Annotated in this window: 103 protein-coding genes, 1 tRNA gene and 1 rRNA gene (1 of these 105 running past the window's edge); 51 read left to right on the forward strand and 54 right to left on the reverse strand. The window is 52.3% G+C overall.

The window, feature by feature from the left end; all coding sequences use genetic code 11:
- Nucleotides 1-42 precede the first annotated feature (42 nt).
- From rrf to CWE14_RS10870, 5 genes are all read left to right on the forward strand, one after another.
- A 5S ribosomal RNA gene (gene rrf / locus CWE14_RS10850) occupies nucleotides 43-158 on the forward strand.
- A gap of 394 nt (nucleotides 159-552) precedes the next feature.
- The gene (locus CWE14_RS10855) at nucleotides 553-1,410 is read left to right on the forward strand and encodes an SDR family oxidoreductase (RefSeq protein ID WP_126799401.1); all 858 of its coding nucleotides are present in this window, start codon (nucleotides 553-555) and stop codon (nucleotides 1,408-1,410) included.
- 153 nt (nucleotides 1,411-1,563) lie between these two features.
- Nucleotides 1,564-1,857 carry a hypothetical protein gene (locus CWE14_RS10860; RefSeq protein WP_126799402.1) on the forward strand — a complete coding sequence of 98 codons (294 nt, stop codon included), beginning with the start codon at nucleotides 1,564-1,566 and terminating at the stop codon, nucleotides 1,855-1,857.
- A gap of 52 nt (nucleotides 1,858-1,909) precedes the next feature.
- Complete coding sequence (locus tag CWE14_RS10865; protein ID WP_126799403.1) at nucleotides 1,910-2,380, forward strand: copper chaperone PCu(A)C; 471 nt, start codon at nucleotides 1,910-1,912, stop codon at nucleotides 2,378-2,380.
- Between the two features lie 122 nt (nucleotides 2,381-2,502).
- On the forward strand, nucleotides 2,503-3,222 hold the full coding sequence (locus tag CWE14_RS10870; protein WP_126799404.1) for a TIGR04219 family outer membrane beta-barrel protein: 720 nt from the start codon (nucleotides 2,503-2,505) through the stop codon (nucleotides 3,220-3,222).
- 32 nt (nucleotides 3,223-3,254) lie between these two features.
- On the opposite strand, the gene CWE14_RS10875 is transcribed toward CWE14_RS10870, so the two are convergent.
- Complete coding sequence (locus tag CWE14_RS10875; protein ID WP_126799405.1) at nucleotides 3,255-4,175, reverse strand: TIGR03899 family protein; 921 nt, start codon at nucleotides 4,173-4,175, stop codon at nucleotides 3,255-3,257.
- Between the two features lie 192 nt (nucleotides 4,176-4,367).
- Here CWE14_RS10875 and CWE14_RS10880 point away from each other — a divergent pair, with 192 nt between their 5' ends.
- Nucleotides 4,368-6,569 (forward strand): EAL domain-containing protein, encoded by a 2,202-nt coding sequence (locus tag CWE14_RS10880; protein WP_126799406.1) that lies wholly within the window; start codon nucleotides 4,368-4,370, stop codon nucleotides 6,567-6,569.
- A 34-nt stretch (nucleotides 6,570-6,603) separates the two neighbouring features.
- On the opposite strand, the gene CWE14_RS10885 is transcribed toward CWE14_RS10880, so the two are convergent.
- The 5 genes from CWE14_RS10885 to CWE14_RS10905 form a co-directional block, all read right to left on the reverse strand.
- Nucleotides 6,604-7,104, reverse strand: coding sequence for a DUF3299 domain-containing protein (locus CWE14_RS10885; protein ID WP_126799407.1), 501 nt, complete (start codon nucleotides 7,102-7,104; stop codon nucleotides 6,604-6,606).
- Nucleotides 7,101-8,462: an ABC transporter permease gene (locus CWE14_RS10890; protein ID WP_126799408.1), complete on the reverse strand. Its 1,362-nt coding sequence runs from the start codon at nucleotides 8,460-8,462 to the stop codon at nucleotides 7,101-7,103. The genes CWE14_RS10885 and CWE14_RS10890 overlap by 4 nt, the downstream gene beginning before the upstream one ends.
- Nucleotides 8,462-9,157 (reverse strand): ABC transporter ATP-binding protein, encoded by a 696-nt coding sequence (locus CWE14_RS10895; RefSeq protein ID WP_126799409.1) that lies wholly within the window; start codon nucleotides 9,155-9,157, stop codon nucleotides 8,462-8,464. The genes CWE14_RS10890 and CWE14_RS10895 overlap by 1 nt, the downstream gene beginning before the upstream one ends.
- Nucleotides 9,158-9,219: 62 nt before the next feature.
- The gene (gene ppa, locus CWE14_RS10900; RefSeq protein ID WP_126790240.1) at nucleotides 9,220-9,747 is read right to left on the reverse strand and encodes an inorganic diphosphatase; all 528 of its coding nucleotides are present in this window, start codon (nucleotides 9,745-9,747) and stop codon (nucleotides 9,220-9,222) included.
- 145 nt (nucleotides 9,748-9,892) lie between these two features.
- Nucleotides 9,893-10,885, reverse strand: a complete 993-nt coding sequence (locus CWE14_RS10905; protein ID WP_126799410.1) for a class 1 fructose-bisphosphatase — start codon at nucleotides 10,883-10,885, stop codon at nucleotides 9,893-9,895.
- A gap of 177 nt (nucleotides 10,886-11,062) precedes the next feature.
- Between CWE14_RS10905 and mpl the strand changes: the two genes are divergently transcribed.
- From mpl to panP, 6 genes are read left to right on the forward strand one after another with little or no spacing between them, the layout of a single operon-like run.
- Nucleotides 11,063-12,430 (forward strand): UDP-N-acetylmuramate:L-alanyl-gamma-D-glutamyl-meso-diaminopimelate ligase, encoded by a 1,368-nt coding sequence (gene mpl / locus CWE14_RS10910; protein ID WP_126799411.1) that lies wholly within the window; start codon nucleotides 11,063-11,065, stop codon nucleotides 12,428-12,430.
- Nucleotides 12,423-13,091, forward strand: a complete 669-nt coding sequence (locus tag CWE14_RS10915) for a flavin prenyltransferase UbiX (RefSeq protein WP_126790237.1) — start codon at nucleotides 12,423-12,425, stop codon at nucleotides 13,089-13,091. The genes mpl and CWE14_RS10915 overlap by 8 nt, the downstream gene beginning before the upstream one ends.
- Nucleotides 13,092-13,095: 4 nt before the next feature.
- On the forward strand, nucleotides 13,096-14,031 hold the full coding sequence (locus CWE14_RS10920; protein WP_126799412.1) for an ABC transporter ATP-binding protein: 936 nt from the start codon (nucleotides 13,096-13,098) through the stop codon (nucleotides 14,029-14,031).
- Nucleotides 14,028-14,801: an ABC transporter permease gene (locus tag CWE14_RS10925; RefSeq protein WP_126799413.1), complete on the forward strand. Its 774-nt coding sequence runs from the start codon at nucleotides 14,028-14,030 to the stop codon at nucleotides 14,799-14,801. The genes CWE14_RS10920 and CWE14_RS10925 overlap by 4 nt, the downstream gene beginning before the upstream one ends.
- Complete coding sequence (gene trmB / locus CWE14_RS10930) at nucleotides 14,798-15,463, forward strand: tRNA (guanine(46)-N(7))-methyltransferase TrmB (protein WP_126799414.1); 666 nt, start codon at nucleotides 14,798-14,800, stop codon at nucleotides 15,461-15,463. The genes CWE14_RS10925 and trmB overlap by 4 nt, the downstream gene beginning before the upstream one ends.
- Nucleotides 15,464-15,510: 47 nt before the next feature.
- Nucleotides 15,511-17,160 carry a pyridoxal-dependent aspartate 1-decarboxylase PanP gene (gene panP, locus CWE14_RS10935; RefSeq protein ID WP_241972386.1) on the forward strand — a complete coding sequence of 550 codons (1,650 nt, stop codon included), beginning with the start codon at nucleotides 15,511-15,513 and terminating at the stop codon, nucleotides 17,158-17,160.
- A 36-nt stretch (nucleotides 17,161-17,196) separates the two neighbouring features.
- On the opposite strand, the gene panC is transcribed toward panP, so the two are convergent.
- The 7 genes from panC to sfsA all read right to left on the reverse strand — a co-directional run bounded on the left by panC (nucleotide 17,197) and on the right by sfsA (nucleotide 23,099).
- Nucleotides 17,197-18,069 (reverse strand): pantoate--beta-alanine ligase, encoded by an 873-nt coding sequence (gene panC / locus CWE14_RS10940; RefSeq protein ID WP_126799416.1) that lies wholly within the window; start codon nucleotides 18,067-18,069, stop codon nucleotides 17,197-17,199.
- A gap of 11 nt (nucleotides 18,070-18,080) precedes the next feature.
- Nucleotides 18,081-18,875, reverse strand: a complete 795-nt coding sequence (gene panB / locus CWE14_RS10945; RefSeq protein WP_126799417.1) for a 3-methyl-2-oxobutanoate hydroxymethyltransferase — start codon at nucleotides 18,873-18,875, stop codon at nucleotides 18,081-18,083.
- Between the two features lie 28 nt (nucleotides 18,876-18,903).
- Nucleotides 18,904-19,404: a 2-amino-4-hydroxy-6-hydroxymethyldihydropteridine diphosphokinase gene (gene folK / locus CWE14_RS10950; RefSeq protein ID WP_126799418.1), complete on the reverse strand. Its 501-nt coding sequence runs from the start codon at nucleotides 19,402-19,404 to the stop codon at nucleotides 18,904-18,906.
- A 1-nt stretch (nucleotide 19,405) separates the two neighbouring features.
- Complete coding sequence (pcnB, locus tag CWE14_RS10955; protein ID WP_126799664.1) at nucleotides 19,406-20,728, reverse strand: polynucleotide adenylyltransferase PcnB; 1,323 nt, start codon at nucleotides 20,726-20,728, stop codon at nucleotides 19,406-19,408.
- 160 nt (nucleotides 20,729-20,888) lie between these two features.
- Nucleotides 20,889-21,782, reverse strand: coding sequence for a tRNA glutamyl-Q(34) synthetase GluQRS (gene gluQRS / locus CWE14_RS10960; protein WP_126799419.1), 894 nt, complete (start codon nucleotides 21,780-21,782; stop codon nucleotides 20,889-20,891).
- 40 nt (nucleotides 21,783-21,822) lie between these two features.
- On the reverse strand, nucleotides 21,823-22,275 hold the full coding sequence (gene dksA / locus CWE14_RS10965; protein ID WP_126790228.1) for an RNA polymerase-binding protein DksA: 453 nt from the start codon (nucleotides 22,273-22,275) through the stop codon (nucleotides 21,823-21,825).
- Nucleotides 22,276-22,370: 95 nt separating this feature from the next.
- Complete coding sequence (gene sfsA, locus CWE14_RS10970; RefSeq protein WP_126799420.1) at nucleotides 22,371-23,099, reverse strand: DNA/RNA nuclease SfsA; 729 nt, start codon at nucleotides 23,097-23,099, stop codon at nucleotides 22,371-22,373.
- A gap of 99 nt (nucleotides 23,100-23,198) precedes the next feature.
- Here sfsA and pepB point away from each other — a divergent pair, with 99 nt between their 5' ends.
- The 3 genes from pepB to mrcB all read left to right on the forward strand — a co-directional run bounded on the left by pepB (nucleotide 23,199) and on the right by mrcB (nucleotide 29,351).
- A complete protein-coding gene (gene pepB / locus CWE14_RS10975; RefSeq protein WP_126799421.1) occupies nucleotides 23,199-24,497 on the forward strand; it encodes an aminopeptidase PepB in 1,299 nt (432 codons plus the stop codon).
- A gap of 83 nt (nucleotides 24,498-24,580) precedes the next feature.
- The gene (gene hrpB, locus CWE14_RS10980) at nucleotides 24,581-27,055 is read left to right on the forward strand and encodes an ATP-dependent helicase HrpB (RefSeq protein ID WP_126799422.1); all 2,475 of its coding nucleotides are present in this window, start codon (nucleotides 24,581-24,583) and stop codon (nucleotides 27,053-27,055) included.
- Nucleotides 27,045-29,351, forward strand: coding sequence for a penicillin-binding protein 1B (gene mrcB / locus CWE14_RS10985; RefSeq protein ID WP_241972388.1), 2,307 nt, complete (start codon nucleotides 27,045-27,047; stop codon nucleotides 29,349-29,351). Before hrpB ends, mrcB begins: the two co-directional genes overlap by 11 nt.
- Nucleotides 29,352-29,412: 61 nt before the next feature.
- Here the strand turns inward: mrcB and CWE14_RS10990 are convergent, their stop codons facing one another.
- The 4 genes from CWE14_RS10990 to hemJ all read right to left on the reverse strand — a co-directional run bounded on the left by CWE14_RS10990 (nucleotide 29,413) and on the right by hemJ (nucleotide 34,018).
- Complete coding sequence (locus CWE14_RS10990; protein ID WP_126790223.1) at nucleotides 29,413-31,107, reverse strand: NAD-dependent malic enzyme; 1,695 nt, start codon at nucleotides 31,105-31,107, stop codon at nucleotides 29,413-29,415.
- Between the two features lie 105 nt (nucleotides 31,108-31,212).
- Nucleotides 31,213-32,499 carry a glutamate-1-semialdehyde 2,1-aminomutase gene (gene hemL / locus CWE14_RS10995; protein ID WP_126799423.1) on the reverse strand — a complete coding sequence of 429 codons (1,287 nt, stop codon included), beginning with the start codon at nucleotides 32,497-32,499 and terminating at the stop codon, nucleotides 31,213-31,215.
- Between the two features lie 9 nt (nucleotides 32,500-32,508).
- Complete coding sequence (locus CWE14_RS11000; RefSeq protein WP_126799666.1) at nucleotides 32,509-33,522, reverse strand: aspartate carbamoyltransferase; 1,014 nt, start codon at nucleotides 33,520-33,522, stop codon at nucleotides 32,509-32,511.
- 52 nt (nucleotides 33,523-33,574) lie between these two features.
- The gene (hemJ, locus tag CWE14_RS11005; RefSeq protein WP_126799424.1) at nucleotides 33,575-34,018 is read right to left on the reverse strand and encodes a protoporphyrinogen oxidase HemJ; all 444 of its coding nucleotides are present in this window, start codon (nucleotides 34,016-34,018) and stop codon (nucleotides 33,575-33,577) included.
- Between the two features lie 57 nt (nucleotides 34,019-34,075).
- On the opposite strand from hemJ, the gene CWE14_RS11010 reads away from it, so the two are divergent.
- The 4 genes from CWE14_RS11010 (at nucleotide 34,076) to pepQ (ending at nucleotide 37,229) form a co-directional block, all read left to right on the forward strand.
- A complete protein-coding gene (locus tag CWE14_RS11010; RefSeq protein WP_126799425.1) occupies nucleotides 34,076-34,795 on the forward strand; it encodes a DUF6776 family protein in 720 nt (239 codons plus the stop codon).
- Nucleotides 34,796-34,814: 19 nt separating this feature from the next.
- A complete protein-coding gene (gene erpA / locus CWE14_RS11015) occupies nucleotides 34,815-35,162 on the forward strand; it encodes an iron-sulfur cluster insertion protein ErpA (RefSeq protein WP_126790219.1) in 348 nt (115 codons plus the stop codon).
- A 276-nt stretch (nucleotides 35,163-35,438) separates the two neighbouring features.
- Nucleotides 35,439-35,822, forward strand: a complete 384-nt coding sequence (locus CWE14_RS11020) for a DUF3718 domain-containing protein (RefSeq protein WP_126790218.1) — start codon at nucleotides 35,439-35,441, stop codon at nucleotides 35,820-35,822.
- 93 nt (nucleotides 35,823-35,915) lie between these two features.
- On the forward strand, nucleotides 35,916-37,229 hold the full coding sequence (gene pepQ, locus CWE14_RS11025; RefSeq protein ID WP_126799426.1) for a Xaa-Pro dipeptidase: 1,314 nt from the start codon (nucleotides 35,916-35,918) through the stop codon (nucleotides 37,227-37,229).
- On the opposite strand, the gene CWE14_RS11030 is transcribed toward pepQ, so the two are convergent.
- A complete protein-coding gene (locus tag CWE14_RS11030; RefSeq protein ID WP_126799427.1) occupies nucleotides 37,226-38,335 on the reverse strand; it encodes an anhydro-N-acetylmuramic acid kinase in 1,110 nt (369 codons plus the stop codon). The two genes, pepQ and CWE14_RS11030, sit on opposite strands and share 4 nt — an antisense overlap.
- 7 nt (nucleotides 38,336-38,342) lie before the next feature.
- Nucleotides 38,343-39,650: a peptidoglycan DD-metalloendopeptidase family protein gene (locus tag CWE14_RS11035; RefSeq protein WP_126799428.1), complete on the reverse strand. Its 1,308-nt coding sequence runs from the start codon at nucleotides 39,648-39,650 to the stop codon at nucleotides 38,343-38,345.
- Between the two features lie 252 nt (nucleotides 39,651-39,902).
- Between CWE14_RS11035 and tyrS the strand changes: the two genes are divergently transcribed.
- Nucleotides 39,903-41,099, forward strand: coding sequence for a tyrosine--tRNA ligase (tyrS, locus tag CWE14_RS11040; protein WP_126799429.1), 1,197 nt, complete (start codon nucleotides 39,903-39,905; stop codon nucleotides 41,097-41,099).
- Between the two features lie 72 nt (nucleotides 41,100-41,171).
- On the opposite strand, the gene CWE14_RS11045 is transcribed toward tyrS, so the two are convergent.
- The 7 genes from CWE14_RS11045 to CWE14_RS11075 form a co-directional block, all read right to left on the reverse strand.
- Entirely contained in the window at nucleotides 41,172-43,169 is a 1,998-nt protein-coding gene (locus CWE14_RS11045) for a methyl-accepting chemotaxis protein (RefSeq protein WP_126799430.1), read from the reverse strand.
- A gap of 96 nt (nucleotides 43,170-43,265) precedes the next feature.
- A complete protein-coding gene (locus tag CWE14_RS11050; protein ID WP_126799431.1) occupies nucleotides 43,266-44,090 on the reverse strand; it encodes a symmetrical bis(5'-nucleosyl)-tetraphosphatase in 825 nt (274 codons plus the stop codon).
- Nucleotides 44,091-44,148: 58 nt separating this feature from the next.
- On the reverse strand, nucleotides 44,149-44,523 hold the full coding sequence (gene apaG, locus CWE14_RS11055) for a Co2+/Mg2+ efflux protein ApaG (protein ID WP_126790211.1): 375 nt from the start codon (nucleotides 44,521-44,523) through the stop codon (nucleotides 44,149-44,151).
- A gap of 4 nt (nucleotides 44,524-44,527) precedes the next feature.
- Complete coding sequence (gene rsmA, locus CWE14_RS11060) at nucleotides 44,528-45,331, reverse strand: 16S rRNA (adenine(1518)-N(6)/adenine(1519)-N(6))-dimethyltransferase RsmA (RefSeq protein WP_126799432.1); 804 nt, start codon at nucleotides 45,329-45,331, stop codon at nucleotides 44,528-44,530.
- Nucleotides 45,328-46,314: a 4-hydroxythreonine-4-phosphate dehydrogenase PdxA gene (gene pdxA, locus CWE14_RS11065; RefSeq protein ID WP_126799433.1), complete on the reverse strand. Its 987-nt coding sequence runs from the start codon at nucleotides 46,312-46,314 to the stop codon at nucleotides 45,328-45,330. The genes rsmA and pdxA overlap by 4 nt, the downstream gene beginning before the upstream one ends.
- Nucleotides 46,311-47,597 carry a peptidylprolyl isomerase SurA gene (gene surA / locus CWE14_RS11070; protein ID WP_126799434.1) on the reverse strand — a complete coding sequence of 429 codons (1,287 nt, stop codon included), beginning with the start codon at nucleotides 47,595-47,597 and terminating at the stop codon, nucleotides 46,311-46,313. The genes pdxA and surA overlap by 4 nt, the downstream gene beginning before the upstream one ends.
- Nucleotides 47,598-47,620: 23 nt before the next feature.
- Nucleotides 47,621-49,936: an LPS-assembly protein LptD gene (locus CWE14_RS11075; RefSeq protein WP_198676585.1), complete on the reverse strand. Its 2,316-nt coding sequence runs from the start codon at nucleotides 49,934-49,936 to the stop codon at nucleotides 47,621-47,623.
- A 188-nt stretch (nucleotides 49,937-50,124) separates the two neighbouring features.
- Between CWE14_RS11075 and CWE14_RS11080 the strand changes: the two genes are divergently transcribed.
- The 3 genes from CWE14_RS11080 to djlA are packed head-to-tail and all read left to right on the forward strand — an operon-like array spanning nucleotide 50,125 to nucleotide 52,682.
- Nucleotides 50,125-51,132, forward strand: a complete 1,008-nt coding sequence (locus CWE14_RS11080) for an aminoglycoside phosphotransferase family protein (protein ID WP_126799436.1) — start codon at nucleotides 50,125-50,127, stop codon at nucleotides 51,130-51,132.
- A complete protein-coding gene (gene murU, locus CWE14_RS11085) occupies nucleotides 51,120-51,797 on the forward strand; it encodes an N-acetylmuramate alpha-1-phosphate uridylyltransferase MurU (protein ID WP_126799437.1) in 678 nt (225 codons plus the stop codon). The genes CWE14_RS11080 and murU overlap by 13 nt, the downstream gene beginning before the upstream one ends.
- A gap of 21 nt (nucleotides 51,798-51,818) precedes the next feature.
- Nucleotides 51,819-52,682 carry a co-chaperone DjlA gene (djlA, locus tag CWE14_RS11090; RefSeq protein ID WP_126799438.1) on the forward strand — a complete coding sequence of 288 codons (864 nt, stop codon included), beginning with the start codon at nucleotides 51,819-51,821 and terminating at the stop codon, nucleotides 52,680-52,682.
- Here djlA and CWE14_RS11095 read toward each other — a convergent pair whose 3' ends face one another.
- From CWE14_RS11095 to CWE14_RS11105, 3 genes are read right to left on the reverse strand one after another with little or no spacing between them, the layout of a single operon-like run.
- Nucleotides 52,683-53,510: a DUF3530 family protein gene (locus CWE14_RS11095; protein WP_126799439.1), complete on the reverse strand. Its 828-nt coding sequence runs from the start codon at nucleotides 53,508-53,510 to the stop codon at nucleotides 52,683-52,685. It lies immediately after the preceding gene.
- A 45-nt stretch (nucleotides 53,511-53,555) separates the two neighbouring features.
- Nucleotides 53,556-54,251 carry a pseudouridine synthase gene (locus tag CWE14_RS11100; RefSeq protein ID WP_241972389.1) on the reverse strand — a complete coding sequence of 232 codons (696 nt, stop codon included), beginning with the start codon at nucleotides 54,249-54,251 and terminating at the stop codon, nucleotides 53,556-53,558.
- Nucleotides 54,248-56,890, reverse strand: a complete 2,643-nt coding sequence (locus CWE14_RS11105; RefSeq protein ID WP_126799440.1) for a helicase-related protein — start codon at nucleotides 56,888-56,890, stop codon at nucleotides 54,248-54,250. The genes CWE14_RS11100 and CWE14_RS11105 overlap by 4 nt, the downstream gene beginning before the upstream one ends.
- A 161-nt stretch (nucleotides 56,891-57,051) precedes the next feature.
- Here CWE14_RS11105 and CWE14_RS11110 point away from each other — a divergent pair, with 161 nt between their 5' ends.
- Nucleotides 57,052-58,434 (forward strand): PhoH family protein, encoded by a 1,383-nt coding sequence (locus CWE14_RS11110; RefSeq protein ID WP_126799441.1) that lies wholly within the window; start codon nucleotides 57,052-57,054, stop codon nucleotides 58,432-58,434.
- Here the strand turns inward: CWE14_RS11110 and CWE14_RS11115 are convergent, their stop codons facing one another.
- The 7 genes from CWE14_RS11115 to metK form a co-directional block, all read right to left on the reverse strand.
- Nucleotides 58,435-59,373 (reverse strand): hypothetical protein, encoded by a 939-nt coding sequence (locus CWE14_RS11115; RefSeq protein ID WP_126799442.1) that lies wholly within the window; start codon nucleotides 59,371-59,373, stop codon nucleotides 58,435-58,437.
- A gap of 19 nt (nucleotides 59,374-59,392) precedes the next feature.
- Complete coding sequence (locus CWE14_RS11120; protein WP_126790199.1) at nucleotides 59,393-59,683, reverse strand: hypothetical protein; 291 nt, start codon at nucleotides 59,681-59,683, stop codon at nucleotides 59,393-59,395.
- A 93-nt stretch (nucleotides 59,684-59,776) separates the two neighbouring features.
- Complete coding sequence (ruvX, locus tag CWE14_RS11125) at nucleotides 59,777-60,184, reverse strand: Holliday junction resolvase RuvX (protein WP_126790198.1); 408 nt, start codon at nucleotides 60,182-60,184, stop codon at nucleotides 59,777-59,779.
- A complete protein-coding gene (locus CWE14_RS11130; RefSeq protein WP_126799443.1) occupies nucleotides 60,184-60,741 on the reverse strand; it encodes a YqgE/AlgH family protein in 558 nt (185 codons plus the stop codon). Before CWE14_RS11130 ends, ruvX begins: the two co-directional genes overlap by 1 nt.
- Before the next feature lie 106 nt (nucleotides 60,742-60,847).
- Complete coding sequence (gshB, locus tag CWE14_RS11135; protein ID WP_126799444.1) at nucleotides 60,848-61,798, reverse strand: glutathione synthase; 951 nt, start codon at nucleotides 61,796-61,798, stop codon at nucleotides 60,848-60,850.
- A 57-nt stretch (nucleotides 61,799-61,855) separates the two neighbouring features.
- Complete coding sequence (locus CWE14_RS11140; RefSeq protein WP_126799445.1) at nucleotides 61,856-62,584, reverse strand: 16S rRNA (uracil(1498)-N(3))-methyltransferase; 729 nt, start codon at nucleotides 62,582-62,584, stop codon at nucleotides 61,856-61,858.
- A 3-nt stretch (nucleotides 62,585-62,587) separates the two neighbouring features.
- Nucleotides 62,588-63,733 carry a methionine adenosyltransferase gene (metK, locus tag CWE14_RS11145; protein ID WP_126799446.1) on the reverse strand — a complete coding sequence of 382 codons (1,146 nt, stop codon included), beginning with the start codon at nucleotides 63,731-63,733 and terminating at the stop codon, nucleotides 62,588-62,590.
- Between the two features lie 232 nt (nucleotides 63,734-63,965).
- Here metK and tkt point away from each other — a divergent pair, with 232 nt between their 5' ends.
- The 7 genes from tkt to queA all read left to right on the forward strand — a co-directional run bounded on the left by tkt (nucleotide 63,966) and on the right by queA (nucleotide 71,781).
- Nucleotides 63,966-65,957 carry a transketolase gene (gene tkt, locus CWE14_RS11150; RefSeq protein ID WP_126799447.1) on the forward strand — a complete coding sequence of 664 codons (1,992 nt, stop codon included), beginning with the start codon at nucleotides 63,966-63,968 and terminating at the stop codon, nucleotides 65,955-65,957.
- Nucleotides 65,958-66,974, forward strand: a complete 1,017-nt coding sequence (gene epd, locus CWE14_RS11155) for an erythrose-4-phosphate dehydrogenase (RefSeq protein ID WP_126799448.1) — start codon at nucleotides 65,958-65,960, stop codon at nucleotides 66,972-66,974. It begins immediately after the preceding gene.
- A 109-nt stretch (nucleotides 66,975-67,083) separates the two neighbouring features.
- A complete protein-coding gene (locus CWE14_RS11160; protein WP_126799449.1) occupies nucleotides 67,084-68,265 on the forward strand; it encodes a phosphoglycerate kinase in 1,182 nt (393 codons plus the stop codon).
- Nucleotides 68,266-68,308: 43 nt separating this feature from the next.
- Nucleotides 68,309-69,373, forward strand: coding sequence for a class II fructose-bisphosphate aldolase (fba, locus tag CWE14_RS11165; RefSeq protein ID WP_126790190.1), 1,065 nt, complete (start codon nucleotides 68,309-68,311; stop codon nucleotides 69,371-69,373).
- Nucleotides 69,374-69,402: 29 nt separating this feature from the next.
- A complete protein-coding gene (locus CWE14_RS11170; RefSeq protein ID WP_241972390.1) occupies nucleotides 69,403-70,194 on the forward strand; it encodes a DUF481 domain-containing protein in 792 nt (263 codons plus the stop codon).
- An 84-nt stretch (nucleotides 70,195-70,278) separates the two neighbouring features.
- Nucleotides 70,279-70,734 carry a Crp/Fnr family transcriptional regulator gene (locus tag CWE14_RS11175; protein ID WP_126799450.1) on the forward strand — a complete coding sequence of 152 codons (456 nt, stop codon included), beginning with the start codon at nucleotides 70,279-70,281 and terminating at the stop codon, nucleotides 70,732-70,734.
- Between the two features lie 9 nt (nucleotides 70,735-70,743).
- Nucleotides 70,744-71,781 carry a tRNA preQ1(34) S-adenosylmethionine ribosyltransferase-isomerase QueA gene (queA, locus tag CWE14_RS11180; protein WP_126799451.1) on the forward strand — a complete coding sequence of 346 codons (1,038 nt, stop codon included), beginning with the start codon at nucleotides 70,744-70,746 and terminating at the stop codon, nucleotides 71,779-71,781.
- Here queA and tgt read toward each other — a convergent pair.
- Nucleotides 71,778-72,896 (reverse strand): tRNA guanosine(34) transglycosylase Tgt, encoded by a 1,119-nt coding sequence (tgt, locus tag CWE14_RS11185; protein WP_126799669.1) that lies wholly within the window; start codon nucleotides 72,894-72,896, stop codon nucleotides 71,778-71,780. The genes queA and tgt overlap by 4 nt on opposite strands.
- A gap of 141 nt (nucleotides 72,897-73,037) precedes the next feature.
- On the opposite strand from tgt, the gene CWE14_RS11190 reads away from it, so the two are divergent.
- Entirely contained in the window at nucleotides 73,038-73,352 is a 315-nt protein-coding gene (locus tag CWE14_RS11190) for a hypothetical protein (protein ID WP_126799452.1), read from the forward strand.
- A gap of 7 nt (nucleotides 73,353-73,359) precedes the next feature.
- Here the strand turns inward: CWE14_RS11190 and CWE14_RS11195 are convergent, their stop codons facing one another.
- Nucleotides 73,360-76,437 (reverse strand): protein kinase domain-containing protein, encoded by a 3,078-nt coding sequence (locus tag CWE14_RS11195; RefSeq protein WP_126799453.1) that lies wholly within the window; start codon nucleotides 76,435-76,437, stop codon nucleotides 73,360-73,362.
- Between the two features lie 383 nt (nucleotides 76,438-76,820).
- Here CWE14_RS11195 and CWE14_RS11200 point away from each other — a divergent pair, with 383 nt between their 5' ends.
- From CWE14_RS11200 to CWE14_RS11220, 5 genes are all read left to right on the forward strand, one after another.
- Nucleotides 76,821-77,525, forward strand: coding sequence for a flagellar brake domain-containing protein (locus CWE14_RS11200; RefSeq protein ID WP_126799454.1), 705 nt, complete (start codon nucleotides 76,821-76,823; stop codon nucleotides 77,523-77,525).
- A 151-nt stretch (nucleotides 77,526-77,676) separates the two neighbouring features.
- Nucleotides 77,677-77,892 carry a 30S ribosomal protein S21 gene (gene rpsU, locus CWE14_RS11205; protein ID WP_126790183.1) on the forward strand — a complete coding sequence of 72 codons (216 nt, stop codon included), beginning with the start codon at nucleotides 77,677-77,679 and terminating at the stop codon, nucleotides 77,890-77,892.
- A 189-nt stretch (nucleotides 77,893-78,081) separates the two neighbouring features.
- Entirely contained in the window at nucleotides 78,082-79,830 is a 1,749-nt protein-coding gene (gene dnaG / locus CWE14_RS11210; RefSeq protein ID WP_126799455.1) for a DNA primase, read from the forward strand.
- Between the two features lie 126 nt (nucleotides 79,831-79,956).
- A complete protein-coding gene (rpoD, locus tag CWE14_RS11215; RefSeq protein ID WP_126799456.1) occupies nucleotides 79,957-81,792 on the forward strand; it encodes an RNA polymerase sigma factor RpoD in 1,836 nt (611 codons plus the stop codon).
- Between the two features lie 228 nt (nucleotides 81,793-82,020).
- Nucleotides 82,021-84,600: a TonB-dependent receptor gene (locus tag CWE14_RS11220; RefSeq protein WP_126799457.1), complete on the forward strand. Its 2,580-nt coding sequence runs from the start codon at nucleotides 82,021-82,023 to the stop codon at nucleotides 84,598-84,600.
- A 59-nt stretch (nucleotides 84,601-84,659) separates the two neighbouring features.
- Here CWE14_RS11220 and CWE14_RS11225 read toward each other — a convergent pair whose 3' ends face one another.
- The 3 genes from CWE14_RS11225 to CWE14_RS11230 are packed head-to-tail and all read right to left on the reverse strand — an operon-like array spanning nucleotide 84,660 to nucleotide 85,539.
- Nucleotides 84,660-84,866 (reverse strand): helix-turn-helix transcriptional regulator, encoded by a 207-nt coding sequence (locus CWE14_RS11225; protein ID WP_126799458.1) that lies wholly within the window; start codon nucleotides 84,864-84,866, stop codon nucleotides 84,660-84,662.
- Between the two features lie 9 nt (nucleotides 84,867-84,875).
- Nucleotides 84,876-85,046 (reverse strand): hypothetical protein, encoded by a 171-nt coding sequence (locus CWE14_RS14710; protein WP_157981811.1) that lies wholly within the window; start codon nucleotides 85,044-85,046, stop codon nucleotides 84,876-84,878.
- 1 nt (nucleotide 85,047) lies between these two features.
- Complete coding sequence (locus tag CWE14_RS11230) at nucleotides 85,048-85,539, reverse strand: hypothetical protein (RefSeq protein WP_126799459.1); 492 nt, start codon at nucleotides 85,537-85,539, stop codon at nucleotides 85,048-85,050.
- Nucleotides 85,540-85,823: 284 nt separating this feature from the next.
- On the opposite strand from CWE14_RS11230, the gene CWE14_RS11235 reads away from it, so the two are divergent.
- Nucleotides 85,824-88,811, forward strand: coding sequence for an ExeM/NucH family extracellular endonuclease (locus CWE14_RS11235; RefSeq protein WP_126799460.1), 2,988 nt, complete (start codon nucleotides 85,824-85,826; stop codon nucleotides 88,809-88,811).
- Between the two features lie 76 nt (nucleotides 88,812-88,887).
- Here the strand turns inward: CWE14_RS11235 and CWE14_RS11240 are convergent, their stop codons facing one another.
- On the reverse strand, nucleotides 88,888-89,346 hold the full coding sequence (locus CWE14_RS11240; protein ID WP_126799461.1) for a hypothetical protein: 459 nt from the start codon (nucleotides 89,344-89,346) through the stop codon (nucleotides 88,888-88,890).
- Nucleotides 89,347-89,522: 176 nt separating this feature from the next.
- Between CWE14_RS11240 and CWE14_RS11245 the strand changes: the two genes are divergently transcribed.
- Nucleotides 89,523-89,598 (forward strand) — tRNA-Ile (locus tag CWE14_RS11245).
- 114 nt (nucleotides 89,599-89,712) lie between these two features.
- Here CWE14_RS11245 and CWE14_RS11250 read toward each other — a convergent pair.
- The 5 genes from CWE14_RS11250 to CWE14_RS11270 all read right to left on the reverse strand — a co-directional run bounded on the left by CWE14_RS11250 (nucleotide 89,713) and on the right by CWE14_RS11270 (nucleotide 92,348).
- Entirely contained in the window at nucleotides 89,713-90,036 is a 324-nt protein-coding gene (locus tag CWE14_RS11250; RefSeq protein WP_126799462.1) for a hypothetical protein, read from the reverse strand.
- A complete protein-coding gene (locus CWE14_RS11255; protein ID WP_198676586.1) occupies nucleotides 90,020-90,295 on the reverse strand; it encodes a type II toxin-antitoxin system RelE/ParE family toxin in 276 nt (91 codons plus the stop codon). Before CWE14_RS11255 ends, CWE14_RS11250 begins: the two co-directional genes overlap by 17 nt.
- A 302-nt stretch (nucleotides 90,296-90,597) precedes the next feature.
- Nucleotides 90,598-91,083 carry a hypothetical protein gene (locus CWE14_RS11260; protein WP_126799463.1) on the reverse strand — a complete coding sequence of 162 codons (486 nt, stop codon included), beginning with the start codon at nucleotides 91,081-91,083 and terminating at the stop codon, nucleotides 90,598-90,600.
- Nucleotides 91,084-91,261: 178 nt separating this feature from the next.
- The gene (locus tag CWE14_RS11265) at nucleotides 91,262-91,444 is read right to left on the reverse strand and encodes a cysteine hydrolase family protein (RefSeq protein ID WP_241972391.1); all 183 of its coding nucleotides are present in this window, start codon (nucleotides 91,442-91,444) and stop codon (nucleotides 91,262-91,264) included.
- Nucleotides 91,445-91,508: 64 nt separating this feature from the next.
- Complete coding sequence (locus CWE14_RS11270; protein WP_126799464.1) at nucleotides 91,509-92,348, reverse strand: pirin family protein; 840 nt, start codon at nucleotides 92,346-92,348, stop codon at nucleotides 91,509-91,511.
- 85 nt (nucleotides 92,349-92,433) lie between these two features.
- On the opposite strand from CWE14_RS11270, the gene CWE14_RS11275 reads away from it, so the two are divergent.
- Together CWE14_RS11275 and CWE14_RS11280 are read left to right on the forward strand one after the other, a co-directional pair.
- Nucleotides 92,434-93,366, forward strand: coding sequence for a LysR family transcriptional regulator (locus CWE14_RS11275; protein ID WP_241972392.1), 933 nt, complete (start codon nucleotides 92,434-92,436; stop codon nucleotides 93,364-93,366).
- 90 nt (nucleotides 93,367-93,456) lie between these two features.
- A complete protein-coding gene (locus tag CWE14_RS11280) occupies nucleotides 93,457-94,377 on the forward strand; it encodes a pirin family protein (protein ID WP_126799465.1) in 921 nt (306 codons plus the stop codon).
- A gap of 94 nt (nucleotides 94,378-94,471) precedes the next feature.
- Here CWE14_RS11280 and CWE14_RS11285 read toward each other — a convergent pair whose 3' ends face one another.
- From CWE14_RS11285 to CWE14_RS11300, 4 genes are all read right to left on the reverse strand, one after another.
- Entirely contained in the window at nucleotides 94,472-95,584 is a 1,113-nt protein-coding gene (locus CWE14_RS11285) for a metal-dependent hydrolase (RefSeq protein WP_157981812.1), read from the reverse strand.
- 548 nt (nucleotides 95,585-96,132) lie between these two features.
- Entirely contained in the window at nucleotides 96,133-97,569 is a 1,437-nt protein-coding gene (locus tag CWE14_RS11290; protein ID WP_126799467.1) for a hypothetical protein, read from the reverse strand.
- Nucleotides 97,570-97,750: 181 nt separating this feature from the next.
- The gene (locus tag CWE14_RS11295; RefSeq protein WP_126799468.1) at nucleotides 97,751-99,019 is read right to left on the reverse strand and encodes a type II toxin-antitoxin system HipA family toxin; all 1,269 of its coding nucleotides are present in this window, start codon (nucleotides 99,017-99,019) and stop codon (nucleotides 97,751-97,753) included.
- Nucleotides 99,016-99,327 carry a helix-turn-helix domain-containing protein gene (locus CWE14_RS11300; protein ID WP_126799469.1) on the reverse strand — a complete coding sequence of 104 codons (312 nt, stop codon included), beginning with the start codon at nucleotides 99,325-99,327 and terminating at the stop codon, nucleotides 99,016-99,018. The genes CWE14_RS11295 and CWE14_RS11300 overlap by 4 nt, the downstream gene beginning before the upstream one ends.
- Nucleotides 99,328-99,549: 222 nt before the next feature.
- Between CWE14_RS11300 and CWE14_RS11305 the strand changes: the two genes are divergently transcribed.
- A complete protein-coding gene (locus tag CWE14_RS11305; RefSeq protein ID WP_126799470.1) occupies nucleotides 99,550-99,795 on the forward strand; it encodes a helix-turn-helix domain-containing protein in 246 nt (81 codons plus the stop codon).
- Nucleotides 99,795-101,114 (forward strand): type II toxin-antitoxin system HipA family toxin, encoded by a 1,320-nt coding sequence (locus CWE14_RS11310; RefSeq protein ID WP_126799471.1) that lies wholly within the window; start codon nucleotides 99,795-99,797, stop codon nucleotides 101,112-101,114. The genes CWE14_RS11305 and CWE14_RS11310 overlap by 1 nt, the downstream gene beginning before the upstream one ends.
- A gap of 51 nt (nucleotides 101,115-101,165) precedes the next feature.
- Here the strand turns inward: CWE14_RS11310 and CWE14_RS11315 are convergent, their stop codons facing one another.
- Nucleotides 101,166-101,813 carry an START domain-containing protein gene (locus tag CWE14_RS11315; protein WP_126799472.1) on the reverse strand — a complete coding sequence of 216 codons (648 nt, stop codon included), beginning with the start codon at nucleotides 101,811-101,813 and terminating at the stop codon, nucleotides 101,166-101,168.
- Between the two features lie 164 nt (nucleotides 101,814-101,977).
- Nucleotides 101,978-103,564: an ABC-F family ATPase gene (locus CWE14_RS11320; protein WP_126799473.1), complete on the reverse strand. Its 1,587-nt coding sequence runs from the start codon at nucleotides 103,562-103,564 to the stop codon at nucleotides 101,978-101,980.
- A 151-nt stretch (nucleotides 103,565-103,715) separates the two neighbouring features.
- Between CWE14_RS11320 and CWE14_RS11325 the strand changes: the two genes are divergently transcribed.
- Both CWE14_RS11325 and CWE14_RS11330 read left to right on the forward strand, forming a co-directional pair.
- The gene (locus CWE14_RS11325; protein WP_126799474.1) at nucleotides 103,716-104,126 is read left to right on the forward strand and encodes an SRPBCC domain-containing protein; all 411 of its coding nucleotides are present in this window, start codon (nucleotides 103,716-103,718) and stop codon (nucleotides 104,124-104,126) included.
- Nucleotides 104,127-104,225: 99 nt separating this feature from the next.
- Nucleotides 104,226-105,365 carry an alpha/beta hydrolase gene (locus CWE14_RS11330; RefSeq protein ID WP_241972393.1) on the forward strand — a complete coding sequence of 380 codons (1,140 nt, stop codon included), beginning with the start codon at nucleotides 104,226-104,228 and terminating at the stop codon, nucleotides 105,363-105,365.
- 48 nt (nucleotides 105,366-105,413) lie between these two features.
- On the opposite strand, the gene CWE14_RS11335 is transcribed toward CWE14_RS11330, so the two are convergent.
- The gene (locus tag CWE14_RS11335) at nucleotides 105,414-107,756 is read right to left on the reverse strand and encodes a TonB-dependent receptor (RefSeq protein WP_126799475.1); all 2,343 of its coding nucleotides are present in this window, start codon (nucleotides 107,754-107,756) and stop codon (nucleotides 105,414-105,416) included.
- Nucleotides 107,757-107,891: 135 nt separating this feature from the next.
- Here CWE14_RS11335 and CWE14_RS11340 point away from each other — a divergent pair, with 135 nt between their 5' ends.
- From CWE14_RS11340 to CWE14_RS11365, 6 genes are all read left to right on the forward strand, one after another.
- Nucleotides 107,892-109,712 carry a bifunctional metallophosphatase/5'-nucleotidase gene (locus tag CWE14_RS11340; RefSeq protein WP_126799476.1) on the forward strand — a complete coding sequence of 607 codons (1,821 nt, stop codon included), beginning with the start codon at nucleotides 107,892-107,894 and terminating at the stop codon, nucleotides 109,710-109,712.
- Nucleotides 109,713-109,791: 79 nt separating this feature from the next.
- Nucleotides 109,792-110,826: a sodium:calcium antiporter gene (locus CWE14_RS11345; protein WP_241972394.1), complete on the forward strand. Its 1,035-nt coding sequence runs from the start codon at nucleotides 109,792-109,794 to the stop codon at nucleotides 110,824-110,826.
- Between the two features lie 68 nt (nucleotides 110,827-110,894).
- The gene (locus CWE14_RS11350) at nucleotides 110,895-111,311 is read left to right on the forward strand and encodes a hypothetical protein (RefSeq protein WP_126799477.1); all 417 of its coding nucleotides are present in this window, start codon (nucleotides 110,895-110,897) and stop codon (nucleotides 111,309-111,311) included.
- Nucleotides 111,312-111,381: 70 nt separating this feature from the next.
- Entirely contained in the window at nucleotides 111,382-112,725 is a 1,344-nt protein-coding gene (locus CWE14_RS11355) for a TolC family protein (RefSeq protein WP_126799478.1), read from the forward strand.
- Nucleotides 112,718-114,547 carry an efflux RND transporter periplasmic adaptor subunit gene (locus CWE14_RS11360; RefSeq protein WP_126799479.1) on the forward strand — a complete coding sequence of 610 codons (1,830 nt, stop codon included), beginning with the start codon at nucleotides 112,718-112,720 and terminating at the stop codon, nucleotides 114,545-114,547. Before CWE14_RS11355 ends, CWE14_RS11360 begins: the two co-directional genes overlap by 8 nt.
- A gap of 2 nt (nucleotides 114,548-114,549) precedes the next feature.
- Nucleotides 114,550-115,343: the 5' end (the start) of an efflux RND transporter permease subunit gene (locus CWE14_RS11365; protein WP_126799480.1), read on the forward strand. Its footprint extends 2,899 nt past the window's final position; the window shows 794 of its 3,693 coding nt (coding positions 1-794); the start codon lies at nucleotides 114,550-114,552; its stop codon lies beyond the right edge, outside the window.

The raw sequence follows: 115,343 nt of genomic DNA on the forward strand, positions 1-115,343 counted from the left end.
ACGTTGAAGTTACAACAGCTTGTTGAAGTTGAACCAAATTTGTCTGGCGGCCATAGCGACGTGGAACCACCTGAATCCATTCCGAACTCAGTAGTGAAACATGTCAGCGCCGATGGTAGTGTGGGGCTTCCCCATGTGAGAGTAGGACACCGCCAGGCATCCATATAAGTCAAAAAGGCCACCCATCTGGGTGGCCTTTTTGCTTATGGTCGCACTAAAGCAGGCGCGGGGCTTGAATCTTGAATGGGTCCACAGTGGGTGGAGAGATGAACCATCCCATTCCCATTCAAGATTCAAGCCCCGCGCCAGGGTTGCCCATCCACCATCGGGAGCCCATTCAAGATTCAAGCCCCGTGCGCGGCCGGCGAGGCCAGGGTTGCCCATCCACGCATAGGCAGCCCATCCCCACACCGAGCACCATCCACGCACCGACAGCCAATCCACACCAACGTAAAAACCAGCAAATCCCCCCCTCCTCCGCTACCCTTGAATAACCACCTAGATCCGCTTTCAGAACAAACCATGAATTCACCCAGGCGAACGGAGGACAGTATGAGCCAGCAAAAGACACCACCTGCCCAGCAACAGTCTGAACAGCCAGGCAAAGAGCACAAAATGCACCCCGAACCCCAGTACTTTTCTGAAGATTATAAACCCGCTGCTAAACTGGCCGGAAAGGTCGCTGTGATCACCGGTGGCGATAGTGGGATCGGCCGCGCGGTAGCTGTGCATTACGCTCAGGAGGGCGCTAAAGTAGTATTGGTTTATTTAGAGGAACATAAAGACGCCAAAGAAGCAGCACAAGCAGTTAAAGAAGTCGGCGGCGAAGTAATGACTTACTCAGGCAACCTTTCAAGCAAAGAGGTTTGCAACGATCTGATCGATAAAGTCATCCAGCGTTACTCACAAATAGATGTCCTGGTTAACAATGCGGGCGAGCAGCACCCTAAAGAAAATATTGAGGATATCGCTCAGGAACAACTTGAAGAGACCTTTGGCACCAACGTATTTGCGATGTTTTATCTCATTCAGCTCGCGGTCGCACATATGCCGAAAGGAAGTTCAATTATTAACACCACCTCAGTGACGGCTTACAAAGGCAACCCAATCTTACTCGATTATTCATCGTCAAAAGGGGCGATAACCTCCCTGACCCGTTCGCTGGCAATCAATCTCGCAGCAAAAGGGATACGGGTAAATGGGGTCGCACCGGGACCTATCTGGACGCCGCTTATCCCCTCTACGTTTGACCAAGAAACGGTAGCTGAGTTTGGTGCTAATACGCCTATGGGCCGTCCCGGTCAGCCCTGCGAAGTGGCTCCCGCCTACGTTTATCTTGCCTGTCGGGATTCATCTTATGTCAGCGGGCAGGTAATCCATGTCAATGGCGGAACCCCAGTGAACGGTTAGTCGAATTCACTATTTATTAGTCGACTTCGCCTGTGGTTTATCGATGGTGCTAGCCCCGTGTTTTAATTCCATTTAAAATCAACAAGATAGATTTGGCACGTCTTTTGTATTCTTAGTAACTTATCCCTATAGTTATTTGCTTTGAGAGGCTTTATGCGTGGTTTTATCTTGTTCTGTTTAATACTTGCGGCACTGTTCTGGCTGGCACCCGGCGTATTGAGCGCGATTTTTGCGGGCGCCATTAGTATTACGGTTTCAGGACTTACTGCACTGATTATTGTCGGAGTCGTTATGCTGGTCGTCGGCACGGTGTTTGGCAGTCTGTTGCTGGCAGGCATTGCGGGCGCTATAGCCTTACTATTTGTTGGCTTCAGCCTGCTTTGGCCATTGTTACTGGTCTTCCTTTTAATCTGGTTGTTGACGCGGGATCGTACCCAACACGCATAATCTCAGGTAGAGTAGCCTACTAACGAGTCTACCCTACGCCAATGAGGAATTTATGCGTCACTATTTTAGTCAAATGATCCAACGCGTTTTGTCGTCTGCAGCCTTGCTAATGGTTATAGTAATGGGTCTGCTGGGCCCTGTGCAGGCCGCTGAAACGATAGAGGTTGAAAGCTTTTGGTTGCGTGAGTCTGTCCCCGGAGCTGAGAATGGAGCCGGCTTCGGCGAGATTCGAAATACTGGCAGCGAGGACGTTTCAATTGTTGCGGCGGAGTCATCCATCGCATCCTCTCTTGAGTTGCATCAACATGTACACCGTCACAATGGACAGATGGCAATGGAACAACTGGATGCGCTGGTTATTCCTGCCGGAGGCTCGGTTACTCTGCAGCCGGGCGGTTATCACTTAATGCTGATGCAGCTGAAATCTCCTTTGCGGGTTGGTCAGTCACATACCCTTGAGCTGCGCTTATCTACAGGCGAAACGTTAACCGTTGAGGCTGAGGTTCACCCTTTAGTCCGATGAAATTTGTTTAACCTACTTCACCATACGTATACAATGGACTTTGCATACATTTAACACTATGCGATTGAGAAGTAGTCTGCGTCAGGCAGTCGGGAATAAAAATAGTTAATAAAGGATGACCAATGAAAAATTTAATAGTCGGCTCAATCGTCGCGCTCTCAGCAGCGATGGCAAGTCAACCAGCCAATGCCGCATTGTTATTCGATGTGTATGGGGAAGCACAATATTGGATGACAGATGTTTCCGGTGGCTACGGCAATGATGAAAACTTTAATGATTTCCAATTGAGCGATGAAAACCAGACTCGCCTGTCGTTGGCATTTCAGCATCCAGTACCTTTGATTCCGAATATCCGTATCGAAACCCAGGATATGAGTTCTTACGAGGAATTCGATGGCACCGAAGACGCTGCCAGCTCGCCTGCTGAACTCGATTTATCACACGATACACTGACACTGTATTACACCTTCCTCGATAACACCCTGGTCCGTCTGCATGCGGGTGTCGCCGCCAAGCGCTTTAACGGCTTCGTAACGGATCGTGATGGTAACTCGTGGGATTTAGATGAGACCATACCAACTGCTTATGCAATGGTCGGTACCGGTTTACCTTTCAGTGGGTTGAGCGTTTACGCACGAGGCCACTTACTAGCGATCGACGACAGCTCGTTGCGTGACATTGAAGCGGGTATTCAGTATCGCCTGTTCAGTGCGGGTGGCTTATTAGATGGAAACATCCAGGTCGGTTACCGTTCGTTCAGCGTTGAATTTGACAATGTAGCTGGCCTGTACAGCGATGTTGAGTTCAAAGGTCCGTTCGTAGGTTTTCAACTGCACTTCTAATACCTGCGTGACCTTCACTGAGCGTGCGAAGATTAGCGTACGCTCAGTGAAAAGTCGCGGCTAAAATGGTCTTCAACCAGGCCCAGATAAGGGGTTTGCGGAGCGCTGGGAATGAGTTTTAGCAGCTCCTCACCTTGCGCAGTAAATTTATGGTAGGTCATTACCAAACCGCGACGTTGAGCGGTTAACTCCAGCACTTTCTCTCCGTAGTTAAGCTTAACGCTCTGTCCTTTAGTCAGCTCTCCGCTCTCAATAGTACTCGGATACATAATGTCGAGTTGACTTAGTGTCAGCAGATCCGGATAGCTTAACCCTGCGCGAGCGATATTCAGCTGGACTGGTTTATCGAGCGTGAGGTACGTAAATAAACTGGGTCGTCGATAATAGCCAGTTATTATTTTATAGCTTAAATGCAGCGGGTCGTATGCAGTCAGCCCTTGTGCCCGACGTAATACATCGGCTTCGCGACTGGTAAGCTGACGTAAGGTCGTAATGGAACGTAGCGAAAAACTACCAGGACGCGCACTTTCGGACGCCAGGATCTTTGCCCAGAGCTTCTGCATCGACGGATTCGAAATATCCTCTGCCTGGGCGACGAAACTTTGTAGCCAGTCAAGGTCGAGTTCGTCTCCGCTCATTTTGTCAGGCGCAAAATCCAGTGCCTGCTTGAAAATACGCTCTAAATTATCCTGGCGTCGTCGTTCGCGTTGTTGCAGTCGGCTTTTCAAACGCGACTGCACCGTCGTCTCGCTGGACATCCCCAGTTCCTGATAATTGATCCCAAGGCAGCGGAAGCTGCGAACCAGTTGGTCGCGACTTGAACCAATCGCTTTTCGCGTTTCAGAACGTTTGCTTGCCGGTATTGCTTTGCTCTCCTGATTTGCTTTACTGGCTTTCACGCCCCGCACTTTGGGAACCGTTGTCGCGCGCTCAAGTCTGGATACTCGTGTCATTCGTTCCTCGGGAATTTACCTGGATCATCCGTATAGTATCGGCTGGATTGGATAAAGTCTTGAGTGAATTTCGTGCAAAGACAGACCAGCCATTTTTACTATCTATAATGCGACTTTTGGTTTACATTGAAAATCAAACATATTATTTACAAATGCGGTGGTGCTGTTGAAAAAGCACTGGGGTAATCGTAGATGAACGACACGGATGAAAAACTAGTTTTTGCCCAAGAGCGTAGCGTGTCAGCCCAAAGCACGCAGCACAAACAGCCTTGGATAGTATTAATAGTTGATGACGATGATGAAATCCACTCGGTGACCAAACTGGCGTTGTCCGGTGTGACGCTGGATAATAAACCTCTTCGCTTTGTGCATGCTTATAGCGCAGCAGAAGCGTTGCAATGTTTGCAGTCAACGCCTGATATTGCCATGGTTTTACTTGATGTGGTGATGGAAACCGACGATGCCGGGTTACGGGCGGCAAAAGCGATTCGTGAAGATCTCGAAAATGATGAGGTACGAATTGTCCTTCGTACCGGCCAGCCAGGGTATGCCCCGGAAGAACGGGTTATTCTTCAGTACGATATTAATGACTATAAAACGAAAACGGATCTGACCAGGGCCAAGTTGCTGACTACGGTCATCTCATCGCTGCGTTCCTACCAGCAGATCCGCACTATTAATGAAAGCCGCCGGGGCCTTGAAAAGATAGTCAACGCTGCTGCCAATTTGATGGAGCGGCATTCGATTTATAACTTTTCCGAAGGTGTAGTGACACAACTGGCGTCGTTGCTAGGTTTAAAACCCGAAGGTCTGCTTTGTGTACGGCAACTGGATGCACAGAATGATATTCTCGTGCTCGGTGCCGCCGGGCATTTTGCAAAGGGCATTCAACAACCCCTCGAGTCCATAGAGAGCCCATTCATTGTGAACGCGGTGCGTCGCTGCCTGGAGCGCAGAGAACATTTGTTCCTGGATGACGCCAGCGTGTTTTATATTGACGCAAAAGGGATTCAGGCCGCTGCTTTTATAGAAAGCAGTGAGCAGCTAAGCGACGTCAACCAAAAATTAATCCAGTTGTTTTTGGCAAACATTGCCATCGGTTTTGAAAACGTAAAGCTATTTGAAGACCTGCGCACTGCCGCTTACAAAGATAGTCTTACCGGATTGGCAAACCGTGCTGAGTTTATCCGTCAGCTCGACAGTGCGCTCGCAGATGGCGAGGACTTTGTGGTCGCAATTACTGATATAAACCATTTTTCAGATGTAAACGATGCGCTCGGGCAGGATGTTGGCAATAAACTGATTCAGGCAGTTGGTAACCACCTCGCAGTGCAATTTCCGCCTCCTTCGTTAGTGGCAAGAATTAGTGCCGATGTATTCGGTATTTTAAGTCGTCCTAAGGGCGTGACCCCGGATAGCATGCGCGATTCCTTTGTGGAACCTTTCACCGTCGATGAGCATCGCATCCCAGTATTAATGACCACCGGCTTTTCTAACAAACATCAGGCCCTGGATGGATTGGACGCTCTGAAACAGGCATATATTGCGTTGAAGAATGCGAAGAATCATCGTATCGAAGCGAATGCTTTTTATCACCCAAGTATGCAGGCGGAAACAGAACGCAGGCTGGATCTGGTACGCAATCTGCGCAGCGATTTCCTTCAGCGTCGTTTGCAGCTGTGGTTCCAGCCTCAGATTGAACTAGGGACGGGACGGCTGGTTGGGGTCGAAGCGTTGCTGCGCTGGCCGCAGGCAGATGGAAGTTTTATAGCGCCAGATATTTTCATTCCGCTCGCTGAGTATTCGGGTTTGATTCTGGATATAGGGCACTGGGTGCTTGAACAAGCCTGCCAGGCGATGAACGAAATAGCGGGTGACGTTTGTGATGACTTTCGAATGGCAGTCAATGTCTCTGTGCCGCAGTTCAGACAGAACAACTTTGCGGGTGAGGTAGCCGAAGTATTGGCCAGACATCAGGTGCCGGCACAACGACTGGAGGTCGAGATTACCGAATCCATCGTTATGGATGATCCGAACCTGGTTGCCCGGGTACTGCAACAACTGAAGGCACAGGGTGTGCGCATTGCAATTGACGATTTTGGAGTCGGCTTTTCTTCTTTAAGTTACGTTCAGCGGTTGCCTTTAGATAAGCTTAAAATTGACCGCGAATTTGTGCGTTCTGCGCATACCCATAGTGGTGCGGTCATAATCGAGACGATTATTAATATGGGTCATCGGCTTGGTCTGCAAACGCTCGCGGAAGGCATTGAAACCGAGGCTCAGGCCGATTACTTCCGCCAGTTGCAGGTCCAGCAGGCGCAGGGGTATCTCTACGCCAAGGCGATGAACCTGGAAGCGTTGAGAGCTTATGTAGCAGCGAACCCATGCGTGTAATACCCCTGTGCAGGCGTAATCACGGGTCGAGGCGCTAGAAGTAGGAGACTACTTCGGTAGCCTCGATGATGTAGCCGGTAACGGCAATATCACTTTCGCTACGATCAACCTTGATAGTACCTTCCACCCAGACGGCGTCATAGGTAGTCGCATAGGGTACGCCTTCGGGAAAACGAACGTGGATAATCTGGTTTGGCGGTGGTGGCGGGACATGAATGCAGGCGCCAAAATAGGGAACCAACAGGAACTCAGTCACACTCCGATCATCACCTTCCAATTGCACGACATAGCCAGGAATACGCACAGTCTGGCCATCCAGCTCTTCTACCACAGGGGCATCTAAATTGGTTTGTACCTGAGCGTCAGGATTCTGTTCGTAGAATGCCCGGCTGCGCACGGCGGGCGGCTGCCAACCTTCAGGCTTGAGATCATTCCATTCGAGGGTGCGAGCGTCATTGGCCAGTGTGACCTGACTGAATGCAGCCAACACGGTTGTCAGCGTTAACAGGGTCGAAATGGACGCGAGTTTTATCATAATTTAATAGTTAATCCGTCTGCCAAAGAATTACGGTAGGCTCGCCATGCAGGCAAGCAGCTAATAACGGTGCCAGCAACTAATACGATAGCCATCCGTTGCCACTCTACCATAGAGGGCCAACTGATGTGGATAACGACCCCAAAGCTGTATTCGATCCAGGGCGCGAGTGCGTATAGAGCAGCATACAACAAGGCAACTCCGACGCCGATGCCTGTCACGGTGAGGACAAAAGCCTCGCTGACCAGAAGACTGAATATGGTGCCGGGGCCTGCGCCCAACGAGCGTAAGACCGCCATTTCGCGGCGGCGTTCCTGCAGGCTCGCCAACAGGGTGGCCAGCATTCCAATCAGTCCGGTCAACAAGACGAAGCCAGAGACGATGGCCAGCACTCGTTCAAACATATTGAGCGTACGCCAGAGTTCCTGCAGGGTGGCGCCGGGCATTAATGCAGTCAGAGGCTCCTGGCCCCAGGTGTTTATCATCCGTTGCATAAAGATGGCACGTGGTTGACTGTGAAGACCAACAAAAAATGCGCTTAAACTGTCAATAGGTTGCTCCGAATCGAGAGCGACCCCATGATTATGGTCATGGTCATGGTCATGGTCATGGTCATGGTCATGGTCATGGTCATGGTCATGGTCATGCTCTGGCTCTTCGTTCTCCTGAGGAACTGATTGTTGACTGAAAGACGGGGGGCTTTGTGGTTCTTCTGCCTGGTGTTCTCCATGCATTGTCGCCAGCCCAACCAGCGGAATGAAAACCGCGTTATCAAGCGGGGTTCCGGTCGGCGCCAGCACACCACTGATCTGAACCGGGTCCTCGTCGTGCTGATGAAAGCTAACACTGCCCGTACCATGCGAGATGACGACCTGGTCGGATAGCTGCAGGCCTTGCTCTCTTGCTACGCGTGCACCGAGCACCGCCTCTGCGGAATGCTCGAAGGGTTGCCCTTCTGCGAACCGTACGGATTGTCGCTGACCATACTGAAAATGCTCAAAAAAGTTGTGGTCGGTTGCGATCACAGGATGGCCGCGGAAGCTATCGCCTAACGCGATCGGAATCGACCACGCCACCTGGTCATGCTCGGCCCAATGTGAATACGCATCCCAGCTCAGGTTGCTGCTTGGGTAGCCGATGTGAAAAACCGAGAACAGCAACAGGTTCACCGGACCACTGCGGGCACCAACTATCAGGTCGGTGCCGGAAATAGTATTGGCGAAGCCAGCCCGAGTTTGCTGGCTGACCCGGTCCACACCGAGCAGTAACATGACACTAATTGCAATGGCGACCACGGTTAATAGCGCATTGGCTTTGCGGCTTAACAGGCTGGCCCAGGCTAATTTAAATAGCTTCATTAAGCCTCCGCTGACTGATTGAGTGCTGACAGCGATAGACTGCGGTCAAACTGACCTGCCAGTTCGGCATCGTGTGAAACAAATAACAAGGTGCTGCCGGCGCGCTCGCACTCTGCAAACAATAGTTTGAGAAAACTCAGGCGGCTGTCAGCGTCCAGTGCGGAGGTCGGCTCATCGGCAATAATCAATTCCGGACTGCCGATTAAGGCGCGGGCTGCGGCAACGCGTTGTTGCTGACCCACACTAAGCTCGCTGGCCCGGCGAGAATGCATCTCATGGCTTATGCCAAGCTGATTGAGCAAACGGGCTGCCTCGTCTTCAGGGCTTATGTTGCGTTGTTGCAGACGTTGACGGCGAACTTTGGAAAACTCACAGGCCAGGGCCACATTGTGAATGCAGTCGAGATAAGGCAACAGATTGAATTGCTGAAAAATATAGCCAATGTGATGGGCGCGGAAATGGTCCCGTTGGCGTGCGGTTAAGGCGGTGATATCGATGTCTTCGATGGCGACAGTGCCGCTTTGAGGACGGTGGATGCCAGCTAACACTGACAGCAAGGTCGATTTACCGCTTCCGCTAGGCCCATACAGAAATACGCGTTCGCCGCGGGCTATTTCAAGTTGGCCGATATCCAGTGTCGGCTCAGCTTGCGCTGGGTAGTGAAAGCGGAGGCCATTAACAACAATGCTGTTCATCACAACTCCGGTGGTAAACGAACAAACCCACCCGCAGTGCCGGTGGGCTTGCTCAACTGGGATTACTTACGAGCGCGGGCAAATGAAGACTTCAATTCTTCTTTTGCTGCTGCGGCATCACTCCAGCCATTTACTTTAACCCACTTGCCTTTTTCCAGCAGTTTGTAGTGTTCGAAGAAATGCTGCACCTGAGCCTTGAACATGTCATCCAGGTCATCGATATCATGGATATCGTCGTAGGCTTTGCTTAATTTACTGATTGGTACCGCGATAACTTTCGCGTCCTCACCAGACTCGTCGCTCATATTAAGTACGCCTACCGGGCGACAGGTAATGACTGAGCCAGCCTGAAGTGGGAATGGCGTCGGTACCAGTACGTCGACCGGGTCCCCATCGAGAGACAAGGTGTCATTAACATAGCCATAGTTAGCAGGGTAAAACATAGGGGCTGTCATGAAGCGGTCAACCCAAAGCGCGCCTGTGTCTTTGTCGACTTCGTATTTGATCGGATCCGCATTGGCTGGGATTTCGATGATCACGTTCACTTCTTCTGGCAGCTTGTCGCCGGCTGGAACATTCTTCAGGCTCATATCGATTCCTTGTTTGGCAGCAACAGGTCACTGTTCTGCATTGTTTATTAAAAGGCATTTCACGGCTGCCTAGTATAACGGTTTGGCGCTTTAGATGGAAAGTTCGACCTTGGTGTTAGGGACGAATTCCCATCTTGATCCTGTGCTAGCCGTCAAAACGCTCACAGGGGACGTCTTTGTGGTACTGCAGGCAGGTTGAAACCTCATTCGCAGATCCCATGATGACGGACACCCGCTGGTGAATATCGGTTGGCTGCAACGACATAATGCGCTCATAGCCTGTGCTGCTGCGTCCCCCCGCCTGTTCCACTAGAAAGCTCATCGGCATGGCTTCGTAGAGCAAGCGTAATTTACATGGCTTCGCTGGGTTGCGGCAGTCGGCCGGGTAGGTAAAAATCCCGCCACGGCATAACAGGCGGTGAACATCGGCAACCATGGCAGCATTCCAGCGCATGTTGAAACGTTTTCCCCGGGGCCCCTCTTCGCCAGCGATTAAATCGCCAATATACTGGCTCATCGGCTTGCTCCAGAAACGCTGATTGGCCATGTTGATGCCAAATTCCTGAGTGTCTTTAACAATGGAAACGTCTTCCACTGTTAACAGAAACTCGCCCACTGTGTGGTCCAGCGTATACATCCGCACACCGCTACCTGTGGTCATCACCAGCATGGTCGACGGGCCGTACAAAATATAACCGGCGGCGACTTGCTCATCACCAGTCTGCAGGAAAAGCTCTTTGCCTTCAGCAGGGTGGTCGGGCACTTCGAGGATGGTGAAAATGGTGCCGACGGAACCGTTAATATCAATATTGGAGCTACCATCAAGCGGGTCGTAGGCAACCAGATATTTAGCGTCTGGGTTGCCTTCAACAATGTCGTCCTCTTCTTCTGAGGCGACCGCACGGACCAGTTGGGTTTCCAGCAGCATGTTTTTGATCAGCTGGTTCGAAACAATATCGAGTTTCTTCTGGGTTTCGCCCTGAATGTTTTCGTCCAGGGTCGAGCCGAGCGTACCGGCCAGACTACCTTGATGTAGACGGTGAGAAATTTCTTTGGCGGCAGTCAGTAAGGTGTTGATCACGGATATCAGGTGAAGTGACACGTGATCTTTATTAAGCACCGGGATGAGACGTTGCATGGTAGTCCTCTGTGTTCGGATGTCATGGGTCTTTGGCGCGCGATAGTGTACCGCAATCGAAGCTGAGATGCTTCTTTTGTCTCCATTGTGGCGGCAAATATATCTATCTCTTTGGCGGTAGCAGGGCGGAAAGTGGTACACTACCCGCGACTTTTTTAGCATACGGTTGAGCTACTTATGCATATTCACATTCTGGGTATCTGCGGAACCTTTATGGGCGGAATCGCCGCGATAGCGCGTCAACTCGGTCATCGGGTGACAGGTTCGGATGCCCACGTGTATCCGCCTATGAGCACCATGTTGGAACAAATGGGGATTGTCATCGGTAGCCTGGACGACGTCGGCCAACTGGATCCCGCCCCGGACCTTGTAATTATCGGTAATGCACTGAGTCGAGGTAATCCTCAGGTCGAAACCGTACTCAACCAAAACATCGCGTACACGTCGGGCCCGCAATGGTTGGGCGAGAATGTGTTGCGCGAAAAATGGGTGCTGGCAGTCGCCGGCACCCATGGCAAAACCACCACCACCAGCATGTTGACTCACATTCTGGAAGAAGCAGGCATGCAGCCAGGCTTTTTAATTGGTGGTGTGGTTGAACGTTTTCAGACCTCGGCACGTTTAACCGACAGTATCTTTTTTGTGATCGAAGCGGATGAATATGACACTGCGTTTTTCGACAAGCGTTCTAAGTTTGTTCATTATCATCCGAATACACTGGCTCTGAATAACCTTGAGTTTGACCATGCCGATATTTTTCCGGATTTGGCAGCGATTCAACGTCAGTTTCACCATGTAGTGCGCACCGTGCCTGGTAAAGGGCAGGTGATTAGCCCACAGGATTCAGCCAGCCTGAATGAGGTTCTGGCACAGGGCTGCTGGAGCGAACAGCAGTACCTCAATGCTCCGAGCGGCTGGCAGATCCGAGACCTGGCCGGCGATGGCAGTGAATTTGAAGTCAGTCTGGCCGGGCAAGCAGTCGGGCAGGTGCATTGGAACCTGCTGGGCGAACACAACCTGCAAAATGCGCTGATGGCGATCGCGGCGGCGCGTCATGCCGGGGTAGAACCTGCTCAGGCTATCGCTTCCCTGGCCAGCTTTACCTCACCGAAGCGCAGGCTGGAGCGGATTTATCAGGACCATCGGGTGACTGTGTTTGATGACTTCGCTCATCATCCCACCGCGATTGCCACAACATTACAGGGTATGCGCGCGCATAGTCAGGCTCAGCATAGCGAGAGCAGGCTGATAGCGGTTGTCGAGCCGCGCTCGAACACCATGCGTGCAGGTGTTCATAAGCACGAGCTGGCACAGGCACTGAGCCTTGCGGACGAGGTATTCATGTATGATAACGGCCAGTTGCAATGGTCAACCGAGGAACTGGCGGCCAACACAGGTGCAAAGTGGCAGATAGAGAGAGATATCGGGGTGTTGGTGACGCAGTTATGTCAGCAGCGCACAGGGCATGTCCATATCGTGTTGATGAGCAACGGCAGCTTCGGTGGCCTGCGTGAAGCCTTATTAAAGGAATTAAAGCATGACTGAATCGTATTCTTATACCAGCCGCCCGGTTGATAATCGGGTGACCCTGGCCATTACCGGTGCGTCCGGAGCGCCTTATGCATTGCGTCTGCTGGAAAACCTGCTGGCGCAGCAGCAACAGGTCCTGTTGTTGATGTCGAGTGCGGCCCGTGTAGTGTTTGCCACAGAAGAAGACATGCAGCTGTCAGCTAACCCGAAAACCATGGCAACCCAGTTGTGTGAGCATTTTAAGGTGAGCCAGGAGCAACTCAGCGTCTACGGCAAAGAAGAATGGTTTTCACCGGTGGCATCGGGCTCTGCGGCACCCAAGCGCATGGTGGTGTGTCCGTGTTCAACCGGGACCTTAGCGGCTATCGCGCATGGCAACAGCGACAACCTGATTGAACGGGCCGCCGACGTGGTGTTAAAAGAGCGAGGCCAGTTGTTGCTGGTGCCACGTGAAATGCCATTCAGCACCATTCATCTGCAAAATATGTTAACGCTGAGTCAGGCTGGAGCCACTATAATGCCCGCCGCCCCTGGCTTTTATCATCAGCCGCAGAGTATTGCCGATCTGATCGACTTTGTGGTGGCGCGTATTCTCGATCATTTACAACTGGAACAGACACTGGTGCCGCGCTGGGGCTACACGCGCAACACTCAACAGGATTCAAAAGGGGAGTAACTGAATGACCAAAGCACTTGAAATCAGTGGTTTGAAAAAGACCTACCGCGGTGGGTTACAAGCGCTCAAGGGCCTCGATCTAACCGTCAATGAAGGCGATTTTTATGCCTTACTGGGACCCAATGGCGCCGGCAAGTCGACCACCATTGGTGTGGTCTCCTCGCTGGTAAATAAAACCGAAGGGTCAGTGAAAGTCTTTGGTTATGATCTTGATAGCCAGCTTGCCGATGTAAAACGCTGTATTGGCCTGGTGCCACAGGAATTTAATTTTAATCAGTTCGAGACGGTGCAGCAGATTGTAGTTAACCAGGCAGGCTACTACGGTGTGTCCCGCACCCTGGCTAAAGAGCGTTCTGAAAAATACCTGACTCAGTTAGGGCTATGGGATAAGCGCAATGATCCGGCGCGGACGTTATCCGGCGGCATGAAACGTCGTCTGATGATTGCCCGGGCTTTACTGCATGAGCCGAAGCTGTTGATTCTGGACGAGCCAACGGCAGGTGTTGATATTGAACTGCGCCGCTCGATGTGGGACTACCTGACGCAGATTAACGGCCAGGGTATTACCATTATTCTCACCACCCATTACCTCGAAGAGGCGGAAACATTGTGCCGTAACATCGGCATCATCGATAAAGGGCGCATTATCGAGAATACCAGTATGAAAGCCCTGTTGAGCAAACTGAATATCGAAACCTTTGTCCTTGATCTCGACCCCTATGACGGGCATCCAACGCTGGACGGCTTTACCATGCGCGAATTAGATAACCATACGCTGGAGGTTGATGTGCCAAAAGAGCGCGGGCTGAATAGAGTATTCGAACAGTTATCGGCGCAAGGATTGAAAGTCCTGTCGATGCGCAATAAAGCCAACCGGCTGGAAGAGTTATTCGTCGATTTAGTTGAACAGGGCCGCAATCAGAAGGAGTCGGTAGAATGAGCAACCCAATGAACCTGACTGCGTTACGCACTATCTGGATTAAAGAATGCACCCGTTTCCTGCGTATTTGGGTGCAGACGCTGGTGCCGCCCGCGATTACTATGACCCTCTATTTCATCATCTTCGGTAACCTGATTGGTCAACGCATCGGTGAAATGGATGGCGTCAGTTACATGGAGTTTATTGTGCCCGGGCTGATCATGATGTCGGTGATCACCAATGCCTACTCCAACGTGGCATCCTCGTTCTTCAGTGCTAAGTTTCAGCGCAATATTGAGGAGATGCTGGTCGCGCCGGTGTCAACGCTGACCATTATTCTTGGTTATGTCGGCGGCGGCGTGGCCCGGTCGCTTATCGTCGCGGTGGTGGTGACTATTGTCGCCAGTTTCTTTGTGCCGTTAAATATTCAGCATTTCTGGCTGATCGTAGTGACGGTGGTACTGACCGCGACGTTATTCGCCTTAGCCGGTTTGATTAATGCGGTGTTTGCTAAAACCTTTGATGATATCTCGATTATCCCGACTTTCGTTCTGACCCCCCTGACGTATCTCGGTGGTGTGTTTTATTCGATTAGTCTGTTGCCAGAGTTCTGGCAGATGGTATCCAAGGCAAACCCCATCATTTATATGGTCAATGCGTTTCGTTATGGGTTCATTGGCGTCTCTGACATCAATGCCTATGTCGCCCTGGGTGTATTGGTGTTGTTCAATATCGCCTTTGGTGCACTAGCTTGGGTCCTGCTGAACCGCGGTATTGGTATTCGTAGCTGATGGAGTACCAATCACGCGGTATAGATACCAATCAGACGGGTATTCATGAGGATCTCGATAAGACCGTCCACAAATACCTCAGTACTGAGTTTCAGAAGCCTGTTGCCGAGCATAGCAAAGCCACTTTTGAGCAGGTACAGACAGTGGTAGACCGCTGGCAGGGGCCTTTGATCCTGGACTCCTGCTGCGGTGTGGGCGAAAGCACGCTGGCTCTGAGTCAGCGTCATCCCGAGGCGCTTGTGGTTGGCATTGACAAGTCGGCCCATCGGCTGGGGAAAAACACCGCTTACGGCGACAGCAATGAGCGTTGCCTGCTAGTGCGTGCTGATCTGAATGATTTCTGGCGCCAGGCAGTCGATGCTAACTGGCAGCTGAGTCATCATTATATTTTGTATCCGAACCCCTGGCCGAAGCAAAAACATCTGCAGCGCCGCTGGCACGGGGGGCCGTTATTTCCGTCGATTATCGCCCTAGGCGGACAACTTGAGCTGCGCAGTAACTGGCGCCTGTATCTTGAAGAATTCGCCCGCGCGCTGGAGATTTCCGGCCAGGCCAGCAGTGTCACTGAACTGGCCGCGGATTCGGTTCCCATTACGCCTTTTGAACGCAAATATCAGGCGACTCAGCAAGCGCTCTGGCAGTTACAAAGCAAGTTGTGCTAAAGTCTGCGCCCACAATATTGTGCTAGGAAAGTGCAAGGAGAATGCATTTGAGCAAGCAGCCCACGGCTGACGTCAGTCTCGACGCCTTGTATCGGATTTTTACAATCCCTGAGGCACCGGAATCGACACTCGGTAAAATTGAACGCCACCTGTCAGAAAATCTGGCGGGCTTTTTGAGTGCGCACATTGTTGCCAAAGAAAAGCCGTTGCACGAGATCGAAGAAGACTTCGCCGATAGCGCTATTCCGGAGCAACCGAGCTTTGTTTCAGAGCACACTGACGAACTGCTGAACAAGCTGGTCGCGCATTCGGTACACACCGCGTCGCCACGCTTTATTGGCCATATGACCTCGGCATTACCTTATTTCCTGTTGCCTTTGGCCAAGCTGATGGTCGGTTTAAACCAGAATCTGGTGAAAATCGAAACCTCAAAAGCATTTACGCCGCTGGAGCGTCAGGTGTTAGGGATGATGCACCATCTGGTCTATGGTCAGGAAGGCGAGTTTTATCAGCACTGGATGCATAGTGCTGAGCATTCTTTAGGGGCTTTCTGTTCCGGTGGTACGGTGGCTAATATCACTGCGCTCTGGGTCGCGCGCAATAAATTGTTTGCCGCCACAGATGGTTTCGCCGGCGTAGCCAGTGAAGGACTCGCCGCAGGCTTGGCACATTACGGCTATAAGCGTGCTTGTGTGCTGGTCTCAGAACGCGGCCATTATTCGCTGTCAAAAGCAGCCGATGTGTTGGGTATTGGACGCTCCAATCTGGTCGCCGTGGCCACTGACCACAACAACCGTATTCGGGTCGATGCGTTGCGCGAACAGTGCGCTAAAGTGGCCGCTGAAGGTGGTCGGGTGATGGCTATTGTTGGCATCGCGGGTACTACTGAAACCGGCCATATTGACCCCCTGGCAGACATTGCTGAGGTTGCCGCGGAAGTGGACGCCCACTTTCATGTCGATGCGGCCTGGGGTGGTGCGACCTTATTATCGGACACTCATCGCCACCTGCTGCAGGGCATTGAGCAAGCGGACAGTGTTACTATTGATGCGCACAAACAGATGTATGTCCCGATGGGCGCTGGTATGGTGCTGTTTAAAGACCCGTCACTGGTGCACGCCATTGAACATCATGCGGAATACGTGATTCGCCGTGGCTCAAAAGATTTAGGTAGTCATACCATGGAAGGCTCGCGGCCGGGTATGGCGATGCTGGTCTATTCAGCACTGCATGTGATGGGACGTAAAGGCTATCAGCTATTAATCGACCAGAGTATTGATAAAGCGAACAACTTTGCCGGGCTGATTAGCCAGCAGGACGACTTTGAAGTCATTACAGAACCGCAGTTGTGCCTGCTTACTTATCGCTACGTGCCAGCGCCGATCAAAGCGGCGTTAGAGAACGCTGACGATGCGCAGAAACGCCGTGTTACGCCGCTACTGAATCAGTTGACCAAGCATATTCAGAAAAGTCAGCGTGAAAGCGGTAACAGTTTTGTCTCGCGGACTAAATTAACACCGATGCAGTACGCCAAAGAGCCGACCACCGTGTTTCGCACCGTGCTGGCGAACCCGTTAACGACCATGGATATGCTGGCAGAGATCCTGCAGGAGCAGCGTGAAATCGCGAACAGCGCCATTCACACGCAGCGCGCCCTGTTTGCTGAAGCAAGAGCCTGTGGATTACTGAACGACTAACCTGGCTGGCACGGCCGGCCAGGTGTGCTGTATGGACTAAGCGCGATCGACTTCAAGATTATCGATCAGGCGCGTAGTACCGAGCGATGCCGCTGCCAGGATCACCAGGCTGTCTGCGGCGTCCTCTGCTTGGGCCGGGCTGAGGTCAGCCTGACGGCGAATACTGAAGTATTCTGGCTCCAGGCCAGCGGCCGCTATTCGCCCTAATGCCTCCTGCTCTACTTGGGTAATTCCCGCCCCGTTCTGCAACTGCCCTGCGGCGGTTTGAAGCTGTTGGTAAATAGCGGCAGCAGCTTGTTTTTGCTGATCACTTAAATAGCCATTACGCGAGCTTTTCGCCAGCCCCGACGCTTCACGCTCAGTGTCGACGCCAATCACCTCGACCGCCAGCGATAAATCCTCAACCATGGTCCGGATGACGCGTAGCTGCTGATAGTCCTTTTTACCAAACACCGCGATGTCCGGCTGCACCATATTAAAAAGCTTACAGACGATAGTGGCTACACCACGAAAATGGCCGGGTCTTTTTTCACCGCACAGCATATCTGAAAGCTGGGGCACCTCGACATAGGTTTGAGCGTTTAGGCCGCGCGGATAAATAGTCCCGGTCGACGGGGTAAAAACCGCATCCACGCCCAGTTCGGCAAGTGCCTGCATGTCAGCAGCCAGTGTTCTGGGGTAACTATCCAGATCTTCATTGGCGCCAAACTGCATTGGGTTCACGTAAATGCTCACAATCACTGCATCCGCGTGCTGCTGGGCTTTCCGCACCAGCTTGAGATGGCCGCTGTGGAGATTGCCCATGGTCGGAACCAGGGCAACTTTCTTCTGTTGCTGCCGCCGTTGCTGACGCCAGTTGCGTAATTCAGGCAGGGCAGTGATTTGAAGGATCGGAAGATGGTCCGGCATAGAAAATTCGCTTAGTCGAAACTGTGTTCAGGCCCGGGGAAGGCGCCCGTGGTTACATCGTCAATAAAGGTCTGTACCGCGCCTTCAATACTGCCGCTGTCGGCGAGAAAGTTTTTTACAAATTTCGGCAGGTAGTCACTGTTGAGACCAAGCATGTCGTGCATTACCAGAATTTGACCATCGGTATTTTTGCCCGCGCCGATGCCAATCACCGGCATCTCGACAGCCTGCGCAACGCGTTCGCCAAGTGCGGTCGGAATGCACTCTACCACCAATAACTGCGCGCCCGCGTGCTCTAAGCCCTTGGCGTGGCTAATCAACGTGTTTGCCTGCTCGTCATCGCGGCCCTGAACTTTGTAACCGCCTAAAACATTAACAGACTGGGGTAGCAGACCAAGATGCGCGCAAACAGGCACACCTCGGGTGGTCAATGCGTTAACGGTGTCGAACAACCACTCGCCGCCCTCCAGCTTGACCATGTTGGCACCAGCCTGCATCAGGACTGCTGCATGCTCACAGGCTTGCTCAGGGCTGCTATAGGTCATGAACGGCATATCGGCAATGATAAAAGATTCAGGCGCACCACGGCGGACACAGCGCGTGTGGTAGGCAATATCATCGTTGGTAACTGGCACCGTACTGTCGTGACCTTGCAGCACATTGCCCAGGGAGTCGCCAACCAGCATGACATCGACACCTAGTTTGGCGAAAAGGCGGGCAAAGGTCGCATCATAGGCGGTCAGTGCGGTGATTTTCTGCTGGTTGAGTTTTTTCTTACGCAGTTGTGCAATAGATATGTTGGCCATGGGCTTACCTGTTTATCCGAAACGGAGATCAGCTTTGCATTGTAACGGGTGGCGCAATTTTATCTAGTCCATTGAGCGGGATTTGCTGAGCCAGGGCGGCAACCTGCTTGCCATTCGGCAGCACCAACTGAGGAGCGATTTCAGCCAGCGGCACCAGTACAAATTCACGCGACTCAAGACCCGGATGGGGGATGCTCAGATCCGGTGCTGTGATACATAGCGTGTCATAGAGTAGGATATCAATATCCAGCGTACGCGGGCCCCAGTGCTGGCCACGAACGCGTCCTGCCGCGTTTTCGATAGCCTGGGTGGCACTCAGTAATTGAGTCGGGGTGAGATTTGTTGCCACGGCTACCACGGCATTGACGTAGTCGGGTTGGTCTTGGGGGCCCATCGGCTTACTCGCATACAGAGACGAACAGACAATACTATTCATCTCGTTGTGCTGGGCCAGCTGTTGCAGTGCAAAGTGCAGCTGAGCCTGAGGGTCATTAAGATTGGCCCCCAGGCCTAGGTAGGCCAGCGCCATGTTAACTATCCTGAGGTTTGTCTGCAGGTTTACGACGTCGCGGACGACGGCGGCGCTTAGGCGCGTCTTCGGCATTCCTTGCACCAGGCCCACGAGCCTGACGTGTCGGTGCGCCACCGACCTCTTTACCTTTCTGAAATTCAGTCCAGAACTGACCCAGCGAGGCAAGTTCCGCGTCCCCTTCGATACGGCTACGCAGTAACAGGAAGTCGTAACCTGCGCGGAATTTGGGGTGGGTAAGCAGCCGTTCGGCCTTGCGTGGCTGCGTTTGTTGCAACCGATGTTGCAACGCCCAGATGTCACGAGCGGGCAAACTAAAACGTTTAGGGATGGCAATACTGCGCGATTGCTTCGCAACAACGTCCGCTGCGGCAATTTGCAACGCGTCGTACTCTGCCAGACCACCTTCCTGAGCAAGCTGCTCCGCATGGGCATTGACCGGGTACCACAAAAGCGCAGCAAACAAGTACGCCGGGGTGACCCCTTTGCCTCCGTTGATACGTGTATCGGTGTCCTTGAATAGCTGATGGACCATACGGTACTCAAAGCTGTCCGCATTTTTCAGCGCGCTTTTTAATTGCGGGACGAAGTACCCGAACAAACCGTATTCATACAGACCGAGGAAGTTCGCTTCCGCTTTTCCATGCAGAAATAGTTTAAGAAACTCTTCAAACAAACGGGCCGGCGGAATGTTGTCGAGCAAGTGAGCCAGTTTGGCAATAGGCACACGGCTGCTGTCTTCGATACGAAGGCCAAGCTTAGTCGCGAAGCGAATAGCCCGGAGCATGCGCACCGGGTCTTCACGATAGCGGGTCTCAGGGTCACCGATCAGTCTTAACACACCGGCTTCCAGGTCTTTTACCCCGTTAGCAAAATCATAAATTGCGAAATCGGCGATGGAGTAATACATCGCATTGACGGTGAAATCACGGCGCTGGGCATCTTCTTCAATGCTTCCGTAGACGTTATCACGCAGCAACAAACCTTCTTTACTTTGTTTACTATGCCCTTTGGGACTGCTTTCATCCTCGTCTGGATGGTGGCCACGGAAAGTAGCGACTTCGATGACATCGCGGCCAAAGACGACATGGGCGAGGCGGAAGCGGCGACCGATCAGGCGGCAGTTGCTGAACAGGGATTTGATCTGCTCCGGACTGGCGTTGGTGGCGACGTCGAAATCTTTTGGCTCAAGGCCCAGTAATAAGTCGCGCACACAGCCACCTACCAGGTAGGCATCAAAACCACCCTTGTGTAGTCGATACAGCACTTTCAGCGCGTTCTCTGAGACCTGAGCGCGGGAAATATTGTGCTTATCACGAGGAATCACAATGGGTTGGCTTAATGTTGAACGGCCTGGAGCCGATGCTTGGGAAGGCAGTACCTGACGAGCAAACTGCACGATTCGCTTAATAATGGCTGAACTCCGGATCATACTAAGTTAGGAAATTGGCGCCGATGATATACCAAGTTGACAAAAATGAGAATCAAACGGTGAAATTTTCAACATGGGACGGCCATTTAGCTTGCGCCCAGTCCAGTTGTAATTCGACAGCTGCGCCCTCTAAATCGGTTGGTAAGTGCATACCCAGAAAGCCAATGGCACGGGTCAGATTGGCTGCGGCCTGGTTATTGTCAATGGCTGGCGCGTGATTCTGTTTACTGAGTTTGCGCCCGTCCGAACCTAGCACTAACGGCAGGTGAGCAAGCCGTGGCAGATTTACTGGGCGTTGCTGAACCTGATTTAATGCTTGCCACAGGGTCAGTTGCCAGGCGGTCGGGGTTAGTAGGTCGCTTCCCCGCACGATTTCGGTGATCCCTTGTTCGCGGTCGTCACTGACCACGGCAAGCTGATAGGCCCAGAGTCCATCCCGACGACGCAGGACGAAGTCTTCTCCTGCCCAGTCCGCTTGCACCGTGACAGCACCATGAAAACGGTCGTTCAAGGTGGTAACCGGGTTTCGGTTGAAAAAGCGCAACGCATTCTGCTCGAAAGCTAAGCCGCGACTGCGGCAAAAGCCGGTGTAGTAGGGCGCGCGGGCTTTAATTTGTTTGCGGGTGCAGTCACAAGCATAGAGCAGACCTGCACTATGCAAGTCATCCAGATGACTTTGGTAAAGCGCATGTTGCTGGCTTTGGTAGCGAACGGGGCCGTCCCAATGCAGACCGTGAGCCTCCAGTTGGGAGAGAATCACAGCATCCGCTCCAGGCACTTCCCGCGGCGGATCAATGTCTTCGATTCGAACCAGCCACTGCCCGCCAGCGGCGCGGGCGTCCAGGTAACTGCCCAGAGCAGCAATTAAAGAGCCCGCATGAAGCGGGCCCGAAGGCGAGGGCGCAAAACGACCCCGATAGCTGGTATCACTGTTTGAAGAGACCATAGTGGCAGTCTCCACGCTGCTCGCTTTAGAAAAAAGTGGCTTATGCGCCTCTCATTTGCTTCTCGCGAATTTCGGCCAGGCTTTTGCAGTCAATGCAAAGGTCGGCAGTCGGGCGAGCTTCCAAACGCTGAATACCGATTTCGATGCCGCATGAATCACAATAGCCGAAATCGTCACGCTCAATGGCTTCCAGCGTCTTTTCAATTTTCTTAATCAATTTGCGCTCGCGGTCGCGGGTACGCAACTCGATTGCGAACTCTTCTTCTTGCGCTGCACGGTCGACAGGATCAGCGTGATTATTCGCTTCTTCCTTGAGATGACCAACGGTGCGGTCGACTTCTTCCCGCAACTGATTACGCCATGTTTCCAGAATTTTACGGAAATGGTTACGTTGCGCCTCATTCATGTACTCTTCACCAGTTTCTTCCTGGTAAGGCTGTAAGCCCGCTTGCGCAATAATACCGTGCGCTTTTCGTTCCTTTGTGGCGGCCATAGTGTTCTCCTCTGTGAGGCAATGCATCTGTGCTAAAAAAAGTCGGACATGTATACCAGAATACCAAATCGGGTGCAATTGAAAGCACCACTCCCTTATATAGGTCCGATTTGTGGCAATTCAACTGTCATGGGTTCACCAGGTTCGATTCCTTGCGCACTGATTTGACAACTAAGTGCATACAGTTCAACGCCATGTTGTTGGGCTTGAATACAGAGTTGTGCATAAAGAGGATCAATATGTGCTGCCGGCTTTACTTTGTTAATGCCACTATGGCCGACCACAAAAAGCAGGGCGGCACGATACCCGGCTGCAACCATGGCTTGTAATTCGCGCAGGTGTTTTTGCCCGCGGGTGGTCACCGCATCTGGAAAATACCCGCATCCGTGCTCGTTCAGGGTGACGCTCTTTACTTCGATAAAGCAGTCCGCTTTGCCGTCTTGGTGCTGTTCGAGAAATAAATCAACACGACTACGCTCTTCCCCATAGCGAACTTCACGGCGCAAACTCTGATAGCCGGTTAATTGAGGAAGACAGTTCTGTTGAATCGCTTGCTCAGCGATCTGGTTTGCGCGTTGCGTATTAATAACGATGAAGTCGTTGTCTGGGGTCCGGCTTAGTTCCCAGGTGTTGGGGTACTTTCGTTTGGCATTATCCGATGTGCTGTACCAGACTTCATAACCAGGTTCAGCACAGCCCGTCATTGCACCGGTATTGGGGCAGTGGATGGTCAGGCGTTGACCGTCTTCAGTTATCACATCGGCAAGAAACCGTTTATAACGACGCTCAAGCGTTGCGCGTTGTAGGGCGGGTTGAAATTGCATTATCGGTCACTTTGTAGTGTAGTGTTGAGTTATTTCGTTGCCTCATGCCAGTTTCGGATCGACGATGAGGCCAAAGCAACATACTTGGAGAACAAAACTATGTCTAGCGCAGTACAAGTACGTTTAACCACAGAGGGTTTGCCTGCCGCGTATAAAGGGCAGGGTGGCAGCTTTTTTAATGAACAGGGCTTTGCGATTGTCGCCGAGCAGGACGAAGGCCAGATGCTGCGTAGTATTCAGCAGGCTGGGCGCAAATTAGATCAGGCCGGCGTGGGTACCATTGAAGCGACCGGGCAAGGCTGGACGCTGGAGCGTCAGTGGGCGCTGGCTCAAGGGTTTGTCGACCCGAAAAAGCGCAATGAAATTCGCTGGTCGACTGATGACGTGGGCGTCGCCGAGCAACTTCAGGCGATGTATGACACGGTTGCCTGGGCCCGCGAACTGGTCAATTTACCGCCGCAGGATATTTACCCTGAATCACTGTGTACCCGGGTTATTGATAAATTGAAAAGCATCGGTGGCGACGCGGTCAGCTATCGCTTGCTGCGCGAAGAAGAATTGCTGGCCGATGGCTGGATGGGAATTCACACAGTTGGCCGTGCCAGCATGCATAGACCGACCATGCTTCAGCTTGATTTCAACCCAACAGGTGATGCCGATGCCGAAGTGGATACTGCTTTAATTGGTAAAGGTATTACCTTTGATAGCGGCGGTTATAGCATCAAACCAAGCGAAGGTATGATCGCGATGAAATGCGACATGGGTGGAGCGGCGACGGTTGCTGGCGCACTGGCACTGGCGATTCAACGAGGCCTGAAAAAGCGGGTTAAATTGATTTTGTGCTGTGCAGAAAACCTGATTGACGGCACCGCGTATAAACTAGGCGATATTATTACCTATAAAAATGGCCAAACCGTCGAAATCTTCAATACCGATGCTGAAGGGCGGCTGGTGTTAGCGGACGGCCTGCTGGCAGCGGGAGAGATGGGCGCAAAACGCATTATTGATGCGGCGACCTTGACCGGGGCGGCGCAGGTCGCGGTTGGTCAGGAATACAACGCCTTGTTTGCCGTAGATGACGCCTATGCCAGCCGGGCACTGCAGGCGGCGAGCGCGGAGAACGAACTGCTTTGGCGGTTACCATTAGCGCCGTGGCATAAAGATCAGTGCCCGTCTAACTTTGCCGATACCGCGAACAGTCGTCCGGTCAAGGGCGGCGGTGCAGGTGGCGCCAGTAATGCGGCGGGTTTCCTGCTGCGTTTTGCGCCGAACGACGGAGCCAACTGGTTGCACTTTGATTTAGCAGCGGCGTACCGCAAAGAAGGTGAAAAACTATTCAACGCAGGCGCCACCGGTTTGGGTATACGCACCATTGCCCGCACCTTGCTGGATGACTGAGTAGCTCAGTAACTTACAAAATATTTAAGCAAACGCCACGCTGGAACCATCCAGCGTGGCGTTTTTTATGGCAAAATAGCGCTATGCAACAAGCCCCGTTACCTGTGTTATCAATTCTTCCCCAACTGAGCACTCTGTTGAGTGAACAGGCCGTTGTGCTGCAGGCCCCGCCGGGTGCCGGTAAATCGACCGCACTGCCGTTGCATCTGTTACAGCAAAACCCGCAGCAGCGCTGGTTACTGGTGCAGCCAAGACGGATAGCAGCGCTTAGTATTGCGACCTATCTTGCCGCTCAGTTGGGTGAGCCAGTAGGGCAACAAATCGGTTACCAGATCCGGCAGCAGGGCAAGCACAGTAAAGCGACCCGGTTACTGGTGGTGACTGAAGGCATTCTGACCCGCATGTTACAGCAGGATCCGACGCTTGAGGCATACCACGGGGTTATCTTCGATGAGTTTCACGAGCGCAACCTGCAAAGCGATCTGGGGCTGGCACTGCTTCTTGAAAGTAGACAATTACGACCGGCCTTAAATCTGTTGGTGATGTCTGCCACCTTGCCCGCACAGGCATTGGCGGACTGGCTGGCTGAACATGAAACCCCGGCTGCCGTGCTGCAAAGTGAAGGTCGTCAGTACGATATTTCGATCAGTTACCAGGCGCCGTCGCGGGAGCAGAACTACCTCGATAAAACAGCGCAGGTCATTCGTCAGGTGGTTGCAGAAGGTGCTCAGGGTACATTGGTCTTTGTGCCGGGGCAGGGTGAAATCCGCCATTTGCAGAACCTGCTCGGTGACCTCAACGGGGCCCGTGTGGTGCCATTGCACGGGTCGCTCAATGTGCAGCAGCAACAAGCGGCACTAGCAGCTGAGGGCCAGCCGAGGGTTATTTTGGCGACCAACATTGCAGAGACAAGTTTGACCATTGAGGGGATTGATACGGTTATCGATACTGGCCGCGAACGGCAGGCGGTGTATCGACCCAAATACCAGGCTACTGAATTAGTAACCAAACGAATTGCCCGTGCAGCTGCAGTGCAACGTGCGGGACGTGCTGGCCGTACTGGCCCGGGGCAGTGTATTCGTATTTATCAGCCGAGTGACTTGCAGGCGATGGCCGAGTATCGGCCGGCCGATGTAGAACAACAGGATCTGAGCGATCTGGTATTGCAGGTTGCGGTGTGGGGAAGCCAGGTCGACGACATGGCATGGTTTACCGCGCCGAACCAGGGACACCTGGACAGCGCTCGTCAACAGCTGCAACGGCAAGGATTATTGTGCGGGCAACAAGCAACAGCTGAAGGCCACGCGGTGGCTGAATTCGCGACTGATACGGCCAATGCCAGCCTGTTGTTTAAGGTTCAGAATCAGACAGCTGCAACGCGCAGTACCGCTGCTCTTTTGGTCGCGAACCAGGAAGAGCAGGAGGCGAGCAACCTCAATCTGGTTGATGCACTCGAAACCATCCTGCAACAGCCGGCCAATTACCCGCGTACTCATCGTCGCTATGCTAAATGGTGCCGCAGTTTAAATACAAAGCCCATCCAACATATTGATGCAGTGGTCTTAGCGGAGTGTGTGTTTGCGTATCAACCGCTCGGGCTGGCGCGACGTCGGCTGCACAGCGATCTATTCCAACTGGCCAGTGGCGCTGGTGTGGAATGGGCTGAACCACGTCAGGCGACCAGCTTTAAAGAGGTCGACTGGCTATTGGTCACGGACGTCTCGTTTCACCAGGCACGCAATAATGGCGTTATTCGCCAATGCCTGCCGCTGACGCAAACTCAGCTCGACGGGTTTCTGCGCGGCGCTGGTGAGCAAGGAACTGAAACAGCCACGGAACTGAGCTGGCGTGGTGAACGGGGCGGCTTGTATGTAGAGCAGGTCACCCGCTTTGGTGCATTGGAATTAATGCGTAAACCACTCCAACAGTCACCGTCTGCGCAACAATGGCTCAATGCATTGCTGGATCAGGTAAGAAACCAGGGGCTCGAGTACCTGAACTGGGACGACGTCAGCGAGCAAACCTTGCGTCGGCTGCAGCTATTCACTGGTTTGCAGGGTGACAGCAATGCATATAGCAGTGCTGAGTTGCTGGCAACCCTCGAGGTTTGGGCGGCGCCGTACTGGAATGCCATACGCAGTCGACAGCAGTTGCAGGCCTGGGTGCCGGCGCAGGCCTTGTTAAACACACTCGACTACGCCGCCCAACAACGTTTACAGACCCAGTTACCAACTGATTGGCAGGCGCCAAGTGGCCGCCGTCACCGGATTTCCTATCAAGCCGATGGCAGCGCCCTGGTCAGCCTCAAATTACAGGAGGTATTCGGACTCTCTGAATCGCCTCAACTGGCGGATGGCAGTATGACCCTTTGTTTTGATTTATTGTCGCCTGCAGCCCGCCCGTTAGCCCGAACCACGGATCTGGCTACCTTCTGGCAGGGAGCATATCAGCAAGTGCGCAAAGAAATGCGCGGGCGTTATCCAAAACATCCATGGCCAGAAAATCCAGCGGTTGCCACCGCTACTCACCTCACAAAAAAGGCTCTGCATGGCAGCTAAAGGTAATACGAAAAAGGCACCCAAATGGCAACTGTCAATGCGCACCGTAGCCTGGTTACTGGTTAAGCTGGCACTGGCGGGCTCAATTCTGTTGCTGTTTTATGCGGTGTATCTGGATGGCGTGGTCAGTGAACGCTTTGAGCAAAATCGCTACCAGGCGCCGGCGTTATTGTATAGTCGGGCGCTGAATCTTACCCCGGGTAGTCTGACCCGCCAACGCGTGGAAGCCGAGCTGCGTGCCCTGGAATACAGCAGCTCGCCAGGAGCGCGTGACCAAGGTGAATACAACGCCCGCGACAACGCAATTTTGCTCCATCGGCGCGCATTTGACTTTGCTGATGGCTTTGAACCTAGTCAGCGTTTACTGCTGCAGTTCGATGGATCCCGGTTGACCGATGTGTTGGCCTGGCCGTCTCAGCAGCCACTTGAACAAGCCCGGCTGGAGCCGCAACTGATTGGTCGCTTTGCCGCTGACAGTGGTGAAGACAGATTGCTGGTTAGCCTTGAGGAAGTACCTCAGTTAATGCAGGACACCTTGCTGCTGGTGGAGGATCAGGACTTTTATTCCCATCTCGGCGTCAAACCCACCGCCATTATCCGTGCTGCCATGGCGAATTTGGCTGCGGGACGGACGGTACAGGGAGGCAGTACCCTGACCCAGCAACTGGTCAAAAACATGTACTTAAGCCGGGCTCAGAACCTCAGTCGAAAGTTCAAGGAAGCCTTGATGGCGTTGAGCCTGGACTACCGCTTTAGTAAAGACGAAATCCTTGAAGCCTATTTTAATGAGGTCTACTTTGGCCAGGATCGGGGGCATGCTATTCACGGTGTCGGGCTGGCTTCGCAGTACTTTTTCGGCAAAGCAGTTGAGGATTTGAGCGCTGCTGAAATTGCGTTGCTGGTCGGAATGGTTAAAGGACCAAGTCTGTATGACCCGCGACGCAGGCCCGAGAATGCGATAAAGCGACGTGAAGTCGTATTGCGACTGATGTACGAAAAACAGTTAATTTCCCAGGTCCACTATCTGGCAGCATTGGATGCACCGCTACTGCGTCGTGAAAGCTCGCGCCTAGTGCTCGGCGACCGACCTGATTATGTCGACCTGGTGCAACGCGAACTACGTCAGTTGGTTCCTGGTCGCGAGTGGCAACAAACCGGTTTGCGAGTGTTTACTCACCTCGACCCCTATCTGCAGTCGCAGGCAGAGCAAGCACTTCAGCGTCGTGGCGGGCGGGTTGATGTCGCCGAGTTGGAAGGCGCTATTGTGGTCAGTGACCATCAACAAGGCGTGATTCGGGCATTGGCAGGCACTGCTGGTGACACCACCGGCGGTTTCAACCGTGCGCTTGACGCAAAGCGGCCGATTGGCTCTTTAATTAAGCCTTTTACCTACACCCTGGCGTTGGAAGATCCCGCTTCCTATCGGCTCGAAACCCTGATCGATGACAGTCCGTTAACCTTGATAGATGAACGTGACCGGGAATGGACGCCACGCAACTTTGATGGCGAGTTTAAAGGGCCGGTGACGCTTTATCAGAGTTATATAGAGTCTCGTAACGTGCCGGCTATCCGCGTCGGTATGGATATAGGAGTGGAGCAAGTCAGGGAGCGGCTTTACAATGCAGGCTTTGCCACCCGTACCCATGCGTATCCGTCACTGCTGTTAGGTGCGGTGGACATGTCCCCTGTCGAGGTTAGCCAGATCTACAGTGTGCTGGCGAATCGTGGTGAACAACAGCGACTAACCAGTATTGAAGCCGTTTCTACTCACTGGGGCCAACAGCTATACCGACAGCAACGACGTGCACAGCGGGTTTTTACCGAAACCAGCGCCTACCTGAATACCTTTGCGTTACAAGGGGTGGCGCAGGAAGGCACTGCCCGCGCGTTAACCACCCTTGTCGGTGAAACAGGACTTGCCGGCAAAACGGGTTCGACCAATGAGCTGCGTGACAGCTGGTTTGTTTCCTTCGACGACCGTTTATTAACCACGGTCTGGTTAGGCCGGGATGACAATCAGCCCATCGGCTTAACCGGCAGTAATGGTGCCTTGTTGGTCGCTGCTGATCTGTGGAACCAGACAGGTGTTGAGCCACTGCAGAGAGCCCAGCCGGCGACACTTAGCAGCGGAGCATTCGACCGTCTTAGTGGCCTGCCAGTGGGCCTGGAATGCGCCGCAGCGTTGCGTCTGCCTAGTCATCAATACCGTGAGCCGGCTAATGGCCGTTGTGCAGGTACTGAAGACGATGACGAAGATGATGAACCTAACTGGCTGCAGCGCCTGTTCGGTGGCTAACTGACTGGTATAAAAAAAGGGCCGCTTTATGCGGCCCTTGCTGTGTATGACGTGCTTACCATCAGATACTGACCCGTTTGTACTCACGGTACGCAGGACGCCAGAAATTTGCATCGATGCGTTCCTGCAGCAGTTCATCAGGCACTTCAAGTGCATGACCCTGCTCCTGGGCAACTTTGCCAACAGCAAAAGCAATACGCTTGCTGAGGTCACTGATACTGGTAATCGGCGGCAGTAAATCGGTTCCGGTTTCCTGCACCGCGGGTGATGACTCGGCCAGCATCTGACTCGCCGCCATCAGCATCTCATTGGTGATGCGGTTGGCACGCGCGGCCAGAACGCCAAGGCCAATACCGGGGAAAATATAGCTGTTGTTGCACTGGGCAATGGGGTAATAACGGTCTTCATACACGACGGGTGCAAAGGGGCTACCGGTGGCAACAATGGCCTCGCCACGAGTCCATTCGATGACCTGCTCCGGTGTCGCTTCGACATTACGTGACGGATTCGATAATGGGAAAATAATCGGCCGGGCGCAGCTTTGATGCATCGCCTGAATCACTTGCTCGGTGAATAAGCCGCGCTGACCGGAAACGCCAATCAGGACTGTCGGTTCAGCGCAGTACATCACATCGAGCAACGACGGATAGTCGCCGGCAAACTGCCACTCACCAATGGTTTTGTCGGATTGGACCAATGCCTGCTGGAAATCGCGCAGTCCTTGCATGCCATTCACCAGTAAGCCATAGCGATCGACCATGTACACTTGTGAACGCGCCTGAGCATCGCTGATACCTTCTGCGATCATCTGATCAATAATCTGCTCGGCGATACCGCAGCCGGCGGAGCCTGCGCCGACAAAAACGATCTTTTGCTCACTCAGCTTTTGATTTTTGACTTTACAGGCAGCCAGTAGGGTGCCGACGGTAACCGCTGCGGTGCCCTGAATGTCGTCGTTAAAACAACAGATTTCATCACGGTAGCGGTTTAGAATCGGCATCGCATTGGGTTGGGCGAAATCCTCAAACTGGATCATTGCGTCTGGCCAGCGCCGCTGCAGTGAGCGAATAAAGGTCTCGACGAACTCATCATACTCTTTGCCGCGAATACGTTTATGCCGGGCCCCCATGTACATGGGGTCGTTGAGTAGCTTCTCGTTGTCGGTGCCCACATCGAGCATGATAGGTAAGGTGTAAGCCGGACTGATGCCGCCACAGGCGGTATACAGCGAGAGCTTACCAATCGGGATCCCCATCCCGCCGATGCCCTGGTCGCCTAGTCCCAGAATACGTTCGCCGTCGGTCACGACAATGACTTTAACCCGGCGCTTGGTCGCATTGCGCAGGATATCGTCCATTTGCTCGCGCTCTGCGTAGGACAGGAATAAGCCCCGTGAACTGCGGTAAATATCAGAGAACTGCTCACAGGCATCGCCAACCGTCGGGGTGTAAATAATCGGCATCATCTCTTCGAGGTGATCGACCAGCAAACGATAAAATACGGTTTCGTTATTATCCTGAATAGCGCGCAAATAAATATGCTTGTTCATCGGCGTTTCAAAGCTTGAGTACTGCATGTACGCACGCCGAACCTGTTCTTCGATGGTTTCATAGCGCGGCGGCAATAAGCCGGTCAGGTTAAAAGCAATGCGCTCTTCACGGCTAAAGGCACTGCCTTTATTCAATAAAGGTGTCTCCAGCAGGGAAGGACCAGCATGAGGGATATACAGTGGGTGTTCGACTTTCTTTTCGGCCATGAAATACCTTTCGACGACTAAACAAGGGTAGAATATGCCGCCCGATGATAGGTCGCCCTTGCGCAGGACGCAAGCAGACCAGTCGGGCGGGCACTAACGCCAGGCTTATTTATTCAGCGCGGCGAAGGACTCGCGAGCAGCCTGAATGGTTTGTTCGATGTCAGCATCGCTGTGCAGCATCGACATAAAACCGGTTTCAAAGGCACTTGGCGCGAGATACACACCACGTTTCAGCATTTGGTGATAAAAGGCTTTAAAATGATCCATGTTGCAGGCTGTAGCGTCTGCAAAGCTGGTCACCTTGTCTTTGTCAGTGAAGAAAAAGCCGAACATACCACCGACATGGTTAATGCTTAGTGGAATACCGGCTTCGTCGGCAGCCTCCTGCAGGCCCTTGACTAGCATTTCCACCGAGCGATTCATTTGCTCGTAACGACCGGGCTCCTGCAGTGCGTTTAACGCCGCCAGGCCCGCGGCCATAGCGACCGGATTACCGGACAGAGTACCGGCCTGATAAACCGGACCGGTTGGAGCGATATGGTCCATGATCTCGCGTTTACCACCGAAGGCACCCACAGGCATACCGCCGCCAATAACCTTACCTAAGCAGGTTAAGTCCGGGGTAATCGCATAGTGTTGCTGCGCGCCACCCGGTGCGACCCGGAAACCGGTCATGACTTCGTCAAAGATCAGCACTGCACCATTGTCGTCACAGACTTTGCGTAAGCCTTCTAAGAAACCCGGCTGAGGCGGAATGCAGTTCATATTGCCAGCCACAGGTTCAACGATAATGCAGGCAATCTGGTCACCGTACTGCTCAAATACCTCGTTTACTTCCTCAAGGTTATTAAAGCTCACTGTCAACGTGTGCTGTGCCAGGTCGGCAGGGATACCCGGTGAGTTTGGTGTACCTAAGGTGAGGGCGCCGGAACCGGCTTTAACCAGCAGTGAATCCACATGACCGTGGTAGCAGCCTTCAAACTTGAGGATCTTATCTCGTTTGGTGTAGCCGCGAGCCAGACGAATCGCACTCATGGTAGCTTCGGTGCCCGAATTGACCATGCGCACCTTTTCTATCGATGGGACGATTTCAATGATCTTTTCAGCCATGGTGATTTCAATCGCGGTTGGGGTGCCGAAACTGAGACCGCGTTCCGCAGCTTCAATCGCCGCATCGCGAATAGCCGGAAAGTTATGACCTAAAATCATCGGGCCCCAGGAGCCGACGTAGTCAATGTAACGGTTACCGTCTACATCGAACATGTAAGGGCCGTTCGCACGCTCGAAGAATATCGGGTCGCCGCCGACGCCGGCAAAGGCGCGTACTGGCGAGTTCACGCCACCTGGAATACTGTGTTGAGCTTTACTAAAAAGTTCGCTTGAACGTGACATGAGTACCTCTTAAAGATTGGCTTTGGCACTGTGCCAAACAACGTCGGTTTCGTATTTTTGCAGCAAATTTTCTACGCCTAAGGTGAGCGCGAAAAGTGCCATTCGAATTAGCACACCGTTATCGGCCTGGCGGAAAATGGCCAGGTTCGGGTTTTGATTCAAATCGTTGTCGAGCTCATTGGCTTCGGCACGCGAATCACGTGGTAACGGATGCATAATGACGGTATTTGGCTTGTAGTGCCGGGTATAGATTTCATGATTTAAACGGAATTTTCCGCGGTATTGATCAGCGTCCTGCAAATTAGCAAAACGCTCCTGCTGAATGCGGGTCTGGTAGACGATGTCGGCATCCAGCGAGCCTTCAATTTTTTCGGTGACGGTGACCCGGTGACCAGCGCTATCTAAAATACTCAGGATGTCGTCTGGCATAGATAGTTCGCGCGGAGATATCAGGGTGAAACGGACGTTCTTATACATCGACAACAGCTTCGACAGCGAGTGCACCGTGCGTCCGTATTTGAGGTCACCCACCATGCAGATATGCATCCCGTCTACCGTCAGCTGGTTGTGTAGCAGTTCTTTTTGAATGGTATATAAGTCTAATAAGGCCTGAGTGGGGTGCTCATTGGCACCGTCCCCGCCATTGATCACCGGGACCCGGCTACCGTCGGCAAACTCTGCCACAGAGCCTGCTTTTGGATGACGCATAGCGATAATATCGCTATAACTCGAAAGCACCCGGGCGGTGTCGTAGAGTGATTCGCCCTTGGCTATGGCCGAGCTTTCCATGCCTGTAGTTTCGCGGACTTCGCCGCCTAGCAGGTTGAAAGCGGTGCCAAAACTGACCCGGGTCCGGGTGGATGGCTCGAAAAACAGGTTGCCCAGAATTGCACCATCCAGCACTTTGGTCCGTTTTTTCCGGTGTGCATAGGGCTGCATCTGATCTGCAATAGAAAATACTTGTTGAATGGCTTCAGCATCAAATTGCTTGACCGAAAGGATATTGGCGCCGGTGAAATGCATCGTATGGAGTCCCCAACTGGTTAAAAGCATGCTGGCACTGCATGATAGCAGATCACCAGGGCTTGATCACCGCTAATAACACCACTGTAAAGAGGATGAGTACGGGAATTTCGTTAAACACCCGGTACCACTTTCCGCTGCGGGTATTGGCGTCATTGGCAAAGGTGCGAAGCAAGCGGAAACAGTAGCCATGGTAGATATACAACAACGCTACCAGGGCAAATTTAATGTGCAGCCAGACAGGCAGACTAGTGACAGTGGACAGCGCATAGGTCATCAGCAAGCCAAATATAAGAGTGAGCAGTGCAAAAGGGGTCACGAAGAAGAGCAGACGTCGCTGCATCACCTTTAATTGCGTCTGAACTGAGCTGTCGCTTGTCTCAGCGTGGTAGACGAAGATCCGTGGCAGATAAAAAATACCCGCGAACCAGGCCACCATAAAAATAATATGCAGCGCTTTAAGCCAATCGTAATGCTGAAGTAAAAAGTGGTTCATGTTACTATTTCGGTCATTTCTTAGTTTGGGTATTAGCATACCACAGGTGGTCGTAAGGTGAGTTTTTCGAATTGGCGACAACGTCTCGGACGCTTTCGCTTCACAATAGTAGTCACTGTCCTGGCTGTTTTATGTGCCTGGGGCGGTTATGAAATAGGCAATGCCAGACTGAAGTTTCTTGAGCAAGAGCGGGAGCGCCTCGAAAACCGCATTACTCGATTGCAGGGTACCATTGAAGATCTGGAGTATCAGACCAATATATTAAAAGTGGAACGTGATGTAGATCGGGTCGCCATTGAGAACTTGCAGGGTGAGTTGCGTAGTGCTCAGGACCACACCTCTGAAGTACGCCGTGAACTGTCTTTCTATCAGCGGGTCATGGCCCCTGAACTGGATGCGGATGGGGTTAAAATTGACTCGCTGCAGATTACTGCGGACGGTGGTGATGTGTTCCGCTTTCGTTTGATTCTGGTCCAGCTGGATCGGGCCCAACAACAGCTGGCGCAGGGGTCGTATTCGATTACCTTGCGGGGTCGGCGCAACGGGCGTGGAGTTGAATACAATGTGCTGGAACTGGCCGAGCTTGCAGAAGGTACAGGCAGTTTCGCGATGAATTATTTTACCCGGGTCAATGGCAGTTTTAAAATGCCTGAAGGGTTAAGTCCTGAAACGGTGCAGGTCAACGTGCGTACCCGAGGTGGGCAGCGTACCAGCCAGCAGTATAACTGGAATGACCTTGCAAATGCGGGCGTCGCAATGCAAGGCGAATCAAATTAAAGGTCAGGAGGTAGAAGCCATGAGTGGTGTTGAACAGGCATTGCCGATTGAATTTAGTCAGGCCGCGGCGAAACGGGTGAAAACCCTGATCGAGGAAGAAGAAAACGAGACTCTGAAACTTCGTGTTTTTGTCACCGGCGGAGGCTGTTCGGGCTTTCAGTATGGCTTTACCTTTGCTGAAGAGGTGAACCCGGACGACATGTCGATTGAACGCGAAGGCGTAACCCTGGTGGTTGACCCTATGAGCCTGCAGTATCTGGTGGGCGGAGTGGTCGACTATGAAGAGGGTTTGCAAGGCGCGCGCTTCTTCGTCAATAACCCAAATGCGACCACAACCTGCGGATGTGGAGCTTCATTCGCGGTTTAAAGCGAGTTCTTCATGAATGCGCTAAGTGAATGCTATTACTAGAAAAAATAATCTACTCAACAGACCAGTCGGAATGTTTAGAGGGTTAACAAAATCCTGCACAACGCCAGCCTGTACAAGGGCTGGCGCGGTTGTTTTAAGGCGAGAAAAGTTAACAAAACCTGCTCATAAATCCAGCAGTCATTTAACAATAAAAGTACACGAAATTGCTTGCCTTTTAATCTGTCTGCGGCAAAATTGCGCAAAATTTAACGCACGTCAGATAGGAGTTTGTGGATGAAAAAGTTAGCGTTAGCAACAATCGTTTGTGGTTTAGTTATGGGTACGTCGATTCAAACTGCCTCAGCCAATCAGGTAGCCGAAGGTATTTGTACCGCAATCAGTGCTGATGACCGTCAGCGCCTGCGTACCATTCTTAGCAACCACAATATGCGTTTGCGCAATATCTACTCTGGCGTACGTTGCAATGGCTACAGCATGCTGCAGTTTGCGATTACCGCTGAAGCTGCTCAGGTTGGTGAAATGATCACTCGTCAGCTGCCAGCCAGCGCGATTGAAGAAGATACAGTGAATGGTGAAACCATGCTGAACTGGGCAGAGTCATCAGGCTATGGCTCATCCGCGGTTGTTGATGCGGTGCGTTCACGTCTGGGTGAATAAGCCTGTAAACGAATAAACAGAAAAAGGGCGACCATGCAGGTCGCCCTTTTTTTTGTTAAACTCTGGGCTCTTTTGATCGTAATTGAGGTGATTATGGGTAGTTATGCGAACCACATCAGCACGGTGCAGTCCCGCTTTGACGAAGCGCTGCAAGCCACAGGTTTTGACAGTGTGCTGATCTATTCAGGTCAATCGCAGATAGCCTTTTTGGACGACAACCCATACCCGTTCCGGGTTAATCCGTTGTTTAAGTACTGGCTCCCTGTCACTGAAAGTCCAAAAAGTTTTATCTTTTATAAAGCTGGCTGCAAGCCAGTGGTGTATCTGTATAAAGCGAAGGACTTCTGGCATGCACCAGTCAATATTGCGCCGGCCGAATGGCAGGATCATATGGAGCTGAAAGTTGTCGATAATCTGGCTCAGGTACGTTCAGATGTGGGCGATGAATTGACTAAAACGGCCTATCTGGGCGAACAGTTCGAACCTATGACCAGTTGGCAGCTGGGTCAGGTCAACCCCAAGGCATTGATTGACCATCTGCATTATCAGCGGTCGGAAAAAACTGAATGGGAACTGGAAAACCTGCGTAAAGCCAACGATCTGGCAGCGCAAGCGCATGTTGCGGCACGTGATGCATTTTACGCCGGAGCGAGTGAAATCGAGATCCAGCATGCTTATTTGAGTGCCATTAATTTCCGTGAGCAGGAAGTGCCCTATAACTCAATTATTGCCTTGAATGAGCACTCAGCCATTTTGCATTATGATGTGTACGACCGTAGCGCACCTTCTGAGTCGCGCTCCTTCCTGATTGATGCTGGTGCTCTTTACAACGGTTATTGTGCCGATATCACCCGTACCTATGCGGCGCAAAAAAGTGGCTTCTATCAGGAACTGGTGGAGGCAATGGATAAAGCCGAGCAAGCCATTATTGAGGCCATCCGCCCTGGTGTCTCGTATTACGATCTGCATGTTCGCATGCATCACATGGTTGCAACTATTCTGGTCGACTTTGGCTTCTTTAAGATAAGTCCCGAGGAAGTGTACGAGCGCGGCTACACCAATGCATTTTTCCCGCACGGCTTAGGCCACTACATTGGTCTTCAGGTGCATGATGTTGGCGGCTTCCTGAAGTCCGCCCAGGGTGATGCTTATGAGCGTGATGGCCGCCATCCATTCCTGCGTTTATTGCGTAACGTGGAACCGGGTCAGGTCTTTACTATTGAACCTGGTTTGTATGTGGTTGATCAGTTGCTGGAAGAGTTTGACGGCAATGATGACTTTAACTGGGCGCGGATCGCTGAACTGCGGCCTTATGGTGGCGTACGTATAGAAGACAGTGTGCACGTTACCAATGACGGGGTGGAGAATATCACCCGTGATGCATTTGCGAAGGTAAGTAAATTTTAATTCGCTGGGAAATAGCCGCCGAGTATGGCGGCTCGTGTAGCGCCCGTCACTTCCGGTAGGTTGGACGGGCGTTTCTCGATGTGGCTCCAGGCTAACCAGGCAAACGCCATGGCTTCCACCCAGTCTGGTTCAATTCCAAGCTCTGCAGTGGAGGCAAACGTCACCTCGGGACTAAGCGCTTTAAGCCGACCCAGCAATGCACTGTTGTGCACCCCGCCGCCACAGACGAAACATTCGCGTAGCGCGTATTCGCGCAATGGGGCGCTAATCGTAACCGCGGTCAATTCAAGCAGGGTACGCTGAATGTCGGCCGGATCGAGATCCTCTGCAGCAAGTTTCTGCTCTACCCAGTCGAGGTGGAAATACTCTCTGCCGGTGCTTTTAGGAGCTGGCTGGCGAAAGTAAGGGTCTTCCAGCATACGTTCAAGGAATGCCTGATGCACCTGTCCTGATTGAGCAAAGCTACCCTGGTGGTCAAAGTAGCGACCCTGCAGCGGGTGATGCTTGGTGTACCAGGCGTCGAGCAGGCAATTGCCCGGGCCGGTGTCGAAACCGAGCGTTTGCCTGTCTTCAGTGAATAATGTCAAATTGGCAATGCCGCCAATATTGAGCACCGCTCGTGAGACGGCATCACCACCCAGCATCGCCTTATGAAACGCTGGCGCTAGAGGCGCTCCCTGGCCCCCCAGTGCGATATCCTTACGTCTGAAGTCCGCTACCACATCAATACCCGTTAAGCTCGCCAGCGTCGACGCACAGCCCAGTTGAAGGGTATAGGCCGGGGTCGCTACTGGCATATGGCGAACGGTCTGGCCATGACTACCAATGGCCCGGATACGGGAAGTCGGGACGTCAGCCTGACGAAGGAAATGAAGAATATGCTGGGCGCAGAAAGCGGCGAACTCGCGGTCACAGGAGGCGTAAATATTAAGTTCGTCAGTGCCGGGTTGGGTAAGTGCCTGCAGGTGTGTTCGTAGCGTTAACGGGAGCGGGGCTGAATGGCTCTTGACCAGGCTGGTATGGCCATTCTCATCGATTTCACACAAGGCTATGTCGAGTCCATCGAGACTGGTGCCCGACATCAGGCCAAGGTAAAAATCTGACATCGGCTGTCTATAGCTCGTCGTTGTCGTTCATCGCTACCATCACCCGGCGTTGGCTTTCCAGTTGTGCCAGACGTTGTTCAACGATCACGTTGAACTGAGCCATTTCGCTGCGGGGTAGCGACTCGGCGGCTGGCAGGTCGACCGTACGCGGGTTACGGTGAACGCCATTAACTAAGAATTCATAATGCAGGTGTGCACCGGTTACCCGGCCTGTAGCGCCTACTGTACCAATACGCTGGCCTTGGCGAACCCGGGCCCCGCGCTGTACATCACGACGGTTAAGGTGAAGGTATTTGGTGACATAGCGTTCGCCATGCTGAATGAAAACATAGTTACCATTGAGGTTGTTGTAACCACTCTCGACGACGCGACCATCGCCGGCTGCCATGACGGGGGTGCCAGTCGCTGCGGCATAATCAATACCATTGTGCGGACGAACCTGACCGGTTACCGGGTGAACGCGACGAGGATTAAAATCTGAACTTACCCGGTTGAATGCGACAGGTGCGCGGAGGAACGCCTGGCGCATATTGCGGCCGTCAGGTTTGTAATAATTACCATTGTCATGGCGGATCGCCTGGAAGGAGTCGCCCTGGTTGGAGAATTCAGCTGCCACGATACTGCCGGTGCCAATGAACTCACCATCGATAAAACGTTCTTCAAAGATCACGCTGAAATGGTCGCCGGGGCGGATATCCATGACGAAATCGACGTCCCAACCGAATAGCTCTGCAAGGTTCATGATCTGAGCCTGGGTTAAGCCGGCCTGAACCCCAGCATTCCAGAAGCTGCTGGAAATTGTCGCATTAGCAAAGCCGTAACGGACTTCGACTTCACTCAAATCGCGTTGACTCGCGTAGCTGCCGTCTTCCATCAGGGTAATCAGCAGCGTTTCCATGTCATTCAGTTCATACGTCAGCTGAACCAGCTCGCCATCGGGGTTACGACCAACATGAAGGGTATCGCCGGGGTGAATACGCTGTAAAAGACTGGCATCTTCTGCCTGTGTCACGCGGTGCAGCTGTTGGGCGGAAAAATCAAGACGCTGGAAAATACGTGCCAGGCTATCGCCGGAGCGAACCTGGTAGCTCTGCCATTCAAGGTTATCCAGTAACTCATTGTCTTCAGCTTCAAGGGCTGCCACATGTAATTCAAGAGCGTACCGCTTACCTAGCTCAAGCTCTTCTGCACTGGAGGTGTTACGCGATGCGCTCGCCTTTTCAGACGGCAGCAAGGCAAGCAACAGCAACGCACCCAGGATGAGCGCGATGACCACTTTATGTTGTCGCGGCAGATGATGAATAAATTGTGTCATGAGATGACCCTTGAACTACCTGTATTTAGCGCACTTGATTATCGTAGCATTATCGTCAGCCTGAACACTACAGAAGACTGTCCGTATCAGGCCGAACTTGTCAGACTGCACGAGGCATGGAAAGTTGCATTGTAACATTGTAACTGTGCAAACATCGAGCAGTATCTGTATATGCTTGCCAGAATGCTTAAAAGCTCAACAAAAATCAAGTAGAATGCGACCTTCAAACGAATTTCAGGGCGAGGAAAGTAAATGAACGGTAAGCCAGGAGTCGCGGAATTACTGCGCGGAGTAGATGAAGTTCTATTGGCGGATGAGCTTGAGAAGAAACTCAGCAGCGGTAAGACATTGACCGTCAAAGCTGGCTTCGACCCCACTGCGCCGGACCTGCATTTAGGCCACACTGTATTGATTAATAAGCTAAAAATACTTCAGGACATGGGCCACAAGGTGGTCTTCCTGATTGGTGATTTTACCGGCATGATAGGTGATCCGACGGGCAAAAATGTGACCCGGAAACCACTGTCCCGGGATGATGTGCTGGCCAATGCGCAGACCTATAAAGAGCAAATATTTAAAATTCTCGATGCAGAAAAAACTGAAGTTCGTTTCAATAGTGAGTGGATGAATGAGCTTGGCGCCGCAGGGCTGATTAAACTGGCAGCCGGTTCCACGGTTGCCCGTATGCTGGAACGCGACGACTTTAAGAAGCGTTATCAGGGTGGCCAGCCGATTGCTATTCACGAGTTCCTATACCCACTTATCCAGGGCTGGGATTCGGTGGCGCTGAAAGCTGACATTGAGATGGGAGGTACTGACCAGCGCTTCAATTTATTGATGGGCCGTGAGCTGCAGAAAGAAAACGGACAAACGCCACAAACGGTGATTACGGTACCGTTGCTTGAAGGACTCGATGGCGTGCAGAAAATGTCCAAGTCACTGGGCAACTACATAGGTATTACTGATGCGCCAAACGATATGTTTGGCAAGGTGATGTCGGTTTCAGACGAACTGATGTGGCGTTACTTTGAGTTACTGAGCTTCCGCTCAGAGGATGATTTAGCCCAGCTAAAAGCGCGGGTAGAAAACGGTGAAAACCCACGAGATATCAAAATCGAACTGGCTAAAGAGCTGATCGAGCGGTTTCATGACAAGGCTGCTGCCGATGGAGCAGAGCAGGATTTCATTCAACGCTTCCAGAAAAATGCGATCCCGGATGAAATGCCTGAACACAGCCTGCAGTTGGACGACGCCCAGCTTGGTATTGCAAGCGTACTGAAGGAAGCAGGCCTGGTACCTTCAACTTCAGAAGCGATGCGTATGGTTAAGCAGGGCGCGGTAAAACTGGACGGTGACAAGGTGACTGACAGTAAACATCAATGCCAGCGTGGTAGTACTGCAGTGTATCAGGTAGGAAAACGTAAGTTTGCTCGGATCACACTGAACTAAATAGCTTGGTGTAGGGCAATAAAAAAGGCGTCTGAAATATTCAGACGCCTTTTTTGATCGTGTCTACGTAGCTTACAAGCGGAAGCTCTTCACGCTGTCCTGCATTTCGGCAGACAGTTTAGCCACTTCATCACTGGCTTCGGCAGTCTGGCGAGCACCAGATTCAGCCTGCTCAGCGATAGCCACAATGGCTTCCAGCTTCTCGCTGATATCCTGCGCAGTGGCACTTTGTTGCTCCGCTGCGGTGGCAATGGCGGTACTGCTGTCAGAGGCCTGGTGCACTGACTCAGTAATGGCCTGCAGCGCAACAGAGGCTTCGTCAGCCTGAGTTACACAGGTCTCAGCCTGAGCACGACCACGTTCCATCACGGTTACTGCACGGTTTGAATCGTTTTGCAGACGTTCAATCATATCCTGAATCTCTTCAGTTGACTGTTGGGTCCGGCTGGCCAGGGTGCGAACTTCGTCGGCTACGACGGCGAAGCCGCGGCCTTGTTCGCCAGCCCGGGCTGCTTCGATCGCAGCGTTCAGAGCCAGTAGGTTGGTCTGTTCGGCGATACCGCGAATCACGTCAAGAATGCCGCCAATGTTCGAGCTGTTTTCCGACAATTGGTTGATGACGTCCGAGGCGTTCTGTATTTCACGCGCTAACTCTTCAATGGTGCGTTTGTTTTCATCAGAGATAACACGGACACGCTTCGCTTCTTCATCCGAATGCTGGATTTCATTCAGTGCCTGAGTCGCGCCGTTCGCCATTTCTGTCGAGGTGCTGCTCATTTCCTGAGTCGCCGTTGCTACCTGTTCAACCTGACTGCGCTGCTCCTGAATCGAGTTACGCGAATCGGCAGAAACACTGGACGACTCTTCAGCTGCAGTTGCCAGCTGGGTAGCGCGGTCTGCGATGCCTTCAATCAGCTCACGCAGGTTAAAGATAAGCTTGTTGATATTACCGGATAGCTCGCCAAACTCGTCATTTGCGCTGTCATCGAGACGACCGGTCAGGTCGCCGTTGGCCAGTGTATTGAGCATGCCATTGACCCGTCTTAATGGACGGCTAATTGAGCGTACTGTGACAAACGCAATGATCACTGCAAGTGCGATCGACAGAATAGTTAACACGGCATTCAGCCAGCCACTGCGAGTAATCGCGTTGCCGGCGTCCATTTGAGCACTGTCAGCGACCTGTTGTACCTGGCCCTGTAGATCGGCCATTTCGGTCAGGATCACATCCATCAGCTGATTGTTGGTGCCAAGCAAGGCTTGCGCGTCTTCACGGGCCTGCAGTCGCTCAAACACAACGGCGACCAATGAATCATCGCTGTCGCTTAGGCTGTTGGCTGCGGTGTCAATGTAATCACCAACGTCAGCCAGCAGGGCATGGTCAGAAAGCTCAGTCAGTGTTTGGTAACGTTCGCGGGTTGAATCAACCGCCACTTCAATCTCACTGCGGATAATTTCTGCTCGGCCCTGTTCTTCCACGGCTACCAGGTCGTAAGCCAGGGTTACAAGGCTGTTGAGGCTGTTCTCAAGCTGACCCGCCTGAGTGCGAAGCTCGTCGCTCAGCCCCTGGACATCGGTCAGGTCGAGTAATGACATTGCGGCGTCGTCGGCAGAAAATTCGATATCGCCCAACAGACTGTCACGGGTACCGGCAAGTCGCAGGTAGCGGGTCTGGTAGTCAAAAATTTGCCCCACCTGAGAGGTGAAACTCTGAATATCTGCTTCCAGGATTTCTATCGCTTCGCGTTGACCAGATGCATTCAAACGGCTAGCGAGTTCAGCGAGTTGAGTATCAACGGCCGTCGATGCTTGTGAAAATTCGCCTTGCAGGCTCTCCACCGTGGCCAGACGTTCACTGTGAAATGCTTCCAGTTGGCTGTTTGAGAGTTGTAGTAATTCCGTTTGCAGATTTGCCACACCAATTAAGGATGGAATCGCAACGTCACTTACTTCTTCAGATGATTCGCCAATGCCTTTCAAACTAAAGAAGGAACTTAAACTTATAATAAGCAGTAACAGGGTAATGATGGCAAAGCCACCGATAACCCGCGCCGCAACGGTTAACCTCATGGTATTCTCCTACCGACAACCTGATAATTTATAGTTATAACGAATGCACTATATCGAAATTTTGAGCAATTTGAAATTGCATTCACCGCAGCCCGGCTACTTTACATCCGTGAACGCTGCTTGAGTGACGAAACTTTGCTGGTCGATATTCAGCAGTGTGAGCTTGTTTCCCCATACACAGCCCGTGTCGAGCGCAATAATGTCCTCTCGTCCGGTTTTTCCGTTTAGTGCTGCCCAGTGGCCGAACATTATTTGTATCGGCGAGGTTGGATAAAAGTTGAACCAGGGTAATAAGTCGGCATCTGCCTGTTGTGGCGATAATTTTGAGGTGAGATCTAAATGCAGCCCGTCTGCTTCCTGGCGACAGAAGCGCATGCGGGTGAAAGCGTTGACAATGAAACGAAAGCGTTCAACACCCGTGAGCTCGTCGCACCAGCGCGTTGGCTCGTTGTGATACATCTGCTGCAGGTAGTCCTGGTAATCGGGACGCTGCAACTGAGCACGTACTTCATCGGCGAGGGTCTGTGCCTGTGCAAGTGACCACTCCGGGTAGACCCCGGCATGAACGATTACAGAGTCCGAAGCGGGTAGATGCAGCATGAGAGGCTGCTGGCGTAACCACTCAATCCAGAATTCAGTTTCTGCCCCCTGATGAATCATGTCGGTGTTGTCTTTAGGGTGGGCCTGGCGTACACCACACAACACCGCCAGTAAATGCAGATCGTGATTGCCCAGCACGCAACCAAAGGCATCGCCTAATTCCACGGCAAACTGTAAAACCTGCTGTGAGTGAAGCCCACGCCCGACCAGGTCGCCGACACTCCAGAGTTTGTCGGTGGCAGGATCGAAAGCCACTTTATCAAGCAGCGCTTTTAGTTCATCAATACATCCATGGATGTCGCCAACTGCGTAGTGAGCCATAGCTGTGTCTTTTGGTTAGTAGAACGTGTCTGTTAGTCGGGTTTTTTGCTCGAGTTTTCTAGTGGAGTATGTGCGGTACAGCAAGACGAAACGCGGGAATAGCCACTTGGTGCAGTTCACCCTGCTGGTCACAGATCCCGTAGTGGCCATGCATGCTGCCAATCGGAGTGGTCAGCACGGTGCCACTGGTATAGCTGAACGCCTCGCCCGGCTGGATGACCGGCTGTTTGCCTACCACGCCATCTCCGGCTACCTGTGTCACTTTGCCGTCTGCATCGTTAATTGTCCATTCCCGGGTTAACAGCTGAATCGCTTCGCTGCCGTCGTTGGTAATAGTAATGGTATAGGAAAAGACAAATTGCTTTTGCTCTGGGTCAGATTGTGACTGCAGATATCGGGTCTCTACATTAACCAATACGTTGGAACTTAACATTGTTTTATTCACGCTCCGCAAGCCAGTTTGCCAGTCGGCAGAAATCATCAACACTGAGAGTTTCCGGCCGTGCCGCGGGGTTGATCCCCAGACTTTCTAAGTCGGCCTCGGTCATCAGTTCTTTAAAGTTATTGCGAATTGTTTTACGCCGTTGGTTGAAGCCTGTCAGGCACACCTGGTTAAGTAATTTACGATCTTTTACTTCGACTCTGGGGGTGGTTAAAGGGCGTAACCGAACCACCGCCGAATTCACCTTAGGTGGCGGGGTAAAGGCACCCGGCGGGACATCCAGCACCGGCGTGACTTCGCAGGCTTGTTGGATCATCACCGTGAGGCGGCCAAAGGCTTTGCTTCCCGGCTCTGCACCCATTCGGTCGACCACTTCTTTTTGCAACATAAAATGCATGTCTTCGACCACATCCAGCTGCTGCAACAAATGGAAAATCAACGGGGTTGAGATGTTATAGGGCAGGTTGCCGAACACTCGCAGCGGTTTACCTAGCTCCTTGCTGAGCGCCGCAAAGTCGAATCTTAGTGCATCGGCGCGGTGCACAGTCAGCTTGTCTTTTAAAAACGGGTGGCTTTCCAGGCGGTCAGCCAAATCTCTGTCCAGTTCGACCACATGCAGGTGACCACAGGCATCGGCCGCCGGTTCTGTCAGTGCGGCCAGGCCGGGGCCTATCTCAACTAACGCCTGACCCGGTTGCGGGTGGATAGCGCTAACGATGGAATCAATCACCCCCCCGTCATGGAGGAAGTTTTGACCGAAACGTTTACGGGCTCTGTGCCCTTGATGAACTTTACTCATAATGCTTTGGTTGCCATGCTGATAGCTTGTTCGAGGGCAAGCTTGAAACTGCCGGGATGGGCGTTACCTCGACCCGCTAAATCAAGGGCTGTGCCATGGTCGACTGAGGTGCGGATAAATGGCAAGCCAAGGGTAATGTTAACTGCTGCGCCGAAGCCTTTGTACTTCAGTACGGGGAGTCCCTGGTCATGATACATCGCAAGCACTGCATCTGCCTGTTCCAGGTATTTTGGTTGAAAAATTGTGTCTGCAGGTAACGGTCCCTGAAGCTGGTAGCCATGCTCCTGTCGCAGTTGCTCCAGACATGGCTCAATCACAGCCTGTTCCTCGCTCCCCAGGTGGCCATTTTCGCCGGCGTGAGGGTTGAGACCGCAAACCAGAATACGTGGCGCGGGGAGGTTAAACTTGCTCACCAAATCCTGATGCAGAATATGAATCACTTTTTCCAGTCGTTGTGTGGTAATCGCTTTCGCCACATACGCAAGCGGAATATGGGTAGTGACCAGTGCAACGCGCAGCCCCTCAGTAGCCAGCATCATCACCACATCGTTGCAACCTGCCTGGTGAGCAAAAAATTCGGTATGGCCGCTGAAGGGGATACCAGCTTCGTTAATAATACCTTTGTGTACAGGGCCGGTGACCACTGCCGCAAATTCGCCGCTAAGATTGCCTTCACAGGCTAAGCGCAGGGTTTCAATCACATAGCCACCGTTGGCGTCATCGAGCTGGCCGGCTACCGTGGGTTTAGCGCTAGCCACATGGCGAACGCAAAGTTCGCCCGCAGCAGTGGGCTGCGCTGGCTGGTCTGGTTCATAACTGCGCAGGTGTAGTGGTAATTCAAGTAGGCGGGCTCGTGCCAGCAGCAGTTCACGGTCGGCAAAAACAACCAGCTCAGCAGGCCATGCCTGCTGAGCTAACTGAATAATTAAATCAGGACCAATGCCAGCGGGTTCTCCCGCTGTCACAGCTAAGCGAAGGGTCACTGTTCGAGCACCTCGACATACGCATTGTCGCGTAGCTCCTGTAACCAGATATCCAGTTCTTCGCGGTACTTACGGGAAAACAGCATGTTACCCGCCTGGTCCTGCTTGCGTTGTTCAGTCACATCCTGAGTGCGACGGTCCTGAACTTCAATGATGTGCCAACCATGAGTGGTGCGGAACGGCTCACTGATATAGCCAATCTCCTGATTCTCCGCTTTCTCACGGAATTCAGGTACGTACATTGACGGGTCTGCCCAGCCCAGGTCCCCACCGACACGTGCTGAACCTGTGTCAGCCGAGTGCTCCTGAGCCAGCTCTGCAAACTCTTTTTCGCCACTCATAATCTGTTCGCGGAATTCCGCTAACATTGAACGGGCACGGGCGTCAGATAAAATAACCGAGGGTTGAATCAGGATATGCCGTGCTTTTACTTCTTCCGCCGTAAACACTTCAGCACCGCGAACCTCATTAACCCGTAAGATATGGAAACCGATCCCGGAACGTAGTGGACCCACAGTATCGCCGGCCTGGGAGCCTTCTACAGCATCTGCAAACAGCGTTGGCATGGTGTTGATAGTCATCCAACCCATCTCGCCACCATCCAGTGCGTTAGACGCGGAGGAAGCCGTCACTGCAAGCTCTGCAAAGTCATCACCTTCTGCAAGGCGGTTAAGTACCGCACTCGCTCGTTGCTCTGCAGCGCTTTCGTTGTTTTCGCCGCTGTCGTCCTGAAAGCTGATCAATATATGGCTCAAATTGTATTCGGTAGTGGAGTCACCCTGTTCGTCAATGATTTGGACCAGGTTATTAATTTCCTGAGGACTGATATAAACCCGCCGCTGAACGGTTGCACGCTGCACTTCGTTGGTCACGATCTGCTCACGGACGTTCTCCCGGTACTGACGCCAGGACTCTCCGTCCGCCTCAATCTGCGTCCGCATCATATCGACTGTCATCTCGTTGTCGGAGGCAATAGAGGCGATGGTCTGGTCGAGTTGAGCATCACTGATGCGAATACCCATGCGCTCGGCTAACTGCATTTGCAGTTTCTGAGAGATGAGACGTTCACTGGCCTGAGTGCGTAACACATCGTCACTTGGAAGTGAGCGGTTGGCACTGCGGCTGTCACGTTTAACCTGCTGAATAAGACTCTGAATTTCGCTTTCCAGAACGACCGTGTTATCGACAATAATAGCGACGCGGTCTAGCGACTGTTGTGCCAGGCTTGATGCAGATGCTAGCAGCATGCTCAGAGCGATGATCCAGGATGTTACTACTCTCATAAAATATCCATTAATTGTGTACATTAATCACTTAAGTAAAATGGGCGACGATAGCCAAAAATGCCTTGTTGCAGCATGCCCGCGAGGCTAGAGCGGTCATTACTTAGGCCTGTAATAACAAATTGCAGACTGAGACCATTGTCAAATTCAGCTGGTGACAGGCTCTGTTGCGACTGAATACCTTCGAAGTTGCGGTCGATCCGACGATAGGCACTTAAGCGCACGGCCCAGCAACAGCTTTCATATTGGACGCCGAAATTTGCATCCAGGGTCCGGCTATTGCCGAGGTCCCGATAATAGTGCCCGGCTACCGACCACTGCGAGCGAAGCTGCCAGGAGCCAAGCATACCAACTTGTTCAACGTCAGTTTCCGTACCAATAAGACCGCGAACCTGACGGAAGTTCAACTGTATCAAATTGCTATTATCTTTACGATATTCAACAGCAGACCGGCTTTTCTGCATTTGGTTCAGTTCACTGTCGTACTGAGCACTGGCGCTGAAGAACCAGCGACTGCTAATACGAAAATCGACTTCTGCAGCCAATTCTGACGAGGTATCCGTAATTTGAGTCGAGTTATCAAATAACTGAGTTTCGCTGTCATCAAAGTAAAATATCTGACCGATGCTGAAGCGCATAAGTTCTTCGGCACTCTGATTAAAAATACTGGTGGTTGCGCCGACCGTTACCTGGTTGGCATCAGCTATCCGGTCCAGTCCGGAAAAACGACGTTTGCGAAACAGTCCGTTGTAATCGTCCTGCAACGGCACAGAGTCATACACCCCAATGTTGCGTTGGTCGCGATAGGGGGTGTAGAGAAATTGCACCTGAGGTTGCAGAGTCTGGATTCCGGTCTGATCAGAGAACGAGAACGGGCGTTCAAAGTTCAGTTGGCCGTGCAGTCGCAACTCAGGTAACGCTCGGGTAATCGAGCGATCTACCAGTTCATCGTTTTCAATCAGGGTTTGTTCATAATGGGTTAGCAGCATGCGCCCTTCTGAACTCCACTCCCAGCCAGGGCGTCGCATGAGGTAGCTAACGCCGGTCTCGGTGTGAAAACGAGAGGCTTTCTCGGGTGAGCCGCTTTGGCGCTCAAAGTGCGTCAGTTCGTTCTGCCAGTCGAGGCGCAGGCCCTGTCGTATGGGCTGACCGGTATCATAGTCAACGCTTAGCCGGGGGAGAGTGCGGAACGCGCTCTGGTAGGGGCCCAGCAACTGAAAATCTTCAATCTGTAATTGGCCTTGCCAGCGATTATTGGAGTAGTCGGCTTGCCCGCGGCGATAAATATGCGAGTCCGCCCGGTTGGCAAAGTCGCTGCCGAAATCATTAAAATAATTTACATCACTGACTGAGCTGGCATCGACGTAGGTGCTCCAGTTGTCATTGATATGAGCAAGGTGTTCAACCCGCCAGTAGGAGCGCGAACCTTCATCCGGACGGTCATTATCCTGGTCGAGTAACTCAAGATTAACCTGCGCGAGTTGGCGCTGGTCGAGGTAACGTCCTTCGGCCATGCCCATGATGCCGCGCTGGGACATGTAGCGCGGGGTTACGGTAGCGTCGTAGTTGGGCGCCAGGTTAAAATAGTAAGGCTGCGCGAGCTCAATCCCGTTGCGTCCCGATGAGGTTATTGTGGGATGCAAGAAGCCTGATTTGCGCTCGTCGGTAAGCGGGAAAGAGAAACTTGGCACATACAGCACTGGAATATTAAACAAGCGCACCTGAGCACCACGCGCCCGACCCCAGCCTTCGTCCTCGTTCATTTCTATACTGCGGGCGCGGATTTCCCACGGGGGGCGATCGCCGGGGCAGGTCGTAAAGCTGGAACGGTTGAAATTGAGAGAGCGGGTGTTGTCGACATTGGTGATGTGGAGTCCGCGAGCCGCTCCTCTGGCTGAGGTGCCAACCAGATAGTAATCAAGCTGATTAATAGACGCCGTCTGCGTCCGGGTGTTTGCTTCAATACTGTCGCCGCGTACCGCGACATAGCCGTCTGTGTAAACCAGGCCACCGGTTGCGCTCAAAGACCCTTCAGCCTGGTTAAACTGAGCCTGTTCGGTTTGAATATACTGGTTCAGATGGCGGATCTCGACATTGCCACGAAACGAAGCCTGATTATTGCGCCGCATATCGAATTCATCTGCATTGACTTCAAGGCGCTCGCTGCCGTCTGCACGCACAGAGGCATCCATGGCTGTGTTCATCACGGCATTTTTCATCACGGCATTGTGCAGCACCGGATTAACCCCTTCGCCGACGTGTGTGGCTGGGTCTGGTAACCACTCGGGAGGAGCAGAACACTGCTCGGTCAGCGATGGCGGATTAGAGTTTGCCTGCACTGGGGCTGCCATAAGCAGCGGTAACAAGATAACAGTTGGCAGATGCCCGGGATAATGCACCGTGACTGGCTCCGTCAGTTAGAATGAAAAGGTGTCGCAAAAGGCGTTTATGATAAAGCAATTTCCTTCGCGCGGCTATTTGATAAGATAGACCTTTTATACAGATTGACGAATAGGAGCGCCATATAGTGACTGACATTCGGCAGCAGCAGTTAGCCAGTTGGTTGGAGACTCAGCCTGAGTGCCCGGCGGGAGCGCTACAGAGTGTTTCCGGTGACGCCAGTTTTCGGCGTTATTTTCGCTACCCATATGCGGGTAGCTGGCGCATAGCCGTTGATGCGCCTCCACCGCATGAGTCGTTGCAGCCATTTATGGCGATAGCACAACGCTACGCTGACGGAGGTGTCGCAGTACCACTGGTGCATGCCTTCGACGAAAAACAGGGTTTTATGGTGCTTGATGACCTTGGCGACACCCTGCTTTACAGTCAACTGACCGATGAAGCCGCCGCGGAAACCAGTTATCAGCAGGCGCTAGCCATGCTGCCGAAAATAATGCGCGTCACCAGTACCGACCAGGGACCACTGCCAGCTTACTCAGAGGCGCTGCTGCAACGGGAGCTGGATCTGTTTCATGACTGGCTCCTGGAAACTCATTTGGGGCTGACCCTGACCCCTACGCAACAACGGGTGTGGGTTAATGCCTGCGATCTACTGAAAGACAACGCACTGTCTCAACCCCAGGTTGGGGTGCATCGGGACTACCATTCGCGCAACATTATGCAGACCGACGAGGGGTTGGCGGTTATCGACTTTCAGGATGCGGTACTCGGGCCTGTTACCTATGACGCAGTCTCGTTGTTGCGCGACTGCTACGTACGCTGGCCGGATCAATTTGTCGCCGTTCAGCGTGCCTTCTTGTACCAGCGGCTCCGCACTGAAAAGCTGCTGGACAGTGAGGTCAGCGAAGAGACCTTTACCCGCTGGTTTGACTTAATGGGCATTCAGCGTCATCTCAAGGCGGCTGGTATATTCGCCAGACTGAATCACCGTGATGGTAAGCCGGGGTATATGGCCGATGTGCCGCGCACCTTAAGCTACATTAAGGATATCAGCCAAGGGTACCCGGACTTAGCAGAGTTCCATGCGCTGTTAACGGATATTTTGCCAGGAGCCTCGTTTTCATGCGAGCGATGATCCTGGCGGCTGGCCGTGGCAGCAGAATGCGTCCATTGACCGACCAGTTACCAAAGCCATTACTGACTGCTGCAGGTACGCCGTTAATTGACTACCATTTGCATAAACTGGCGAAGGCTGGGGTCACTGATGTGGTGATTAATCATGCCTGGCTTGGTCAACAGCTTGAGGCGCATATCGGTGACGGCAGTCGGTTTGGGGTCAGCGTCGCGTGGTCTCCTGAACCAGCAGGGGGGCTGGAAACTGCTGGTGGCATTATTCGCGCCTTGCCTATGCTGGGCGATGGGCCATTCATCGTGGTCAATGGTGATGTCTGGAGTGACATTGATTACCATGAGTTGCCTACTCAGCTTGGCGACGCCCATGGCCACCTGGTGCTGGTTGAGAACCCGGCTCACCATAGCGAGGGCGACTTTGCTCTTAGCGATGGTCGAATTAACCTTGAAACAACACCACGCTACACCTTTAGTGGTGTAAGCGTTATCAGTCCGCAACTTTTTGCCGGGTTTGATGAGGGTTTTCTTAAACTGCGTCCTGTCTTTGAACAGGCAATTAACGGCGGCTTGCTAACCGGCCGACTGCACCAGGGCTACTGGTGTGACGTAGGGACGCCACAACGTTTAGCTGAGCTCGATCGATATTTACGCATCGACCTCGACCATTAGTGAGGAAAAAGTAGCAGGCTTATGTGGGGAAAAATTGTTGGTACAGTGCTTGGCCTTTTACTTGCGCGCCTTCCGGGCGCAATTTTGGGGTTTTTAATCGGTCATTGGTTTGATCATGCGTATCGTCAGCAGGTAAACGAAGGAGGTGGTTTCGCCAGTTTATTTAAAGATCAGCGGTTAAACTCAAAACAGGCGACGTTTTTCTACGCCATGTTTGCAACTCTCGGTCACTTGGCGAAGAGCAAGGGCCGTGTCACGGAAGTGGATATTGCGCAGGCTCAGCAGCTGATGAAAGAGCTTGAGTTACATGGCGACATGATGCGTGAGGCACAGGAGGCATTTCGCGAAGGCAAACAGGCGAATTTCCCGTTAGAGAAAACGTTAAAGCAGTTTCGCCAGGATAGCCGTGGCCGCTTTGACCTTTTACAGCTATTTATGGAACAACTAGTGGTTGCGGCTTTGAATGACCGACGTCTGCAGCGCAGTGAATACGATGTTCTGTTACGTGCTGCCCGGGCATTGGGTTTCAACAAGTTCCAGCTGGATAAATGGCTGTTAATGACCGGGGCGAGTGCTCGTTTTGCCCAGTCGTCCGGCCCTCAACAGCGCGCTCACCATCGCCAGCAGTCTCGTAGCGGCGGTGAACAGTACCGGCGGCAACAGCAGGCAGGCTCTCTGGAAGACGCCTATCAAGCACTTGGGGTTGAAGCCTCGGTTAGTGACGAACAGGTTAAAAAGACCTATCGCAGTCTGATGCGGCAATATCATCCGGATAAACTGGCCGCTCAGGGGGTGCCGGATCAAATGATGAAAAAGGCGACCCAGCGCTCGCAGGAAATTCAGGCTGCGTATGAAAAGATTAAGCGCGCACGGCGGGCCGCCTGATCAGAAGTCTTCGCTTTGCAGCCAGCCATATACATGGTGTTGTAGATAGCGCGGCTGCTCAGCATGACGGCCAGTGGGGAGTATACGCTGACGATAACTGAGGTGATTGTGGCGACGTGCCTGCTGCTGTCGTCTGGAATTTGTGTCAGTTGCCCAGCTATTGCCGTCACCGGGTGCTAAGTCAAGCAGCGGGATCCGCAGCTTAGCCAGGGTGGTCGCCAGCGCCTGGTTCAATTGCCACTGTGGGTAATACACACCATGCACAATCAACGCATCGATTTGAGTAAATTCACCCTCCGCCATTAAATCCGCAAGCAGTGCTGCACTGACTCCTTCTGCGACGACGATCAGGGCACCCGTGTGCTCAGCGGTATGGGTAAGTGCGGCGTTCATACGCAGCCGTAACGCGTCTTTCAGGGGCTCCACCGTAGCAGGTTCAGGATAGCGCTCGTAAGCGTCCTCTGCTTGCCAGGTAAAACTACCGATGTCGGTAGTGGGAGGTTGCAAGGCGAAGGTATACCAGCCGTAGCCAATCATACTTTGATACAAAGCCCGTATCGCCGACGACTGCAGCGGATGGGTGCCAACATCCGGCAGCAGGATCATGCGCCCGCGGTCATAGGCCTGTTCATTTTCTTTTTCCAGCAGTAAATACCGATCGTCGTCGTCCTCAAGCCAGACCACCTCGCCAGGCGGCAGGTAGTACTCAAAGTCGTTCTGACTGGCGAAGGTGGCTGAGGTGGCTAGCAAGGCAGCGCCGACTAAAGCAATGCCAAAGGGCTTACCACCAATGAGCGACCATCGCGGATACTGGAAATTTGTTTTCATGCCTCAGGTATCGGCCAGGTTCGCCGTTTGCTTTAGTCTGGCGGGTTAAAAAGGTGCCGCCAGGGCGAACGCCTGGGGCTGTCCTGTTATTGGGTGGATGAAACCGATTGACTGCGCATGCAAAAGCAGCCGTTGAGCCGCCAGTCGCGAGGTCTCAGTGCCATACAGCCGGTCGCCTAAAATCGGACAACCGAGCGCGTTCATATGCACCCGGAGCTGATGTGAACGCCCTGTCACTGGACTCAGGATAACGTCTGATACATTCTGTTCGGCGTTATAGTTGAGTACCTCATAACCGGTCAATGAAGGTTTACCCTGGTCAGTACAAACCATTTGTTTGGGCCGGTTCGGCCAGTCACAGCGTAACGGCAGGTCGACCTCGCCCTGAGGCTGTGGCAACTGACCCGCGACGCGGGCATAGTAACGTTTGGTCACGGTCCGTCGTTGAAACTGCTTACTCAGCTCACTTTGTGCTTGCTTGTGTAAGGCAAACAGGATCAGTCCTGAGGTGGCCATGTCGAGCCGGTGAACCACGCGAATTTCTGGCCATACCCGACGCAAACGGCGTTCAAGACTGTCCTGATGAGCGGGAGCTTTGCCGGGGACTGACAGTAAACCGCTGGCCTTATCGGCAACCACAATGTCGTCATCGTAATAGACCAGGCTAAGATACGGACTCTGTGGGGGCTGATAGACGAAATCATCCGTTGCCCGCGAAACATGACCGGTGGTTTGCATCATCCGCCTTCGGTTCCGGCGTTAACAATAACCCGTATGCTATCGATGCTGATCTGTGGGGCAGCGAAGGCTTTTTTCCAGCTCGCCTGTTGCAACTGAAGGGCTTCAATTTCTTCGTCGCGAATGCTGGGGTTGCGGGTTTGTAAATGTTGCAGCCGCTCAATTTCGTTTTCGAGGCCTTGCAAGCGAAGATCTGCAGCTTCTGCACATTGTTGCTGCAGTATTGACTCAGCCTCGGGCAGGGTTTGTTTAACCACTGCCTGTAACGGTTTGCGTAGCGCCTTGATCATTTGCGCGGCTGACTTCTTATTGACGAAATGGAGTTGCTTGTTGAGCGTATCGGCGGCTATTTTCTGGTTCAGATTGCGGCCCTGGCTATCCAGTAGCAGGCGCACAGGCGCGCAAGGGTAGAGCTTCTCAAGCCCCAGCGCGGGCGCTTGCGGTAAGCTGGCCCGGACATGCATTTCTATAAACCAGTGCCCTGCAGGTAGCGCTTTGTTTTTCAGGATCCCGACACAGGCACTGCCATGATTATCACAGATCACCAGATCCAGTGCGGTTAGCACCTGCGGATGCTCCCAGGTAAGAAACTGTGCATCATCGTAACGCAGTGCAGTAACACGATCGAACGTCACCACGCTGCCTTCTTCATCCAGTCCAGGCAAGCCATTGGCGGCAAAGTTTTGTCCCGGTTTAATAATTAACCGCTGGTCATCTTTGTCTTCCACCTGAACCCCGAACTGGTCCCAGAAAGCAAACATGAAACTGGCTAGTTCAGTTTTGTGTTCATTCTCTTCAATCGCCTGACACAAAGCTTCAGCGGGCTGCATACGACAGGAGTTAAGCTCCAGCAAGCGGTCACGACCTGCAGCAAGGTGCGAGCGAATCGCTGCGACTTCGTCGGCGGTACGGGCAATAAAGGCATCGAAGGTTGCGGTATCTGCAGCCAGCGCCGTTTCAAGGTCGTCGCCAAGTTGCTGCATTAAACGGTGGCCAGTGGCGTTGGGTTGGGTAAACGCCTGCATTCCTTCATCGTACCAGCGAGCCAGCCTGGCTTCGCGTGACTCCGGGCTGGCTGCCAGATGAATATCAAATGCCTGCAACTGGCCAATCCGGTCCAGTCGGCCTATGCGCTGTTCTAACTTGTCCGGGTGCGTCGGCAAGTCCAGCATGACTAAGTGGCGGGCAAACTGGAAATTGCGTCCTTCGCCGCCAATTTCGGAACTTAACAGCAGTTGTGCGCCGTCTTCGTCGTCGGCAAAAAAAGCGGCCGAGCGATCTCGCTCCAGTAACGACATGCCTTCATGAAAGAGCGCGCTATGGCGGCCATAATGAATGCGCAGAAGTGCTGCCACTTCTTCCACATCGGACTGGGTCTGCATAATAACCAGTATTTTATCGTGACTATGGCTGCGCGCCAGATTGTGCAGCCATTCAACTTTGCTTTGCAAACCATCGTCGTCCCCGCTGGGAAGGGGATAGAACTGATAGCGACGCTGCGGGAAGCCGGTGATGTTAGCCCGGGTGTTACGCATTAGTACGCGGCCGGTGCCATGTTCGTCGAGCAGCTCGTTCAGCGCCGCGCTATCCTCATCGAGGTCGGCCGCCTGGTCAGCCACCTGCTGATACTTCTCCTGCTCGGCAACAAAGGCCTCAAGCGAGTGAAAGCGATCCGGGTCAAGCAGGTGAAGCTGTTCAAAATGACTGTCTGCTCCGCCTTGATCAGGCGTCGCCGTAAGTAGTAACAGACCCGCTTGCTGACTGAGTTGCTGAACAACGCTTCGTTGCGGCGCGGTGAGCTGGTGGGCTTCGTCTACGACCACTAAATCCCAGCCTGCGTCCTGCGCGGCGGCAACGTGTTTGTCCTGTTCCAACAGGGACGCCGGGCAAAGCGCCAGCTGAATCTGATTAAACGGGTTTTCTTCGCTTTCTGCCGCGGCTTCACAGAAACTCTGGTCGACAATAGTAAACATTAAATTAAAGCGGCGGCGTAACTCTATCATCCATTGGTGCAGCAACGGATCAGGGACACGCACCAGGACCCGTCGGGCCTGCGCATTGAGCAGCTGACTTTGCATAATAAGTCCGGCTTCAATGGTCTTACCGAGGCCGACTTCATCGGCTAACAGAACCCGGGGAAATGCGCGACTACCAACGGTGTGGCCGATATATATTTGATGAGGCAGTAATTCGATACGGGCGCCCAGCAACCCTCGGCCAGGGTGTTGCAGCCAGTCACGCATGGAAGCACTGGCTTGCTGGCGCAGATTAAAGTGGCTGACACGGTCAAACTGGCCGGCTAATAGTCGGTTTAATGGGCTGCTTAGCTGAACCTGGAAATGCAATTGAGTTTCAGGGATCTGAACAGGTTGACCGTCTTTCTCGCCGTGGTAAATCAACACGCCGGACTGCTCGTCGACCTTACGGACGATAAAATTCCAGCCATCGGCATGCTGTGCTTCTTCGTCAAGGTCCAGAATGTGACGGGTCAAAGGCGCTTGCTGGGCCGCGTAAGCCCTTTCTTCGCCGTTGGCTGGGAACAACAGACTGACCTGGCGGCCACTGATCCCGGTCACAATACCCAAACCTAACTCTATTTCTGTTTCACTTAACCAGCGTTGGCCAATTGCAAAGTCGCTCAAAGGGATGCCTTTTTGTCGTTTAACGAATGAACGGAACCGACCGCTATGGTAACAAAGGAGCGTCCGCCTTGGGGTAAAAAAAATGTTAGTAAAAACTCATAGCCAGCACCCGTTAAACTATGCTAATAAATTAACAACCAGCCCCATTTGAGGTACGTTCTATGTCCGAAACTGGCGTCAAGCACTATGTACTGGATACCAACATCCTTCTGCACGAGCCACTTGCCTTTCTTAATTTTCAGGAGCACAACGTCATCATCCCGATGGTTGTTCTCGAAGAACTGGATAACATCAAAGACCGCAACAAAGATGTCAGCCGCGATGCCCGTGTAGCCATTCGCGCACTTGAAGATGCGCTGCACGAAGCGACACCTGAGCAAATTACCGCAGGCGTACCCTTAACCCGGGTCAGCGGTGAGCATCAGGCGCAGGGGCACCTATCGATCTTCCCGGATTTTCAGTTGCGCCAGAATGAGTCGGAAATGCTGTTGAATGAAAACGACCATCGCATTATTCAGACAGCACTGGAGTTACAAAAGCAACGCAGTGGGCCCGTGGTGCTGGTCACCAAAGACATTAACATGCGGCTTAAAGCAAAAGGGGCGGGGGTGAAACGGGTTGAAGACTACCGTACCGATCAGCTGATTGACGATATCAAATTCCTCGCCAAAGGGTTTTACCAGTTTCCGGGTGACTTCTGGAGCCAGGTAACGGATGTTAAAAGTGAACAGGACGGTCGCGACACCTACCACTATATTCCCCGTGATCTGTTCCCGGGGGCGTACCCAAATGAATATTTGATTGACGAAACCGACAGTTTTGCGGCCCGGATCGAAAGCTATACTGACACCCTGGTGAAAATTCAGGATCTCAGCAGGGAACGGCTGATGAGTCAGCGGGCCTGGGGGATTTCAGCTAAGAACATCTATCAGGCGATGGGGCTTAATGCCTTGCTTGATCCGACCATCGATCTGGTCATTTTAACCGGGCCGGCCGGTTGTGGTAAAACCTTGCTGGCACTCGCCACTGCACTCGAGCAGGTGGTTGAAAAGGGCATGTACGAGAAAATCATCGTCACCCGTAGCACCCCGGAAATTGGTGAGTCGATAGGCTTTTTGCCAGGCACGGAAGAAGAAAAAATGGCGCCCTGGCTGGCGGCCATTACGGACAGCCTTGAGGTGCTGCACAAGTCCGACGAACACGCCGAATCAAGCCTGGATTACACCATGAGAAAAGCCAACATTCAGTTTAAGTCGATTAATTTCATGCGTGGGCGCAGTATCCAGAATGCCATCGTCATTCTCGATGAAGCTCAGAACCTGACTGCGTCTCAGCTGAAAACTATTATTACCCGCTGTGGTGCAGGAACGAAAATTATCTGCTCCGGCAACCTGGCGCAAATCGACAGCTACTATTTGACCGCTTTAACCTCGGGGCTTACCTACTTGGTTGAGCGTTTTAAAAACTACCACGGAAGTGCCACGGTTAACTTGAATGGGGTGGTACGCAGTAGTCTGGCGCAGTATGCAGAAGAGAACCTGTAGTCAGAAGTCTTTAATCGTCACCGCACCGCTGTGCAACGCACTGCGGTAATTGCGGGCGACCTCGCCCACTTTCATTGGTGCCGGCCCGGTAGGGTCGGCGACGACCAGTCGTTGCCCTGCATAGGGGACCGAAACATCGCCGTCTTCCAACTCAAGTTCCACCGCGAAAACGGCATGTCCCGGCAGGTAAACAATGTGACTGTTAACCTCAGGGTGCAAGTTGGCGAAGAGCGCCGCGAGTAAGGTCACTTTGCTATCGCAGTCGCCATGGTTTTCATAGAGTAAGCGGGTGGGGGTAATGAACCCTGCACCCGGGCTTTGCAAGCGGTTGCTCATGTCATCGTAGGGAATTTGCTGCAGCCAGCGGAGCAAGAACTGCAGGGTTTCACGCGCCGACGTTTGGTCCAGGTGCGCGGCCACTGCATCGCTAAAGGGGGTTAATGCCGCTTGCGATTCAATGGCGATGCGGGGATGGTCGGGTGTATAACCGTCAGGACCTGCGTGCAGCTGTATGGAGGCGTAATAATAGCGCGCCAGCACCTGCTGCATGGCCTCTTGCTGGTGCGCCTGGATTGCGTTTATTCGCTCGCGTTGTTGTTCAGCCGGGCCTTGATGAGCGATGACCTGAAGCGACTGCCCCTGGCGTTGAATTTCGATATCATGCCAGCCCTGTTGGTGGGCGAAATCGAGCAGTTGGCGGTGCTCTTCGCGCTGCAATCGCGCTGAGCTTAATGGACGAAAATTGGTTGGAGTGCTGATGAAAGACTGGCGATCGGTGCGAACGTTGAGTTCAACCGGGGCGCCGTTATGGTCAGCGAAACGGTAGTTTAGTTGCAGTCCCTGGTCGTCAGCATGGCGCTGGAACTCTAGTTCGGCGCTCGCGCTGGCTGAAACCAGGCACAGCATCAGAGCGCAAAGCAGGCTGACGTTTGTTAACAAACGGTCAGCGCACATCGGATCAGAATTTAACTTCGGAAATCGGGCTGGCCACGTACTTCAGGTCGATTTGGTACTCGACGCCGCCGGCACGAATAAAGAAAAAGGTTTTATCGCGTTTAAATAATTCGCTTAATACCACGTTCTTGACGTTGGCACGACGCACAGGCTCAAGGTCCGTTAGCTCGACGCCGTAGCGGCTGACCAGAATATTGTCATAGCGAGCAGGAGTAACCAGCAACAATGACTTGTTATCGTCAGTGAGTGAAATGGTGTTACCGGTGACTGTAAATGGGTCTTCTTTTCCGAACAAGGCGTTGCCCTCAAAATACGAGAAGGAATTAACGAGACGTAAATATATCGAAAAGAGAACCTTTAGCCAAGTAAAGATTCCCAGTCGCTGCCGTCAGCGTTGAAAATAGTCTTGTAGAATAAGGCAAGCTGACGCGCTGTCAATGCTGTCCTTATCCAAATTGCGATAACCACCCTCTGCAAATAGCAATTCTTTTGCACTGACTGTGGTTAATCGTTCGTCCTGCAGTTCAACTTTCACGCCAAAGCGGCCATGTAAGCGATTGGCGAATTTTCGTGCACGAACTGTGATCGGTTGTTCGCTACCATCCATATTAAGCGGTAACCCTACCACACAGACATCGGGTTGCCATTCTTTAAGTAAACGTTCGAGCTGCTCCCAATTGGGGATCCCATCATTCGCTTTTAGTGCTTTTAACGGGGTGGCCGTCGCCGTCACTGACTGACCCACGGCGACTCCAATATTACCTGTACCATAATCGAAAGCGAGGTAGCTTGCCATCAGGCATGTCCTGAACCGGGGGCAAGTTGCCAGATATCAATACCAAGCTTCTCGGCTGCTTTCTGCCAGCGTTCAGAACTTGGCGTTTCGAACAGGATACTGGCATCAGCCGGGATGGTTAGCCAGTGATTACTGGCCAGCTCTTGTTCCAACTGCCCGGCGTCCCAGCCTGCATACCCAAGGGTAAGCAAAAATTTATCGGGTGCGTCGGCAGAACCAAAGGCCTGTAAAATATCCTTTGAGGTGGTGACCATAATCTCATCGCTTAACTGCAGACTGCTGCGCCAGGTATCCTGAGGCGCGTGGATGACAAACCCACGGTCAGTGCCAACCGGGCCGCCGGAATAGACCAGCGAGCGTTCGAGAAGATTCTCTCCTGGCACCTGAATTTCGATTTGTTCGAGTAATTTAGAGACGCTCATTTCAGCCGGCTGATTCACTATCAGCCCCATCGCCCCATCTTCGTTATGCTCGCAAATATAGGTGACGGTCCGTTCAAAAAACGGGTCATCGAGATCCGGCATCGCTATCAAAAAATGATTCTGTAAGCTTTCCATAAACGACTACCTCACCGTAAAACACTCTATTACTATGGGGGCTGCGGTCCTCTTTTTAAACCCTGTTCAGCCCCCGCGCTGGGTAAAGTACGCTGGCTACTAGCGTTTAATTTTTGCTCTGCATGTCGCTGGCAATGGCATCGAACAGCATTTTCGCAATATTAATGTCGTAATGGTCTTCGATTTCGCGCATGCAGGTTGGGCTGGTCACATTGATCTCGGTAATACGGTCACCGATCACATCGAGGCCGACCAGGTAGAGGCCTTTTTCTTTCAGGGTCGGGCCGATACGCCGGGCCAGCGCCCAGTCGCTGTCACTGAGTGGTTGCGGACGGCCACTGCCACCAGCAGCCAGGTTACCCCGGGTTTCACCGGCGGAAGGAACCCGTGCCAGGCAATAGGGCACCGCCTCGCCGTTGATCAGCAGAATACGTTTATCGCCATCTTTAATCGCTGGCAGATATTCCTGCACCATGGCGAAGCGTTCGCCGTGCGCGGTTAAGGTTTCGATAATAACACCGAGGTTATTGCCGTCTGCTTTAACGCGGAAAATAGAGGCGCCGCCCATCCCATCCAGTGGTTTTATAATAATGTCTTTATGGGTTTGGTGAAACTCACGGATACGGTCAGAGTCGCGGGTCACCAGGGTTGCGCTGATGGCATCGGGGAACCAGGCGGTAAACAGTTTTTCACTGCAATCGCGTAAACTTTGTGGGCGGTTGACCACTTTCGCACCGCTCTGTTCAGCCAGCTCGAGAATATGGGTGGCATAGATAAACTCGGTATCGAAGGGCGGGTCTTTGCGCATCAGGATGACATCCAGTTCACCCATATGAATATCACAGCCATCGCCGAGGGTGTAAAAGTCCTCGTGTTGGTCGCGCACCGTCAGTGGTCGCACGAACGCCATCGGGTTGCCACCGTCAATAAACAAATCTTTCATTTCCATATACAGCACATCATCACCACGCGCCTGCGCCTCGAGTGCCAGGCGGAAACTGGTGTCTTTGTAGGTTTTGACCGTCTCAATTGGGTCCATGATAATGCCGACTTTCATGCCAACCTCAGCTGTAAATTAGAAGATAGAAAGGAACCTCGAGTGTAGCACGAGGGATTAAATCAGATCACCGTGATTTGCCTGTAACGCAGCCAGCGCCGCGAGGGCCGCCGTTTCTGTACGCAATACCCGCGGACCAAGCCGCACTGGCAGGCATTTTGCTTGATGGGTTGCCGTTACTTCGTCCGCTGAAAAGCCGCCTTCCGGCCCCACCAGCAAGCTTACTTCCCCCGGAATTGTAGCACTCTTCAATGACTGCTCTGCGCTGGGTTCCAGGGTCAGGGTCAGTGGTCGTTCAGCGGACTCAAGATACTGTTGCAAGGTGATCGCGGGATTGACCCTGGGGACTGTATTACGGCCACTTTGCTCGCACGCTGCAATGACAATTTTCTGCCATTGCAGCAGCTTTTTCTCGAGCCGTTCACCCTGCAATTTAACCCCGCAGCGGGCAGTGAAGATTGGAGTAATGCTGGCAACGCCGAGCTCCACCGATTTTTGCAAGGTAAAGTCCATGCGGTCACCGCGGGAAATACCCTGAACAAGATGAATCTTCAGCGGCGACTCGACATCGGCCGTCTCCTGCGTCAGCACCTTAGCGCTGACATGTTTTTTGCTGGCGCTTTCAATCACCGCCTGGTAACGACAGTTGTCACCGCAAAAAAGCTCCAGTTCAGCACCCGCACCTAAACGCAAAACGCGGCCAACATGGTTGGCCGCATCTGCTTCCAGTTCGACTAGTTCACCGCAGCGCAGGGGCTGCGGGTGGTAAATTCGAGGTACGCGCATCGGTCAGGCAACCGCGTCCTGCAACAATGGCGCTTTGTCGGTGCGTTCCCAGGGGAACTCATCGCGACCAAAATGACCATAGGCAGCGGTCTGTAAATAGATAGGACGTTCCAGGTCAAGCATCTGAATCAGGCCGTAAGGGCGTAAATCAAAGTGTTCGCGGACAGCACGGATAAGACTCGCTTCATCATGCTGGCTGGTGCCAAAGGTTTCAATACTGATAGAGGTGGGTTCGGCGACACCAATTGCGTACGACAGCTGCACTTCGCAGCGCGCTGCCAGACCGGCTGCGACAATGTTTTTCGCGACATAGCGTGCGGCATAGGCTGCGCTGCGATCCACTTTGGACGGGTCTTTACCTGAGAAAGCACCGCCGCCATGGCGAGCCATGCCGCCATAGGTATCGACAATGATTTTACGGCCAGTCAGGCCGCAATCACCCATCGGCCCGCCAATCACGAACTTGCCCGTTGGATTAATATGGAATTTGGTTTGTTTAGTGACCCACTCCGTTGGCAAAACAGGTTTGATGATATGTTCCATCACTGCTTCCTGCACGTCCTTCAGGCTGTATTCGGCTGCATGCTGGGTCGACAGCACGACCGCATCGATACCGATCGGTTTGCCGTCTTCATAAACAAAGGTCAGTTGGCTTTTAGCATCCGGACGCAACCAGGGTAAGTCACTACGGCGCATGTCGGCCTGGCGCTGCATCAGCTTATGGGCATAGGTAATAGGAGCTGGCATAAGTACATCTGTTTCATTCGATGCATAGCCAAACATCAGGCCCTGATCGCCAGCACCCTGTTCTTCCGGGGCGCCACGGTCGACGCCCTGGTTGATATCGGCAGACTGCTTACCAATCGCATTAAGCACCGCACAGCTTCCAGCGTCAAAGCCCATATCTGAATGGGTGTAGCCAATTTTTTCGACGGTGTTACGAACCAGGCTCTCAACATCAACCCACGCGTGAGTATTGATCTCACCACCGACCAGAACCATGCCGGTTTTAACATAGGTTTCGCAGGCCACACGCGCTTTCGGATCATCGCGCAGAATCGCATCCAGCACTGCGTCAGAAATCTGATCAGCAATTTTATCAGGATGTCCTTCAGAAACGGATTCAGAGGTAAACAGGTGTTGTGCCATAGTTCGTAATTCTCTCTTCATTTTGAAACGGCGCTACTGTAGCCGTTTTTAGCGGTGAAATCCAGTTTTAGACGTCTATAAGTCCGAACGCCATGCTAAATTTGCGTGCGCGGTCTGAATTGTGGACAATACGCGCGCAGGCCATTGCTGCACACCCTTTACGTAACCTACCCGGGGAAAAGTTCATTTCCCGGGTTGAGTAAATGCTAGCCTTAAATCTCAGGAGTGTTCCATGTCCCAACGTCGTCACCTCGCCAATGCCATTCGTGCCCTTAGTATGGATGCGGTTCAGCAAGCAAATTCTGGTCACCCTGGGGCCCCGATGGGCATGGCAGACATTGCTGAAGTTTTATGGCGAGACTACATGCAGCATAACCCGGCAAACCCTGAATGGGCCAACCGGGATCGCTTCGTGTTGTCAAATGGCCATGGCTCCATGCTGATTTATTCGTTACTGCACCTGACTGGCTACGATCTCGATATTAGCGAACTGAAAAACTTCCGTCAGTTACACTCCAAGACACCAGGGCACCCTGAGTATGGCTACACCCCGGGCGTAGAGACAACCACCGGACCCCTGGGTCAGGGTCTGAGCAACGCCGTCGGCATGGCGCTGGCAGAAAAAGTGCTGGCCGCACAGTTTAATAAGCCGGGCCATGATGTGGTCGACCATTATACTTACACTTTCCTGGGTGATGGCTGCCTGATGGAAGGTATTTCCCATGAAGTTTGCTCGCTGGCCGGAACCCTTGGGCTTGGTAAACTGATTGCATTTTATGATGACAATGGCATTTCTATCGATGGCGAGGTTGAGGGCTGGTTTACCGACGACACGGTACAGCGTTTCGAGAGCTATGGCTGGCACGTTATTGGCGGCGTCGACGGACATGACAGCGAGGCAGTTAATACAGCGATTGAAGCGGCGCGCCGGGAAACCGGTAAACCGACCTTAATTTGCTGCCGCACCGTGATTGGCTTTGGCTCACCGAACAAACAAGGTAAAGAAAGCTGCCACGGCGCCCCACTGGGGGATGATGAAATTGCTCTGGCACGCAAGGAACTGGGCTGGAACTATGGCCCCTTTGAAGTGCCAGCTGATATTTATCAGGCGTGGGACGCAAAGGCACGTGGTGCCGAAGCAGAAGCGGCCTGGAACGAAACATTTGCAGCGTATCGCGCGGCACACCCTGAACTGGCGGCTGAATTAGAGCGACGTCTGGCGGGTGAATTACCGGCTGACTTTGCTGACCAGGCGCAGGCTTACATTGAGAAACTTCAGGCCAACCCTGAGAAAGTAGCAACCCGTAAAGCATCGCAGCAGGCATTGAATGCGTTTGGCCCGTTATTACCTGAGTTGCTCGGCGGCTCAGCGGATCTGGCCGGTTCTAACCTGACTAAATGGGACCAGTCAAAGCCATTGACGCAGCAGGACGCCAGCGGCAACTACATTTATTACGGGGTGCGTGAATTTGGCATGTCGGCGATTATGAATGGGATTGCGTTGCATGGTGGTTTCATTCCTTATGGTGCGACCTTCCTGATGTTTATGGAATATGCCCGCAACGCCGTGCGCATGGCCGCCCTGATGAAGCAGCCGGCTATTTTTGTCTACACCCATGACTCCATTGGTCTAGGTGAAGACGGCCCGACTCACCAGGCGGTGGAACAACTGGCGAGCATGCGCGTGACCCCGAACCTGACCACCTGGCGTCCTTGTGATCAGGTTGAGTCAGCAGTTAGCTGGCGTGCAGCAATTGAACGTCGCGACGGCCCCACTGCGTTGGTATTCACCCGTCAGGGCGTAGCGCCGCAACCACGCAACAGCGAGCAACTGGCTGATATTCGCCGCGGTGGCTATGTATTGAAAGACTTTGCTGAGAATCCTGAGCTTATTCTGATAGCCACTGGTTCTGAAGTGGAACTGGCGATGCAGGCGGCTGAGAAGCTGAGCGGGCAAGGTGAGAAGGTGCGTGTGGTCTCAATGCCAAGCACCGATGAATTTGATGCCCAAAGCGACGACTACAAAGAGCGTGTATTGCCGAAAGCAGTGCGTCGCCGTGTCGCCATTGAAGCGAGCATCGCGGACTACTGGCTAAAGTATGTAGGCCTGGATGGCGCGGTAGTTGGCATGACTACCTTTGGTGAGTCAGCGCCAGCCGACCAGTTATTCGAATTCTTTGGCTTTACCGTGGACAATATCGTTAAAACGGCGCAGGCGGTCTAAATGAGCGCACCGCGCAAGATCCGTATTGCAATTAACGGGCTCGGACGGATAGGCCGCAGCGTGCTGCGTGCCCTGTACGAGTCGGGTTACCGCGAGCGTATTGAAGTGGTGGCAGTTAACGAGCTGGCCGCTGCCAGTTCGGTGGCTCATTTGCTTAAGTATGACAGTACTCACGGCCGTTTTGCGCTCCCTGTGAGCGCAGCAGACGGTTATTTGCAGATTGCAGAGGATCGTATCCAGCTGGTTCGCGAAGCAGAGTTAGCGAAGCTGCCATGGCAGGGGCTCGGCATCGACGTGGTACTTGATTGTACCGGGGTCTTTGGAAGTCGGGCGGATGCACAAAAGCATCTCGATGCGGGTGCCGGCAAAGTACTCTTTTCGCACCCGGCAGCCAACGATGTTGATATCACCGTGATTCAGGGGATTAACCAGCACGAACTGGAACCCGGCCATCGCATTGTCTCCAACGGTTCCTGCACCACCAACTGCATCGTGCCGGTGATTAAAGTGCTCGACGATGCCTTTGGCGTTGACAGTGGCACCATCACCACCATTCACTCGGCGATGAATGACCAGCAGGTGATCGATGCGCACCACGATAATCTGCGCCTGGCACGGGCGGCTTCGCAGTCGATTATTCCAATTGATACCCGTCTGGCCCGCGGTATCGAGCGTATTTTACCGAAGTTTGCTGGTCGCTTTGAAGCCATAGCGGTAAGGGTCCCGACGACCAATGTATCGGTTATGGACCTCAGTGTGACCCTGCACAACCGGGTCGATATCAACAAGGTCAATGATGCGCTGGCCACCGCGGCAGAAGGGAGTCTTCAGGGCCTGCTTGGGTTTACCATGGAGCCTCTGGTGTCGGCTGATTTTAATCATGATCCGCGTTCGAGCATCGTCGATGGCACCCAAACACGGGTCAGTCATGGTCATTTGGTTAAGGTACTAACCTGGTGTGACAACGAGTGGGGCTTTGCTAACCGGATGCTGGATACCACCCTGAACCTGGCGTGAGTTCGGCTGGCGCCTTAGCGTGAAGCGACTTAAAGTATAAACTGATTTTTTGATTATTGATGGCTAACCTAACTGGGTAGCCCGACAAGACAAGGACAAAGGACAAGCTATGAGCGTTCTGGCAATGACTGACTTTGATCTGCGCGGTAAGCGCGTGTTAATTCGTGAAGATCTCAATGTTCCGATCAAAGATGGCAAAGTAACCTCGGACGCGCGGCTAAAAGCGGCGCTGCCCACTTTGCAGAAAGCGCTTGAGCAAGGGGCTAAAGTGATGGTGATGTCGCATTTGGGCCGTCCAGAGGAAGGCCAGTACGATGAAGCCTACTCCATGGCGCCGGTGGCTCGCTATCTGGAGGAAGCGCTGAACTTTCCAGTGCGCATTGAAAGCAACTATTTAAACGGGGTTGATGTTGCCGGCGGTGAACTGGTTGTGTTTGAAAACGTTCGTTTTAACCAGGGTGAGAAAAAGAACGACCCTGAATTAGCGAAGAAGCTGGCAGCGTTGTGCGAGATCTTTGTGATGGACGCATTCGGCACCGCCCATCGTGCTCAGGCCTCAACCTATGGTGTTGCCCAATATGCGCCTATCGCCTGCGCCGGTCCGTTGCTGTCGGCCGAACTGGAAGCACTGGGTAAGGCGTTGAAAGAGCCGAAGCGACCTCTGGTTGCCATTGTTGGTGGCTCTAAAGTGTCAACCAAGCTCACGGTGCTCAATTCGCTGGTACGTAAAGTTGACCAGTTGATTGTTGGCGGCGGCATTGCCAATACCTTTATCAAAGCGGCCGGACATAGCATTGGTAAATCGCTGTGTGAAGACGAGCTGGTGCGCGAAGCCAAACGCCTTGCCGATTCAGCGAAAACCCGCGGCGCGGATATTCCGGTACCCACCGATGTCGTAACCGGTAAAGAGTTTGCTGAAAACGCAGCGGCTGAAACCAAAGCAGTCACCAATGTGGCTGATGACGATATGATTTTCGATATTGGGCCGGAAACTTCAGCAGCACTGGCTGAAGTACTGAAAAGCGCTGGAACCATCGTCTGGAACGGACCTGTCGGTGTGTTTGAGTTTGAACAGTTTGGCGCCGGCACGCAGGCGCTTGCACAAGCGATAGCCGACAGTGACGCATTTTCAATTGCAGGTGGTGGTGATACGCTGGCAGCCATTGATAAATATGGCATTGCAGACAAGATTTCATACATTTCGACCGGCGGCGGCGCGTTTTTAGAGTTTTTAGAAGGTAAAACCTTACCAGCGGTTGCCATTCTCGAAGCTCGCTGCAAAGACCACTAAGGTCGCGCAGGATCATAAATTTTAGTTTAAGGAGTATTTTTTCATGGCATTAATTTCATTGCGTCAGTTGCTGGATCACGCAGCAGAGCATAGTTACGGCGTCCCTGCCTACAACGTTAATAATTTAGAGCAGATGCGCGCTATCATGCGTGCTGCCGATGACACCAACAGCCCTGTGATCGTGCAGGCCTCTGCCGGTGCGCGTAGCTACGCGGGTGCACCTTTCCTGCGCCACTTGATTCTGGCTGCGATCGAAGAATGGCCACATATTCCGGTGGTGATGCACCAGGACCACGGCACCTCGCCAGCGGTCTGTCAGCGTTCGATTCAACTCGGCTTCAGTTCCGTGATGATGGATGGTTCATTGAAAGACGACGGCAAAACCCCGGCTGACTACGACTACAATGTCGATGTGACTCGTCGCACGGTAGAAATGGCACATGCCTGTGGGGTCTCGGTTGAAGGTGAGCTGGGTGTGCTTGGTTCGCTGGAAACCGGCGAAGCCGGTGAAGAAGACGGCGTCGGTGCAGAGGGCAAACTGACCCACGATCAGTTACTGACCGATCCGGAAGAAGCCGCTGCATTTGTTAAAGCAACTCAGGTCGATGCACTGGCAATTGCCTGTGGTACGTCTCATGGTGCGTACAAATTTACCCGTCCACCGACTGGTGACATTCTGGCTATCGAGCGGATTAAAGAAATCCATGCGCGTATTCCGGATACCCATTTAGTTATGCACGGTTCGTCGTCAGTGCCGCAGGACTGGCTGGCGGTTATTAATGAGTTTGGTGGCGAGATCCCTGAAACTTACGGCGTGCCAGTTGAGCAAATTCAGGAAGGCATCCGCCACGGTGTGCGTAAGGTCAATATCGATACCGATCTGCGCTTAGCGTCGACAGGTGCGATTCGTCGTCACCTGGCCCAGAACACCAGCAATTTTGACCCGCGTAAGTACTTCCAGGCAGCGACAGAGGCGATGTACGATATCTGTAAAGCTCGCTATGAAGCCTTTGGTACAGCAGGAAATGCAGACAAAATTAAACCAATTTCGCTGGAAGATATGTATAAGCGTTATGAAAGTGGTGCATTAAAAGCCACCGTTAAATAAGCCATACAATTGTCTGTAAGGAGTGAGTTGTGTCTAAAGCAATCTCAACAGGAACCTTGGCAACCTTGTTGGTTGCCGCCATCCCAGGGTTTGTTCTGAGCTCAGCTGCGCTGGCTCAGGAGAACCAGGCCGAGGCAGAAGACCAGGGCTGGAAAGTTGAAACGGAAGTGGGTTTATTAATCCGCACCGGTAATACCGAGTCACAGTCCTGGAAAGGTAAGTTAAACCTTGCGCGCGATATCGAGCGCTGGCGCCACCAGGCAGAATTTGACTATTACCGTCAGGAAACCGAGAACGAAGCGGGGCAAGATGTTATCGACGCCGACCGTTTCTTTGCCGCTGCGCAGACCAACCGTAAGTTTTCTGACGACAGTCGGTCATCGCTGTTTTTGTATGGCTCATACGAAGACGACCGTCTGAATAGCTATGACTTCCAGTCTACGATTGCTGCCGGTTATGGTAATCGCTATACCTGGAACGAAGGTCTGTATGCGGACTTCGAAATTGGTCCTGGTTATTCGTACGACAAGCGCATTGACACCGGTGAAACCAGTGGCGAGTGGATTCTGCGCCTGGCGGGGAAACTGAACTGGGATATTACGGCAAACTCGCGGTTCACCCAGAGTATGTCGACCGAAGTAGGTAACGACAATACCCGTACCCGCTCGGTATCAGCGCTGACAGCGAATATCAATTCGTCGTTGGCGATGCGGGTGTCGTTAACACTGACTCATAACGACACTGTGTACCCAGTTGAAGATGGCTCGCTGCCGGAAAAACTGGATAGTGAGACCGCCGTTACGTTGGTGTACAGCTTTTAACCAGCATTTACGGAACGTTTAGCAGTAGTTCAGGCGTGGCTTACTTTCAGGTAAGGCACGCTTTTTTTCGCTCATGGAGGTCCTATGCGTCTTATTCAGTCGGTTTCCCGGCTTAAATTGCTGGAAATTATGAATCGTCTCGACTTTTTCATTGAGTTAAGTGGGGAAGAGCGTCGCCTTTTGGTCGACGATAAGTTGCAGGTATACAGCTGTCGTGAAGGACAGCCTATTACTAAGCAGGGCGACCATGACACCGCATTTTATCTGCTGCTGTCCGGTGAAGCGCGCATAGAAAAAGATGGCCAGCAGCTTGGCAGAGTCGGCACCGGCGAATTTATCGGCGAAGGGTCTTTTGTGACCCGAAACCCACGCAGTGCCTCCGCTATTGCTACGCGGGACTGTATTTTATTTCGGATTGATAACAAAGCCTTGCGCTCTTTAGGCGCAGTTATTCGGGAGAAGGTGAAAGACGCAATTATTCGCGGCATGGCGCGACGGATTGTGCACTTGAACGAACGTCTTGAGCTCACACGGGTGTAAGCAGGAATAATGAAAGTAGCTGATTTTAGTTTTGAATTACCGGACGAGCTAATTGCTCGCTATCCGCAACCTGAGCGCAGTGCCAGCCGAATGCTGGACGTGGATGCCAGTAGCGGTGAACTGACGCACCGTCAGTTTAAAGACATTGTCGACCTGTTACAGCGTGGCGATCTGCTGGTTTTTAACGATACCCGGGTCATTCCGGCACGTTTACTGGGGCAGAAGGTCTCCGGTGGCAAAGTTGAAGTGCTGGTTGAACGGGTCCTGGATGAGCATCATGTGTTGGCGCATGTACGTGCCAACCGGGCGCCGAAAGCGGGTGTACGGGTACTGCTGGAAGAGGCCTTTGAAGCCGAAGTGCTGGGGCGCGAAGGGGCGCTGTTTAAGCTCCATTTCGACAGCCAGCAGACAGTTCTTGAGCTGCTCGAAGCCCATGGGCATATGCCCTTACCACCTTACATTGACCGCCCTGATGAAGACAGTGACCGTGAGCGTTACCAGACGGTTTACAATCGTAAACCGGGTGCTGTGGCGGCGCCGACTGCGGGGCTGCATTTTGATGATGCTATTTTACAGCAGCTGCAGGATAAGGGCGTTGAATTTGCCTACGTAACTTTACATGTCGGCGCTGGTACCTTCCAGCCGGTGCGGGTTGAGTCGATCGAAGAGCACATCATGCACAGTGAATATGCAGAGGTCGGTGAAGATACCATTGCCGCCATTCAGGCCGCCAAAGCCCGTGGTGGACGAGTGGTCGCTGTGGGGACAACCTCAGTGCGTTCGCTGGAATCAATGGCCAAAGCCAGCGCGACAGACCAGTTGCAGCCATTCTTTGCGGAAACGGATATTTTTATCTATCCGGGCTACCAGTTTGCGGTGGTCGATGCCATGGTCACTAACTTCCATTTACCGGAATCGACCTTGTTGATGCTGGTCTCAGCCTTCGCCAGCCGCGATATTATGCTCAACGCCTACCAATCAGCAGTTGAGCATAACTATCGTTTCTTTAGCTATGGCGATGCCATGTTTTTGCACTCCCGAGCTTAGTCGTTGAGTGCTGGAACCGGCAGGCTGCGTTTTGCGTAGAAGTTTTCGACAAAGTCATCGAAGGTGCCATTGTCGAGTGCATCACGCATGCCCTGCATAACCACTTGATAGAAACGCAGATTATGAATGGTGTTTAACCGCGCCCCTAAAATCTCGTTACAGCGATCAAGGTGATGCAGGTAAGCGCGTGAGTAATTCTTGCAGGTATAACAATCACAGGTTTCATCCAGCGGGCCTGGGTCGGTGCGGTGTCGGGCATTGCGGATCTTAAGCACGCCGTCACTGACGAACAGGTGGCCATTGCGCGCATTGCGCGTTGGCATCACGCAGTCAAACATATCCACACCACGGCGCACGGCTTCTACCAGATCTTCTGGCTTACCGACACCCATCAGATAACGCGGCTTATCCGCTGGCATTTGCGGCGCGGTATGGCTGAGAATGCGCATCATGTCTTCTTTCGGCTCACCGACTGACAAGCCACCGATAGCGTAGCCATCGAAACCTATATCAGTCAGGCCATTGAGCGAAACGTCACGGAGTTCTTCATACATGCCGCCCTGAATAATACCGAATAACGCCGCCGGGTTGCCCTCGTGGGCGTCTTTTGAACGTTGTGCCCAGCGTAACGACAGCTCCATTGAGCTTTTCGCCTGCTCTTCAGTCGCAGGATGTGGGGTGCACTCGTCGAAAATCATGACGATATCAGAGCCCAGTTCGCGTTGGACCTGAATTGATTTTTCCGGGGTCAGGAGGATTTTCTCGCCGTTTATCGGAGAACGGAAGGTGGCGCCTTCTTCGCTGATCTTGCGCAGCTCGCCGAGACTGAACACCTGGAATCCGCCCGAGTCGGTGAGGATAGGACCATCCCAGTGCATAAAGTCGTGCAGATCACCATGTTGCTGAATAATCTGGGTACCAGGGCGCAGCATCAGGTGAAAGGTGTTGCCGAGGCAAATCTGGGCGCCGGTTTCACGTACTTCCTCCGGGGTCATACCTTTGACCGTCCCTAAGGTGCCGACCGGCATAAAGGCAGGCGTTTCCACCGTCCCGCGCTGAAAAATCATTCGTCCGCGGCGTGCCTGGCCGCTGGTTGTATCCAGTTCAAACTTCATAGTCACCACATGTCCTGTTCCTGATCAGGCGCGATTATACACAAAAATGGCTGACGATTGGCAGCAGCGGCAGAATTCCCTTGGTGTGCTAGATTTAACTAACTGTTTGGACAATGCATTTATGACGTCTTAGGAGATCCTATGAGCGATAAAAAATCGGTGTTAGTACGGGCCACTATTGGTGACAACATGACTGTGTCCTTTCCAGACGGCAACGTTGTTGCATCGATGAAGGGGCGGGTTCGCTTTGAAAACTTTACCAACCTCAAAGTTGAGGTGCGCTTTGAAGACCTCGAACGGCGTTTCCATGTCACCCATGACGAAGCGGTGGAATTCAAAGTGGAAGAGCTGAAGACCTCCGGCAAGCACGAATTTACCCTGCATGAAGTAACCAGCGAGGGCCATACCGACGACACCGTCTATGGCCAAGGCGTTATTGTGGTTGAAGGCGGATAAAACCTTTCTAGAGGAAGATCAAATCGCGCTGTGTTGAGTGGCGGCAGGGCAGATTAAAGAGCTCCTCAACCGCCAGAGCGAGGCGCTCAATGCGCTGCCAGATCTCTAGCATGTAGCGTTGCGAGGGGTCCTGTGCCCGGTTAGCCTCACATTGAGCGACTAGACCGGGGCTGACCTCGTCTCCGTTTAGACTGACAACAATTTCCTGCAATATCAGATTGGCCGGGTTCTTCGCCAGCTCGATCTGGGTACCCGGCAGGTTCTTCACCATTTCAATAAGCTGGGGACGAAGTTCGCTAAGCAGCGGCTCACCAGCCCAGATAATAGCACTGCTGGCATGCAGGTAGGCCCGGTTGTAGTGCTCGCTGGTGGTTTTCTCCAGGGTCTCGCGTAAAGACTGTAAGTCTGCTACGTCCTCGGTCAGACGCCAGCGTTGATAGTCGATGACGAGTTGCCGCACATGGTTCAGCGCTGCGATGTTCGACGGCGACTCATCGAGCAGTTGCTGCACCCGCTCCAGTTGTTGCAGTGGCGGCAGTTGGCGCAGCTCAGCGGGCGGTGCAAACAGCTGCAAATCTAGCAGTAATAAGCTAAAGAACCGGATCCGCGGGAAGGTGTCGCGACCCTCGACAATTTGTTGATAGGCGCGCTGGTGCCACTGCGCGTATACCGGATCTTCCTCCGACAGCCGATAAAGCATATGAGCTAACGTCTGCGCATAGTTGTAGGCAATTACTCCATGGTTAGGAAGTGCCTGGTGGCTTTGTGCCAGATACTCGATGGCGTCCTGTAAACGAAGCCGGGCCTGCTGGTTGTCAAGGTATAAAGCACGATAACGTAGGTTTGCGCCTACGTTTGCAGCCACCGTGGGAAGGTCTGGTGCAATGCTATAAGCCATCTGCAGTGCGTCTTCATTGCGTTGCCAATAGTGTTCGCTTCGCTCGCCGGACGTCAGCTCCGCCATATTCCGATGCTGACTAGCCAGGTTCAGATAGAACGACGGTCCACGGTGCGCCTCGGGAATGCGTTCAGCAATAACCTGAGCGCGCTGTAACAAGGGTTCGATGCTGCGCCCCAGGTTCGCCAGTGTGGTTTGTTGGGTGCGGATCTGGTTGAGATAACTTAAATGAATGGCGGTAGTTATACGGGGCTCCGTGCCTCGCTCCTTTGCATAACGAAGGGCAAGTTCATAATGGCGGGTAATTTGACGAACAGCTGTTAATGATTCCTCAGTCGGCTGACTGGTGTCTCGGCTAAGTAACGAACCCTGATGATGGTGATACATGGGATGCTCGTTGTCTACTTCCCTGGCGTAGTGCAGCTGCTGCTCCGCCAACTGATGCCAGCGTTCAAGGTTTTCACCGCCAGGCCCGGGGTAATAATGAACCAGCTCCAGGTAGGCCGAGGCGAGTCGAATATAGCTGCCAATCGACGATGGAGTCTGGGCAGCAAGGTTGTCTCCATAGTATTGCATGCTCTCAATCAGGGCGTCGGTATCGCCAGGCACCTGGCGGACCAGGGTATTGAATAATGCTTCAATCGCTAATGAAAGGCCGAGCTCGTAGCGGGGGTAAAACCAGCTTGGGAACTTACCGTTTTTCAGGATCGAATCCGCCTCCACTTCGTCACCGTTGAGGTAGGCTCGCATGGCGCGCAGGTAATCCGCGGGCAGGTCACTGCGCTCTACACTGTCGAGGTAATGCAGAGCAGGTAAGCGGTGAGTGCTATGGGCCAGCGCTAAGGCGTCTTCCCGCGAGCTGGCTGACGGCAGATTAAATGCCTGTGAACGGGCAACGGTGTAGAGCCGCTGGTGCACAATCGCCAACGCCATCGCGGTGCTGTCGGAACGCTCTCCGAGTTGCCAGGCCTGGGTCAATGCACTTTGCGCTTCCGTATTATTACCCAATTGAACAAAGAGGCGGCCAGCAGAGGCGTAATGATAAGCGCTCAGCCATTTGGGCAAGTCGTGGGCGCGCTCAACCCATTGCCGCGCAGCGTTTCGCAGTCGCTGCAATTCATCCCGTGAGGCATGTCGTGGCGATCGGTATATCGCGTCGATCTGGCTTTCCAGGCGGGTGACCTGTTCGTGCATGCGAACCTGTTCTAACTGGCGGTCTCTCATATGACTTTGGTAAAAGCCGGCAGCAAGGATTAATAACAGTCCTATGATGGTGGCTACCAGAACGGTACCGCGCAACCAACGGTTGCGCTGCCACAGTCGCTGGCCGCGGTACCATGGGTTGCGTCGCAATGAGATGGGTCGCGACTGCAGAAACGCCCGTAAGTCAGCCGCTAATAAAGCGGCATTCGCATAGCGTTGGGTCGGGTCGGGTTGTAAACAATGGCGAATAACATACTGTAAATCGCGCGGCAGAGCTTCCAGCGCCTGATCACTGTGCTGGCCGGTTAAGACCATGCGCAGAGTGGCGCCGAGGGCGTAAATGTCGATACTGGAGGTTAAGCGCGCGCCCTCAGTAAAACGTTCCGGGGCCATGTAATGCTCGGTTCCGACACCCGACGCAGAGGAATGATGGTGACTATCGGCGATGCCAAAGTCGACCAGTACCGCGGTTAACGGATTACTGTCCTCCTGGAGGACGATATTGCCGGGTTTAATATCGCAGTGCACAATGCCTTTTCGATGCGCTTCTGCGATCGCATCACAGACTTGTGCAATCAGCTCGACGCGCTGACTAATACTGAAATGTTCACGCCAGTGATTGAGGTGCTGGCCTTTAACCAGTGACATCACCAGATAGACCGCGTCACCTTCTTCGGCTACTTCATAGACCCTGCAAATATTGGGGTGATCGAGTTGCGCCAGCACACGGCCTTCGGCCAAAAGACGTTTGCGTTCCTGCAGATCACTGCGGTGAATAAACTTGATAGCGACGTCGCGATGAAGCTGATTATCGTGGGCTTTATAGACCGAGCCGGAGCTGCCATGGCCAATTTGTTCAAGGCAGCGATAACGACTGTTGATCGGGTACGGAAATATGCGGCGCGGGGCATCCGTTGCCGAAGGCGAATCCGATGGTTGTGACCCGGGAATATAAGTGTCCTGGTCGTCATAGGATGACGTCATTGAAGTTCCTTTCCTTATACCATGCGCCGATTGTATCAATCTTTTAACGTAAATTAAGTATATTCACGGTAATTGACGTCGATTATCGATACGGTAAAGGGGCTCGAACGACTAATGTTAGCACTCACTCTGAAGCTGTTAGTTGCGCTGTATCAGTATTGGGTTATCGGGCAAACCTGGTCTGCGCCTTGCACTCACTACGTAAGTGGGGGCGGTGGTGACTTTCGCGTTCGAATATACCAGCCTTTGACGTGCCACCGCTGCCCTCACTCCTGCCTCTGCAAGTTTTTTAACCCCGTCTTTTATGTTTTCGATAAGGTGCTTGATATAGACAACAATCGCACCGACAATAGGGTTCTATTGCAGGTAGTACAGGGAAAGGAATGACCGAGTTAAATATGTCCGTGGCAATGAAGTCTATCCCCGTCGATCTCGAGGTTGTAATGGGGATGCAAAGCCACCGGATTAGAGCCACCTGGGTTGGACAGCGGGAAGGTGAATACCTGGTTATCGATTTACCACGCAAATATACCTGGCGTGATCTGCAGGAGTGGTTCTATAACGCGACATCTGTAGTGGTGCGTGGAGTGCTGGCAACGGGTCAGGTCTTCGCCGCTGAAAGCCGGGTGCTGGGAATGGTTGCGAAACCTTATCGACAGCTTTACTTGTCGGCGCCTGACAAGCTGGAAGAGCGTTCACTGCGCAAAGTGCCACGCATTCAGGTCGATATTGACGCCAAGCTGAGTTTCGCCGCGGAGCTTCCAAAGCCGTCGGGCGTGCCCGCGGATTTTACGGGCTTACGAGGCCGGGTGACCGACTTGTCGCGCACCGGAATTGCCTTTGAAAGTTCAGAGAAACTGCCCTTTGTGCGCGAGCTTTTTATGAATAAGCTGGTCGATCTTGAATTATTTGACGAAGGCCAGTCGTTAAACAGCGTATTGGGTGAAGCAAAAAGTTGCCGGGTGACCGACAGTGGCTTGCTTAATTTCGGTATTGCAGTCGATACCCGTAACCGTGATTATGCGCAGGCATTGGGTCAGCTGATCCTTGCATCCCGTCATATTAAAGCCGTATTACGCGGTGAATAGCACAGAATTTTGAGCAACTTAATGCTAACCCAGATCGAATTCTGATCTTGGGGTTTACAGCACAGGGTTATTTGTTTAAAATTCAGCACCAATTTTATTCGTAGTGGTTAAAAGTTAACCAGCAGCCAAAGTATCTTGAGGTGAGATTTTAATGCCAGTAATTAAAGTGAAAGAAAACGAACCGTTTGACGTAGCATTGCGTCGCTTCAAGCGTTCATGCGAAAAAGCAGGTGTGTTGTCAGAAGTTCGCAGCCGTGAATTTTTTGAAAAACCAACTGCAGAGCGCAAGCGTAAGAAAGCAGCTGCGGTAAAGCGTCACGCTAAGAAGTTGTCGCGCGAAAACGCTCGCCGTACGCGTTTGTACTAAGGTTTTCTTTCTGGGGTCTTTCTGGCGTCCTGCTCTGGCGCTGAAAAAGCCGCCAGGCAGACAGAAAAACCGTGCTCCAGGCACGGTTTTTTTATGTCTTAGGGAATGCCTTAGGGAATACGTTAGCAAAGCAGTTGGCTGAGAATGGCAACGCTAGGTTTCATCGAATGAAGCGAGTAAAGTAAGGGTATGGCTGGACTCATTCCAAAAGACTTTATTCAGGATCTAATCGCCCGCGCTGATGTTGTTGAGGTGGTAGATTCGCGTGTCCGTTTGAAAAAAGCAGGCCGCAACTACCAGGCCTGCTGCCCGTTCCATAATGAGAAATCCCCCAGCTTCACCGTCGCCCCTGACAAGCAGTTTTATCACTGCTTCGGGTGTGGTGCCCACGGTAATGCGATTGATTTCATCATGGAGTATGACGGCCTCGACTTTCCGGATGCGGTTGAAGAGCTGGCGTCGATGATGGGGGTTGAAGTGCCCCGTGAACAAGGTAGTGGGACTGGCAAACCAGTTGATAAACAGCAACAGGCCGATGACTACGCACTGATGGAAAGCTGTGCCCGGTTTTTTGCCCAACAATTGCGTAGCCACCCGCAAAAAGACCGGGTTATTAGCTACCTGAAAGGCCGTGGGCTCAGTGGCGAAACCGTGAAAGCCTTTGATATCGGCTATGCGCCGGATGACTGGGACGCGGTGCTAAAGCAATTTGGTGGCAACAAGAGTGTGCAACAGCAATTGCTGTCGTTGAAACTGATCACAGAGAATGATCGCGGGCGGCGTTATGACTTTTTCCGTGACCGGATCATGTTTCCGATCCGTGATCGACGTGGCCGGGTGGTCGGCTTTGGGGGCCGGGTGCTTGATCAGGGCGAACCCAAATACCTGAATTCGCCGGAAACCCGGATCTTTCACAAAGGTCGCGAGCTCTATGGCTTCTGGCAGGTCAAACAGGCTCATAAGCAAATAGAAAGTGTGGTGCTGGTGGAAGGCTACATGGATGTGGTGGCGCTGGCTCAGCATGGCGTTACCAATGCGGTGGCGTCGCTGGGAACGGCGGCGACCTCCGATCATTTGCAGTTGCTGTTCCGCCACAGCCCTGTGGTGGTGTGTTGTTTTGATGGTGATCGTGCTGGCCGGGATGCGGCATGGCGAGCCATGGAAAACGCACTGCCGCTGTTAAAAGACGGCGTCGACATGCGCTTCTTATTTTTGCCGGACGGGGAAGATCCGGATTCCCTGGTTCAGCGCGAAGGTCAGGCGGGATTTGAAAAACAGTTAAAGAATGCTCGTCCGCTGACCGATTACTTTTTCGACCATTTAAAAACGTTGCATGATATTGGCACTTCAGCTGGCCGTACCGGGCTTGCAGGGCAGGCGGAGAGTCTGATTGAGCGGGTTTTAAGCGATAATTTTAAAGCAGAATTACGCACTCAGTTGAATACATTACTTGGCCGCAACGCAGAAGTTGAGAGTCTAAGCTTGAAAAAAGCGGTCACCGGCTCCACTAAACGTACAGCGGCGAGCACATCGAAACAGATGACGCCGGTATTGCGTGCGATGGGCCTGCTGGTGCAATACCCCTATTTGGGGAAAACAGTAGCGGTCCACGACGAATTGGTCGACCTGAATATGGATGGCGCCAAAATATTCGTCGCGTTGCACAAGCAGTGCCATGAAAAAGACCTCAGCACCGCGCAATTAATGGAAAGCTGGCGCGATACCCGTTACGCAGACAGTTTGCGGCGTTTAGCAAGCTGGCAGCACGGAGTGCTTGAGGAGAACGTGGAAAAGGAGTTCGGGGAAACTTATTTGTTCCTCATCGACAGTTATCTGGAACAACGGCTGCAGGTTTTGCAGTCGTTAAGCGGGGAACAACTAACCCGTGAAAAACTTACGGAAATCGAGCAGTTACTGAAGTTACTGAAAGGCCGGTAGAAAGCGCTTTTACCTAGCTTGGGTTAGGGCAAAAGTTAAACTAAAACTGGCCCGGAAACGTATATTTTGGTATAATGCTTGGTCATTCCATGAATTCTCAAGTCATTTTCTGAGGTGATCGTCTGTATGCAGACTCGGCAGTCGCAATTAAAACTTCTTATTGCTAAAGGTAAAGAGCAAGGTTACTTAACCTTTGCAGAAGTGAATGACCACTTACCACAAGATATCGTTGATTCGGATCAGATCGAAGATATTATCCGGATGATCAACGATATGGGTATCAAGGTGTTTGAAAGCGCACCTGATGCCGATGACTTGATGATGAGTGAAGACAACGCGGACGAAGATGCAGCAGAAGCTGCAGCGGCCGCTCTTGCGACTGTGGAAAGCGAAATTGGTCGTACTACGGACCCGGTACGCATGTACATGCGTGAAATGGGTACGGTAGAGCTGTTAACCCGCGAAGGCGAAATCGTCATCGCTAAACGCATCGAAGAGGGTATTAATCAGGTTCAGTGCTCTGTTGCAGAGTACCCTGAAGCGATTAACTTCCTGCTTGAACAGTGGGATGCCTACGAAGCTGAAGAAATCCGTCTAACTGAAATCATCTCTGGTTTTATTGACCCGAACGAGGTTGATGAAGCGCCTGTTAGTGCAACCCACGTGGGTTCAGAGCTAAGCAACGAACAGTTGAAAGACGAAGACGGCGACGATGACTCCGATGAGGACGATGAAGACAGCGCAGATACCGGTATTGATCCGGAATTTGCCCGCGAGCAGTTTACTGCCCTACGTGATCAGTACGAGACCACTCGGCAGGTTATCGCTAAGCATGGTCGTGACGACAAGCGTGCTCGGGTTGAAATCGATGAACTGAGCGAGCTGTTTAAACAGTTCCGCCTGGTACCAAAACAGTTTGATCGCCTGGTGGCCGACATGCGCGCGATGATGAATCGTGTCCGTGTTCAGGAACGTTTGATCATGAAGCTCTGCATCGAGCATGCGAATGTGCCAAAGCGCACCTTTGTTCAGGCCTTTGCAGGCAATGAAAATTCAATGGCATGGTTCGAGCAGTTAGTTGATTCGAAGCAAAACTACTCGGCTGTGCTGAAAGAACAACGCTACGAAGTTGAGCGTTGCATTGGTAAGTTAGTGGCGGTGGAAGAAGAAACCGGGCTGACCATTACCAAAGTGAAAGACATTAACCGTCGTATGTCGATCGGTGAAGCGAAAGCACGCCGGGCGAAGAAAGAAATGGTTGAAGCCAACCTGCGACTGGTTATTTCGATTGCAAAGAAATACACCAACCGCGGTTTGCAGTTCCTCGACCTGATCCAGGAAGGTAATATCGGCTTGATGAAAGCAGTCGATAAGTTTGAATACCGTCGTGGTTACAAGTTCTCGACCTACGCAACCTGGTGGATCCGTCAGGCAATTACCCGTTCTATTGCCGACCAGGCACGGACCATTCGTATTCCGGTGCACATGATCGAAACCATCAACAAACTGAACCGTATTTCACGGCAGATGTTGCAGGAAATGGGTCGTGAGCCATTACCGGAAGAACTGGCAGAGCGTATGCTGATGCCGGAAGACAAGATCCGCAAAGTACTGAAGATCGCGAAAGAGCCGATTTCAATGGAAACCCCAATCGGCGATGACGAAGATTCGCATTTGGGTGACTTCATTGAAGACACCACACTCGACTTACCAGTCGATGCTGCGACCTCAGAAAGTCTGATGAACGCGGTGCGTGAAGTTCTGGGTGGCTTGACCGCTCGCGAAGCGAAAGTGTTACGCATGCGTTTTGGTATCGATATGAATACCGACCATACGCTGGAAGAAGTGGGCAAACAGTTCGATGTTACCCGCGAGCGTATCCGTCAGATCGAGGCCAAAGCACTACGCAAGCTGCGTCACCCAAGTCGCAGCGAACAGCTGAAAAGCTTTCTCGACGAATAGAATCAAGCAGAAACAGGTTTTCTGTTGAAAAATGCCCGCTTTATAGCGGGTATTTTTTTGCCTTAAACTAGACGATCGTCTGATATTCATTTCTTTTATGTTAGCTATTTTTGTTTTTGACAGAATATTTACATAACAACCGTTGTGTAAATATTACTAAAATGTAACAAGTAACTTGCACGTTACGAAAATACATGGCTCTGCCACAAAAAAACAAGGATAACAAAGATGAAATCACGCTTCCGATTTTCGCTTTGTGCTGTAGCGATAACCTCTGTTCTTTCCTCACCTGCTGTTCTGGCTCAACAACAAGATACCGATGCAGAATCGGTAGAACGTATTCAGGTGACGGGTTCCCGTATTAACCGTACCGACATCGAGGGTGCGTCGCCGATAACGGTTATTGACCGCGACCTGATCGATTCCTCCGGCTACAAAAACCTCCAGCAGTTGCTTGAGCGAATGCCTTCGGCAGGGGTGGGGACGTTCTCAACCCGTGGCAACAGTCAGGATTCAACCGCCAATGGGGGCGCCGCCGTTAGCTTACGGGGCCTTGGCAGTGACGCTACACTGGTGCTGATTAACGGTCGCCGTGTCGCGGTATCCTCGTTTGCCGAAGGGGTGGCTAACTCGTTCGTTGATATTAATTCAATTCCGGTGGCCGCCATTGAACGGGTCGAGATCCTGAAGGACGGCGCATCCGCGATTTACGGCTCGGACGCCGTTGCGGGTGTGGTCAATATTATCTTACGCGACGACTTTGAAGGCACTGAGCTGACTGCCAGTTATGGTGGTACCACTGGCCCGAGCTACGACGAAACCAATGTCAGTGCCGTTTGGGGCACCGGCGACATGGACAGCAACACCACCATTATTTTTGACTACTTCAATAACAGCTCCATCATGGGAGCTGAAATGGGCCGTTTTGGCACCGCTGATCAATCCCCATGGGGCGGCAATGATTTTCGTTCCTCACGCGGCTTCCCGGGTAACTATGTAGTAAACGGCGAAGTGGTGGTCGACCCGGATTGCCCGGAAGACAGCACCTTTGGCGTCTCATGCGTGTACGACTACGGTCCGGCTACCATGACCATACCGGAATCAGAGCGGGTCGGCGCGATGCTATTGGCGCACCAGCGTCTGACCAATAACGTGGAAGCTTATCTCGAATTCAATGTGCAACATAACCGTTCTAAGGCCGGTGGGGCTGCGACACCTTTGGATGCAGACGCGGGATTAACCGTCCCTGGAGATCATCCGGATAACCCCTTTGGTGAAGACCTGCTGATTAACCGTCATCGCACGGTTGATGCCGGGCCACGGGTTTGGAGCATCGAGTCAGACACCCTGCGTTTGGTCGCTGGCTTACGTGGTGATATTAACTTCTGGAACTGGGACCTCTCGTTCCAGAAAGGACGCAACTCTGCCCTGCAAACCGGGAGCCGGGATCAGGGGTGGGTGCGCACCGATTTACTGCAGGAAGAAATCAATGCCGGCCGGTACAACCCGTTCGGCGGTACTATCAACTCACCTGAAGTTATTGACGCCATTACCACATCGCTGGTGCGTCGTGGTAAGTCACATATTACCGCGGTGGATGGCAGCATTGCCGGTGATGCCTTCGAGCTGGGTGACCATACGGTAAAAATGGCGGCTGGTTTTGAATACCGCGAAGAAGACGTGTTTGACCAACCGGATGACCAGTTCCAGCGCGGGCTGATTTTTGGTACTGAGTCAGTGCAGGCTGAAGCCAAGCGTGATCAGTGGGCCGCCTATGCAGAGTTCCTGGTGCCGTTAAGTGATGCGTTCGAAGTGTCAGTGGCAGGTCGCTACGACGATTACAGTGACTTTGGTTCAACCTTTAATCCACAGTTCAAAGTTCAGTATAGGGCAACTGATGACCTGCGCTTTCGCGCTGCATACGGCGAAGGTTTCCGTGCGCCGTCACTGGCTCAAATTGGTCTTGGGCCATCTCAGGTTTCGCAGTTCTTCGTCGACACCTATCGCTGTCCGGACGGTGACCCGAACAACCCGGCCTGTGGTTCCACGGACTACACCATTGTCTTTAGCGGCAATGATGACCTGGAAGCAGAAGAGTCTGAAAGCTGGAACATAGGGGGTGTGTGGCAGGTTAATGAGGCGTTGGATCTGACTGTAGACTACTGGTCAATTACTCAGGACAACAAAATTGACCGCAACGACTTCGAAACCGTTTACAACGAAAACTGCAACGACCAGAACAGCACCGTCTGTGTGCGCCTGCCAGCAAACCCGGGTGACGAGCTGGGTGAGTTGTCTACTCTGTTCAACAGCTATGTCAATATCAGCTCTCAGGAAGCGGCGGGTATCGACTTCTCAACCAGTTATCGGCTACCGGCAAATGACTACGGCGATTTCCGTTTTGGCTTTGACTGGTCGTGGATGACCACGTTTGAACGCAATGGCATCGATTATCTGGGTGAGTACAACTACCCGGAACATCGTTGGATCGCCAGCACCGACTGGACTCGTGATCGCTGGGGCGCCACCCTAAGCGTCAGCTACATAGGCGAATTCCAGGACTACAAGTCGCCACAGGATGTCGAGACCACCACCGTACGCGACATTAGCGCACAGGCGTTACTCGACCTTCAGTTCCGTTTCGACGTGAATCAGTCGTTACGGCTTTCTGTCGGTGGGACCAACATTCTGGATGAAGATCCTCCGTTTGCAATTGGTGACGGCGACGGCGACCTCTACGGCTACGCCTCAGGTGTGCACAACCCGCGCGGGCGTTTCCTCTACGCCCGGGTGAACTACAGCTTCTAACGTTCACCAACCGATTCTACCCTCCCTGGTAGAGAAGACCCCGTTCGCGGGGTCTTTTTTTATTCGCCAAGTTCAAACAGCTCATCGACACTGCACTTGAAATACCGGGCTAGCTTCAAAGCGATTTGCACTGAAGGAGTGAATTTACGCCGCTCGATTGTGCTAATGGTTTTGCGGGACACCCCAATAGCGTCAGCAAGCTCTTGTTGGGACAGGCCTGCTCTACTACGCCACTCAGGTATCTTATTCAGAACATGGTCATTCATTATGTTCCCTTAAAACCATTTAAGACCGGACCAAACCACATAAGTAATAATGACGAGCAAAACAAATTTCGCCACCAGAAGCGCAGCAGGTGCAAGTGGATGACTGCCAAACGTAGCACTCATCATTCTGATGTTGAGTGCGCTGGCTCTTAAATGAGTAATAGCTTGTGACGTCAGCATATTATTCGTCCTCTTCATGCAGTTGGGTAAGTAGAAGGCAGCCGAAAACAAGGGAGCTGACGAACATTAAAGTCGCTGACACTGTCTGCGCGTTTAGTAAAGTCGTTACTGCTGATGAGTTAAATTCTAGCAAGCTGAGATATAAAAAGCCGAAGCACACAAAATAGTTAACGGTGAAGGTTTTTGATCCTGCAGCCCGATAGACACTCAATGCGTATTCATCTCTTAGAATCATAAGTACTGAATTCCAATTCGTTACCACGTTAAATTGTTTAAGCTGAAGCAGATAGCGAAATAGAAAAAACAGACCAAGAACCACGGGTATAAGTTTAAAATGCTCGAAAATAAAGCTTTGTAGGATAGCGTCGTTTGGTGAAACGGCTGTGATGACGTTCAACACGATGATGTATAAAAACTGCAGTGCTAAAACAAGTGAAACTAACCCGCTAAACTGCAAGGCCGCGAGCTGAGCATTGGGTGACCATTTAGACATCCTTTTTCTCCTTATTATGTAACCCTAGGGTTTCAAGAATAAGCGATATATCTTGCGATTGGAACCCTAAGGTTACATCGTTTGGGTTTTTATTGGTAACCCTTTGATTTTAATGAGAATTTAAAACTAGCCCATTTTTAGCTCTTTTTGGATGTGTATCTGTCACCTAAAAGACATAACAACGCGTTAACATCTTGAGGCTTGAATCGCTGCGAAGCTAAATCAGGGTTTTGGGGTACGACGAGTAGCTTTGCATCATGACTATAAAAACCCGGAGAATACGGATGAGAGTTTTACTCACAGTCGCTACCCTGGCGCTGAGCGCGCCTGCGTTCGCGTCACAGCCCATTGCCTACTGGGCACAGAATGACAACGAATTAGTCGACGGCGGCAACGGATTCACGCCAGCTTCATTCCCCATGCCTGCCGATGTCGGTGAAGGCAGTCTGTACCTGAGCAACTTCAATGATGACGTGCAGGACGGTGCCTACCGTTTTATCCAGAGCTTCGCAGGCTCAACCAGCAACGCGTTGCCGGGCTTTGGCTCTGGCGGCTCGCTGTCGCCCCAGGGCGGCGCTGGCAACAGCAACAACGGCATGTCGGTGATAATGGAGGTGGACACCACTGAATTACAGGACATCCACGTAAGCTGGGCTCAGCGTGGTACCGCCACCGGCTTTGACAGTCGTGAGTTTGCCTGGTCGGTAGACGGCAGCAACTACACCGTGGTCGAAACCGATACCGGCGCCCTGGGGTCGTCGTGGTCGGTTGAGAACTATGACCTGTCTGCAGTCACAGCACTCAACGACCAGCCCAACGTCTATTTCCGCATCACGTTAGATGGTGCATCCAGCCAGAATGGCAACAACCGCTTTGACAACCTGCTTGTCAGTGCAACCAACGCGGCTGACGCTGATCGTATTACTGTGTATGACAATGATTTCAGCAGCGACCCCTTTAACCAGGGCTGGTATGAGGTCAATGTCAGTGGCAACGAGCGCTGGCAGTGGGACGGCGACTTCGACAATATCAGCCTGGCACCTTATGTGGGTGGGCAGTGCCAGTCCAATGAAAACTGGCTGATATCGCCACGTTTTGACTTCTCGCGTCAGTTTGATGAGCGCCTGGCGCTTGATATTGCGCGCGGCTTCCCGGGTGATAACCCGCTGGAGATATATTACAGCGAAAGCTACAACGGTGAGGGCGAGATCGACCCTGAACAGTGGCAGTTGCTCACTGTTATCGACAGCGATGACTTTAACCAGAATAACGTCCCTCAGCGGTTTGATGGCTTCGAACAGCTGCAGGATATCGAAGGCTACGGTTATATCGCCGTGCGTTTTAGCTATCAGGATGGTGACTGTGGCACCTGGCGGGTTAGCGGCATTGAACTAACGGCGGAAGTTGAACTGAATACGCCGGACGAATTTGCCTGTGGCGCGCCGGCGACACCCATTCACTATGTCCAGGGCGAAGGCTTTCAAAGCCCGCTGCAAAATGCATTTGTGCATCTTGAAGGGGTCGTGACCGGCTCGTTCCAAAGCACCGAAGACGGCGGTTTAGGCGGTTTCTTCCTGCAAATGGCGGACGCGGCGCAGGACGACAACCCGCTCACCTCAGAAGGCATTTTCGTCCACGACGACAACTTTGGCCGCAATGTCTATCGCGGTGACATTGTTCGCGTCGCCGGGGTGGTGAGCGAGCAGTTTTCCGAAACCCAGTTGGGTACGGTCAGCGATGTCGAACTCTGTGCCAGCAATCACCTTGATCACGTGAGCCCGGCACTGGTTGAATTGCCGGTTATTGATTCGATTGAATTTGAAGCCCTCGAAGGCATGTGGGTAGAAACCGGGCAGGAGCTTGTGGTCACTGATGTCTACAATGCGGTTCGTTTTGGTGAAATTCAGGTTTCCTCGCAACGCCTGTACCAGCCAACCCAATTGGTCGCGCCCGGAGAGCCAGCGCAGGCGCTGCAGGCCGCCAATGACCTTGACCGTCTACTTATCGACAACGCACGCAGCGGCTCAAACCGTTTACCCTTTCTGACTGGTGCCGATGGTGTCAACGAACTGTCCGCCAGCAACCCAATTCGGGCGGGATACACCCTTGAGACCGGGTTTGATGGACTGATGGGCTTTGCGTTCGACGCGTACCGGGTACGTGCATTGGCCGAACCTGAATTTATAACCAACAGCAACCCACGTCACGAAGCGCCAAGACGCCGTAGCCAACTGCGTATCGCCAGCTTTAACGTGGAAAACCTGTTTACCACCTTACAGGGACCTGGTGTAGGTTGTGGACCGAATGACTTGTCATGTCGCGGCGCCAACACCAGCAGCGAACTAGAGCGGCAGCTGGCGAAACTGGTGGCAGCCATTAGTGCAATGGACGCTGATATTGTGGCACTGGTTGAAGTTGAAAACGACGCCAATGACAGCACCCTGGACACACTGGTCAGCGCATTAAATGACGCCAACCCTTACGACAACTGGCACTACCTTGCCACCGGCGAAATTGGCACCGATGCGATTAAAAATGCGTTTGTGTATCGCTCGCGCCGGGTTGAACCCGTTGGCGACTATGCCGTGCTCGACTCCAGCGTTGACCCAGACTTTGACACTTCACGGCAACGTCCGGCCCTGGCGCAAAGTTTCGCCACCCGAAATGGTGGGCGCTTTACAGCGGTTAACGTCCACCTGCGCTCGAAAGGGTCCTGCCCGTCGGACAACGGACCAGATGCCGACTCGGGCGACGGTCAGGGCTGCTGGAATCAGTGGCGTACCTTGTCAGCCGCGGCACTGGCACGCTGGTTAGCGGATGATCCGACAGGTGCTGGCACAGCCAATCATCTGATTTTGGGTGACTTCAACGCCTATGCGCAGGAAGACCCGCTGACCACCTTGTATGATGCCGGCTACGTTAATCTGGCTATGGCTGAGAATGACGGCGAAGCCGACTACTACAGCTACACCTATTTTGGTCAGGCAGGTAGCCTCGATTATGGGTTAGCCAGCCCGTCGCTGGCACAGCAGGTGCTTGCGGCTGAGTACTGGCCGATTAACAGTGACGAGATCCCTGCGTTTAACTACCGTGAAGGCGAACTACCCGGCGGTTTCCTGCAAAAGCCTGCAAGCTTTTATCAGTCCGACGAGTTCCGTTCATCTGACCATGACCCGCTACTTATCGACCTCAACGTACGCCGTTGCAACCCCGGCATAGGCTTACGGACGCAGCAGTCTCGCGGCCGTGGGTTATCCAGCCCGCAGTGTTGATAGTGATACAAGTATCCGACATAGCAAAGCCGCTCGTTTGAGCGGCTTTTTTGTAGACCCAGGTTTGTGGTTCGAATTAAGCCCTTGAGCGTATGAAACGTTCACGCAGCGTTTGGTCTGAAAAAGTGGCCGGTAACTGCAGTACGTAGAAGATGACAGCAAATAAAACGCACATCACTATGAGAGACGGGTAGAACAGTATGTCGACCGTGGAGGCTGTCACCTGAAACCAGTGCCCGGCAGCAAACAGGGCTATGGCAGAGCTAGGAAGACCAATGATAAGGAACGTCGCAACCAAATTTTCAACGTACTTGACGTAACTTTGACCCAGCCCGTGCTCTTTGCGTAAGCGTCGAATACGTATGGCAAAATCAGACCCGTAGTTAAGATATATCATCAGCGAAAAACCTAAGCCCATCAGTAATGGAGCCCAGGGATAGGAGGCAAGGCCTGAGATAACCAGGATATTGGCAAGCGCAGTCAGCGCGAGGCGGCGGATAAGCGCCCGTTGAATAGACAGTGGTAGTTCGCGCATGAGATCTCCCTGTTTTTCAACTTCACATCTACGATGCACAAATAGTGACCGATTAACAGTTAAATAACAAGGTAAAAGTTGCACCAGCCGCCGCCCATCCCTTATACTCCCACCGCTTGTTTTCAAGCACCTACCTTCAGAAGTTCCGGCAACAGGCCCACAACTTCGCAGCATACGGCCCCTTAGCTCAGTGGTTAGAGCACCCGACTCATAATCGGTTGGTCCCCAGTTCAAATCTGGGAGGGGCCACCATTTTTTCAGTGACTCCCTTATGTCACTTTGGCTTTGTGTAGCGGATATGTAGCAATCGCACCGCCTTACATGCGTCTAAGAAGGGCGGTCGATTATGCTGAGCAGCTACCTGCATTAGGCGACGTGACCTAAAAACTCATCAGCAGAGTGAATGCCTTCACGGTCCTGACAGATTTTAAAGAGGCGAAACAAGTTTTTTGCAGTGGCATTACCACTAGGACTAACCATGCGGCGCAGGCCAGGTTCCTGCATCTGCAGTGCTTTTGCTACTTCATCGAAAGCCTGGGTCCCATTGAGATAATCTCGCAGCATAGAATTGCCAACGACAATATCACCTTCAAGATAAGACTCTAGCGCTTCCAGCAGCAATCCTTTGCGGTATTCGGGGTCTTTACATAACTCCATGACTGTATCTTTAAACTCACGAGTTAAAGCCATCTTCTTTTACCTCACCTTCTGTAATGCAGTAAATGCGGTATCCTGGCCCATAATCGATTCGGCGCTCCTGTAAGCCGTTACCATCAGTAATCGCCTTATGGTCTCCGAAGTTACCAGCCTCCATTTGGGTGACCGCTTTAGTGACTTTAGCTTTCGCCCTGGCATCCTTTAAGTTGACCAGCCAATCCCGAAACGGGGCGCTGTCATCCTGGGCTTTGTACTCTTGAGCTTTCCGCTCGACTACGGGTATCGCTGCCAAGTTACACTCCTTTGTTATTCAAACTATAATAACGTATATGTTATTAATCAAGCTAATCTATAGCTTTTACTCAGTTTCGTTGCTGAGCAAAGGCTATAATGAGTTTTAAGATCGGCCAGCAGCGTCTTGGTTATGGTTTAGTTCGGATCAGTGTTGTATGAAGCATTTAAGCTGACTGTTGAGGAATCGGCAGGTTGGGATTGATATCGAAGAGCGATTTTAAGCGCGCGCCCTTGCAGTAGACGCATGGGAGGCGCTGGTGAGATGAGCGAGGCTGCCGGATTAGAATGACCTGACAGAGGCTAGAAAATAATCCGAAGATGTTCATTAGTCGAGTCTGGATCAAGGATCCAGCCCGCCGGTGACTGAATAACCGATTGACCAAATTGCAGGTCTAAGTCGTGCATGTTTTTCAGCGCATCCATGGTAGTCATTGGGGATTGACTCCAAAAGCTAAATGTCGCTCTGCGCTCTATCGGGTCGCGCATATCGGCAAGTGCCGGCGCGTTGCGAACATCGATCACGCGGCCTTGCATGGTTAATTGGAGCATTTCAGCATTCGGCAAGAAAATTACAGCGGGCTCAAGCTGATGAAAGCCTCCGTCACCCTGAGCAAAATGCATAGGCAGCTCAAAAATAAACGCCGGAAGGTCTTTAGGTAAGTTTTTAGCAACCCGACTAATAACCTGCTCTGTCCGCGAAGCGAAGTCATCAAGAATCTCGTTCAGTAATGCTTCACTGAAGCCAACCTCTTTTGGGGTGGCCAGAAAGTGTGCTCGTCGAATCATGATGCACTGGTATTTTCGGCCGGCTGATTTTCAGTTGCGGTTTGGTCTTGCGGTAAAACCTCGTGATAGACAATAAAAGCCGCATGGTCGGCCATATATCACCTCTACGATATTGAGCCTGACTCAAGGAGCCAGGCTCAATCGCCTTACTTACCTGAGATAGTATTAAAGCTATTAATCAGGTTTCGGTAATCTGGAATGTGGTTGGCAATTTGAAATATTCAGCCAATGCAGCCAGCGCCAATACGTTGTTTTTAAACATGTCTGGTTGAATATCGCGAACCAGCGACAGCAGACCTGTTTGGTGGTCCACGAGTAGCACCGCGGCATCGTCTTTATTCAGGCGTGGGTAGTCATTCATTGTCTTTCTCCTGGTGATGGCGAGTTACCGACTGTCATAAGGTTAAAAAGCGGGCCAGAGCTCTTTATGCAAAGTCTTTGATCGCTTGTGCGATCTCTTCTTCTGTATTCATCACAAAGGGTCCGTAACCAACGACTGGCTCGTTAAGTGGCGCACCTGCGGTCACCAATAGGCGTGAGTCGTTGTTGGCTTCAAGATGAATGCTGTCACCGTGATTGGCGAAGCTGACCAAAGAGGCGTCGCGCACAATCTCAGATTGATTCACCAGCACAGTGCCAGTTAAGGTCGTCATCATCAGGTTCCAGTGCTTAGGAAATGGCAACTCGATGGACTCACCTGCCACCAGATTTAAGTCCATCACCAATAAGTCACTCATAATCCGTGCAGGCCCGGTCACGCCATTGAAGGTGCCGGCCACGACCCGGTACGACGACTCAAGCGCGTCGAATTGATGAAACGGCATGGTGGCGGCTTCAAGGCTCTGGTAGTTTGCAGGTGTAGCTTTGTGCTCGGCAGGCAAGTTGACCCATAGCTGCACCATTTCTAAGGTGCCGCCACTTTTAGCGAAGGCATCGCTATGAAACTCTTCGTGCAAAATGCCGCTGCCTGCAGTCATCCATTGCACATCACCAGGGCCGATAACGCCGCCTTGCCCGGTGCTGTCGCGATGCGCAACCTCACCGTGGTAAACCAAAGTGACGGTTTCAAAACCCTTGTGCGGATGGCTATCGACACCGCGAGCGCGCTGTGCAGGGCCGAATTGGACGGGGCCTGCATAGTCCAGCAATAAGAATGGCGACACCGCCTGCGGGTTCTCAAAATAAGAAAACATGGTGCTGACCGGGAAGCCATTGCCGACCCAGTGGGCATCAGTTGCAGTGTGAATATGACGTATTGTTCTCATAGAACCTCCCGTTTAGTGATGTTGAAAGGTTATATTTGGCACGAACGCTTGCATAGGTGCTGCAAAAGGACTTAACGTTCTACTTATGGAACGAAATAGCGGCGGCACTCACATGCATGATCTGAATGACTTATATTACTTTTCTAAGGTGGTCGAACATCGCGGGTTCGCTCCCGCTGGGCGAGCGCTCAACATTGCTAAGTCGCGCTTAAGCAGGCGGGTGCGTCAACTAGAGGACGAGCTTGGGGTCAGTCTGCTGGCTCGCTCGTCGCGAGCTTTTGTCATTAGCGAGGTGGGGGAACAGTTTTATCAGCACTGCCGCGCGATGCTGATTGAGGCTGAAGCCGCAATCGAGACTGTCGCCGCTATGCAATCCGAGCCTTGCGGGACCATCAAGCTGTCATGTCCTATCGGCCTGCTTAACTTCCATGTTGGAGATTTGCTGGCCGACTTTATGCTCGCCTATCCAAAAGTAACGGTGGAGCTGGACGCGACCAACCGACGCGTGGATGTGCTCGGTGAGGGCTATGACATGGCTATACGGGTACGTCCTTTTCCGTTAGAAGACAGTGATTTAGTGCTTAAAGTGCTGTCTCAGCGAGAGCAGTGCCTGGTGGCATCGCCCGGCTTACGGGAGCGCTACGGCGAGGCGTTATCTCCACTTGATCTGGTGAAGTATCCCGCGTTGGCGCGTGACATGCCGAACGAGAACCACGCCTGGAAACTGGAAGACGAACACCACAATCAAACGACCATAACTTTCAAGCCACGTTATCTGACCACAGATATGCTCGCTCTTAAACAAGCGGCGCTCAAGGGGGTAGGGATAGTTCAACTCCCTTCACTCATGCTCGACGGCGATTTAGCCCAAGGCCGTCTAGTTCAACTTTTGCCAGGCTGGCGACCACGAACCGAAGTCATTCATGCTGTCTTTCTCTCGCGCAGGGGCATGTTGCCTTCCGTGCGTGCTCTGATCGACTTCCTGGCCGCTCGTTATGACGAGATGGAAGAGCGCTAGTGGTATGCATCCAACACAACGCAGCGTTCCATTGGTAAGACTGGTGGCTAGGTTAATAACTGGCTAAGCTGAGAAAAAAGGAGGTAGAGCATGAGTAACCTTAGCAACCAGACCGAGCTGTCGTGTCAATTTGAGAACGCTGCATGTGACGCCATTGAACTGGTCATCAAGCCTCACGAGAAAGACTTGGGTGGGTTTTGTGTGCGCCGACTATTGCCCAACGCATTGTTGAAATCTGTTGGCCCATGGATATTCTTTGATCATATGGGGCCTGCCACCTTTGCCGCGGGTGATGAGTTCAAGGTGAGGCCACACCCGCATATCGGGATTGCCACGGTGACCTATCTGTTTGAGGGAGAAATTGTGCACAGGGATTCTTTGGGCAGTCATCAAACCATCGAGCCTGGTGCGATTAATCTTATGGTTACCGGCTCAGGAGTTGTCCATTCAGAGCGACAAACGCCTGAACAGCAAGCGCAGCAACGAGAGCTACATGGATTGCAATTGTGGTTGGCTCTGCCAGAGCAGAATCAAGACATCTCGCCTGAATTCCATCATTATGCGGCCAGTGATATTCCATCTACTAAGGTGAATGGCGTGCGAGTCAGAGTTTTGATGGGGGAGGCGTATGCTCGAACATCACCAGTAAAAACCTTCAGCGATACTTTGTATGTTGAGGCCACCTTAAGTACTGGTCAGGAGCTTGAACTACCGGTCAGTGATGAGCTTGCGGTGTATGTGGTGTCCGGTAGTCTGCTTGCCCGACACACGGAAATGAAGACCCAGTCGATGCTGGTGTTTAACACACAGAACGGTGCTGTCACTGTCAAAGCACTAGAGACAACCCAAATCGCTATACTAGGTGGTCAAGGGCTCGGGCCTCGTCATATAGAATGGAATTTTGTTTCTACCGATCCGGCTAAAATCGAACAAGCTAAACGCGACTGGAAAGCGGAACGCTTTGCCAAGGTTCCAGGGGATGATAGTGAATTTATTCCGTTGCCAGAATAAGAGCAGTGCACTAGCTATAGCTTCGTCTGCGTCTGACAAATAAGTTCTCGACTCTTGACCTGATTAAATGTGCCCTGACGTGCTCGGCAAAAGCTCAATCCACGCTGATCACCTCGAGTGCCCGGTTGAGTTCAACACTCGGCCCGCTGATCGCGTCATCAAAATCCACGAAACGCACATCATAGAAGTGCACGGTATAGCCATCATCACCGACCTCTACGCGTGCGTAGGGGTAGCGCGACCAACTGAGAAAATTCTGTGCCTCCGTGGTCTCGGCGGCGCTCTGCGTGCGTGGATCCTGCATCAGGCTAGGCAATGCGGAGCGCTCTAGTTTCAGTCTTGGACTGCCCAGCCAGTTCCATTGACCCAGAAAGTAAGCGTCTTCGCTCTGCACGATTACGTTGCCACGTAGTGGATTAATCGCTACCGGCCCGACCATAACGTCGTTCACCTCGAGACCTTGCGCCGAAGCGATGGCGCGCACCTGTTCCCTGGCAGCAGTGGCACCGGCGATATTCGCGCCGATATAGGCTGCGGCGACTAGTAGTACAATGCGCGTGAGACGGGTGACACGGTGGCTGCCCATTTGCAGTGCTGGCCAGCGTAGACGTATCACCACCAATGCCCCCAGGGCTAGCAGCCACAGTATCCGCGCGGCCGGTGCGACTAACTCGCTGAGGAACATCGGTAATGACAGCACTATCGCGAGTGTCGCCCAGGCCACCAGTGCCATGCGCCGCGCTGACCAGGTCAGAAATGTGATACCGCCAAGCGTCAGCCACAGCCATGGGTCAATGATGAACAGCACATCGCCATAGAGCCAACGGTCGTCGAAAGGCATGAGCAGTCGAACTCCGTAGTTGTTCAGCCAGTCGAAGAACAGGTGTAGTGACACACCAAGTGCAGTCAGTAAAAATAATTGTCCAGCCTGTGCGGGGCGGGCGTCAGGGTTGCGGCGCCGTCGCACCCAGCGGTCCCATAATAGCAACAACGATGTCACCAGCAGCGGTAACACGATGAGCGCTGCAATGCCGTGGGTCACGCCGCGACGATGGGCCAGGGCGGCGTAATCATCGAGTAGAATCAGCCCGTCAATATCGGGCACTACAGCGCCGATTAATAGTGCTGCGGTCGCCAAAGGCGTGACGCGACGCAGGCCAGCTGCTGCTATTGCTGAGCCGCTTAACGCATGCGCGACTGGGTCCATGAAACTTCTCCTACTGCTGTATGCTAATGTTGATTGTGCCCACAAAATCGTCAGATTGAACTTTTCTTTCTTCGCCATTCAACCCATACCAATCCCTTGCTACCATAAACTTAAAGCATTCAAGAACAAAAATATTATCGTCGTAACTTCTTTGTTACCATCAACGCAACGTTATCAAAAATATAGGTTTGCTCGTGTTAGCTTTGTATATAGGGATGTTACTGGGTCAGCTTTATTCGCTTTATGGCTTGCTGGACGTGGTAAAGGCGCATGAGGGTAGCGAAGTCATATAGTCTCCGAAGTTACCAGCCTCCATTTAGGTCACCGCTTTAGTGACTTTAGCTTTTACTTAGTTTCATTGCTGCGCAAAGGTTATAAAGTGTTTTAAGACTGGCCACCAGCGTCTTGGTTATGGTTCAGCTCGGATCAGCGTTGCATGAAGCATCTAAGCTGACTGTTGAGGAGTCGACAGGACGGGATTAATATCGAAGAGCGATTTAAAGCGCGCCTCTCTGCAGTCGAAGCATGGGAGGCGCTGGTGAAATGAGTCAGGCTTCCGGGTCAGAATGACCTGACAGAGGCCCGAAAATAATCCGAAGATGTTCATTAGTCGAGTCTGGATCAAGGATCCAGCCCGCCGGTGACTGAATAACCGATTGACCAAATTGCAGGTCTAAGTCGTGCATGTTTTTCAGCGCATCCACGGTAGTCATTGGGGATTGACTCCAAAAGCTAAATGTCGCTCCGCGCTCTATCGGGTCGCGCATATCGGCAAGTGCCGGCGCGTTGCGAACGTCGATCACACTGCCCTGCATGGTTAATTGGAGCATTTCAGCATTCGGCAAGAAAATTACAGCGGGCTCAAGCTGATGAAAGCCTCCGTCACCCTGAGCAAAATGCATAGGTAGCTCAATAGAACCGTCTTTGCTCACCGCATTCACCGTGATATCTAACCGATAAGGGTACGAGGCTTCGATGTCCGCTAGTGTAACGAGCTCAGACTGAGTCGCTTGTGCGCGCGCCAAATACTCCGAGAAATCATATTGCGCAATGACATCATTGAATTGCGTAAGTGCCTCTTCGGTGGAGATAGAAAATATCTGCAAGGCTAACTCGTATGGCGTTTCTCCCTCTTCGACAGCCTCGCGCCAATTGTTGTCTGATTCAGAAAAATCATCAATAAGATCAATCAAAACAGCGCCAGTGACATAGGCAGAGAAGCGGGCTGCATAGATGGTTTCAAAGCTTTCTGGGAAATTGTTGGAAAAATTGTCGATGCTGTCGCGGTAATGTCCCCCGAAGGTTGCGTGTACACCAACCCAATGCGCAGTTCCTTCAATACGCTCTACGTCACCCAGGTAGGCTGCCACTTCCGGTGCGATGAGTTCGTTTAGCGCCACTCGAACGGTTAGCCAATCACGAATATGCGCAATCTCGCGGCTTTCATGGGCTTGTTTCGCCAGAGCGAACTGTAGCGCCAGCATGGCGCGAATAGAGGCTTCATCAAGATGTTCAGGGTCAAGAAATTGAGAACGGCCCACGTCTGCAAATTCGGTTCGCTGATAACCATGAAAGGCTTCATGCAAAAGCGTCTCACGGCTGTCATCAGTTGTTCTATCTTCGCTATTCAGGAGAGCTGCGGTGGCAACCTGATTGTTAGGTAGAGGGTAGTTAATATAGAAGTGAAAGTCGGTGATGTTCGGTAAACGTTCAGAATAATAATAGTAATTATCTGCCAATTCTTGATAACCCGATATAGGCTCATTTGGGGTAAATAAAACCGCTTGGCCTTCGTGATTATAGACAATAAATGATGTGTTCTCGTCCCAGAAGCTTGGCCAAACAGAGGCAAAGTGAAGGTGTGATTCTTGTGTCGTTGTCGCGAAGTGAAGTAAATCTTCTTGCGTTTCTGTGTACTGTGCACTGTGATGTTCCGCGACCGGCGCGAGCGATATTGTCATCGCAAATATAAAGTGAGTGAGCATGATAGTCCTTTTCAGCTTCAAGGCGGATGGCGGATGAGTTCGGATCCTGGTACATAATCTCGAACTGCGCCATAGCTTGTTTCCATTTGCATATGGGCACCTTCCACTTTTTTGAAGCTTAACGCAAGATCAAATGCAACACTTTCATAACAGCCTTGCAGATATACGTTATACCAGTAAATTACTGGGGGATATACCCAACCCGGAACTCAGCGCTGAGCCTATGCCAATGGGCTTTTAACGCGACTTTATGCTCATCCAGCATAGGCAGCTCAGCAAGCATCTGCGGCCATTCACTGTGGGCTTTCTCGATGGTATCAAGTAAATGCGCTCGCACAGCGGGCCAGGGTACGCCGACTATTTCAGACCAGCGCTCAAAGTGCTCGAAGGTAATCTCGTTCCACTGTTTTGTACCAACCATATTAAGCGCCAGGCGGTCGTTTTTAATGTAAGGTGCGGTGAAAACTACATCGTAGGATGGAGCCAGGCGCATGGAACGCTGATCGGCATACATCACTGTCCAGTTTTTAAGATGCGCATCGCCATTCCCCAATAGAATATTGACCAGTAATCTTCTGGCCATCTGCTGAATATCAGCCAAACCGTCCGCACTTTCCTGGTAAAGCGTTTTGCCCAATTGTTCATAATTCACTTTTTGGTACTTATCCGCTGGGTATAAGCCGAACACCTGGGCAAAATCCTCTGTATGGACGCGGCAATTACTGGCGCGATCAAACCGCTGAATGGCGTAAGCGAAAGGCTCATCAGGTAAACGAATATTTGGAAGTCCCGCTAGTTCATCGAGGCCAATTAAACGTGTATCTGGCGTTTCAACACCGGCTGCTTCAGCCAGTCTCATGCACGTAAACTCGTTCGCTGGTACGCTTTTATGGACTGTTGATGGAGTTTTTACTATCCAGAAATCCTCTGGTATCGACTGATCGATATGATAACGACCATCGATAAGTACTGAAGAAAATTTCATCTGCACGCCAGCGAGGGAGAACTTTGTATCTACATGTTGTGTGTTGATTTGCTGCGGTTCTGTGGATAAGCGCTGCTGCAATGCCCAGTCGGGCATATTGCCTGCATTGATAGGTGTGGCAACTATAGCGCCTGGTAAGTTAGCGCCCAGGTACGCCAACATACTGAACTCGTTGTCGATATGGCATTGCAATGCTTGCGCAGTGAGTTCTCGTAAAGCGCCTTCGGGAAGTAGGTTCGACAGGACAGGCGGAATTCGATTCGTACGAACTTGAGGGCGGTTAAGATAATTTCTGTCGCGTATTTGCCTCAGGGTAAATACCGGGCGTTGAGCCTGAGGCATTGTCCGATAGTCAGGATTAAAGGTCAGAATATTTTTGCCACCCGCATAGTGGGCTATGACTGCGACATCGACGCCATGCAGTCTAATCTCGAGGGCTTCCACTTGCTCTGTTTGCTTGGTCACTGATTGTCTTCCTTACCAAACCAGAACTCGAGATCTTCTTTGTCATCCTCCAGTGTTCCGGGCTCACTTTGAGGGACGGAGTTATTAGCTGGGGTACTGACTTTACTTTGTTTTGGGGTAATAGAAAGCTCCAGATTGAGCCCTTCTAGGACCCTCAATAAGGTAGACAGCTTCATATCGTTTCCAGATTCAACACGCTGATACTGCTGCTGCTTCATGCCAATGCGCATGTACATATCAGCCTGCTCCATGCCGAGCTCTTTGCGACGTTTCGCCAATAATTGAGAGATATCCTGAATTGAGGTCATGGTTTGCGCCTTGGACAACTTAAATGTTGTTTATAGTGTATAATACAACTTTAAAATTGTAAAAATTCTATTTAACAATTCAAGTGTTGTACTACAACGAAACGCAATATGGATTGTGAGAGTCCTGATTTCAGTATTCAAAGAGGATAATTTGATTTTATACCCATGTAGGTATATATCTGATTTATACCTATTTCGGTATATCAGATCCCCAAGGTCGCTATGAGACTCAATACCCCACAAGACATTGGCGCAATGCTGCGGGATGCTCGCAAAGCTAAAAGCTGGACTCAGGCAGAGCTTGCCAGTCGCCTGGGTATGTATCAGAAAGATGTGTCAAAGGCGGAAACTCAGCCGGAAAAGCTCAATGTTGCTGTTCTGCTTTCTATATGTGCCATGCTTGATGTTCGCCTGAGTGTTGGCACTCTGGGCAATACCAAAAAAGCTGACCTGGAGATGGATTTCTAATGGGGCGTCGTTCGCACACTGACATGTTGTACTGCGCCATGAATGGCATTCTGGTTGGCCGTCTACTTCGCCGTCATGGTCGTTTGAGCTTTCAGTATGAGTCAGAGTGGATAAGCAGGAAAGGTAGCCGGGCTATCTCGCTGAGTATTCCGCTGCAGTCGCAAGAGATTATGACTGATGCCGTGCATGCGTACTTCGAAAACCTCTTACCCGATAGCGACGTTGTTCGTAAGCATATTGTCGATAAGTTGGGTGCTACAAGTAATTCTCCGTTCGATCTGTTGGCGCAAATTGGTGGTGATTGTATCGGCGCGTTATCGCTCACCAAAGAGCCTGTTACTGATTCTATCCTGCCGACTGTCAATGTAAGCAAGCTCAGAGACTACGAGGTTGCCCAACACATCCGTCATACCCGCCAGGAGAATATGCTGGGCTTACAGGCGGATGACGACTTTCGTATTTCACTTGCTGGGGCTCAGGAAAAGACAGCCTTAACGTTGTGGGACGGTGACTGGTGCAAGCCGCATGGGGCCACACCCACCACACATATCTTTAAGCCGCCGATTATGCACCATCCACAAATGGCGCTCGACATGTCGAATAGTGTGGAGAATGAGTGGTTTTGTTTACGCTTTCTGGGTCGCCTTGGCTTACCCGTTACTCGTGCCGACATCGCTAAATTCGAGGACCAGACGGTGCTGGTGGTGGAGCGTTTTGACCGCGTGGTTCAGCCTGAGCAGAACCGTATTGTACGATTGCCGCAGGAGGACATGTGCCAGGCGTTAGGGGTCGTGAGCGGCAGTAAATATGAAGAATTTGGTGGCCCTGGCTCACTTGATATTATGAAGGTGTTGTCAGGCTCACTGACACCGCATGAAGACAAACTGACCTTTTTCAAAAGCCAGATCGCGTTTTGGCTGCTCGCAGCCATCGACGGGCATGCAAAAAATTTCAGTATTCACCTGCAGTCCAATGGCTATCGGCTTTGTCCGCTGTATGACGTACTGAGTGCTTATCCGTACTTTGGTCAGGGCAATATTCAGCGCCAGAAAATAAAAATGGCGATGAAGGTGCATAGTAAAAACACTCACTATCGCTGGCATGAAATCATGGGGCGGCATTGGCTTGCCCATGGCCGATACCTCGGTCTTTCGACTGAGTATATTGAAGAGGCAATACGCTCAATTGTTTCGAACACGGAGTCAGCGCTCGCCTGCACTTTAAACGACGCGCCGAACGATGGTGCCAGACAGGTAGGTGAGTTAATTCAGGGGCACATACTGCGTCAAGTTGAGCGACTGCGGGCTACCTTGAACTAAAAAAGGCAAAGCCACACTCGCGAATACTGTCTTCGATTCTGTACTGAAAGGTTAAACGCCGCCACAGGGTATATGGCGATAGGGCTCTTTGTAGTCAGCCAAAACCGACTCTAAGGAGCGAAACGTTTGTTGAATAGCTCGCAGGGTTGTGCGGCGGGCAATGGTGCGCGGTATTCGGCCTTCTGGATTTGCATACCCCTGATAAGTAATCGAGAGTGCGCCATTTTCACCTTGCTGGAGTTGCCAATTTGCGGCCACCTCTGTCATCCGCACCACCCCTTGCGCTGGCGCTAATGCATCGCTGGCATTCTCAATGTTTAAATGCAAAGTTTGTGAGTCTGAGTGAAACTGCCATTCGCTGCGGGTCACCATATCGCGGCTGCTTATTGGCCATATTGTTTTGAAGACAGTATGTACAACGTGAATGGTATCCGCGGGCTGATCGATAATCGTTGCATTACGCGTGTTGCTCGCCCAATTACTAATTTGGCTCGTATCTTCCAGTAAGTGTAAAAATGCGGCGGCACATGACTGCACATTGGTTTCCGCTTGGATCTCCAGAGTATCCCCATGGCTGTAACGATAATGAATGCGTATATCGTTAGAGCTTGAATACTTTTCCCATCCGCGTAATTCTGCGTCCCCACTCGCGTGAGTGGTTACCAACATAAGGTTAAGCATTAAAAATTTCGCAATCATCTTTCATTTTCCGTCAGCAGTCGGCTTCATAACTATATCGCTGTTCTGCTTTTTATATGCACATTCAATTAAAAAAGGACAAAGCCAAACTGGCTCTGTCCTTTTTTCATAATGATAAACTGAAAGGGTGCGCTTACCTTAGGTAAGGCACCTAGCCGGAGCAATTACTCGCCGAGCTGGCGCAGGTAATCGTCATAGCTACCGGCGAAGTCGCGAATACCGTCTTCGGTGATTTCGATAATGCGGTTGGCCAGTGAGGAAACAAACTCACGGTCGTGGCTGACAAATAGCAGGGTGCCTTTGTAGTCTTCCAGCGCCAGGTTTAATGACTCAATGGATTCCATATCAAGGTGGTTGGTTGGTTCGTCCATCACCAGGATATTAGGTGTTTGCAGAATCAGTTTGCCGAAAATCATCCGGCCTTTTTCGCCACCAGAGAGTATTTTAACGGGCTTCTTGATGTCGTCCTGCGAAAACAGCATGCGGCCGAGTACACCACGTACGTTTTGTTCGTCGTGTTGCGGCTGCATCCACTGGCTCATCCACTCAAACACGTTAAGATCCTGGTCGAACATGTCGCCGTGATCCTGTGGGCAGTATCCAATGTTGGCGTTTTCAGACCACTTGTACTTGCCGCCGTCCAGTTCATAGTCACCCATCAGGCACTTCAGCAGGGTGGTCTTACCGATACCGTTACTGCCTAAAATGGCAACTTTCTCACCGACTTCAATTTGCGTAGACAGCTGGTTTAATACCTTCTCGTCACCAAAGGATTTGCTCAGCTTGTCGACTTCAAGTGCCTGGCGATACAGCTTTTTCTGCTGTTCAAAGCGGATGTACGGGCTCATTCGGCTGGACGCTTTCACTTCATCCAGTTTGATTTTTTCAATCTGGCGCGCGCGCGATGTTGCTTGCTTGGCTTTCGATGCGTTGGCCGAGAAGCGACTGACGAAAGCCTGGAGTTCCGCTATTTTGTCTTTTTTCTTGGCATTGTCCGACAGCAACTGCTCGCGGGCCTGGGTCGCAGCAAACATGTAATCGTCATAGTTGCCCGGGTATAAACGCAGTTCGCCGTAGTCAATATCTGCCATGTGCGTGCACACGCTATTCAGAAAGTGGCGGTCATGGGAAATAATAATCATCGTGCTTTGGCGTTCAGCCAGCACGCTTTCCAGCCAGCGAATGGTGTTGATATCGAGGTTGTTGGTCGGCTCATCGAGCAACATAATGTCAGGGTCTGAAAACAGTACCTGCGCCAACAGGACACGAATTTTCATGCCCGGGGCCAGTGCCGACATCGGCTGGAAGTGTTGCTCAATTGGAATGCCCAGCGCGGTCAACAATTCACCGGCACGGGATTCTGCGGTGTAGCCGTCGAGTTCGCCGAACTGAACTTCAAGATCAGCCACACGCATGCCGTCTTCTTCATTCATGTCGCCGGCGTAGATCTGGTCGCGCTCTTCTTTCACTGCCCAAAGCGTTTCGTGACCCATGATCACCGTGTCGACCACGGTGAATTTTTCATAGGCGAACTGGTCCTGGCGCAACTTACCGACGCGCAGATCAGGCCCGACAGAGACGTGACCGGACGACGGGTCCTGGTCACCGCTTAAAATACGCATAAACGTGGATTTGCCGCATCCATTCGCGCCAATCAGGCCGTATCGGTTGCCCTGGCCAAACTTGACAGAGATATTTTCGAACAGAGGTTTTGCACCAAACTGCATGGTGATATTTGAAGCTGAAATCACGTAATGGGTACTCAAAATTATAGAAGCGAATGAAGTCGCGCAGGGTACGCGATCTGGCCCGATCATTCAATCTAAAGCGGGCTATGGCTGTCGAATGAGGCGATGGTTATTCGATAAATTAGTGAAGTAGGCAACTTTAGAGGAACACACAGTGAAAATAGCAATTGAGACCCATGTAAAAGCCAGTCTGGCTGAGACCTGGAAAGCCTGGAACGATCCCGAAGCGATAAAGCAGTGGAATACAGCTCAGGCAGACTGGCATACCACTCATAGCGAGGTCGACTTGCGCGCCGGGGGCCGTTTCGTCTCGCGGATGGCAGCCAAAGACGGCAGCGTGGCCTTCGATTTTGAGGGCCAGTACACCAACGTGGTGCCACAGCAACTGATTGAGTTCGAAATGGCCGATGGCCGCAAGGTCAAGGTGGAGTTCAGCGAAATTTCAGGTTGTGTCCTGGTGCAGGAAGTCTTTGACGCCGAAACCGAACACTCTGTCGAACAGCAGCGGGAAGGGTGGCAGGCAATCCTCAATAACTTTGCCAGCTATGTTGAGAGCAGCCAGTAGATGACGTATTAAAAGTTGCCACATAGCTGACCGCGCTGTGCGATGATCTGATAAAGTCATGTTTATCATACAATTTGCAAGAAAAGGACTGTACATTACATGACCAGATTTTTCGCGGCAGCGATCGGCGCTTTAATGTTTGTGGTCAGTAACGTGACGTTGGCTGATGATAAAGCCTCGTTTCAAGTTTATTCAGAACGACTGGATGAAAGCGTTACCATTCGTGTCGCCTTACCGGAAAGCTATCTGCATTCAACAGACTTTGCCTACCCGGTGCTACTAGTGATGGATGGCTCGACACAGTTCGAACACATTGCAGGTAACGTGAATTTTTTGAGTACCTTCGCGGAAATCCCGGAAATGATTGTCGTCGGTGTGAGTGCCAATAACCGGCTCAAAAATTTCACCCATACCGAGGTTGAGCAGTTTGCGGGGCGCTCAGGGGGCGCTGGCAGGTTCACCGAATTTTTGCTTAATGAACTGCTGCCCCAGCTACGCGATGAGTATCGAGTTGCACCTTATACCGCTGTGACCGGGCATTCGTTGTCAGGTTTGTACACCACATATCTTGCCTTACACCATGCCGATGAAATCCAGGCGGTTATTTCGGTAAGCCCGAGCCTGTGGTGGGACGATTTCGCCATACTTAGTCACGTCGGCCAGCTGCAGGATGAACGGCCCGCTTCTCGCTGGTTTGCGAGCATGGCAAGTGAGCCAGGCGAGATGGCAGAAGGGTTTGCGCGGTTAACTCAACAACTCGATAGCCTGTCAGCAAGCAACACTGAGTGGGAGTTGCAGCAGTTCGCTGATGAAACCCATGACACCACGCCGTTAATTGGCAACGTCACTGGGTTACGGTCGATATTTAACGGCTTCAACGCGGTCCCTGAAGTTGATGTTAAATCTATGCAGGATCTGGAGCGTTACTACCAGCAATACGCAGTGACATCTGGCTACAACCTGCCTATGGGTCATCAACAGTACAATGTATATGGTCTAAAAGCGGCGTATGAAGGCCAGCTGCCCTGGGGCATTGCTATTCTGCAGGCGGGCACCGAACAATTTCCCGAATCTGAAATTCTGTGGGACAGCCTGGCAACGGCGTATAAAATGAATGACGATTTGCCTGCCGCACTAGAGGCCTCAGGCAAGGCAGTCGAGTTTGCCAAAACGCATCACTCAAAGTACTTGAGTGAAATCTTGCTGCAAAACGAATCGCTCAAACGGGCGGAACGTTAGATAAAGTTTGTGAATTGGCAAACACACCGCCCTGAGGTCCTGATACGGTTAAAAATGGTAACGCGCGGTTAGCGTTGCCCGGCGCGGTGGTAAATATTGTGCGCTGGTGATACCGATGCCAAAGGTATCTGTATGCAGCGACGCCACGGCATCGTTATCCAGCAGGTTCTGAACATTCAGTTCTACAGACCAGTCATCATTTGCTGAGAAATAGCCAAAGTTCAGGTTCACCAGATTATACGACTTAACTAAATCCCGGCTCGGGGAATTGAATACCCGAGCGTAGTAGTCGCCACGGTAGTTATAACCCAAGGTGCTTCGAAGTGACGCTCCGTTGGTTAAAGGGTAGTCGTGAGTTAAGCGGATGTTGGCAACGAACTCTGGGATCTTGGCTAACTGATTTCCGGTTAGATTAACCGCGGTGGCCTCGCGAGCGGCGTTGATTTCTTCTACCGGCGCCCCTGCTAAGATTAAACCGACGGATGCGTTTTCTGCTTCTGCTCGGTCAATGGCATCTCGACCTTTTTTTACTTCGGAATCCATAAAGGTCAGGTTTGAACTTAATGACCAGCTGTCAGTAAGGCGCATAGAGGATTCAATCTCGAGGCCATAGACTTCGGCTTCCGGAATGTTAGATGCACCGGAATTAAAACGGTCGATACCACTGGATTCAAACAGGTAGTCTTCATAATCATAATAAAATGTGGCTAGGTTCAAACGCCAGCGATTGTCCCAAAATTGATTTTTACTACCGAGTTCGTAGGCCGTTACCGTTTCCTGGTCAAACACTTGAGGGAAAAATCGTGTGTCGGTGCTGCTGTTTGAGCCCGCAGGTTTAACGCCTGTGGCTGCAGAGGCATAGACCATAGTATGGTCAGTTAAGATGTAGTCGAGAGCGACTTTCCCGGTAATATTGTCTGTACGGTCACTGGGAGTGCTAGTAATCGGCGTGCGATCAGGTACACAATTGAGGCTGCATCGCTCGTCGCTGAATTTATTTTCGGTATAACGAAGGCCCGTGGTTAAGGTGAGACGTTCAGATATGTCATAAGCTATTTGCCCAAACACCGAGTAGGACTCAAAATTGCGATAATCTGAGTTAATAAAATCAATGTCCTGATTGTTGGCGAATATATCTGGGCCCTCCACGACCTCATTCAACGGTTCGCCGTCTCGGTCACCATCATAGAAGTTGCGAGTGTTGCTGAAAATTTGGGTGTCTACATAAAACGCACCCAGGACCCAGCGCAAGGGAGTGTTTACATCCGTCGAAATCAGGTTCATCTCTGCGGTGTACGAGGTGTCTTCCTGACGTAAATTACTGACGTATTCAGGGATGGGCACCTGCCCTAAATTGGTTGGTGTTTCACCATCAGCTAAAGGGAAGGGCGCTGGATCGTTGGCGGTCAGGCTTGAGCGGTCCATATCAAGCCGCCGACGCATGTCGTAAGTTTGCTGAGAGAAAACACCTTTCAATGTCGCCCAGTCCATATCGTAACTCAGGTGCAACCCCAGGAGCTCGTTGTCCAGCTTATAGTATTGAAAGGTATCGTGATGGACTACACGAGGATCATCCGAAATAGTATCGTAGCTGCCCTTTAGCGCTGGACCGTTCGTGTCTGAGCTAAACTGCATGTACTGGGTCATCACTTCGAGTCGCTCGCTTGGGTCCCATAACAGTTGTGCCCGCAGGGTGGTGTCATTCTTGTCATCCAGTCGCGTGTCATGTTGCATTGCTAAGTTTCGGGTAAACCCATCATGTTGCCGATGAGACCCCGACAAACGCAGTGCAAGCTGGTCATTCAGAGGTAAATTGAGTGAACTGCGTAGGTTTTGAGTGTTGTACTGACCGAAAGTAAAATCAACAAAACCAGAACTAGCAAATGTATCAGGGCGTCGCGTAACCACGTTAACGGCGCCACCAGTAGAGCTATTGCCATAAATGGTCCCGTCAGGTCCACGCTGAACCTCAATACGTTCGATATCTACCAGGTCGGCCCAGAGCGCATAGTCATTCGCCATGAAAATACCGTCGATATGGTAGGCCACAGCAGGTTTAGTCCCCGCGTTGTCGGGAATTTCGTTACCGACACCACGAATGGTGATGCTCGGTCGGTAGCCTTGTACGCTCGACACCACTAAGCCTGGCACCTGATCACTTAAATCGAACATAGTAGCTACGTTCAGCCGATCTAAGTCATCTCCACTTACCACTGAAATAGCATCTGGGATTTCTTGCAGATTCTGTTCAGTGCGTTGAGCGGTGACGATAATGCGTTCTACATCGTCAGTCGTTTCTTCGGCGTGGGCAAAGGAACTACAAATAGCAGTGCTAACGGCTAGGCTGACAGTTGAAAACGAGCAAACTATATGGACCAGAGACTTATTCATGGGATATTCCGTTTAGTGTCGAATTTTCAACAGTTTGTTGGTCATTTATGACCCACTGATGACAGCTTTCTGTCGTAATTTTGACATCTTGATGTGCAATGGTGGCATGCACTGCAATGGATAAAAGGTGATGCTATGAAGCGGCAATACGTGCTGATTTTGGTCTGGCTACTAGCGTTAGGCTGGCCTGTCGGAGCCCATGCGACGTCTCAGCAACTTTGGCTCGAACCAATGAGCGAAACGGTTCTGCCGTTCGAGGTCACATACCTGCTTCACCGGGCTGCACGCCCTGATGCGGAATGGGTTAGGTTGAGTGAACTGGAACCAGCTCTGCGGCAAAACGATGTTGATCTCACAGTCTTCTATATCAATGACCTACACAATAAACTGGTTATTCCTGATTCAAGGCGAGGCGACACGTATGTATTTGCTCAGATGATGCAGCGCATTGAGGCCCGCCGTCAGGAGGAGGGCGAGTTGGTATTGTTTTTCTCTGCAGGGGATGACCACACTGGCGAAGTATATGACGAACTGCTTGGTACCACGCCAGACAACTTCATTGCGAGTCTGGCTTACCATACTTATAGTCATGCCAATCTGACAGCGGCAGTACTTGGTAATCATGAGTTTGATCGTGGTAGTCAGATCTTGAAAGCCAAGATTGAGAGTAATGCACGCTTTCCTTTGCTTTCAGCGAATTTGCAACAGTCAGCTGTGCTGTCACACCAACATTATGCCAGCGCACTTATCGGAGAGTACCAAGGCGCGCGCATAGGCGTGGTCGGTTTGACCTCCTCAGAAGATACGAAAACTAACCAGGCGGATGACCCCGAGTTGTATCTCGCTCCCCAGCTTGATGCGCTAAGAACCGTGGCCTCTGAGCTCGAACCCCATGTAAACTTGCTTATTGCACTAACACATATTGGCTATAGCACGGATGTCGGTACCGACGACCGTGCTGTGGCAAATATGTTGGGCGAACTCTCAGTACCTGCGGTCGTGATTGGCGGACACTCACATACGTTACTTGAGCCAAACGCACAGGGACAAGTTGATGAAGCGCATATCGTAAATAATGTGCCTATTGTTCAGGCAGGTAGCTGGGGACGGTATTTGGGCGAATTACAGCTAACGCTTGCGCAGCATGACAGCCTGTTGCAGATCCGATCAAACCAGCTCCATGCAATAAGGGAAAATGTAAACAGCGGTGCACAGGTGGCTAGCGAATTTCAGCAACAGATTATAGCGCCCGTGTTGGCTAGCTTAGATGAGGTATTGAATGAGACTTTGACCGTCGCCGACGATAATGATGCGTTAAGCACTGATACCACGTTGGCTCAGCGGTACAGAGCTGAAACCGCTATCGCAAACGTGATTACAGACGCAGTGGCTGAGCGTCTGGCCGTTGATGTTGCGGCGGTTAACGCATCTGGCATTTTGGCAGGGGTAGAACCAGGGCAGGCAATTAATTTCAACGATTGGTTCCAGGTGATGCCATATGCTGATGTTATACATATTGTAGAGCTGACACCCAGCCAGCTAAAGCACATTGTTGAGAGTAATGCGCAACGACTGGTGCGCAATGAAGAAGCGAATGAATTTGATTTAACAGATTTTGTGTCACGAGGCTTTGTTCACTTTTCCAGTGCATTGCGATACCGGGTAAGAGAGGAAGACAGTGGTGTCAGTGAAGTTACTTTGCACGGTAAGCGGCTTGAGGATTACGATCCGGATCATGTTATTAAGCTCGCCCTGGGAGACTATATTGTTAATGGCAATCAGGGCTGGCGCGGTGAGATTATAGGTGAACGTTTACCGGATACCATCATTGGTTATGATATGACACAGCACGCTACATTCAATACTGGACTATTATTGCGCAACGAGGTCACGCAGTACCTGCGCTCGCAATCTAGGCTTGACGCTGTCGTCGATCAGCGATTGCAGGTGGACTAAGCTCATCCAAACTTGGCGGTTTCTTTGTGGCGACTAAGATAGACTATTAACGCAGTCAGGCACTTCAAGGAGAACGCAATTGTTGAACCCGGAAAGCTGGACACTGTTGCAGGCTGTGATGGTGTTTCTATTCTGTGTGCTGGTAATTGGGATTGCCGGCACCCGGATCACGCGTGTGGTTGACCAACTGGCTGACCGCACGGGTATTGGTGAAGCGGCTGCGGGAGCTGTGTTGCTTGGTGGTAGTACCTCGATTGGCGGCTCGGTATTGTCGGTGACGGCGGCCTGGAATGGGCATCCGGAACTGGCGGTCAGTAATGCCTTAGGTGGTATTGCGGTACAGACGTTCTTTCTGGCGGTGGCGGATATGATCTACCGGCGCGCCAACCTTGAGCATGCGGCGGCGTCGGCGCCCAATATGATGCAAAACGGTCTGCTTATCCTGCTGCTGTCGGTGATATTGATGACGCCGTTACTGCCGGATGTCACTATTTGGGGGATCCACCCGGTCACACCCTTGCTCTTTATTACCTATGTCTATGGTATTTACCTGGTGCAGGGGGCGCGTAACATGCCCATGTGGGCGCCGACCAAAACCAGGGAAACCCGTGAAGATACCCCGGATGACACCACCCGCATGCCGTCGCCAGCGCGTCTGTGGGGAGAATTTACAGTGTTACTGGTAGTGCTTGGTTTTGCCGGTTGGACACTGGAACCTTCGGCCACCGTTATCGCCGCACAAACCGGCTTAACTCAGACCATCGTCGGTGTCTTATTGACCGCGGTGAGCACCTCGATACCTGAGCTGGTCACTTCAATCGCGGCGGTACGGCGCGGCGCACTGACCCTGGCAGTTAGCGGTATCATCGGTGGCAACGCGTTCGATACCTTGTTCACCGCGGCCTCGGATGTGGCCTACCTTGGTGGCTCGATTTATCACACCATGACTGATGCTACCTTGTTCTGGGTATGTCTTACTCTGGTCATGTCAGCGGTGCTGATGATGGGGCTGATTCGTCGTGAACGTTCCGGACCAGGCCGCATTGGCCTGGAGAGTGTGCTGATTCTGCTGCTCTACCTTGGTGGCGTCTGGTTGTTGCTAAGTCAGCTCTGATTTGTATTGGTGTATTGCTTTTGTTGCTCCAGGGGGTATAGTGGCAAAACTACTCATAGGAGCTTTCGATGCGTTTCTGGATCGTGCTAATGACAATATGTTCGCTGCTCAGTCTGCCTTTTTCAGGCAGTATGGCGGCTGATACTGTCCATCACAGCAACGACCACAGCAACGAAATGCACGCCATGTCTGAACACGATCAGCATGAGTCTGCGTCGGCAACCGAAGACGGCGAACATTGTCCTCAGAGCATGCCTGTCACTGAAGTCGCTGATGACTGCTGTGACGATAACGCCAACGGACCTGAGTGTGGCAGTTGCCCGCCTGATTGTGGCCATTGCGCGATGTCTGATCACGGATCTTGCGCTGCCCTTACGATGCAGCAAACCTTTGCCCAGTCGGTTATCAACTCGGCTGTAGTGAGTACCTCCTCGTTTTACCAACTCTTATCGGGGCAACCCACACCACCACCTATTATTTCCTGATTCCGACATTTAGGTTCCGGTCGTTCGCCTAGTCGCGCGCCGGTTATGTTGAGAATGCAGGAGATATTGCATGTCATTTTTTACCCGCACAGCCCGTTTAACGGTGGCTGTTGCCACGCTTACCCTGGCAGCTTGCGCTAGTTATAGTCCCAATTATGAGGCGCTGGACCAACAGGTTCGCGCTGAATCTGCACCGCTTCCGGTGGATGCGGATATTGCTGAGCTTATCCGCTATGCCCAGCGCCACCACCCTGCGGTACTTGCCGCCGAGGCTCGTCTTGAACGCGCCCGTGCGGGTTCTGTCGCTGCTGGTGCGTTTGCTGACCCGCAGTTAAGTATCAGTCAGGGCCTGAATGACGCCGATTATCAAACCTTAGGGCTGTCCCAGGAAATTCCGGTGTTTGGGCGCCGCGGAATGAGCATTGAACAGGCCCGTACTGCTGAACGAGCTGCCCAGGCCCGCTTGGTCGAAGTCAAAGCCGACCTTGCTGCGAATGTGGTGCAGGCATTCAGTGAATATCTCTATGTGGGCGAAAATCAGCGATTGCAGGGCGATTTAGTTCAGTTGCTGGAGCAATTTACCGCAGTCGCTGAACGCAGCTACGCAGCTGGGTCGGTGAGTATGCCGGACTTACTGCGGGCGCAGAACGCGCTGGATGAAGCGCGTAGTGATTATCAGAACCTTGACGCTATGCTGTTTTCGCAACGTGCCCGCCTGAACTCGGCCCTTGGTCGTGATGCCCGCACTGAAATTGAGGGCGACTATTCACTTATCCAGTCACATCGTGAATTTGCTCGCTTGCCAGCACCTGCGGATGAACTCTACGCCCTGCTAAAAGAACAGAATCCTGCCTTACTGGCCAGCCGCTTTGAAGTGGAAAGCATGCTGGTTGGGCAGGATTTAGCAGACAGCGCCGGATTACCAAGACTGATGGTGGGTGCCGAGTACATGAACACAGCCATGGCGTCAGACACCATCGTCGGTATGGTCTCGGTGTCGCTGCCCATCTGGCGCTCAAATTACCGCGCCCAGCGTGATGCCGCGAAAGCCGATGTAGAAACCGGTATACAGCAGCTGCGGGCGGCAGAGCTCGAGGTACAGGCTGAACTTAGTATGGCGCTTTATCAGTGGCGGGAAGCAGAGCGGAATCGTGAACTCTACGGTGACGTGCTGGTTGCCCGCTCTGAACAGGCTGTCGCTACCACCTTAAGTAACTACCAGAACGGCAATGCCGGGTTTACCGATGTGATTACCAGTCAGCGTGAGTGGTTAAGCTTTGCGCTGGCGCATCGTCGGGCGCTTGCCAATCAACTTGCCGCCGTTGCCACCATCCATGCACTTATCCCAGCAAGTCTTTCAGAGACTGCGCCTGCCGCTACGCAAGACAACAAGGTTGAGGTTGACCATGAATAAGAAAAATCCAGTGACGGTGATTGCCGTTATTTTTGTCGTGATTGTGCTTGGCGCGACGGCGCTTGGACTGTCCTTTCAGACTCCTCACCAGGACGACCATGACCACAGTCAGGAGACCGCGGCTAGTGAGTATTTACACCAGCATGGCGAGGATCAGGAACAGGAATATACCTGCTCCATGCACCCGAACTTTCGCTCAACCGATCCGAATGAGCGCTGCCCGATTTGCGGCATGGAGCTTATTCCCGTCACCACCAGTGCAGCGCGTGACGATGACCTGACACGCATTGAGTTTACTGGCCGCAGCCTGGCACTGCTTGATCTTCAAACCTACGTGGTGCAACGGGGAAGCGCGAGTGCACAACTGCGGATGATAGGCTCACTGGAATTTGATGAACGTTCGCTCACGGCTATTAGTGCCTGGACAGGCGGGCGGATCGAGAACCTGTATGTGAACTTTACCGGGGACTACGTTGAGGCTGGTGAGCCATTGGTTGAACTCTATAGTCCTGAATTGTACGTCGCCCAGCAGGAATTACTTCAGGCCTACAATCAGGCCCAACGCGACGCGCCTGGTTTCCTGGCCGACTCGAATCAAACCACCCTGCGCGCGTCACGCGAACGTTTACGTTTGCTCGGCCTTACCAGTACACAAATCGAGAAAATTATTGAAAGCGGTGAAGCCAGCGACCGGATCACCATTTATGCGCCAACAGCAGGGCTGGTGGTGACACGCAATGTGTCGCAGGGGGATTACGTAAACACCGGCGACACGGTGCTCGAACTAGCGGACGGGGATCAGCTGTGGGCGGTGTTCGAGTTGTTTGAACGTGACCTGCAGTATATTGAGGTGGGCCAGCAGCTTGAGTTTGACCTGCGCGCGTCCAATGAGCGGATCGAGGGGGTTGTCGAATCCCTGGGCCCACGTATCGATGCAGAGCGTCGCACCCGCGAAGTTCGGGTTGCTATTAGCGGCAGTGAGCATTCTCTGACCGCGGGGTCTTTTGTGCGCGCACTGGTGAATGTTGAAGTCGATGACGTGATGACAATTCCGGCCTCAGCGCCGCTGTTAACGGGTGACCGAGCCGTTGTCTATGTACGGGTGAGTGAAGACAGCAGTGAATTTGAAGCGCGCAATGTAGAAATAGGCCGCAAGCTTGGTGACAGTTATGAAGTGCTAAGCGGGCTTGCTGAAGGCGACCATGTGGTTAGCCGCGGAGCATTCCGCATCGACAGCGAACTGCAACTACGTGGACGCCCAAGCATGATGGCGCCGCAGGGTGGCGGAGCCGTGGGCCATGATCACGGCAATGGCGAGAGCGCTGGGTCAGAACAGCAAGTGACTCATGAGCAACATCAAGAATCAGCAGCACCAACAGGCGAAAACCTGCAGTTAGGCGACCTGCCGCGACATTACTTCGCTATGTGGGACGCCTTGCATAACGATGATCTGGAAGCATGGCAGAGCGCCGCTACAGACTTTTACCAGTTCGCTGATACAATTCGCTGGCCCCATAACATGCACGACCTGCATGCTGAATTAAGCACTGGCGCGGGCCATGCCCACCACGTCGATAGTCTGGATCGGGCGCGCGAACTGTTTCAGCTCCACTCCCAGGCGATGATAGCCCTGGCGCGGGCTGATTACCTTGAAGTGAATGCTTACCTGATGTTCTGCCCGATGGCCTTTGACAACCAGGGCGCTTACTGGCTGCAGCCGGATAACCGTCTGCTGAACCCCTACTTTGGCGGCAGTATGTTGCGCTGCGGCGACCGCGTAGAAAGCTTTGAAGCGGGCCATGACAGCCACGGAGGTCACTAATTATGACCAACTGGCTATTACAAAATAAGTTGGTCGTTGGCTTACTGGCGGTGATTGTTGTGGTCGCCGGTATTCTGGTCGCCCCCTTTAACTGGGACACCGGGATGCCGCGTTCACCGGTGGCCGTAGATGCCATTCCTAATATCGGCGAGAACCAGCAGATCGTCTATACCGAGTGGCCAGGGCGCTCGCCGCAGGACGTCGATGACCAGATAAGCTACCCCTTGTCGGTGCAAATGATGGGGGTGCCCGGGGTTAAGGACGTGCGGACCTTGTCGATGTTTGGTTTTTCCAGCATTGCGGTCATTTTCAACGACGATGTGGAATTTTACTGGTCACGCTCGCGCCTGCTGGAGAAACTCAGCAGTTTGCCTCCCGGCACTTTGCCTGATGGTGTGCAACCGGCATTGGGGCCGGATGCGACAGGCCTCGGCCAGGTATATTTATATACCTTGGAAGGGCGCGACCCGCAGGGGAACCCGATTGGTGGCTGGGACTTAGACGAACTGCGTTCGGTGCAGGACTGGTATTTGCGCTATGCGCTGCTCGCTGCAGAAGGTATTTCTGAAGTCGCCTCGGTGGGCGGCTATGTCCGCGAATACCAGATTGATGTCGACCCCGACGCCCTGCGCTATTACGACGTGACCCTTGAACAGGTAATGACCGCCGTTCAGCAATCGAATCTGGACATAGGCGCGCGTACCACCGAGATCAATCAGGTGGAATACATTGTGCGCGGGGTTGGTTTTATTGAGTCGCTGGAAGACATTGAACGTGCCGTGGTGCGTTTAGCCAG

Source organism: Aliidiomarina soli (genome assembly GCF_003986975.1).
Lineage (GTDB): Bacteria > Pseudomonadota > Gammaproteobacteria > Enterobacterales > Alteromonadaceae > Aliidiomarina > Aliidiomarina soli.

Bases quoted from the DNA above. Each gene is read 5' to 3' on its own strand.
- CWE14_RS10855 (WP_126799401.1), top strand. From the start codon at position 553: ATGAGCCAGCAAAAGACACCACCTGCCCAGCAACAGTCTGAACAGCCA.
- CWE14_RS10860 (WP_126799402.1), top strand. From the start codon at position 1,564: ATGCGTGGTTTTATCTTGTTCTGTTTAATACTTGCGGCACTGTTCTGG.
- CWE14_RS10865 (WP_126799403.1), top strand. From the start codon at position 1,910: ATGCGTCACTATTTTAGTCAAATGATCCAACGCGTTTTGTCGTCTGCA.
- CWE14_RS10870 (WP_126799404.1), top strand. From the start codon at position 2,503: ATGAAAAATTTAATAGTCGGCTCAATCGTCGCGCTCTCAGCAGCGATG.
- CWE14_RS10875 (WP_126799405.1), bottom strand. From the start codon at position 4,175: ATGACACGAGTATCCAGACTTGAGCGCGCGACAACGGTTCCCAAAGTG.
- CWE14_RS10880 (WP_126799406.1), top strand. From the start codon at position 4,368: ATGAACGACACGGATGAAAAACTAGTTTTTGCCCAAGAGCGTAGCGTG.
- CWE14_RS10885 (WP_126799407.1), bottom strand. From the start codon at position 7,104: ATGATAAAACTCGCGTCCATTTCGACCCTGTTAACGCTGACAACCGTG.
- CWE14_RS10890 (WP_126799408.1), bottom strand. From the start codon at position 8,462: ATGAAGCTATTTAAATTAGCCTGGGCCAGCCTGTTAAGCCGCAAAGCC.
- CWE14_RS10895 (WP_126799409.1), bottom strand. From the start codon at position 9,157: ATGAACAGCATTGTTGTTAATGGCCTCCGCTTTCACTACCCAGCGCAA.
- ppa (WP_126790240.1), bottom strand. From the start codon at position 9,747: ATGAGCCTGAAGAATGTTCCAGCCGGCGACAAGCTGCCAGAAGAAGTG.
- CWE14_RS10905 (WP_126799410.1), bottom strand. From the start codon at position 10,885: ATGCAACGTCTCATCCCGGTGCTTAATAAAGATCACGTGTCACTTCAC.
- mpl (WP_126799411.1), top strand. From the start codon at position 11,063: ATGCATATTCACATTCTGGGTATCTGCGGAACCTTTATGGGCGGAATC.
- CWE14_RS10915 (WP_126790237.1), top strand. From the start codon at position 12,423: ATGACTGAATCGTATTCTTATACCAGCCGCCCGGTTGATAATCGGGTG.
- CWE14_RS10920 (WP_126799412.1), top strand. From the start codon at position 13,096: ATGACCAAAGCACTTGAAATCAGTGGTTTGAAAAAGACCTACCGCGGT.
- CWE14_RS10925 (WP_126799413.1), top strand. From the start codon at position 14,028: ATGAGCAACCCAATGAACCTGACTGCGTTACGCACTATCTGGATTAAA.
- panC (WP_126799416.1), bottom strand. From the start codon at position 18,069: ATGCCGGACCATCTTCCGATCCTTCAAATCACTGCCCTGCCTGAATTA.
- panB (WP_126799417.1), bottom strand. From the start codon at position 18,875: ATGGCCAACATATCTATTGCACAACTGCGTAAGAAAAAACTCAACCAG.
- folK (WP_126799418.1), bottom strand. From the start codon at position 19,404: ATGGCGCTGGCCTACCTAGGCCTGGGGGCCAATCTTAATGACCCTCAG.
- gluQRS (WP_126799419.1), bottom strand. From the start codon at position 21,782: ATGGTCTCTTCAAACAGTGATACCAGCTATCGGGGTCGTTTTGCGCCC.
- dksA (WP_126790228.1), bottom strand. From the start codon at position 22,275: ATGGCCGCCACAAAGGAACGAAAAGCGCACGGTATTATTGCGCAAGCG.
- sfsA (WP_126799420.1), bottom strand. From the start codon at position 23,099: ATGCAATTTCAACCCGCCCTACAACGCGCAACGCTTGAGCGTCGTTAT.
- pepB (WP_126799421.1), top strand. From the start codon at position 23,199: ATGTCTAGCGCAGTACAAGTACGTTTAACCACAGAGGGTTTGCCTGCC.
- hrpB (WP_126799422.1), top strand. From the start codon at position 24,581: ATGCAACAAGCCCCGTTACCTGTGTTATCAATTCTTCCCCAACTGAGC.
- mrcB (WP_241972388.1), top strand. From the start codon at position 27,045: ATGGCAGCTAAAGGTAATACGAAAAAGGCACCCAAATGGCAACTGTCA.
- CWE14_RS10990 (WP_126790223.1), bottom strand. From the start codon at position 31,107: ATGGCCGAAAAGAAAGTCGAACACCCACTGTATATCCCTCATGCTGGT.
- hemL (WP_126799423.1), bottom strand. From the start codon at position 32,499: ATGTCACGTTCAAGCGAACTTTTTAGTAAAGCTCAACACAGTATTCCA.
- CWE14_RS11000 (WP_126799666.1), bottom strand. From the start codon at position 33,522: ATGCATTTCACCGGCGCCAATATCCTTTCGGTCAAGCAATTTGATGCT.
- hemJ (WP_126799424.1), bottom strand. From the start codon at position 34,018: ATGAACCACTTTTTACTTCAGCATTACGATTGGCTTAAAGCGCTGCAT.
- erpA (WP_126790219.1), top strand. From the start codon at position 34,815: ATGAGTGGTGTTGAACAGGCATTGCCGATTGAATTTAGTCAGGCCGCG.
- CWE14_RS11020 (WP_126790218.1), top strand. From the start codon at position 35,439: ATGAAAAAGTTAGCGTTAGCAACAATCGTTTGTGGTTTAGTTATGGGT.
- pepQ (WP_126799426.1), top strand. From the start codon at position 35,916: ATGGGTAGTTATGCGAACCACATCAGCACGGTGCAGTCCCGCTTTGAC.
- CWE14_RS11030 (WP_126799427.1), bottom strand. From the start codon at position 38,335: ATGTCAGATTTTTACCTTGGCCTGATGTCGGGCACCAGTCTCGATGGA.
- CWE14_RS11035 (WP_126799428.1), bottom strand. From the start codon at position 39,650: ATGACACAATTTATTCATCATCTGCCGCGACAACATAAAGTGGTCATC.
- tyrS (WP_126799429.1), top strand. From the start codon at position 39,903: ATGAACGGTAAGCCAGGAGTCGCGGAATTACTGCGCGGAGTAGATGAA.
- CWE14_RS11045 (WP_126799430.1), bottom strand. From the start codon at position 43,169: ATGAGGTTAACCGTTGCGGCGCGGGTTATCGGTGGCTTTGCCATCATT.
- CWE14_RS11050 (WP_126799431.1), bottom strand. From the start codon at position 44,090: ATGGCTCACTACGCAGTTGGCGACATCCATGGATGTATTGATGAACTA.
- apaG (WP_126790211.1), bottom strand. From the start codon at position 44,523: ATGTTAAGTTCCAACGTATTGGTTAATGTAGAGACCCGATATCTGCAG.
- rsmA (WP_126799432.1), bottom strand. From the start codon at position 45,331: ATGAGTAAAGTTCATCAAGGGCACAGAGCCCGTAAACGTTTCGGTCAA.
- surA (WP_126799434.1), bottom strand. From the start codon at position 47,597: ATGAGAGTAGTAACATCCTGGATCATCGCTCTGAGCATGCTGCTAGCA.
- murU (WP_126799437.1), top strand. From the start codon at position 51,120: ATGCGAGCGATGATCCTGGCGGCTGGCCGTGGCAGCAGAATGCGTCCA.
- djlA (WP_126799438.1), top strand. From the start codon at position 51,819: ATGTGGGGAAAAATTGTTGGTACAGTGCTTGGCCTTTTACTTGCGCGC.
- CWE14_RS11095 (WP_126799439.1), bottom strand. From the start codon at position 53,510: ATGAAAACAAATTTCCAGTATCCGCGATGGTCGCTCATTGGTGGTAAG.
- CWE14_RS11100 (WP_241972389.1), bottom strand. From the start codon at position 54,251: ATGATGCAAACCACCGGTCATGTTTCGCGGGCAACGGATGATTTCGTC.
- CWE14_RS11110 (WP_126799441.1), top strand. From the start codon at position 57,052: ATGTCCGAAACTGGCGTCAAGCACTATGTACTGGATACCAACATCCTT.
- ruvX (WP_126790198.1), bottom strand. From the start codon at position 60,184: ATGGCAAGCTACCTCGCTTTCGATTATGGTACAGGTAATATTGGAGTC.
- CWE14_RS11130 (WP_126799443.1), bottom strand. From the start codon at position 60,741: ATGGAAAGCTTACAGAATCATTTTTTGATAGCGATGCCGGATCTCGAT.
- gshB (WP_126799444.1), bottom strand. From the start codon at position 61,798: ATGAAAGTCGGCATTATCATGGACCCAATTGAGACGGTCAAAACCTAC.
- CWE14_RS11140 (WP_126799445.1), bottom strand. From the start codon at position 62,584: ATGCGCGTACCTCGAATTTACCACCCGCAGCCCCTGCGCTGCGGTGAA.
- metK (WP_126799446.1), bottom strand. From the start codon at position 63,733: ATGGCACAACACCTGTTTACCTCTGAATCCGTTTCTGAAGGACATCCT.
- tkt (WP_126799447.1), top strand. From the start codon at position 63,966: ATGTCCCAACGTCGTCACCTCGCCAATGCCATTCGTGCCCTTAGTATG.
- epd (WP_126799448.1), top strand. From the start codon at position 65,958: ATGAGCGCACCGCGCAAGATCCGTATTGCAATTAACGGGCTCGGACGG.
- CWE14_RS11160 (WP_126799449.1), top strand. From the start codon at position 67,084: ATGAGCGTTCTGGCAATGACTGACTTTGATCTGCGCGGTAAGCGCGTG.
- fba (WP_126790190.1), top strand. From the start codon at position 68,309: ATGGCATTAATTTCATTGCGTCAGTTGCTGGATCACGCAGCAGAGCAT.
- CWE14_RS11175 (WP_126799450.1), top strand. From the start codon at position 70,279: ATGCGTCTTATTCAGTCGGTTTCCCGGCTTAAATTGCTGGAAATTATG.
- queA (WP_126799451.1), top strand. From the start codon at position 70,744: ATGAAAGTAGCTGATTTTAGTTTTGAATTACCGGACGAGCTAATTGCT.
- tgt (WP_126799669.1), bottom strand. From the start codon at position 72,896: ATGAAGTTTGAACTGGATACAACCAGCGGCCAGGCACGCCGCGGACGA.
- CWE14_RS11190 (WP_126799452.1), top strand. From the start codon at position 73,038: ATGAGCGATAAAAAATCGGTGTTAGTACGGGCCACTATTGGTGACAAC.
- CWE14_RS11195 (WP_126799453.1), bottom strand. From the start codon at position 76,437: ATGACGTCATCCTATGACGACCAGGACACTTATATTCCCGGGTCACAA.
- CWE14_RS11200 (WP_126799454.1), top strand. From the start codon at position 76,821: ATGACCGAGTTAAATATGTCCGTGGCAATGAAGTCTATCCCCGTCGAT.
- rpsU (WP_126790183.1), top strand. From the start codon at position 77,677: ATGCCAGTAATTAAAGTGAAAGAAAACGAACCGTTTGACGTAGCATTG.
- dnaG (WP_126799455.1), top strand. From the start codon at position 78,082: ATGGCTGGACTCATTCCAAAAGACTTTATTCAGGATCTAATCGCCCGC.
- rpoD (WP_126799456.1), top strand. From the start codon at position 79,957: ATGCAGACTCGGCAGTCGCAATTAAAACTTCTTATTGCTAAAGGTAAA.
- CWE14_RS11220 (WP_126799457.1), top strand. From the start codon at position 82,021: ATGAAATCACGCTTCCGATTTTCGCTTTGTGCTGTAGCGATAACCTCT.
- CWE14_RS11225 (WP_126799458.1), bottom strand. From the start codon at position 84,866: ATGAATGACCATGTTCTGAATAAGATACCTGAGTGGCGTAGTAGAGCA.
- CWE14_RS14710 (WP_157981811.1), bottom strand. From the start codon at position 85,046: ATGCTGACGTCACAAGCTATTACTCATTTAAGAGCCAGCGCACTCAAC.
- CWE14_RS11230 (WP_126799459.1), bottom strand. From the start codon at position 85,539: ATGTCTAAATGGTCACCCAATGCTCAGCTCGCGGCCTTGCAGTTTAGC.
- CWE14_RS11235 (WP_126799460.1), top strand. From the start codon at position 85,824: ATGAGAGTTTTACTCACAGTCGCTACCCTGGCGCTGAGCGCGCCTGCG.
- CWE14_RS11240 (WP_126799461.1), bottom strand. From the start codon at position 89,346: ATGCGCGAACTACCACTGTCTATTCAACGGGCGCTTATCCGCCGCCTC.
- CWE14_RS11250 (WP_126799462.1), bottom strand. From the start codon at position 90,036: ATGGCTTTAACTCGTGAGTTTAAAGATACAGTCATGGAGTTATGTAAA.
- CWE14_RS11260 (WP_126799463.1), bottom strand. From the start codon at position 91,083: ATGATTCGACGAGCACACTTTCTGGCCACCCCAAAAGAGGTTGGCTTC.
- CWE14_RS11265 (WP_241972391.1), bottom strand. From the start codon at position 91,444: ATGAATGACTACCCACGCCTGAATAAAGACGATGCCGCGGTGCTACTC.
- CWE14_RS11270 (WP_126799464.1), bottom strand. From the start codon at position 92,348: ATGAGAACAATACGTCATATTCACACTGCAACTGATGCCCACTGGGTC.
- CWE14_RS11275 (WP_241972392.1), top strand. From the start codon at position 92,434: ATGGAACGAAATAGCGGCGGCACTCACATGCATGATCTGAATGACTTA.
- CWE14_RS11280 (WP_126799465.1), top strand. From the start codon at position 93,457: ATGAGTAACCTTAGCAACCAGACCGAGCTGTCGTGTCAATTTGAGAAC.
- CWE14_RS11285 (WP_157981812.1), bottom strand. From the start codon at position 95,584: ATGGACCCAGTCGCGCATGCGTTAAGCGGCTCAGCAATAGCAGCAGCT.
- CWE14_RS11290 (WP_126799467.1), bottom strand. From the start codon at position 97,569: ATGCTCACTCACTTTATATTTGCGATGACAATATCGCTCGCGCCGGTC.
- CWE14_RS11300 (WP_126799469.1), bottom strand. From the start codon at position 99,327: ATGACCTCAATTCAGGATATCTCTCAATTATTGGCGAAACGTCGCAAA.
- CWE14_RS11305 (WP_126799470.1), top strand. From the start codon at position 99,550: ATGAGACTCAATACCCCACAAGACATTGGCGCAATGCTGCGGGATGCT.
- CWE14_RS11310 (WP_126799471.1), top strand. From the start codon at position 99,795: ATGGGGCGTCGTTCGCACACTGACATGTTGTACTGCGCCATGAATGGC.
- CWE14_RS11315 (WP_126799472.1), bottom strand. From the start codon at position 101,813: ATGATTGCGAAATTTTTAATGCTTAACCTTATGTTGGTAACCACTCAC.
- CWE14_RS11330 (WP_241972393.1), top strand. From the start codon at position 104,226: ATGACCAGATTTTTCGCGGCAGCGATCGGCGCTTTAATGTTTGTGGTC.
- CWE14_RS11335 (WP_126799475.1), bottom strand. From the start codon at position 107,756: ATGAATAAGTCTCTGGTCCATATAGTTTGCTCGTTTTCAACTGTCAGC.
- CWE14_RS11340 (WP_126799476.1), top strand. From the start codon at position 107,892: ATGAAGCGGCAATACGTGCTGATTTTGGTCTGGCTACTAGCGTTAGGC.
- CWE14_RS11350 (WP_126799477.1), top strand. From the start codon at position 110,895: ATGCGTTTCTGGATCGTGCTAATGACAATATGTTCGCTGCTCAGTCTG.
- CWE14_RS11355 (WP_126799478.1), top strand. From the start codon at position 111,382: ATGTCATTTTTTACCCGCACAGCCCGTTTAACGGTGGCTGTTGCCACG.
- CWE14_RS11360 (WP_126799479.1), top strand. From the start codon at position 112,718: ATGAATAAGAAAAATCCAGTGACGGTGATTGCCGTTATTTTTGTCGTG.